Source organism: Citrobacter freundii complex sp. 2025EL-00176 (genome assembly GCF_053309355.1).
In genome coordinates this window covers 1-91,214 of record NZ_JBRYHT010000015.1, presented here as the reverse complement: position 1 = coordinate 91,214, position 91,214 = coordinate 1, and the positions used below count along the sequence as shown (strand labels likewise).

Sequence of the window (91,214 nt, the reverse complement as noted above, 5' to 3'; positions counted from 1 at the left end):
GGGCTATAGCTCAGCTGGGAGAGCGCTTGCATGGCATGCAAGAGGTCAGCGGTTCGATCCCGCTTAGCTCCACCAAATTTAATCCCAATAAATTTGGTATGTACGTAAAAGCATCGTGGGGCTATAGCTCAGCTGGGAGAGCGCTTGCATGGCATGCAAGAGGTCAGCGGTTCGATCCCGCTTAGCTCCACCAAAATTTGAACCCTCGCTGAAAAGCGAGGGTTTTTTGTTTCTGCATCCCGCCAGTTCTCACTCTATATCTCTTTGGTTTGCTGAATAGCAGACATAAAAAAACCGGGGAGAAAAATCTCCCCGGCCTTAGCACGACAATGTTGTCTTAGGCTTACAGCACCAGTGCTGCGATGGATGCAGACAGTACGCTCACCAGCGTAGAGCCGTACACCAGCTTCAGGCCAAAGCGGGAAACCACGTTACCTTGTTCTTCGTTCAGGCCTTTAATCGCGCCGGCGATAATCCCGATGGAAGAGAAGTTAGCGAAGGAGACCAGGAACACAGAGATGATGCCTTCAGCGCGTGGAGAGAGCGTAGAGGCGATTTTCTGCAGATCCATCATCGCGACGAATTCGTTGGAAACCAGTTTGGTTGCCATGATACTACCCACCTGCAGCGCTTCGCTGGACGGCACACCCATCACCCATGCAACAGGGTAGAAGATGTAGCCCAGGATGCCCTGGAAGGAGATGCTGTAGCCAAACCAACCGGTCACGGTAGCGAACAGGGCGTTCAGGGCGGCGATCAGGGCGATGAAACCAATCAGCATGGCTGCAACGATAATTGCCACTTTGAAACCTGCCAGGATGTACTCACCCAGCATTTCGAAGAAGCTCTGACCTTCGTGCAGGTTAGACATCTGAATGTTTTCTTCGCTGGCATCAACGGTATATGGGTTGATCAGCGACAGCACGATAAAGGTGCTGAACATGTTCAGAACCAGCGCAGCAACCACGTACTTCGGCTCCAGCATGGTCATATACGCGCCGACGATAGACATGGAAACGGTCGACATCGCCGTTGCAGCCATGGTGTACATACGGTTGCGAGACATTTTACCGAGAATATCTTTATAGGCGATAAAGTTCTCGGACTGACCCAGGATCAGGGAGCTGACGGCGTTAAAGGATTCCAGCTTACCCATACCGTTGACTTTAGATAACAGGAAACCAATCGCGCGAATAACAATTGGCAGAACGCGGATGTGCTGCAAAATACCGATCAGCGCGGAAATGAAGACGATCGGGCAAAGCACTTTCAGGAAGAAGAATGCCAGGCCTTTGTCGTTCATGCTGCCGAAGACAAAGTTTGTCCCTTCATTAGCGAATCCGAGCAGTTTTTCAAACATCTCGGAGAAGCCTCTCACGAAGCCCAGACCGACATCAGAGTTCAGGAAGAACCATGCCAGTAACACTTCAATAACAAGCAGTTGAATAACATAACGAATGCGGATTTTTTTACGGTCACTGCTTACCAGCAGTGCGAGTACCGCAACCACGGCAAGGGCCAGGACAAAATGAAGAACGCGGTCCATATTTGCTCCAAATATGAGGCAGGTTTAGTTTTCGTGCACATTCTATGTAACAACCATAAAGAAAACGAGATCAAACACACACTATAATAAGGACCTGTGACGAGATTCAAAATTAGTGATCGGTGATACACTTCCGTTATGTTGAGTAGGGAAGTGAAAAGTTATGTCATTGTGCTAATCTCATAACAATAATCAAACATCTCACCGGTATTTCCAGAATCTTTATCGATCCATAGACAAACGCTATCAGAGAAATCAACTTCACCCATTAAAATGAATTTGATAATCATTCTCAATAAGCGTAGCTTGAAACATAGCAAAGGCTATGTTTCTGAGGCACTAAAATGACTAACGATCGCGTTGAGAGTAGCAGTGGACGGGCAGCGCGCAAGTTGAAGCTCGCATTAATGGGACCTGCGTTCATCGCGGCGATCGGCTATATCGATCCGGGTAACTTTGCCACCAATATCCAGGCAGGGGCCAGCTTTGGCTATAAACTGTTGTGGGTTGTGGTCTGGGCAAACCTGATGGCTATGCTGATTCAGGTGCTGTCGGCAAAACTGGGTATTGCCACGGGTAAAAACCTGGCGGAGCAAATTCGCGATCATTATCCTCGTCCGGTGGTGTGGTTTTACTGGGTGCAGGCGGAAATTATCGCCATGGCGACGGACCTTGCTGAGTTTATTGGCGCTGCGATTGGTTTCAAACTTATCCTTGGCGTTTCGTTATTGCAGGGGGCCGTACTTACCGGTATCGCGACGTTTTTAATTCTGATGCTGCAGCGCCGCGGGCAAAAACCGTTGGAAAAAGTCATTGGTGGCTTGTTGCTGTTTGTGGCAGCGGCTTACATTGTGGAACTGATCTTTTCCCAACCCAATCTGGCGCAGCTTAGCAAGGGGATGATGATTCCCAACCTGCCCAATTCGGAGGCTGTGTTCCTGGCCGCTGGCGTGCTTGGCGCGACCATCATGCCGCATGTGATCTATTTACATTCTTCATTAACCCAACATCTGCACGGCGGAACGCGGCAACAACGCTATGCGGCCACCAAATGGGATGTGGCTATCGCCATGACGATTGCCGGATTTGTCAATCTGGCGATGATGGCGACAGCTGCCGCCGCATTTCATTTTAGCGGGCATACTGGTATCGCCGATCTCGATCAAGCGTACCTGACCCTTGAACCCCTGTTGAGCCATGCTGCGGCGACGGTCTTTGGATTAAGTCTGGTGGCGGCAGGGCTTTCATCTACCGTGGTCGGCACGCTGGCGGGGCAGGTGGTGATGCAGGGGTTTATTCGCTTCCACATTCCGCTGTGGGTACGCCGTACTGTCACCATGATGCCGTCATTTATTGTGATTCTGATGGGGCTGGATCCCACCCGTATTCTGGTGATGAGCCAGGTGTTGCTCAGTTTCGGGATTGCATTAGCCCTGGTACCGCTACTGGTCTTCACCAGCAACGGCACATTGATGGGGGATTTGGTTAACACCGCCTGGGTCAAATACATTGGCTGGATGATTGTGGTGTTAGTGGTGGCGCTCAATATCTGGCTGCTGGTGGGAACCGCGCTGGGTTTGTAAAAACAAAAGAGCCCGCAGGCTCTTTTGTTACATTAATGATGATGTTTGTGGCCGCGCCCGCGACCGCGATGGTCGTCACGGTCATTCCAGCCTTCGCGATAGCCGCGCTCATAAGCTTTACGTTTATCCCAGCCACGATGATAGCCGTTGTCATGACGCCACCAGCGGTTTTTGCGCCACTCATAATTGTTGTGCCAGTAATCCCGGTCGCGCCAGCGGCCGCCATCCCAGTAGTTACCGTAATTATCGCGATCGCCAATTTGCAATTTTATTGATGGCAGCAGGGTGATTTCGCCAGCGTTCGCGGCCAGCGGTGTAAAAGCCAATAAGACTGCCGCCAGAATCAGTGACCTGAACATGTTTACTCTCCTTCACGATCGAGCCGTAGCCGGCCTGTTAACGTAATATTACGGGGCAGTAAAGCCCCGTTTCATCGCCTTAACTCTTAAATCGCGAGTGAGAGCACTTTTTGTTAATAAATGTGTCTTTATTTCAATCAGCTCAGAATGGCATCAATCTCGGCGCACTCTTCGGCAGTGAAATGACGGTTTGCCAGCATGCCAACGGCGTCTTCAATTTGCGCAGGTTTACTGGCGCCAATCAGCACTGAGGTGACTTTGTCTTCCCGTAATACCCACGCGAGCGCCATCTGAGAAAGTTTTTGTCCCCGACGTTCTGCCAGCGCGTTCAGCGCACGGACCTTTTCCAGTTTTTGTGGCGTTAACTGGTCCGGGTTAAGAAAACGGCTGGTACTTGCCGCGCGAGAATCCGCAGGAATGCCGTTCAGGTAGCGGTCGGTTAATTGCCCACCCGCCAGCGGTGAGAAGGCGATACTGCCAACCCCCTTTTCCTGTAATAGCGACAGCAGGCCACTTTCGACCCAACGTTCAAACAGGGAATATTTAGGCTGGTGGATAAGGCAGGGGGTGCCTAAATCGTCGAGTATTTCAATCGCCTGCCTGGCAAGCTCAGCCGGATAGTTAGACAGCCCGACGTACAGCGCTTTACCCTGACGGACAATATGATCCAGCGCGCGCATGGTTTCTCTGAGCGGCGTTTCTGGATCGGGCCGGTGATGATAGAAGATATCAACATACTCCAGCCCCAGACGCTTCAGGCTTTGATCGAGGCTGGCAATCAGGTATTTGCGCGAACCCCAGTCACCGTAGGGACCTTCCCACATGGTGTAGCCCGCTTTGGTGGAGATGACCAGCTCATCCCGCCACGGTAAAAAATCTTCCTGCAGAATGCGGCCAAAATTTCGCTCCGCTGAGCCTGGCGGTGGACCATAGTTATTCGCCAGGTCAAAATGGTTAATTCCCAGATCGAATGCGCGCTGTAACAGCGCCCGGCTGTTCTCTACCTGCGTGGCATCACCAAAATTATGCCACAAACCTAAAGAGACAATCGGTAGCTTGAGGCCGCTCTGGCCGCAGCGGCGATACTCCATTGTTTGATAGCGATTTTCATCAGCCTGATAAACCATGTAGCCTCCTGTCGGATAACGTGTGTCATTGAGTGTATACGTTTACACAAAGCAGACTGCAATGAATTTTTAATCGTCAAAACTGTACATCTTGCTTTCCACCCCCTTCACCATAACTCCCCTGGACAGTCATCACAGTTCTTCGATACTCAACATTGAGGTTACCGTCAGAAGGATAGCTGTCATGCAAACCCAATATTCCGTTGCTGATTATCTGCTGGACAGGCTGGCAGGCTGTGGCGTCGGCCACCTCTTTGGTGTGCCTGGTGATTATAATTTGCAGTTTCTTGACCACGTGATTGAGCATCCCAGCGTACGTTGGGTCGGGTGTGCGAACGAATTAAATGCGGCTTATGCTGCGGATGGTTATGCCCGGGTGGCAGGGGCGGGAGCGTTGCTCACCACGTTTGGCGTGGGAGAGTTAAGTGCAATCAACGGTATCGCGGGAAGCTATGCGGAATATGTTCCTGTTTTGCATGTTGTCGGCGCGCCCTGTCGCGGTGCGCAGCGTCGTGGGGAACTGATGCATCACACCCTTGGCGACGGTGACTTTCAGCATTTTTACCGTATGCAGCAGGCGGTAACGACGGCCAGTGCAGTGCTGGATGAACAAAATGCCTGCTATGAAATTGACCGCGTGCTGCGGGCGATGTTAACAGAACGCAGACCGGGCTACCTGATGTTGCCTGCTGATGTGGCCAAACAGCCCGCCACGCCGCCGAATGACACCCTGATTGTTCCTCTGGGCGAACCGGAAAGCAGCGTGGCAGAAGCGTTTCGCTATTATGCCCGTGAACGGCTGTTGGACAGTCCGCGCGTAGCGCTGCTGGCCGACTTTCTCGCGCAGCGCTTTGGTTTACAGCCTGTTTTGCACCGTTGGATGGCGGAAACGCCGATGGCCCACGCCACGCTGTTGATGGGTAAAGGGTTATTTGATGAGCGTCACCCGGCGTTTGTCGGTACGTACAGCGCTGGAGCCAGCAGCGACTATGTGCGCCGGGCGATTGAAGATGCCGATACGATCATTTGCGTCGGTACACAATTTGTCGACACCCTGACCGCTGGGTTTACGCAACGGTTACCCGCGGAGCGCACGATTGAAGTTCAGCCCCATGCGTCACGTGTTGGTACGCAATGGTTTAACGTTCCGATGGAACAGGCCGTCACCACGTTACGCGAGTTGTGTCTGGAGATGTCGTTTTCACTGCCGCCGGAACGTCCGCCAGTTGGGCGTATCCAGGTTGAGAAGGGGTTACTGACGCAGGAAAATTTCTGGCCAACGGTGCAGCACTATCTGGCGCCCGATGACATCATCCTCGTCGATCAGGGAACGGCGGCATTTGGTGCGGCTGCGCTCACGCTACCCAGCGGTGCGGAAGTCCTGGTCCAACCGCTGTGGGGTTCTATCGGCTACGCGCTCCCGGCGGCATTTGGCGCGCAAACGGCCAGCCCGGACCGCCGGGTGATCCTGATTATTGGCGATGGCGCAGCGCAGCTCACTATCCAGGAACTGGGCTCCATGCTCAGAGACGGGCAATCACCGGTGATTTTACTGCTTAACAATGACGGCTATACCGTAGAGCGGGCGATTCACGGCGCAAATCAGCGCTATAACGACATCGCCGGATGGAACTGGACGCAGGTGCCGCAGGCGTTAAGTCATGAATGTCAAGCGGAATGCTGGCGAGTGACGCAGGCGGTGCAACTGGAGGAAGTGCTGGCCCGGCTGTCCCGCCCGCAACGTTTGTCATTAATTGAAGTGGTGCTACCGAAAGCCGATCTTCCTGAGTTATTGCGCACGGTGACCCGTGCGCTGGAATCTCGCAACGGAGGATAGCTACTCCTCGGGACGGCTGGCGATCATCATTGGTTTTCCGGCCAATAACAGCCAGGCAGGGAGCATCACTACGCAAAGCAGCGGCAGTAAAGTGGTGTCTGGCACCACGACTGCCGCCATAAACAGGCTCAGCCACGCGTCGCGGGTAACGACCAGCACCAGCCCGAGAATCGCACAGGAGACCGTGATGGCAGCCGGAACGGCTTCTACATGAGCGTGCAGCATCAGACCCAGCGCGACGCCCACGAAGACCGCCGGAAAAATTCGCCCGCCGCGGAAACCGCTTGCTGCAGCGACGACTAATGCCGCCAGTTTGATCACCGCAAGCAGCAAATAATCCGCTGTCCCCAGCGTCTGGCTAAACGCCATTTGCTGCATTTCATCCAGTCCCTTAAATAAGGTCAGCGGTCCGCCAATTACGCCCAAAATACCGAGAATAAAACCACCAACCCCAAGGATCAGTACCGGGTGTTTAAGCCGATGCATTAAATGATGCAAACGCGGTAGGCACCAGACGGCCACCATGCCCGCGGCAATGGCGATAGCAGCAACGACCGCACCGCTAAGGATATCGATCAGATGCATTTGCGTATAGTGCGCGATGGGCAGTGAAAAATGAGGATGAAAAAACAGGCTGGTGGTCAGTGAACCTGCGGCGGCGGCCATTAAGGGCGCAAACAGGCGATCCCACAAAGGAACATCGTTCGAGCTATTCAGCGTTTGCGAAAACACCAATGCGGCGGCAACGGGAGTACCAAATAACGCCCCGATAGTGCCGGCAGAGGCGAGAATGGTCCAGTCCAGCTTAGCAATACGCGGAAACATGCGGCTGCCGATCGCCACCGCGAGGGCGATATTCACGGTCATGATGGGATGTTCCGGCCCTAAACTGACGCCGCCCGCCAGACCGAGTATTAGCGCTGCCAGCAGACCCGGTATGGCTGACGTTGGGACCGGCATACCAATTAACGGTTCACAAGCCGGATCCGGGCCTGCATGACCCCGGCTATAACGGATGACAAGTCCGACCATCAATCCGGTTAGCGTGAGCATACCGATGATCCACAGCGGAGAGTCCTGGGCAATCCCGATGCTAATCGGCAGACGCTCCCACAAAAATTGCTGTAACACGGAAGCGACTTTCATCACACCGATCAACACCAGGCTGGACGCTATGCCAATGATTAGCGCGGGAGTTGATAGCAAGAGCATCGTTCTGGCTCGCGGATGGAGCATGTTCTATTCCTTCATACAGAGTCATAGGCGTAGTTTGCACAGCCTGCGCGACCGCATCGCTGCAAATGGTGCTGAAACGATAAAGTAATTGTGTGATCTGGATCGATTTTCTACGGGCATCAGCCTTCAGGCCGTTGTTGTTATGCCCCCATGAATTTACAGTGTGGCAAAGATTTATTCTGACTTTAGCGGAGCAGTGGAAGAATGACAAAATATGCTTTAGTAGGTGATGTTGGCGGCACCAACGCACGTCTTGCTCTGTGCGATATTGCAAGCGGCGAGATTTCGCAGGCAAAAACGTATTCCGGGCTGGATTACCCCAGTCTGGAGGCCGTGGTGCGCGTGTACCTGGATGAGCATAGCGTTAGCGTCGAAGATGGCTGCATTGCCATCGCCTGTCCGATCACCGGCGACTGGGTGGCAATGACCAACCATACCTGGGCATTCTCTATTGCTGAGATGAAAAAAAATCTGGGCTTTAGCCATCTGGAAATCATCAACGATTTCACGGCTGTGTCGATGGCAATCCCCATGCTGAAAAAAGATCATTTGATCCAGTTCGGCGGCGCTGAGCCTGTCGAAGGCAAACCGATTGCAGTGTATGGCGCAGGAACCGGGCTCGGCGTGGCGCACCTGGTGCACGTTGATAAACGCTGGGTAAGCCTGCCCGGTGAAGGCGGCCATGTGGATTTTGCGCCAAACAGCGAAGAAGAGGGGATCATCCTTGAGGTCCTGCGTGCGGAAATCGGTCACGTTTCTGCTGAGCGTGTGCTCTCAGGACCCGGACTGGTGAACCTGTATCGCGCCATCGTCAAATCAGACGGGCGCCTGCCGGAAAATCTGCAGCCGAAGGATATCACCGCCCGTGCGCTGGAAGATTCCTGTATCGACTGTCGCCGCGCGCTGTCGCTGTTCTGCGTGATTATGGGACGCTTTGGCGGCGATCTGGCGTTAACGCTGGGGACGTTTGGCGGCGTGTACATCGCTGGCGGGATCGTGCCGCGCTTCCTTGAATTCTTTAAAGCTTCCGGCTTCCGCGGTGGGTTTGAAGATAAAGGACGTTTTAAAGCCTACGTTCAGGATATTCCGGTGTATCTGATCGTGCATGATAACCCTGGTCTGCTTGGCTCCGGCGCGCATCTGCGCCAGACGCTGGGGCACATCCTTTAATTCCTCAATCACACACCCGCAAAACCGCGTAAATCACGCGGTTTTTTTATGCCTGCCGCCCAGCTTTCCGACCTTCGTCACACTTCCTGATTGCTGGATTATCTATCCAGTAAAAGCATTATTTGTCTGGTAACGATCGTTACTTGCCTCGGACCATAATTTCTCTCGTTAACTATTACGAGGAAATGAATATGAGCAAAAAATTAATTGCTGTCTGTGCGTGCCCGATGGGGCTGGCTCACACCTTTATGGCGGCGCAGGCGCTGGAAGAAGCGGCGGTTGAAGCGGGTTATGAAGTGAAAATCGAAACTCAGGGCGCTGACGGAATTCAAAATCGTCTGACGGCGCAGGATATCGCTGAGGCGACGTTAATCATCCATTCAGTGGCCGTAACCCCGGAGGATAACGAGCGTTTTGAGTCGCGTGACGTCTACGAAATTACGCTACAGGACGCGATAAAAAATGCGGCCGGCATCATTAAAGAGATCGAAGAGATGGTTGCCGCTGAACAACAATAATTATCGACAGGGAACTACGTATGGCCATTAAAAAACGCAGTGCAACCGTTGTGCCTGGCGCATCTGGTGCGGCAGCGGCAATAAAAAATCCACCGGCCTCCCGCAATAGCTTCTGGGGCGAACTTCCGCAACATGTGATGTCAGGTATTTCACGCATGGTGCCGACGTTAATTATGGGTGGGGTAATTCTCGCCTTCTCGCAACTGATCGCCTATAGCTGGCTCGATATTCCCGCTGACACTGGCATCATGGATGCGCTAAACAGCGGAAAATTTACCGGTTTTAATCTCTCATTACTGAAGTTTGCCTGGCTGTCGCAATCTTTTGGCGGCGTGCTGTTTGGTTTTGCTATTCCGATGTTTGCCGCGTTCGTTGCCAACTCCATCGGCGGCAAGCTGGCATTTCCGGCGGGGTTCATCGGCGGTCTGATGTCGACTCAGCCGACGCAGCTGCTGAATTTTGACCCATCGACGCTGCAATGGGTAACCAGTGCTCCCGTGCCCTCCACCTTTATTGGCGCGCTAATTATCTCGATTGTTGCCGGGTATCTGGTGAAGTGGATGAACCAAAAAATCCAGCTCCCCGATTTCCTGCTGGCGTTCAAAACCACCTTTTTGCTACCCATTCTCTCCGCCATTTTCGTCATGCTGGCGATGTATTACGTAATCACGCCGTTTGGCGGCTGGATCAACGGCGGAATTCGTACTTTGCTGACCGCTGCGGGAGAGAAAGGCACGCTGATGTATGCGATGGGGATTTCCGCGGCTACGGCCATTGACCTCGGCGGTCCGATTAATAAAGCCGCTGGATTTGTCGCCTTCAGCTTTACCACCGACCACGTTCTGCCGGTCACCGCGCGCTCTATTGCGATTGTTATTCCGCCGATTGGCCTCGGGCTGGCAACGCTGCTTGACCGCCGCTTAACGGGTAAGCGTCTGTTCAGCGCCCAGCTCTACCCGCAGGGAAAAACGGCAATGTTCCTCGCATTTATGGGCATTAGCGAAGGGGCGATCCCGTTTGCGCTGGAAAGCCCCATTACGGCAATTCCCTCCTATATGGTTGGCGCCATTGTCGGCTCGACGGCCGCCGTCTGGCTGGGTGCGGTGCAGTGGTTCCCTGAGTCGGCGATCTGGGCATGGCCGCTGGTGACCAATCTCGGTGTCTATATGGCAGGGATCCTGTTAGGTGCGGTGATTACCGCGCTGATGGTGGTGTTCCTGCGCAATATGATGTACCGCAAAGGCAAATTACTGATTGAAAGCCTCTGATTAAAAGGATTGTAACCATGAGCTTACTTGCCTCGCTGCGTGACTGGCTAACGGCGCAACATCTCGATGCGATGCTGCTGTCATCGCGGCAGAATAAACAGCCGCATATGGGGATCTCCAGCAGTTCAGGGTATGTATTTATCAGCCATGAAAGCGCGCATATCCTGGTCGATGCCCGTTATTACACCGATGTCGCTACGCGTACCCAGGACTACCAGATCCATCTCCTCGATGGCACGCAAACGCTGTATTCACGGGTGAATCACATCATTGCTGACGAAAAGCTGCAAACGGTGGGGTTCGAAGGCGAGCAGGTAAGCTGGGAAACGGCACAGGCCTGGGCAGACAAACTGCATGGAAGGCTGGTGAGCGCCGTGCCGGACGTACTTCGGCAGGTGAAAACGGCACAGGAAATAGCCTGTATCCGAGAAGCCTGTCGGATTGCCGACCTCAGCGCTGAACACATACGGCGTTTTATTAAACCAGGTTTGAGTGAGCGCGAGATTGCCGCCGAGCTGGAGTGGTATATGCGTACGCTCGGCGCAGATAAAGCCTCTTTTGACACCATTGTCGCCAGCGGCTGGCGCGGGGCGCTGCCGCACGGCAAAGCCAGCGACAAGCGTGTCGAGGCGGGTGAGTTCATTACGCTGGATTTTGGCGCACAGTATCAGGGGTATTGTTCAGATATGACGCGAACGTTTCGCCTACCCGACGCCAACCAACCTGCAGAAGAAAGCGCGCTATTTTCGATTTATCAGGTTGTACTGGAAGCGCAACTGGCGGCGGTGGCGGCAATTCGACCCGGCGCGCGTTGCAATGAGGTGGACGCCGCAGCCAGGCAAGTTATTACGCAGGCGGGCTATGGTAATGAGTTTGGTCACAATACCGGACACGCTATCGGCATTGAGGTCCATGAAAATCCACGTTTTTCACCCACCGATGCGACGCCTCTGGCGGAGGGAATGCTGCTCACCGTTGAGCCAGGTATTTATCTGCCGGGGCAGGGCGGAGTACGTATCGAGGACGTAGTGCTGGTTACGCCAGACGGCGGCGAGGTGCTCTACACCATGGCGAAAACATTGTTACACACGGGAGAAGCGTGATGGACTTATCGCTACTGAAGGCGCTGAGCGAGGCTGATGCGATCGCCTCCTCAGAACAGGAGGTGCGGCAGATCTTGCTCGAAGAAGCAGATCGTCTGCACAAAGAAGTGCGCTTCGATGGTTTGGGATCGGTGTTGATCCGCCTGAATGAATCAACCGGTCCGAAGGTAATGATCTGTGCGCATATGGATGAAGTGGGATTTATTGTGCGCAGTATCTCCAGCGAAGGGGCGATCGATGTCTTGCCGGTGGGAAATGTGCGTATGGCGGCCAGACAGTTGCAGCCGGTGCGGATTACCACCCGCGAAGAGAGCAAAATCCCCGGTCTGCTCGACGGAGATCGTAGTGGCAATGAAGTGAACGCGCTGCGGGTAGATATTGGGGCGCGGTCTTATGACGAAGTACTGCAGGCCGGCGTGCGTCCAGGCGATCGCGTTACCTTTGACACGACTTTTCAGGTTTTGCCGCACCAACGCGTCATGGGCAAAGCCTTTGATGACCGGCTTGGATGTTATTTGCTGGTAGCGCTGCTCCGCGAATGGCATGGCGCCGATCTTCCTTGCGAGGTGTGGCTGGTGGCCAGTTCCAGTGAAGAAGTTGGATTGCGCGGAGGGCAAACGGCCGCGCGTGCGGTTGCGCCCGACGTGGCGATCGTGCTGGACACCGCCTGCTGGGCGAAAAATTTTGATTATGGTGCGGCCAACCACCGACAGCTCGGCAAAGGCCCGATGCTGGTGCTGAGCGATAAATCGCTGATTGCGCCGCCAAAGCTGACGGCATGGATGGAAAGTGTAGCCACTGACGCGGGTATACCGTTACAGCTCGATATGTTCAGCAATGGCGGTACCGATGGCGGGGCCGTACACGTGAGCGGAACGGGGATTCCGACGGTTGTCATGGGGCCAGCCACGCGGTATGGGCACTGTGCGGCATCGATTGCCGACTGTCGTGACATCATCCAGACGCAGCAGTTGCTGTCGGCGATTATTTCACATCTTACGTGCGAAACCGTAGCTCATCTGACGGACTTCAGGTGCTGATTTCGCGCTAATCAGGAGTTGTTATGCTAACGATTCAATTTCTTTGCCCGTTACCCAATGGCCTGCATGCGCGTCCAGCATGGGAGCTGAAAGAGCAGTGCAGCCAGTGGCAAAGTGAGGTGATGTTTTTCAACCATCGTCAAAACGCCAAAGCGGATGCGAAAAGCTCGCTGGCGCTGATTGGCACCGGGACGCTGTTTAACGACAGCTGTAGCTTAACCATCACCGGTCATGATGAGGAGCAGGCCAGACGGGCGCTGGAGGAGTACATTCAACAGCGGTTTATCGACAGCGACAGCGTTCAGCCTGGAGCGACGGAACTGGCGGCGCATCCGTTGCCGCGTTCGCTGATTCGGCTCAACCCGGATTTGCTGTATGGCACCGTGCTGGCAGGCGGCGTGGGGGCAGGTCAGCTCGCGCTGTGGCAGAGCGATAATCTGGAGAGTTATCGCGCGATTGCGGCGAGCGCTGAAGACAACGCCAGGCTGGAGCACAGTCTGGCGACTCTGGCGGAGCTGCTTAATCAGCAACTGCGCGAGCGCGATGGTGAGAGTAAAACTATCCTCAGTGCGCATCTGTCTCTGATTCAGGACGATGAGTTTGCCGGGAATATTCGCCGCTTAATGCTGGAGCAGCATCTGGGGCTAGGGGCGGCGATTATCGCTAATATGGAGCAGGTATGCGATAAGCTGTCGGCTTCCGGCAGTGATTACCTGCGTGAACGCGTCAGCGACATCCGTGATATCAGCGAGCAATTGCTGCACATTACCTGGCCTGAAAAGCGGCCACGCAATGCGCTGGTGCTGGAAAAGCCGACGATTCTGGTGGCTGAAGATCTGACGCCCAGTCAGTTTTTGAGCCTCGATTTGCAGCATCTGTCCGCCATGATCCTTGAGAAAACAGGGCGCACCTCGCATACGCTGATCCTCGCTCGGGCGTCGGCGATTCCGGTGCTTAGCGGCTTGCCATTGGACGCGATTAGCCGCTATGCCGGGCAACCCGCGGTACTGGATGCCCGATGTGGAGTCCTGGCCATTAATCCAAACGATGCTGTTCGCGGCTACTACGCGATTGCGCAGAAGCTGGCCGACGAATGCCAACGGCGGCAAGCCCTTGACGCCGCCCAGCCCGCGTTAACCAAAGATAATCAACGAATTGACGTCGCAGCGAATATTGGCACCGCGCTGGAAGCGCCGGGAGCGTTTGCCAATGGCGCGGAAGGGATTGGGTTGTTTCGCACAGAAATGCTGTTTATGGATCGCGACAGCGCTCCTGACGAGCAGGAACAGTTTGAGGCCTACCAGCAGGTGTTGTTGGCCGCGGGCGACAAGCCGGTTATCTTTCGCACGATGGATATTGGTGGCGATAAGAACATCCGCTATCTCAATATTCCGCAAGAAGAGAACCCATTCCTGGGCTATCGTGCGGTGCGGATTTATCCCGAGTTTGCCGGACTGTTTCGCACGCAGTTACGCGCTATTTTACGCGCGGCGACCTTCGGTAATGCGCAATTGATGATCCCGATGGTGCACAGCCTCGACCAGATTTTATGGGTAAAAAGCGAATTGCAAAAAGCGCTGGTGGAGCTGAAAGCGGATGGTTTACGTCATGCTCCGACAATTTCATTGGGCATTATGGTTGAAGTACCGTCGGTGTGTTACATCATCGACCACTTCTGCGACGAGGTGGATTTCTTCAGTATTGGTTCAAATGACATGACCCAGTATCTGTACGCCGTCGATCGTAATAATCCTCGCGTGTCGCCGCTATACAACCCAATAACGCCCTCGTTCTTGCGGATGTTGCAGCAGATTGTCCGCGTGGCGCACGAACGCGGTAAATGGGTGGGCATTTGCGGTGAACTGGGCGGGGAAAGTCGTTACTTACCGCTGTTGTTGGGCTTAGGGCTCGACGAGTTAAGTATGAGCAGCCCACGGATCCCGGCGGTGAAAAGTCAGCTTCGTCAACTGGACGGCCAGGCGTGTCGCGAACTCGCTATGCAGGCCTGCGAGTGTCGCAGCGCTCAGGAGATAGAAGATCTGCTGAACCAGTTCGCACCGCAGAAAGACGTGCGCCCGCTGCTGGCGCTGGAGAATATTTTTGTCGGTGAACCCCTTGCCAACAAAGAGCAGGCAATCCAGTTCTTATGTGGCAATCTTGGGGTCAATGGACGCACCGAACATCCGTTTGAGCTGGAGGAAGATGTCTGGCAGCGTGAGGAGATAGTAACTACCGCCGTAGGTTTCGGGGTTGCTATCCCACATACTAAATCCCAGTGGATCAGCCATTCCAGTATCAGCATTGCCCGGCTTGCTCAGCCCATAGACTGGCAGTCCGAGATGGGCGACGTTGAGTTGGTGATCATGCTAACGCTGGGGGCTGATGAAGGCATTAACCACGTGAAGGTCTTCTCGCAGCTGGCGCGTAAGCTGGTGAACAAGCAGTTCCGCCAGTCGTTGTTTGCCGCTACAGATGCCGAAAGCCTTCTGGCGTTGCTGCAGGCGGAGCTGACGTTTTAAGTTCCACTGAGAGGAACGCTTTCCAGCCTGCGAAAAGGTGTTTGCAGGCTGGGTAAACGCTTTCGCAAGAGGCATTATTAATCTACGGTGGGTTGAATCGGCAGTTTCCCGGCTCTTAACAACGTCATCTCTTGTTTGCAGAGGAGTACTACCGCCTGGCGACCTTTTACGCGTCGGGCGGTGAGCGCTCTTTTCACGGTCCGACGATCCGCACCTGATTCCAGCATCTGAAGACACATCAGGGAAAGTGCACGTCTGTTTTTCATCGAATATTCACTTTGTTGAGTAAGCCTGCACGTTATGCGCGAAGGGGCATTATTTTACAACGAGGCAAGTGGATATGACTAACTCATTGGTGTTGTCTCAATCAACGTGCTGACTGAAAACGCGCGCCGTACTCTCCCGGCGTCAGGCCAAACTGACGGCGGAACAGGCGGCAAAAATAATCACTGTCCTGATACCCGCAACGCTGTGCGACTTCGCTAATCGACAGATGATATTTCTGTAAGATGATGCGTGCCTTCGCCATTCTCACCCACCGCAAATACTCGACAAATCCCATGGTACCGTGCTGGGTAAAAACTTTTGATAAGTGATTCGGCGTGATATTAAAAAAATGCGCTACGTTTTCCCGGTTCAGCGGTTGGGCATAGTTGTCCTGGACCCAATTACATATGCTGTGATAGAGAAATTCAGAGCGCGGGCGCGCTATATCAGGCCGGGTGTTAACCACGCTGCGGCACAGGTGCAGCAGACTCAGCACCAGCGGCTGAATAATATCCTGAGCCTGAGGAGAGCGGCTTAAATGGGTCAATGCGGTAAGCATCGCCTCGCCTTCACCGCGCTGCGGATGCGATAACTCAATGCGACGCACTGGACGTAGCAGCGATGCGGTTCGGTTGTCGTAAAAAGAGAGACCCAGCCAGGCCGGTGAAAATACCAGACTCAACAGCATCACGGGTTTATCGCTGCCTGGTAAATTCGCCGCTTTCGCCGGGATGAACAGCATGTCGCCTTCCGCCAGGCTGTGCTGCTGTTTTTCCAGCTGGTTGCTGTACTCTCCGCGCAGCACGATATCCAGACGGGGCAGGTCAATACATAAACTGCCGGTCGGTAATGTGGCGAGTTGCCTGGCGAACCATACGCGCCCCAGACGCTGCGGATTTAACACCAGGCCGCTGAACAGATCGGCGAAAAACTGTTGGTCGGCGGGCAGGCCTGGCTCTTTCATTGCTCTTTCTCTGCGCTATAAGTGCATTAACTGTCTGAACTCTTTCACTTTACTCCGACTCACCGGGATTTCAAATTCCAGGTCCTTTAAGCGCAGAATGTAGGTGTTGTTAAACCAGGGTTCGATCTCGCGAATTTTATTCAAATTCACACAGAATGAGCGGTGGCAGCGGAAGAAATGCGAAGCTGGCAATTTGCTGCAAAATTCGGTGATGTTCATTGGCATCACATACGACTCGCGCCGGGTATAGACGAAGGTCATCTTTTCATGGGCTTCAGCGTAGTAGATGTCGTTGATCGGGGTCACGATGATCCGCTCATCTTTGATCAGGTTGATCGTATCGTTTTCACGAGCCACCGGGCTGGCTGGCGAGGTTCCCGCTTGCTGCTGTTGCCAGGCAGCCTCCAGCTTTTGCAGCATGCCGACAATGCGCGATTCCTGATACGGTTTCAAAATATAGTCAAAGGCTTCCAGTTCAAAAGCTTCAACAGCGTGCTCTTTCCACGCGGTAATAAACACAATAAAGGGCTTATGCGCGAACTGGCTGATGTTTTGCGCCAACAGTACACCGTCCAGCGAGGGAATATTGATATCCAGAAAAATAGCGTCAACGCGGTTGTGCTGGAGATATTTCAGCACGTCAAGACCGTCGTCAAATGTGCCGACAATCTCCATCTGGCTGTGCTCTTTTATTAGCCAGCTTAGTTCCTGTTGGGCCAGGAATTCATCTTCGACAATGATGACTTTCACGACTTCACTCCTGGTTAAAGCAATAATGTGGCCGGTGCGGCAGCGGGCGAGTGCTGATTAGGCACATAAAAGGCAATCTCTGTGCCCGGCTCCAGACGGCGGATCAGTAATCCTTCACCGTAGAGCAGCTTAACGCGATGATGCACATTCAACAGGCCAATTTTATTACCCGGCATTTCATTGGATTCGACCCGCTCAATCACTTTCGGATCGATACCATGACCGGTATCCCGCACGGCAATTCGTACCCGGTTCCCGCACTCTGCAACGCTGATGGTGACCACGCCTTTCCCTTTGCAGGGTTGAATACCATGAACGATGGCGTTCTCAACAAGCGGCTGAATCAGCAGGCTGGGAATATAACAGCTTACCTCTTCATCAATATCATAAATAACCGTCAGCTTGTCGCCAAAACGGGCCTGTTCGATGGCGATGTAATCCTTGATTTGATACAGCTCTTTCTTGATGTCGATCTGCTCATCATCTTTTAATTCAATATTATAGCGAAGATAGCGCGATAAATTAAAAATGAGCTGACGCGCGGTGTCCGGGTTAAGCCGCACCGACGAGGAAATAGCGTTCAGGGCGTTAAACAGGAAATGGGGATTTATTTTACTCTGCAGTGCCCGCAGCTCTGCCTTATTTGCCATTTCGCGTAGCTGTTCCGCCCGAGAAACCTCAAGCTGAGTCGAGATAATTTGCGACAGGCCGATGGCCATTTCCTGCAATGAGGAGGTGATCTGGTGAGCATGACAGTAGTAGATCTTCAGCGTGCCGGTAACAACGCCTTTCTCCCATAGCGGGATCACCAGCATGGAGTGTATTTCCGGTGTTCTATGCGCTTCATCATTGTTTTTTATGATGATTTTTCCGTAATTGATCGCCTGTCGCGTGGTCGGGCTGACGAAATCATCGTTATCGCGGTAATTCAATTCCCCCACGCCAACGTAGGCCAGAACGTGCTGGGTATTGGTTATAGCGACGGCGTCAGCATGAATATCATGGCGAATAATCTCGCACACCTGGCGGAGCGACTCGCTGTTCACGTGACGGAAAAGCGGCAGGGTTTTGTTGGCGATATCCAGCGCCAGCTTGGCCTGCTTCGCGGCGCTGGCTTCTTTCTCACCCTCCACGCTTTGAACCAGCATGACGATAAAGCCGATACAGACGCTGCCAAGGATCATTGGGATACCGATTTTCGAGACGATATCCAGCCCCAGTTCGGTGGTGGGCGCCCAGGCGACGACGAGGATCATGGTCAGAGATTCGCACAGCATCCCGCCCAAAATACCTGCGCGCCAGTGCTGCGCTTTGGGGATCTTACGGTTGATCCATCCGGCAATGCAGCCTGCAAGAATACTGGTAATAAAGCAGGGTAGAGCGGTTACGCCGCCAATATCAATCAGGTAGCGGTGGGTGCCGGCGATTAGCCCGGTAATGATGCCGACCCACGGACCGAACAGAATTCCCCCTGACATGACCGCGATAATACGTACGTTAACCAGTGAGCCTTCAACCGGTACGCCGGACCAGGTACTGAACAGGGCAAACATCGAGAAAATTGCGGTGACGGCGAGCAGCTCTTTCGGGGAGTGGGCTGACTTGTGCAACAGCTCGCGAAACAGGCGGATACGAATAAGGAAAAACAGACAGAACAGCATCAGCGCTGCCCGGTCAAATACCGCCAGCAGCATATTGAATATTTCGTGCACGGGTGACTCTTGCGCAAGGATTAAACCTCTATGATAGGTAACCTGAGCCAGGATGACCAGCGCCCGCGCAGTCGGCGGCTAATGAGGAAAAACCTTAATATTAAAAGGGGATTGTTGCATTGTTGTTGTATTTACAATACCCGTCCGGCTGGCGCAAAGTTCAAGGTAATGTTTTTCACAACAAAATGTTAAATGATGGTAATTTTTAGCGGCATGTGAAAATGAATATTTCCCCATTTTTTTTGCTTGTTCCTCATTTGTGGCGAAAAAAATATTTTGTTGTACCTCTCGACAGAAGGAAATTATTCAGGCTATTTTCTAAACGTGCCACCATCGTGGCAGCGTCGCTCGGACGGTCCGGGCGCTAACGTTAATCTGAGGATATTATGGCTGACTCCCGCCCTGAACGTCGTTTTACGCGTATTGATCGCCTTCCCCCTTACGTTTTTAACATTACTGCTGAACTGAAGATGGCTGCGCGTCGGCGCGGCGAAGATATTATCGATTTCAGTATGGGGAACCCGGATGGGGCCACGCCTCCTCACATTGTTGAAAAACTGTGTACCGTGGCGCAGCGCCCGGATACTCACGGCTATTCCACCTCTCGCGGCATTCCGCGTCTGCGTCGGGCGATCTCGCGTTGGTATCAGGAACGCTATGACGTTGAAATTGATCCCGAATCCGAAGCGATTGTGACCATTGGTTCCAAAGAGGGACTGGCACACCTGATGCTGGCCACGTTGGATCATGGCGATACGGTCCTCGTGCCCAACCCGAGCTATCCTATTCATATTTATGGTGCGGTGATTGCCGGGGCGCAGGTACGGTCAGTGCCGCTGGTTGAAGGTGTCGATTTCTTTAATGAGCTGGAGCGCGCGATCCGCGAAAGCTACCCGAAACCGAAGATGATGATCTTAGGTTTTCCGTCCAACCCGACAGCACAGTGCGTCGAGCTGGAATTTTTCGAAAAAGTCGTGGCGCTGGCTAAACGCTATGACGTGCTGGTGGTTCACGATCTCGCCTATGCCGATATTGTTTACGATGGCTGGAAAGCGCCATCGATTATGCAGGTACCCGGCGCTCGTGATGTTGCGGTTGAATTTTTCACCCTGTCGAAAAGCTACAACATGGCGGGTTGGCGTATCGGTTTTATGGTCGGCAATAAAACGCTGGTCAATGCGCTGGCACGCATCAAGAGCTATCACGATTACGGGACGTTTACCCCGTTGCAAGTTGCGGCAATTGCGGCGCTGGAAGGCGATCAGCAATGCGTACGGGATATTGCCGAGCAGTATAAACGCCGTCGCGATGTGCTGGTTAAAGGGCTGCATGAGGCCGGTTGGATGGTCGAGATGCCAAAGGCTTCAATGTACGTTTGGGCGAAAATTCCTGAGCAATATGCCGCGATGGGGTCACTTGAGTTTGCCAAGAAACTGCTGAACGAAGCGAAGGTATGCGTTTCGCCGGGGATTGGCTTTGGTGATTATGGCGATACGCACGTGCGTTTTGCGTTAATTGAAAACCGTGACCGTACCCGCCAGGCGATCCGCGGCATCAAAGCGATGTTCCGCGCAGATGGCTTACTGCCTGCCAGCGCAAAATCGGCTATTGAAAGTACCGACTAACCGATCGTGAGATCCCCAAAAGCAAACAGGAGCCTGATGGCTCCTGTTTTTTTTGCTGCGTCTTTTATTTAGATCATCAGGGCGAACGTACCGGCCCAAACGATGACCATAAAAGAAATGCCCATAAAGAAATATTTCACTTTTCATCTCTCCGCGTACCTGGGTACGTCTGAATGAACATATGCTTACCTGACAGAGAGCTGATGCACGTGCAAACGACATGGAGAATATCCCTCGTTTGCCTGGCTGCATCACCTCAGAATTCTGAGCTTTGGTGCTCCAGACGGCGCTAATGTACGCCTAAAAATGAGGTGAGACAAGAGGCATTTTTCTATTTAATTTTAATAACTTACAAGTGTCGTGATTCGGCGACAGTTTAATTTCTGCCGGTAATAAATTGCTATTGAGCGACGTAATGATTAGTCGGAGAATTCTCATATCACCATAATGTGAATGCGGTTAATTTTTCGCGAAATTCAATAATGAAAAGGTTAAAAATGACCAGATTAATGATGTTAGCACTCGTTCTTACACCTGTGACGTCGATGGCGGCTTCTCCGTTGGCGTTTAATTTCAGCTGCGCAAGTATTGGTGGTGTGAATAGTGATGGTAAAGGCAACGTTTGGATTGATGGCTCGAAGGCAACCGTAAAGAGCGTCAATGACAACTACTGGGAAGCCAAAAGCGGCAAAAATACGCTTTCCATTTCCCGTAAAGATGATGGGAACCCGGAAATTTCATGGACAGGACCTAATCGTAAGCACGGAATTTGTCAGCCTGAAGATAATATTGATTATGCTCCGCGGGAAAAATCGACCCACAGCGGTCCGTCTTTCTCTTGCTCAGCGGTGGCAAAGGGAAGTATTGAAGAGGTCATTTGCCAGAGCCCATCACTCTCCGCGCTTGATGTTAAGTTGAACGGGGTCTACAAACAGGCGTTGGTTAAATCGAAAAATAACCCGACGCTGAAAGCGGAGCAGCGCGGCTGGGTTAAGGGACGTAACGAGTGCTGGAAAGAGCAGGATAAACCAGCCTGCATTGCTCGCAACTACAATGAGCGCATGACTGAACTACAGAACGAGTGGGGCGTTAAGTAATTCAGCCACGAAAAAAAGAAAGGCCGTAAGGCCTTTCTTTTTAGATATATAACGAGGCTTCACCCATGGGGCGGGTTTTGAAGCGACGGTGGATCCAGAGATACTGCTCGGGCGCGCGCATGATCTCTTTTTCGATAATTTTATTCATATAAGCCGCTGCCTGGCTTTCATCTGCCGGGTAACCTTCCATTTGTGGTGTGATAAACAGGCGGTAACCTGAGTTATCGGCTTTTCTCACCATGGTCACGGTCAACATCGATGCACCTGATAATCGTGACAGCACGTAAGTACCATTGGTGGTTGCCACGTTTTTGACAGCAAAGAAGGGCGCGAACGAGCTTCCTTTACGACCGTAGTCCTGATCGGGAGCAAACCATACCGCTTCCCCTTTTTTCAGGGCACCGACAATGCCACGCAGATTATTTCTGCCGATCATGGCTTTATTGGAGCGCATACGACCGCGGGTTTGGATCCACTCCATCAACTTATTGTTGTGTGGGCGATAGGTTGCCATCATTGGCTGGCAAAGCCCCATTACGCGGCCACCTAATTCGAGCGACATAAAATGTACGCCTACGACCATCACGCCACGGCCTTCCATCTGGGCGCGTTTCAGGTTGTCCAACCCTTCTACATCAAACCATTTGCGAACCCGGTGATCCGACCAAAACCAGGCCATACCTGTTTCAAGCAGTCCCATGCCGAGTGAACGGAAGTTCTCATCGACCAGTTTGTCTCTCTCTTCTTGCGACAGATTAGGGAAACAGAGTTCGAGGTTTTTACGTGCAATAGATTCACGGCGCTTTAAAAATGGGCGAGCCAGTGTTCCTGTACGGGTACCAAGAAAACATAATACGGGATAGGGAAGCTGTACCAGTAACCAGAGCACACCGACGCCAAACCACGTGAGCCAATAGCGCGGATGCAAAAACGCGCGTGAAAATTTACATTGGGGAAACATAAGCACCTGTTGTTGATACGAAATAGATGTATCGCGAAGACGCTGGGTCTGGCGCGTTACACTCTGTACAGATCGTTAGGCCGCCAAAAACGACATTGGTTCCTGCAAAGAGTGTAAAACTGAGTCAGGACAAAACCACGAGGGGGCATGAATGATCGGATGCTCAATGTACACCCGAAGATTAATGTCATCCAGAAATAATTACTCAAGTTTCGTAAATATTTTTGGGGCGATTAAGAACAAAAAAAAGCCTATATATAATTCATTGTTTTTATGATGAATAAATAAACTCCATGTGAATATCTAAATAGTAAGCAGATGAGTGATTTTTGTAACGTAAATGTTGCTTAAATTGCGAACTGATGGGAATTGTCTTAGAATATAAAATCAAGGGAGTGTAAGGACTTACGTAAAGTTTTACGGCAAACAGGAGGTATCGCAATGCTCTATTTTTGGATCTTTCTCGCATTGAGCATTCTGAGCGTCAGTTGCTACATCTGGCAGGTAATGGGCGCTGCGGCTTCAATTAGCGCTTTTATCGGCATGGTCATACTCACAGCCTTAATTTACGTTTTTACTATGCGGTTGACCAATGGTAACGAAATGGTAACCGGATTATTCCTTTTTCTTGCCCCGACATGCGGTTTGATCATTCGCTTTATGGTGGGGGACGGCAGGCAATAATCTGGCGCGTTACGATTGGAAATGAATTATCACGTTTAAAGATTTTATTTAGCTGAGCGTAGGGAAGTGCCAGCAGCGCTGGCACTTTTTGCGAGACTGAAATCGATTAACGGGCGTCAGCCAACTGGAGTGATGCTTCTTCTTGCTGAGCAATTTTCCGCTGTTGCTCAAGTTCCAGCGCCCCGCGATGAGAGAGGTAGCAGAACAGGATGCAACAGACAATTCCCCCCATCAGCAGATAGAAACCACCATGCCATCCCATTTTGTCGACCATTACGCCAAACAGGCTGGTACCCAATGACGCGCCAAAAATGTAGCTCATAAATCCGCGTAATCCTACTGCGGAACCCACTGCGAAGCTGGGTACGATTTCCATGGTCTGAACGGAGGCCAGGAACTGAGGAACATAAATCAGGCAGCCAACGATGGCGGCAAAAATAGTCACCATCAACAGCGATTCGCTTTTCCAGTAGCCGATCAGACAGACGAAAATCAGTGCCATACAAATCATGGCCAATGGCATGCGGCGGCCTTTAAACAGTTTATCGGTAAGCCAACCCGCCAGTAATGTGGAAGGGATTGCCGCCCATTCGAAAAACAAAAAAGCGACGCTCATTTCCTCTTTCGAGAAATGTTTTTCGGTTAACAGATAAATTGGCAACCAGCTAATCATGCCAAAACGCACCATATAGACAAAGACATCGACCAGTGAAACATACCAGGCATTTTTATTACGCAGGACATAGGTGCAGAAGATCTGGAAGGCGCTCATATTTTCTGGCGCCTGGACTGCATGTTGGGTATTTAATACAACTTTCTCTTCCGGCATCATTTGTTCCAGAGCCGGTAAGCCTTCCTGACGTGGTGAGCCTTTCCCCAGCATCAGCACGATAAATGCAAACAGTACGGCAACGCCGGCCGGAACAATATAGCTGGCGCTTTGCCAATGTTCACTTCCCAAAATGGCAAAGGCTGCACCCACGATCGGGGCAACAATACCACCACCGACATTGTGTGAGATATTCCAGAACGCGCCAACGCGTCCACGTTCTTTACGCGGGAACCAGTTGGCAATAGTAATAAATGAAGGGCCGACGCCCATCCCCTGGAACAAGCCGTTGAAGACAACCAGCGCGGCAAAAATCCAGAATCCGGTACTGAATCCTAAACCCACGTTGACAATAGCGCACAGAATTAAACCGCATGCCATAAAGACTTTGGGGCTGGCTTTGTCTGCCAGGCTGCTCATAATGCCTTTACTGATCCCATAGGCGATAAGCATACAACTACTGAGTAAACCGATCTGCGTGGCGCTGAGATCCAGATGTTCCTTCAGATAAGGCGTTGAGAGCGTGAAGTTATTGCGCACAATATAGTACGCAAGATAGCCCAGGAATACGCTGAGCAATGCCTGAATGCGGTAGCGACCATAAGTTTCCTGGACTTTCTCCGCCGGGACTTTATTTGCCGCTGGCCCTGCCTTAAATATTGATAACATATCATCACCTAAATTTATATTGATGTGAATATCAGGAGTTTTCGTGGTGCAGAGTGAAATAGGCAGGAGATAAACTCAAGTCGATGAAATGTGTCACTATTGACTCATTTTATCGATGGCGCGGCGGATTTTGACTCTTTTTAAATAATGGCATTTTATTTCTGTTCTTTTGCGCGAATTTTTATTGCTGGCATGTGCGGATATTAACAAATTCAGACTGTGTTTTCGGGTATTCTTTGTTGATGTAGTCACTTTCCGTATGGTTATTTTGCGAATAACCTTATTCTTCTCTCCTGTCGTGATAAACGGGTAAGTTTTGTCTCAATATTATTTTTTGCACATGTTGGTATTTATGAACGGGATCACAAACAGACTTTTCTGTTGGCGGCGTTTTTGGGCAATCTCGCTCTGTTTCATGTCGCTGTCGGCGAGTAGCCAGGCTTTGGGTAAAGAGCTGGTGATGGCCACAACCTTTTCCCCCGGAGCCACGGCCTGGATTATCCAGCGCTGGCAGACACAGCCGGGGTCGGTGATGATTCGCACATTAAACCGGACCAGCAGCTCGCTGGAACAACTGCTTGATACCGCGAATGCGGAAAATGTTGATCTCATTTTGACCTCATCGCCCATGCTGTTACAGCATCTTCAGGAGCATCAGAAGCTGGCGCCCTTTGATAATGCGCTGCCGGAAAGCCAGAGGCTGGTGCCTGAGTCTATTCGCTCGACCTCCGTGGCCGTGGCGATATCCGGTTTTGGCCTGCTAATTAACCGTTCTGCGCTGGCGGCGCGACACCTTTCACCTCCTGCTGACTGGGCGGATTTAACGCAGCCTAAATACCAGAATGCGTTGTTGATGAGTAGTCCGTCTCGTTCCGATACCAACCATCTGATGGTTGAGTCGCTGTTGCAGCAAAAAGGATGGGAAGAGGGCTGGGCGACGCTGTTAGCGAGCGCCGGTAATCTGGTGACGATTTCATCACGCAGTTTTGGCGTCGCCGACAAAATTAAGAGCGGCCTGGGCGTTGCCGGGCCGGTCATTGATAACTATGCCAACCTGTTGCTCAACGATCCGCATCTGGCCTTTAGCTATTTTCCACGCTCGGCAGTGTCGCCAACCTATGTTGCCGTGCTCAAGAACAGCCAGCACGCCAGTGAAGCGCGTCGTTTTATCCGCTACTTATTAAGTCCGGAAGGACAGCGGATCCTTGCGGATGCGAATACGGGAAAATATCCGGTTACCCAGCTCGCGCCAGATAACCCACGGGCCGCTCAACAGGCGATGTTGATGAACCAGCCTGCGCTTAATTATCGGCTGATCCTTAAGCGGCAGCGGCTGGTGCAGCGGATGTTTGATACCGCCATCAGTTTTCGTCTGGCACAGCTGAAAGATGCCTGGCGGGCGCTATACAGTGCGGAAGCGCGCCTGAAACGCCCGTTACCCGAAATCAGAGCTTTACTGACTAGCGTCCCGATAGATGCCAGGCGTAGTGAAGATGAGGCCTGGCTTGCTCAGTTCGATAACAAAAGCTTTGCCGAACAGCAGATGATGGAGTGGCAGCTTTGGTTTCTTAAAAATCAACGTCAGGCGATAGCAAAACTGGAAGAATTAAAATGAAAGGTGGATCGATACTGCAACGCCTGCGGCAGCTCAACATCAGCAGCAGCCTGCGGGGAGCCTTTCTGACGGGCGCATTACTGACGTTGAGCGTAAGCTGCGTCAGTTTGTACTCATGGCACGAGCAGAGCTCGCAGATACGCTATTCGCTTGATGATTACTTCCCGCGCGTGCATTCCGCTTTTTTGATTGAAGGCAATCTTAACCTGGTTGTGGATCAGCTTAATGAATTCCTGCTGGCCCCCAATACGACGGTGAGGCTGCAACTGCGCAATCAGATAATCTCGCATCTGGATAAAATCGAGGCACTGAGCCGGGGGCTACAACCCGCAGAACAACAGCAGCTGGCGGTGATTTTGCAGGACAGCCGGGCGTTGATGGCGGAACTGGATCGGGTGCTCTACAACATGTTCCTCGTGCGTGAAAAAGTGAGTGAACTCTCCGCACGCATCGACTGGCTACATGATGATTTTAACACCGAGCTGAATTCACTGGTGCAGGATTTTACCTGGCAGCAGGGGACGTTATTGGATCAAATCGAGGCAAAAAGTGGCGATGCGGCGCTGTATCTCAAACGTGCCAGAGAGGTGCAAAACGAGCAGCAGCAGGTTTATACCCTGGCAAGAATTGAAAATCAGATCGTCGATGATTTACGCGACAGGCTTAATGAACTGAAGTCGGGCAGCGACGACGGGATGCTGGTGGAGAACCATATCCGCTACCTAGAGAATCTGAAGAAAACCGCCGACGAAAACATCCGTACTCTCGATGACTGGCCCAGTACCATCACCCTGCGGCAAACCATTGATGAGCTGCTGGAAATCGGGATGATGAAAAATAAAATGCCCGACACGATGCGCGATTATGTCGCTGCGCAAAAGGCGCTCATTGATGCCAACCATGCCAGAGAGGCAACGCTCGGGCGTTTTCGAACGCTGCTTGAAGCGCAACTGGGAAGTAGTCATCAGCAAATGCAGATGTTTAACCAGCGGCTGGAACAAATTGTTCGCGTTAGTGGCGGACTTATTCTGTTGGCGACGCTGCTGGCGCTCCTTCTCGCCTGGGGGCTTAACCACTACTTCATTCGTTCCCGACTGGTAAAGCGTTTTACCGCACTCAACCAGGCCGTGGTGCAAATTGGACTTGGCCGAACGGATGCCACGATCCCGGTTTATGGGCGCGATGAATTGGGGCGTATCGCGGGCTTGCTGCGCCATACCCTGGGTCAGTTAAATGCGCAAAAAAATCAGCTGGAGCAAGAGGTGGCAGAGCGTAAGGAGATTGAGTCCGATCTCAGGGCTATGCAGGACGAGCTGATCCAGACGGCTAAGCTGGCGGTGGTTGGCCAGACCATGACCACTCTGGCGCACGAAATTAATCAACCGCTGAATGCGCTGTCGATGTACCTGTTTACGGCGGGAAAGGCAATTGAGCAGGGGCAATCCGCTCAGGCCAGAAGCACGTTAACCAAAGCAGAGGGGCTGATTACCCGCATCGATGCCATTATCCGTTCACTGCGTCAGTTTGCGCGCCGAGCGGAGCCGGGCGCGCCTTTACATCTGGTCGATCTACGACAAACGTTTACTGCTGCCTGGGAACTGCTGGCTATGCGCCATAAGCAGCAGGGCACGCTGACGCTTCCTGCACAAAGCGTGTGGGTGGCAGGTGATGAAGTGCGTATTCAGCAGGTACTGGTAAACATACTGGCAAATGCGCTGGATGCCTGTCCGGCTGCCTCGAAAATAGAGGTTCACTGGCAGGCTGAGGGCCGCCGATTGTGCGTCTTAATCTGTGATAACGGCCCCGGCTGGCCAGGCGCGTTGTTGTCATCACTATTAAAGCCGTTTACCACCAGTAAGGATGTGGGTCTCGGTATTGGTTTATCGATTTGTGTATCGTTAATGACGCAAATGGACGGCGAGCTGCGCCTGGCCTCGACGCCGGGGCGGAATGCCTGCGTCGTGCTGGAATTTAATCTGACGGATGTAAACGATGTTGTGTGATGAATATGCTGTTTTGCTGATTGATGACGATGCTGATGTTCTCGACGCTTACACGCTGTTGCTTGAACAGGAGGGTTATCGTGTATACGCATGCAGTAACCCTTTTGACGCCCGAAATTGGCTCCAGGCTGACTGGCCGGGGATTGTCCTGAGCGACGTGTGTATGCCTGGCTGCAATGGAATCGATCTAATGACGTTGTTTCATCAGGATGATAATCAGCTGCCGATCCTATTGATCACCGGCCATGGCGACGTCCCGATGGCCGTGGAAGCGGTGAAGAAAGGGGCATGGGATTTTCTGCAAAAACCGGTCGACCCCGGTAAACTGTTGTTGTTGGTAGAAAACGCGCTGCGTCAGCGAAAATCCGTGATTGCGCGTCGACACTATTGTCAGCAAAAGCTCCAGGTTGAGCTGATCGGTTACAGTGACTGGGTCAATCAGTACCGTCAGCGCCTGCAGCAGCTGGCGGAAACGGATATCGCCGTCTGGTTTTATGGCGAGGCGGGAACGGGGCGTATGACGGGAGCCCGTTATTTGCATCAGCTTGGGCGCTGCACCGAGGGACCGTTTATCCGCGGTGAATTGACGCTCGGCAATGCGGGACAACTTAATGACCTTATTGCACAGGCGCAAGGCGGTACGCTGGTCCTGAGCCATATTGAATGCCTGACGCGCGAACAGCAGCACCAACTGGTGCACCTGCAAAGCCAGGAGCGGCGTCCCTTTCGCTTAATCGGCATTGGCGCTACATCGCTGGTGGAACTGGCGGCAACTAACCAGATTGTGGCCGAACTTTATTACTGTTTCGCGATGACGCAAATCGCTTGTCAGCCGTTGTCGCATCGTCCCGATGATATTGAGCCACTGTTTCGCCATTATCTGCAGAAAGCCTGTCTGCGCCTGAATCATCCTGTACCCGACGTTGAAGGGGAACTCCTGAAAGGCATGCGGCGCCGCGTGTGGTTAAGTAATGTTCGGGAGCTGGCAAACGCCGCTGAGCTTTTTGCCGTTGGACTACTTCCGCTGGCTGAAACCGCAAATCCGCAGTTGCATATGCCTGAACCGACACCGCTCGATCGCCGGGTGGAGGAGTACGAGCGGCAGATCATTACCGAGGCGTTAAATATTCACCAGGGGCGCATTAATGAAGTGGCAGAGTATTTACAAATCCCACGTAAGAAACTGTATTTACGCATGAGAAAATACGGGCTAAGCAAAGAACACTATAAGTTTTAGCCGATGGGGGCGAAGTGAGGGGGCGTCAACAGTATTTCGGTGGCGGCGTTGGCGTTCACCGAAATACGCGACGGAAGTCTGAATTATCTGCTTGTTTTTCTTACCACATCAGATCATCAGGGATGACAAAATCAGCATACGGATCGTCTTCGTCCTTCGCTTCCTGGCTCAGCTCGCAATTTAATACAATATAGCTTGCATCGCGCTGGGCAATTTTATCGGCGACGACAGCCGGAATGATGGCATATTCGCTATCGCTGCTGCTTTCAGCCGTCAGACGCGCAATAGCCAGGCGGCCCTTGATCAACTGCGCCTGGGTCACTTTATCAACATAGACTTTTTTGATTAAGTTATTATCAGTGAAGTTGTAACCAATATCGCCACGAGAAATGGTGATTTTATTCATTTCAATCAGTTGCTTGATCTGCGCTTTATACTCTTTAGACAGCGCAGCCTGCTTTTGCTGCTCGCTGAGCTGTTTATCACGCTCGACCTGCGCTTTTTTATTCTCTTCCACTGCTTCTCTGGCTTCACGAGCCTGAACGCGCGATTTTTTTGCCGTTCTCTGCACTTTTGCCATTTTTTTGCTGCTGACCAGACCTGCCTTAAGCATCTGTTCTTGTAGGGTAAGTTTTGTCATCGTCGCTTCTAATCCAATAAAATCGTTGTAGGGATTATAACCTTAACGTTCGGTGGGAAGCCAGATAAGGGGCGCGCTCTGCAGGTCGCTCTTTGGGCGACACCCGCGACGGGAGCGATCCTGTGTCTTTCTTCCGTTTTTCATCAGATTAATAATTACCCTGACTGAAATAAGAAATAACATGCTATATATTATTCAAATAATAAAATATAGATTCGCTAATATAATATAAATGGATATTTATGCTGTTTATTCTAATTATATAGAGGTATATTGATCAATATTAAACCAAATACATAGCCATGTGTCTCCTGAAAAGATGTAAAGTGCAGCAACACCACGCCGATAACCATGTCGAAAATATGGATAAGGGAGGTACGTGGCATGTGGTGGATTTATCGAATGCCGATGAAAATGAAGTTAATAATCGCGCTGCAACCACTATTATTGGCGTTATGTTGGTTTGCTGGTTCAGGAATATTGACGCGCATCGAAACAGAACGACAGATGGAGAATATTGCTCAGCTGACAGCCCTCGCACGCAGTGCCGGAAATGTGGTGCATGAACTGCAAAAAGAGCGTGGAATGAGCGTCGGGTTTCTTGGGGCCGAAGGGAAGACGTTCAAAGATGAACTAAACGCGCAACGGGCCTTAACCGAGCGCGAGATTGAGGTATTTGTGCGTTCGCTGTCCGATACGGACTTACAGGCAGGGGATGTGACCACCTCTGTCGCCGCGTTTAAGAAAAATATTCTGTCGCTGGCGACAATTCGGGAAAAGGTGACGCAATTGGGTCTGCCAGCCTCTGAGGCGGTTAAGTTCTATACCAATGTTATTGCTGATGTACTGAATTTTGTTGGCCGGTTGGGAACGTTGACAGATTCCGGCGAGATGGCGAATTCATTTGCAGCCTACTACAACCTGCTGAATTTGAAGGAACAAGCGGGTATTGAGCGAGCGCTGCTGTCAAATGTCTTTTCCTCTGGTCATTTCGCCGACGGGCAATTGCATCAGCTTAGCGATGTGGTCAGTAAACAGAATGTCTGGCTGGCACAATCGTTGCGCCTGAGTCCACCTGAACAGGCCGCCATGCTGAAAAGTCGCTTACAATCCACCGAAGCGACACAAGCGCTTTCATTACGCGAAGCCGCGTTTAGCCATGCGGCGAACGGTGGATTTGACGTCGATCCTACTGTCTGGTTTAAGGTACAAACCCAGCGTATTGAAGTGATGCGACAGATTGAAAATGTGGCGGCGAATCTTCTGTGGGAGAGTGCGATAAAACTCGCGCAGGATGCCCGTAAGAACTGGCAGATATATATGGCCGTGAGCCTGTTAGCGCTACTGGCGTCATTGGCGTTCGCCGGAGCCATCGCACTCAATATGCACCGTCAGTTCAGCGATACGCTAAGTAAGATTGCGGGTATGAACGGCGATCTGACTCAACGTCTGGCGACGCCAGGGAAAGACGAGCTTTCTTCACTCAATCGCGCCTATAACACGATGCTGGAAAATATTCAGCACATCGTACAGGAGATAAAACAAGGCTCTCTGGTGCTGTACGATGCCAGCAGCAGTATTACGGCAGGAAATCAGGATCTGGCCCAGCGCACCGATGAACAGGCCGCATCGATTGTCGAAGCCGTGGCCAGTATGGAACAGCTCTCGACGACGATTACGCAAACGGCGGACAATGCCCGCGAAGCGGAACTCCTGACAATAAGATTGGAAAAAGAGGTCCGCCAGGCCAGTAATGTCGCCAGCGCGGCAAATCAGAGCATGGGGGATATTCGCTCCTCCAGTGAGGAAATCTCAAATATTGTGACTTCAATTGATGATATTTCCTTTCAGACGAATTTGCTGGCGCTGAATGCGGCTGTTGAAGCGGCACGTGCCGGAGAGATGGGCAGGGGGTTTGCGGTAGTCGCCAGTGAAGTGCGCAACCTTTCACAGCGCTGTGCTAAAGAAGCGAACCAGATTCGCGAGCTGGTGGCGCAAAATATGGTAAAAATCAGCGAGGGCGTTGAGTTGGTTACAGCGTCAGCGACCGCGCTAAAAGCTGCGGCGGATAATACCACCACGATGAAGCAATATATCGGCGATATCGCCCGGGTGGCGACAGAGCAATCGCAGGGTGTTTCCCAGATAAACCAGGCGCTGAGACCCATGGAGCAGGTCACGCAGCAAAACGCGGCATTGGTTTCTCAGGCCGCGAATGACAGCCAGCGGCTGGATAACCTCTCCGTAACCATGAGGGATCTGGTTAATCGTTTTGTAGTCTGACATAACACCGCTATCCCGATCCGGCAAAGGTGTCGGATCGGGAGGGCTCATTACCTCAGGATGAGCTTTATTCTATTCACGTTGGGCCAGAACCACTCTTCGCTGGGCATACAACGTTACCGCAGCCAACTGAAAATCAACATTTGCTGTCCGTAACGTTCGGGATTTAAGTTCTTTCATGGTGATACCGCGAATATGACCTTCATCTATTAGTTTCTTAATCTCCGCCGTGCTGAGTAAAAGCTGCTGCTTCAATATCGATAGTGCACTGATCTGAAAAGAACAGGTAAGCCTGATGCTGACGGCGAAGTGCAGGCTAATATTGATGCTGGCCTGCCATTGCTCCTGAACACGAAAATCAGGCTTACCCGCAAGCTCAGCGTTGTTTCGGCGCAGAGTGCCTTTATCATGAGAATAGTAGTGAACTGTACTGGCATCGTTAGTGATAAACCGATGGTACAGCTCTCGATTAATTTTGCTGACGTGAAGCCGTGAGAATAGCGAGATATTCCACGTATATTCACAATGCGTGCATTTATAAATGCTCCAGATATCGAGCACTTTTTTTTGTGAATTGACCCTGAAGGCCCCGGAAGGTGCAAACTCGCGTTTTGCATTACATGCGGGACAGCGTTTGGCAATACGCTGGTACCCGATAGGAGTGACAGTCCATGTGACTTTCATACCGTACCTTTTTTAACCCAAATAAATTCGGATCCGTATTGAACGAACCATCGTTTTTATGTGAGAAAAATATTTGTTAGATATTTTTCAGTGGGTTAAAAAAAGATTTCTAACACGGTGACCCTGTCTGTCAGCAAATGAATTCCGTGAGATTAGCAGTGTGATAACAATTAAGTATATGAGTTGAGTCAATATTCGTTATGTTGCCAGGCTTTCGGTAGTCGCCTGTCGCTGGTAAAGTGAGCAGCAAATACCGAAATGTGGCCAGAAGGGAATGCCGTGTGAGCGGACGTATTGATTATCAGGCTGAAAAGTACAGCTTTACAGAGGCTGCTGAAAATTCTCGACTTACCGGCCAATGGGCTGACGTCATTGCGGAATGTCGGGAAATGAAGGCAGGCCCGGAAGAGCGTCTGCGTATTGCTTTACTGAACGTGGACTATGTGACCAGCTTTGAGCTGCCTTTTCGGTTGTTATTACTTCGCACCCCACAATTGATCGCCAGCGTGCGTGACGCGCTACAGCTTAGCCAGAAAAACGTCATCTTCAATGGTAAACGCTTTGGGTGTGTGTATACCCTGAAAGCAAGCCTTGACGGTATACCGGATGAATTTCAGTACCGGCTGTCGCATCGTATCCGGCGCATAGATCCAGAAGGTTTGACCGAAGCCCCTTACCAGCAGATCGCCAAAGCGGTGAAAGCTCCGCGGGAACGCCTGAAGCTGGCGCTCGAATCAGGACTTGATGTCACGGCGTTGGACGGGCTTTTCTGGTTTGGCAGCCAGCGTATAGCAGCTGACGTACTGAGGTTGAGAAAATCAGGGATGCGGGTAGCGACGGGTCAGACAATGGTATCTGATAATCTCACTGCAACGGTGAGGCCTGTACCGTTTTATCGCCTGGCTCAGGGCTGAGCAGACGTGGCCTTTTCCTGCCGTTTTAGGTCACAAAATAAAGAGTTTTTAGCAGGGACATAAGCGCTCAGATTGTCCCCTGCAGGAATCGAACCTGCAACTAGCCCTTAGGAGGGGCTCGTTATATCCATTTAACTAAGGGGACGAAGCGGCACGAGTATAGCGTTTTTTACCCTCAACGGTAAATCTCAAGCCGCCTGACTGCTCAAACAGTCACCATTCAAGCCTGTTTTTTCTGGTTTTTCTGCTTTTGCTCGTCGCGTTTGGCTTGCAGCATGGCTTCTTCCTTGCGTTTGTTGCTCATATCATTGCGGATCTGCGCGTGGCTCATCAGCGCAAAGATAAACGTACCGCCGCAGATATTCCCGGCGAGTGTCGGTAACGCAAAGGGCCAGAGGAAATCACTCCAGTGCAGCGTACCATTAAAGACCAGATAGAGAATTTCCACCGAGCCGACGACGATATGCGTGGTATCGCCTAGAGCAATCAGCCAGGTCATCAGAATAATGACTACAATCTTCGCCGCACCAGCCGCAGGGAACATCCAGACCATTGTGGCAATCAGCCAGCCAGAAATAATCGCGTTAGAAAACATCTCTGTTGGGCTGTTTTTCATCACGTCCATACCGATTTTGACCAAGGCGTCGCGGGTCTCTTCATCAAAAATCGGCATATATTCAAAGGCCCATGCCGCAATGCCGGTGCCGATAATGTTGCCCAGTAAAACCACCCCCCACAGGCGCATTAGCAGGCCAAAATTGCCGAGGGTGGGGTTTTGCATAACTGGAAGTACGGCAGTGACGGTATTTTCGGTAAAAAGTTGTTGGCGGGCCATGATGACGATGATAAACCCGAAGGTATAACCCAGGTTCTCGAGTAAAAATCCGCCTGGCACGCCTTCTAACTGCACGTGAAAAATCCCTTTTGCCAGTAACGAGGCGCCCATCGACAGCCCGGCAGCGATGGCCGACCACAGCAGCGCCATCGCATCACGTTCCATCTCTTTCTCCCCATCCTGGCGGATATGTTCATGGATCGCCATCGCCCGGGAGGGGAGTCTGTCCTCATCGACCTCTATCTTTTTACCTTCTAGCTTTTCATCACTTTCGACCTGGATTTCGTCGCTGTGTCGATCAATTTTTTCGTTCTCAATATCATTCATAGCCGAATCCTGAATAAGCACGTATTGCTAAAGCGTAGCGGTTTTTATCCGAAAATCAGCGGGAGAAAGTCTGAGATAGCAAAAATGGTAACGTTTGTTTTTATCGGGTTAGCTAAAATAGAACCGCCGCGTAGTGCGCATAACCAGGCTATGATCAAATCAGTAAGACCGGGTATATAGACATCGTTTGACGTGCTGTTACAATCGCTCACATCTTAACAGGCGGATACGTCATCGTTCCGTCATGGATGGCAATCAGCGATAGCCATATTACACAGGGAGACACTTATGAAGCTTCGCCTGTCGGCGCTTGCGCTGGGAACCACACTTTTGGTGGGGTGTGCGAGCTCCGGTACTGAACAGCAGGGGCGTTCGGATCCATTTGAAGGGTTCAACCGCACCATGTACAACTTTAACTTTAATGTTTTAGATCCCTATGTTGTTCGACCGGTAGCCGTAGCCTGGCGTGATTATGTCCCGCAGCCGGCGCGTAATGGTTTGAGTAACTTTACGGGCAACCTTGAAGAGCCGGCCGTCATGGTCAACTATTTCCTGCAAGGCGATCCTTATCAGGGGATGGTGCATTTTACCCGTTTCTTCCTGAACACCTTGTTGGGGATGGGCGGCTTTATCGATGTGGCGGGTATGGCGAATCCGAAGCTACAGCGCGTTGAACCACACCGCTTTGGCAGTACGTTAGGCCACTATGACGTGGGTTACGGACCGTATATGCAGCTTCCGTTCTACGGTAGCTTCACGCTGCGCGATGATGGTGGCGATATGGTGGATACGCTGTATCCGGTACTGTCCTGGCTGACCTGGCCGTTGTCGATAGGTAAATGGACCGTTGAAGGGATTGAAACCCGCGCACAGCTACTTGATTCCGACGGTCTGCTGCGTCAGTCTTCCGACCCTTACATCATGGTACGTGAAGCCTACTTCCAGCGTCATGACTTCATCGCGAACGGCGGGAAACTTAAACCAGAAGAAAACCCGAACGCGAAAGCCATTCAGGATGATTTAAAAGATATCGATTCTGAGTAAGGAATTGAGGCAAATAAAAAGGTGAGCTAAAAAAGCTCACCTTTTTTACGTCGGAAGAAAATCAGAATGCGTAGTTGAAGTTGGTACCGAACAGCCAGGCTTTACCTTCAGAGTCGAAAGTATACGGGCCTTCTTTGACGGTCACTTTCTGTCCGTGCATATAAGAAACACCAACATCAATAGATGCGTCATCATTGAATGCGTAAGTCGTACCCGCACTCAGCCACAGGCGGTCCTGGTCTGGAATGGAGATGGAACGCTTGCTCGCAGGAACCGGGCTGTCGTCATAGGCGATACCGGTACGGAAGGTCCAGCTTTTATCCATATAGTAGGTTGTACCCAACGCCAGACGGTAAGAATCCCGGAAACCTTCTTCTTTATAGAACAGGGTTTGTCCGTTAGTACCGGTCGCTTTTAACTCCTGGAACTGGCTCCAACTGGTGTAAGCGATACTGTAGTGGATTGCCCACTGCGGAGCTACGCGGTTGTAACCCGACAGTTCCCACATTTCCGGCAGGTTAAGCGTCAAAGAACCCGGGACGGTTGCATTGGTTGTTCCCCATGGGAATGCGGTGCCTGCGCCAGGTAACGCATTGGCCTGGGAACGAATACCGCTTTTGTAATCGCCATCGAAGTCGATTTTAACTTCAGAGCGGTACGTTAAGCCGTAACGGTTATTTTTATCCAGCTCGTACAAAATACCGGCGTTCCAACCGTAGCCCCATTCGTCACCCTTCAGGCTGGCAATTTTGTTGCTGACTTTCGGTAATCCCGCAGTCATTTCACCGGAATAACGCTCAATTTTTGCATCGGCGTAGACGGCATTAAAACCAACACCAAAGCTCCAACTGTCATTCAGACGGTAGGCACCGCTCAGGTTAAGGTTGACCGTTTTAAGGTCAGTCTTCCCACCGTATTCACCGACGATATAACTGTCATTAAATTCGGTCGCCAGACCATAGTTTGAGGTGACAGATGCCCCCCAACCAAACTGTTCGTTGATAGGCATCACGAAATGAGCGTTGGGAACCCACGCCGTAGGGGCGATGTTATCTGCGTCGGTGCTACGTCCGGTGAATGGCGATTTACCGGAAATATTCACGTCTGGATCGATATACACCGCGCCCGCTGAAAAAGTGGGGCGATCGAACATCATAATCAGTGCCGGGTTACGACTGGCGTTACCTGCATCATCTGCAATAGCGCCTTCACCCGAATATGCCCGGCCAAGGCCAGAGGAAGAAAATTCGTTTAACTGAAAGCCTGCAGACCAGGCCTGTGTGGAGATAATTGCCACTGCGACTGCGAGAGCAGACTTTGTAAACAGGGTTTTCTGGCTCATGACCATAACCTCATAGATTTATTTTTATACAAACAATGTTACATACCGTAACAGGAGCGCGAAGTGTAGGGTCTGAGGTACGACATAGAAATCAGACCAGTGCCGAGAGTATAGGTCTGACCAGCTGAAATGTTGCAAGTATGTTTATAAATATTTTCAATTCTGATCTCGGAAACGCGATCCAGCTGGCAAAATTGCGGGTATGCGCACTCACCTGTTTGGGTGATTTTTGTTTTAGATCATTTTTAAGTGTGATTTCGGTCACTTATCGCATTTCATACAATTAACGACTGGAGAGGCGAATGAGGGGAGCGTAAAATATCCCCATCGTTTATCTGGCACCTCAGGTGCGAATACAGAGGAAATCTACAATGAGTAAATGCAGTGCTGATGAAACCCCGGTTTGCTGCTGTATGGATGTTGGCACCATCATGGACAACTCCGATTGCACCGCGTCATACAGCCGTGTGTTCGCGAATCGCGCAGAGGCAGAAGAAACGCTGGCCGCTCTGACTGAAAAGGCGCGTGGTGTGGAATCTGAGCCTTGCCAAATCACCTCTACCTTCACCGAAGAGTCAGAAGGTGTGCGTCTGGATATTGACTTTGTTTTTGCTTGTGAAGCTGAAACGCTGATTTTCCAGCTGGGCCTGCGTTAATCCCTTCTATTTATGCCCTTGCTACCTGTTAGCAAGGGCATTTTCGTAACAGTCAGTGATTATTCACTGTGTCTTAGCTCCCACTTTCTTTTCTCTCCGCTTGGCTAAATGTAAAAAATTGGTTAAGACTGTGATCAGGTCAGACCACTTATTTTTATTTTTACAGGGGAGTGTTATGAGTCAGGCTTTACCGCTGGTTACCCGCCAGGGCGATCGCATCGCCATCGTAAGCGGATTGCGTACGCCATTTGCCCGTCAGGCAACCGCATTTCATGGCATTCCCGCTGTAGATTTAGGGAAAATGGTTGTTGGTGAACTGCTGGCGCGTAGCGAAATACCCGCTGATGTGATCGAGCAACTGGTCTTTGGCCAGGTGGTACAAATGCCAGAAGCCCCCAATATTGCTCGTGAAATCGTGCTGGGAACTGGTATGAATGTGCACACGGATGCCTACAGCGTAAGCCGAGCTTGCGCTACCAGCTTCCAGGCTGTGGCGAATGTCGCGGAAAGCCTGATGGCGGGGACGATTCGTGCCGGAATTGCCGGCGGGGCGGACTCGTCGTCAGTTCTGCCGATAGGCGTCAGCAAAAAACTGGCGCGCGTGCTGGTGGATGTCAATAAAGCCCGCACGACAGGGCAACGCCTGAAACTGTTTTCCCGGCTGCGTTTACGTGACCTGATGCCTGTGCCGCCAGCCGTCGCTGAATATTCCACCGGCTTACGCATGGGGGATACGGCCGAGCAAATGGCGAAAACTTATGGCATTACTCGCGAGCAGCAGGACGCCCTGGCGCATCGTTCTCATCAACGTGCCGCTCAGGCATGGGCTGAAGGAAAGCTTGCCGATGAGGTGATGACCACCTACGCGCCACCGTTTAAAGATCCTCTTTCCGAAGATAACAACATTCGCGGCAACTCTACGCTGGCTGATTACGCCAAACTGCGTCCGGCGTTTGACAGAAAGCACGGCACCGTCACTGCGGCAAACAGTACCCCGCTGACGGACGGCGCAGCCGCCGTGATATTGATGACGGAATCGCGTGCTAAAGAGCTGGGGCTGGTGCCGCTAGGGTACTTACGCAGTTATGCTTTCACCGCAATTGATGTCTGGCAGGACATGCTGCTCGGTCCGGCGTGGTCAACGCCTCTTGCGCTGGAAAGAGCGGGCCTGACGATGGCGGATTTAACCTTGATCGATATGCATGAAGCCTTTGCCGCGCAAACGCTGGCGAATCTTCAGTTGCTGGGCAGCGAACGTTTTGCCCGCGAAGTGTTGGGTAGGGCACATGCCACTGGCGAGGTTGATGAAAGTAAATTTAACGTGCTGGGCGGATCGATTGCCTATGGGCACCCCTTCGCCGCCACCGGTGCGCGAATGATCACGCAAACCCTCAATGAATTACGCCGTCGTGGCGGCGGTTTTGGCTTAGTGACCGCCTGTGCGGCAGGTGGCCTGGGTGCGGCAATGGTTCTGGAGGCGGAATAATGGAAATGACATCGGCTTTTACGCTAAACGTGCGTCTGGATAACGTCGCTGTTGTCACCATTGATGTGCCCGGAGAGAAAATGAATACCCTGAAAGCGGAGTTTGCTTCTCAGGTTCGGGCCATCCTGAAACAAATTCGCGATAACAAAGCGTTGCGCGGTGTGGTGTTTATTTCGGCGAAACCCGATAACTTTATCGCCGGAGCCGATATCAACATGATTGGTAGCTGCCGCAGTGCGCAGGAAGCCGAAACGCTGGCCCGCCAGGGGCAGCAGATTATGGCGGAAATTCATGCGTTGCCGATCCCGGTTATCGCTGCGATTCATGGCGCTTGTCTGGGCGGTGGCCTGGAGATGGCGCTGGCCTGCCATAACCGTATTTGTACGGATGATGCTAAAACTGTACTGGGTTTGCCGGAAGTCCAGCTTGGCCTACTGCCCGGCTCCGGGGGTACCCAACGATTGCCACGCCTTATTGGCGTAAGTACTGCGCTGGATATGATCCTGACAGGGAAACAATTGCGGGCAAAACAGGCGATTAAAGTGGGGCTGGTGGATGAGGTCGTGCCGCAGTCCATTTTGTTGGAAGCGGCCGTTGAACTGGCCAAAAAAGACAGTTCAGCGCACCGGGTACTGCCCGTACGTGAGCGTGTGTTAGCGGGACCGCTGGGACGAGCGCTGCTATTCCGTATGGCCAGTAAAAAGACGACGCAAAAAACGCAGGGAAACTATCCCGCGACGGAACGTATCCTTGAGGTCATTGAAACCGGCCTTGCACAAGGATGCAGTAGCGGTTATGACGCTGAAGCCCGCGCATTTGGGGAACTGGCGATGACCCCCCAGTCTCAGGCGCTGCGGCACATCTTTTTTGCCAATACCGACGTGAAAAAGGATCCTGGCAGTAATGCAAAGCCCGGTCCGCTAAGCAGTGTAGGTATTCTTGGGGGCGGTTTGATGGGCGGTGGTATCGCCTATGTGACGGCCTGTAAAGGTGGCTTGCCAGTCCGTATCAAAGATATTAATGCTAAGGGAATCAACCACGCGCTGAAGTACAGTTGGGATCAGCTTGAAACGAAGGTTCGTCGCCGTCATATCAAAGCCAGCGAGCGCGATAAACAGCTGGCGCTAATTTCGGGATCTACCGATTATCGTGGTTTTGCGCATCGCGATCTGGTGATTGAAGCCGTGTTCGAAGATCTGTCTTTGAAACAACAGATGGTGGCAGAAGTTGAGCAAAATTGCGCACCTCATACTATTTTTGCTTCCAATACCTCATCTTTACCGATTAGTGATATTGCGGCTAATGCTACCAGACCTGAACAAGTGATTGGTTTACACTTTTTCAGCCCGGTGGAAAAAATGCCGCTGGTTGAGGTCATTCCGCATGCAACGACCTCTGAGCAGACTATTGCAACAACCGTCAAATTGGCGAAAAAACAAGGTAAAACACCGATAGTCGTCAGAGATAAGGCCGGGTTTTACGTTAACCGCATTTTAGCGCCTTACATCAATGAAGCTATACGCCTGTTAACCGAAGGCGAGCGGGTTGAAGTCATTGACGCCGCGCTGGTTAAGTTTGGTTTTCCGGTTGGGCCAATCCAACTTTTGGATGAGGTCGGAATTGATACGGGCACTAAAATTATACCTGTGCTTGAGGCCACGTACGGAGAACGTTTTAGCGCGCCTGCAAATGTTGTTGCTTCAATTTTGAATGACGATCGCAAAGGTAGAAAAAATGGTCGTGGTTTCTATCTTTATGGGGCGAAAGGGCGTAAAAGCAAAAAACAGGTCGACCCTGCAATTTATACGCTTATTGGCGCTCAGGGCCAGGCCCGACTCACCGCCACGCAAATTGCTGAGCGGTGTGTCATGTTAATGCTCAATGAAGCAGCACGCTGCTTCGACGAGAAGGTCGTCCGCAGCGCGCGTGATGGCGACATCGGCGCTGTATTTGGTATTGGTTTTCCGCCATTCCTCGGCGGCCCGTTCCGGTATATGGATTCTCTCGGCGCGGGTGAAGTAGTTGCGGCTCTGCAACGGCTATCAACACAATATGGCTCGCGGTTTACGCCGTGTGAGCAGTTATTGCTGATGGTGGAACGTGGTGAAAGATTCTGGAATAGTAGGGAAACTGACCTGAATTCATGAGGTCAAAGGTAGGATGAATCCGCACTGAATGTATGGCTCATGCTCAAAATGTAAACAGAGATTGACTATACTTACGCCGTTGAGGTAAAAAACAGCGTTTCATTCGGTGAATGGATAAGGCACAATGCCGGCCACCATATCGTTACCACGGTCAATAGGGGCTGTGACTAACTGGTATTGGTGATTCTGGTTAACAAAAGCGGTGCAATATGCAAGTTTTTATCATGCGTCACGGCGACGCGGCCCTCGATGCCGCCAGTGATTCGGTTCGTCCTTTAACCTCTTGTGGTTGTGACGAATCTCGCCTGATGGCGAACTGGCTGAAAGGTCAAAAAGTGGATATCGAACGCGTTCTGGTGAGCCCGTTCCTGCGAGCCGAACAAACGCTGGATGTGGTGGGGGAATGCATGAACCTGCCAACCGGCGTGGATGTTTTGCCGGAGTTGACTCCTTGCGGCGATGTCGGTCTGGTCAGCGCCTATTTACAGGCACTGGCCAATGAAGGTATCGCCACGGCGCTGGTGATCTCTCACTTGCCTTTAGTGGGGTATCTGGTGTCTGAGCTTTGCCCAGGCGAAACTCCGCCGATGTTTACCACGTCAGCGATTGCCAGCGTAACGCTTGATGAAAGCGGAAAAGGGGTTTTCAACTGGCAGATGAGCCCGTGTAACCTCAAAATGGCGAAAGCGATATAAGTAGGCCGGATAAGGCACAACCACCATCCGGAAAATAAAAGAGCCGCAAACGCGGCTCTTTCTGTTTTTCTGCATCAGGGAAGTTCTGGCGGCAGCCACTCTTCCACTTCAATCAGCACCAGCAGCGCGGCGTCGCCACCATACTCTTTCGGCGCCTGATGAAAGGCCATCACGTGCGGATGCTGTGCCAGCCAGAGAGGCGTTTGCTGTTTAAGAATATGCTTTCCGTGGCCATGCATAACGCAGGCACAAAACACGTGCTCACGACGACAGGCGGCGATCAGCGCGCCTAATTCCTGTTTGGCCTGCTGCTGGGTCAGCCCGTGCAAATCAAGAAATAGCTCCGGGGAGTAGTCGCCACGACGCATTTTCTTCAGTTCGAAATGGCTGACGTCGGCACGCAGATATCTCACCGGACCGTCCGTGTTCAGCAGCGGCTGAAATTCGTCAGAAAAATAGTGGCTGGCATCAGCCTGTTCCTGCAACAGCCTCTTAACCGGGACCTCGGTGATTTTTTTACGTAGCGGTCGGTGAACAATAGTGTCTTGCTTAATTTTACGCGTGCCGGTCATCAGCTGGCGAAACAGCGTCTGATCCTCCTCGCTGAGCGATGTTTTCTTTTTCATTCGAGAGTCTCATCTTTTATTTTCGTTAGTTTAACCCGACTCGACGGGCATCCGATCGCTTAAAACGCAATTTTCACGTTCAGGCTCGGTGTGAATGCTGATTTATCGCCGTCTTCGTGGCAAACTAGCCGCCGAAATTAATACGAGCATGCCCTGGAGGAATACGTGGATAAAATTTTCGTCGATGAAGCAGTGAGTGAACTGCATACCATTCAGGACATGTTGCGTTGGGCGGTCAGCCGTTTTAGCGCGGCGAACATCTGGTATGGCCATGGCACCGATAACCCATGGGACGAGGCCGTACAGCTGGTGCTGCCGTCGCTCTATTTACCGCTGGATATACCTGAAGATATGCGCACTGCGCGCCTGACCTCCAGCGAGCGCCATCGTATTGTTGAACGCGTGATTCGCCGCGTCAACGAGCGTATCCCGGTTGCTTATCTGACCAATAAAGCTTGGTTCTGCGGGCATGAGTTTTATGTTGATGAACGCGTGCTGGTTCCACGCTCACCGATTGGCGAACTGATCAATAATCGTTTTGCGGGCCTCATCAATGAGCAGCCGCAGCATATCCTCGATATGTGTACCGGCAGCGGCTGCATTGCCATTGCCTGCGCGTATGCTTTCCCGGAAGCCGAAGTGGATGCGGTGGATATTTCTACTGACGCGCTGGCGGTGACCGAACACAATATTGAAGAACATGGTCTGATCCATCACGTGACGCCGATCCGCTCCGATCTGTTCCGCGATCTGCTGAAAGTGCAGTATGACCTGATTGTGACCAACCCGCCGTATGTCGATGCGGAAGATATGTCCGATCTGCCAAACGAATATCGTCATGAACCTGAGCTAGGTCTGGCGTCCGGTAGCGATGGGCTGAAACTCACTCGCCGCATTCTGGGCAACGCCCCGGACTACCTGTCAGATAACGGTATTCTGATTTGTGAAGTCGGAAACAGCATGGTACATCTGATAGAGCAATACCCGGATGTGCCGTTTACCTGGCTGGAGTTTGACAACGGCGGTGACGGTGTATTCATGCTGACCAAAGAACAGCTAGTTGCTGCTCGCGAGCACTTCAGCATTTATAAAGACTAAATACACGCGCACAAACACAACACTCATAACGGAGCCGTGATGGCAGGAAACACAATTGGGCAACTCTTTCGCGTAACTACATTCGGCGAATCACACGGGCTGGCGCTCGGTTGTATTGTCGATGGTGTTCCGCCGGGCATTTCTCTGACAGAAGCTGACCTGCAGCACGATCTCGACAGACGTCGCCCGGGGACGTCGCGTTACACTACGCAGCGCCGTGAACCGGATCAGGTGAAAATCCTCTCTGGTGTGTTCGAAGGCGTGACCACCGGTACCAGCATTGGTCTGCTGATCGAAAATACCGATCAGCGTTCACAGGATTACAGCGCGATTAAGGATGTTTTTCGTCCTGGTCACGCCGACTATACCTATGAGCAAAAATACGGTCTGCGCGACTATCGTGGCGGTGGACGCTCATCCGCACGTGAAACAGCGATGCGCGTGGCGGCCGGGGCGATTGCTAAAAAATATCTGGCGGAAAAATTCGGCGTTGAAATTCGCGGCTGTCTGACGCAGATGGGCGATATCCCGCTGGAGATTAAAGACTGGTCTCAGGTGGAGCTTAACCCGTTCTTTTGCCCGGACCCGGATAAAATCGAGGCGCTGGATGAACTGATGCGTGGCCTGAAAAAAGAGGGCGACTCCATCGGAGCAAAGGTCACCGTGGTGGCAAGCGGCGTACCTGCGGGTCTCGGTGAACCTGTTTTTGACCGCCTGGATGCCGACATTGCCCATGCGCTGATGAGCATTAACGCCGTTAAGGGCGTAGAGATTGGTGATGGGTTTGACGTTGTCGCGCTGCGCGGCAGCCAAAACCGTGATGAAATCACCAAAGACGGTTTCCAGAGTAACCATGCGGGCGGCATTCTGGGCGGGATCAGCAGCGGGCAGCAAATCGTTGCACATATGGCGCTGAAACCGACGTCCAGTATTACCGTCCCTGGGCGCACGATTAACCGCTTTGGCGAAGAAGTCGACATGATCACAAAGGGACGCCACGATCCGTGCGTGGGGATCCGCGCCGTGCCGATCGCAGAGGCAATGCTGGCGATCGTATTAATGGATCACCTGCTGCGTCAGCGGGCGCAAAACGCGGACGTGAAGACCGATATTCCACGCTGGTAAGAGATGAACAAAATGGCACTTGCGGCGCTGGCTCTTTTTGCCAGCACCGCCTGCCTGGCGGCGACGCCCTGGCAGAAAATTACCCATCCGGTGGTAGGCAGCGCGCAATCTATCGGCGCGTTCTCCAATGGTTGTATTGTTGGCGCTGATACGCTGCCTGTACAGTCTGAACACTATCAGGTGATGCGCACCGATCAGCGACGTTATTTTGGTCATCCGGATCTGGTGATGTTTATCCAGCGTCTGAGTAATCAGGCGAATAATCTGGGGCTGGGCACGGTGTTAATCGGCGATATGGGAATGCCGGCTGGTGGGCGTTTCAATGGCGGTCATGCCAGCCACCAGACGGGCCTGGATGTGGATATTTTCCTGCAGTTGCCGAAAACGCGCTGGACCCAGTCACAACTGCTGCGTCCTCAGGCGTTAGATCTGGTCTCACGGGATGGCAAACATGTCGTGCCGTCGCTGTGGAAGCCGGAGATTTTCAGCCTGATTAGGCTCGCTGCAAAAGATAATGAAGTCACGCGTATTTTTGTGAATCCGGCGATTAAGCAGCAGCTGTGTCTGGATGCAGGGACCGACAGGGACTGGTTGCGTAAAGTGCGACCGTGGTTCCAGCATCGTGCGCATATGCACGTACGATTGCGTTGTCCTGCTGACAGCCTTGAGTGCGAAGATCAACCGTTGCCTCCACCGGGTGACGGCTGTGGAGCAGAGTTGCAAAGCTGGTTCGAACCTCCTAAACCTGGAGCCACCAAGCCTGAGAAGAAGACACCGCCGCCGTTGCCGCCTTCCTGCCAGGCGCTACTGGACGAGCATGTACTCTAATGGATCATTTTGTCTCTCTGTTTATGGTGTCGCCACTGCTGTTGGGTGTGCTTTTTTTTGTGGCTATGCTGGCAGGTTTTATTGACTCTCTGGCCGGGGGCGGCGGTTTACTCACCATCCCGGCATTGATGGCGGCCGGAATGCCGCCCGCGCAAGCGCTGGCCACCAATAAGCTGCAGGCCTGCGGGGGATCCATCTCTTCCTCGATCTATTTTATTCGCCGGGGCGTGGTTAATCTGGCGGATCAGAAGCTCAACATCTTCATGACCTTTATCGGCTCAATGAGCGGCGCGTTGTTGGTCCAGCATGTGCAGTCCGACATATTACGCCAGATCCTACCGGTGCTGGTTATCTGTATTGGCCTCTACTTTCTGTTGATGCCCAGAGTGGGCGAAGAAGACCGGCAGCGTCGACTGCACGGTTTCCCTTTCGCGCTGATAGCCGGGGGCTGCGTCGGTTTTTACGATGGCTTTTTTGGTCCGGCGGCGGGATCGTTTTATGCGCTCTGCTTCGTCATGCTGTGCGGCTACAATCTTGCGAAATCGACGGCCCACGCCAAAGTATTAAATGCCACCTCGAATATCGGTGGGCTGTTGCTGTTTGCTCTCGGCGGCAAAGTGATTTGGGCGACCGGGTTTGTGATGCTCATTGGCCAGTTTATTGGCGCACGGATGGGATCGCGACTGGTACTCAGCAAAGGACAAAAACTCATTCGGCCAATGATCGTCATTGTTTCCGCCGTGATGAGCGCCAAGCTACTTTATGATAATCATGGACAGGAGATTCTCCACTGGCTGGGGATGAACTAATGAATAACACCCATCACTACGAACAGTTAATTGAGATTTTTAACGGCTGCTTTGCCGATGAATTTAATACCCGTCTGATTAAAGGCGATGACGAACCGATCTATCTTCCTGCTGATGCGGAAGTACCGTATCACCGTATCGTTTTTGCACATGGTTATTACGCCAGCGCGTTACACGAAATTTCACACTGGTGTATTGCGGGTAAAGCGCGTCGTGAGCTGGTCGATTTCGGTTACTGGTACTGCCCGGACGGACGCGACGCGAACACGCAATGCCAGTTTGAAGATGTGGAAGTGAAGCCGCAGGCGTTTGACTGGCTGTTCTGCATGGCGGCGGGCTATCCGTTTAACGTCAGTTGCGACAATCTGAACGGAGACTTTGAACCGGATCGCGTGGTATTCCAGCGTCGTGTTCATGCCCAGGTGATGGAATATCTGGAAAAGGGGATCCCGGAGCGTCCAGCGCGCTTTATTAACGCGTTACAGAATTATTATCACACGCCTGAACTTAAGGCGGAACAATTCCCGTGGCCCGAAGCGCTCAACTGAAGCCGCCGCCACGTTTACAATGAGGAAAGAAGATGATCGCGGAGTTTGAATCACGCATTCTGGCATTAATCGACGATATGGTAGAGCACGCCAGCGATGATGAGTTATTTGCCAGTGGCTACTTGCGTGGGCACCTGACGCTGGCTGTAGCAGAGCTGGATGCTGGCGAGGACCATTCCGCTGAGGCATTGTACGCCAATGTGACCAGCAGCCTGGAAAAAGCGATTAGCGCAGGCGAACTTTCGCCACGGGATCAGGCGTTAGTGAAAGAGATGTGGGACATGTTGTTCCAGAAGGCGACAAAACAATAATTGCAGTGGATTGTGCCGGATGGTGACGCTAAGGCGTCTTATCCGGCCTACGTGGACGGGAGTTGTAGGCCTGATAAGCGCAGCGCATCAGGCAATGATGAGAGGGTATCTTATTTCACCGCTTTTCCCTTCAATAACTTCCTGACCCACAACCGATTCGGATTCAACGCCGCCAGCGTACTGGCATCCATAGGAATAGGTTCTTCGCTCATTTGCGAGGCCAGAATTTCTGCACACAGCGGGGCTGAACACAACCCGCGTGACCCCAATGCACCCAGCATAAATAAATCAGCATAAACCGGGGCGCTTACCGCGTGCGCTTTGTCTTCGGCAAGCGTGGCGTACTGGCTGAGCGTGGCGTCATAGTCCGCGACATTGCCCACCATCGGTATGTGATCGCGCGTAGCGCAGCGGACTCCACAGCGGGCGGCATGCGCACTGACGTCTACCTCTTTTGCCCATGCGGCGTGCGGGAAGCAGTCGATTAAACGCTGACGATTTTGCTGCTGATCGTCCTCGCAATATTCAGTCTCCTCACTCCCACGATGATAGCTGGCGCCTATGCAGTGTTGCTGGTTTTGCGGGTTATGCGGCGTGAGGTAACCGTCGTAGCACAACACCTGGCGCAGCGCTGACAGCGCGGGCGTAGTGGGGATATGACTCACCTGACCGCCAACGGAATAGACCGGTAACGTCTGCGTCTGCTCAAAGCGGTTAATGCGATGGCCGTTAGCCAGAACCACCGCTGCGTGAGTGGTGGTTTCTCCACAGGCAAACTGCAATTGCCAGCCTGCTGTCTGGCGAGTCAGTGAGGCCAACGTATGTTGGTAGCGGGTGCGTAATCCCAGGGTTGTGGCATAGTCCAGTATGGCGGCGGTTAACTGCGCCGGGCACAGCCATCCACCGGCAGGATACTGAATCCCGCCACACCCGGTTTCCACGCCGGTGGTCTGTAAAACCTGCTCTGCGTCAACGCCGACGGCAAGCGCATCGGGCAGTTCAAGAGACAGCATTTGCGTGATTTTCTGCTGGCTTTTTTCATCCCAGGCGAGCTGCGTCACACCACACCAGTCATGCGCGAACTCAACCGGAAGGGCGTCATACAGTCGGCGGGCGAAGGTAAACGCGGTGGGGAAAAAGAGATTAATGGCCGCGTCATGCTTGCTGAGTAACGGATAGAGCGCGCCCTGACGGTTACCTGATGCGCCTTCGGCTGGTTTCGCGTCTGCGCAATAGAGCGTGACCTGCCAGCCGCGGCGCAGTAGCGCCAGCGACAGCAATGCGCTGGCGATGCCCCCGCCAATAATAGCGGCTTCGCGCTTATCTGTGCCCGTGCGCGTGAACCATGGAGCCGATGAAGGGAGTGCCAGAGTCTGTTCCATGACGCCACAAAGCATTTCGCGTTTGCGACCAAAGCCTTTGCATTTTTGCATCGTAAATCCGGCTTCCTGCAACCCCCGTCGCACAAAGCCTGCCGATGTGAAGGTAGCCAGCGTACCGCCGGGGCGAGCCAGGCGGGCCATTGCGTTAAACAGCGTTGGCGTCCACATGTCCGGATTTTTCGCCGGGGCGAAACCGTCCAGGAACCAGGCGTCCACTTTTTGATTCAGGGAATCATCGAGTTTGCTGGTCAGTTCGTTAATATCGCCAAACCACAGATCCAGCGTGACGCGCCCATCATCAAGAAGCAGACGATGGCATCCCGCCAGCGGCAGCGGCCACTGCGCCTGTAACGCCGTGGCCCACGGGGCAAGCTCCGGCCAGTGCTGATGGGCTAAAGTTAAATCTTCACGCGTCAGCGGATATTTTTCAAAACTGATGAAATGTAATCTTTTCAGAGTAGCGTCAGGGTGCGTATCGCGAAAATCAGCGAATGCCTGCCAGAGCGTCAGGAAGTTAAGCCCGGTGCCAAATCCGCTTTCCGCCACCACGAAAAGGGGACGTGAATGCACAGGGAATCGCTGTGCGAGATGATTCCCGCCGAGGAAGACGTAGCGTGTTTCTTCCAGCCCGTTATCATTGGAAAAATAGACATCATCAAAATCTCGGGAAACAGGTGTACCCTCAGCGTTGAATTCAAGGTTGGCAGGTTGTATAGCGTATTGTTTCACGTAAGTTACTCGTCTGGCAGGCTGTGCCCCGATCTTAGCGATGAGTGCCTGGCTGCGCAAATTTCCACATTAAATGGCTGATCGGACTTGTTCGGCGTACAAGTGTACGCTATTGTGCCACTCGAAACTTTAAAATAGTGCGACTTACAGAGGTATTGAATGAAACGTGCAGTGATTACTGGCTTGGGCATCGTTTCCAGCATCGGTAATAACCAGCAGGAAGTCCTGGCATCTCTGCGTGAAGGACGTTCAGGGATCACTTTCTCTCAGGAGCTGAAGGACTCCGGCATGCGTAGCCACGTATGGGGCAACGTAAAACTGGATACCACTGGCCTCATTGACCGCAAAGTAGTGCGCTTCATGAGCGACGCATCCATCTATGCATTCCTTTCAATGGAGCAGGCTGTAGCGGATGCCGGTCTTGCTGCAGAAGATTACCAGAATAACCCGCGCGTTGGCCTGATTGCAGGTTCCGGCGGCGGTTCCCCGCGTTTTCAGGTGTTCGGCGCTGACGCAATGCGTAGCCCGCGTGGTCTGAAAGCGGTTGGCCCATATGTGGTCACCAAAGCGATGGCGTCCGGCGTTTCTGCCTGTCTCGCAACGCCGTTCAAAATTCACGGCGTAAACTACTCCATCAGCTCTGCCTGTGCGACATCTGCGCACTGCATCGGCAACGCAGTAGAACAAATTCAGTTGGGCAAACAAGACATCGTGTTTGCTGGCGGCGGCGAAGAGCTGTGCTGGGAAATGGCGTGTGAATTCGACGCCATGGGCGCGCTGTCTACCAAATATAACGACGACCCGTCGAAAGCTTCCCGTACCTATGATGCAAACCGTGACGGTTTCGTTATCGCGGGCGGCGGCGGTATGGTCGTGGTCGAAGAGCTGGAACACGCTCTGGCGCGTGGCGCGCACATCTACGCGGAAATCGTTGGCTACGGCGCAACCTCTGATGGCGCAGACATGGTTGCTCCGTCAGGCGAAGGCGCAGTACGTTGCATGCAGATGGCGATGCACGGCGTAGACACCCCGATCGACTACCTGAACTCTCACGGTACTTCTACTCCGGTAGGCGACGTGAAAGAGCTGGGCGCAATCCGTGAAGTGTTTGGCGACAACAGCCCGGCCATTTCTGCAACCAAAGCGATGACCGGTCACTCACTGGGTGCGGCTGGCGTGCAGGAAGCTATCTACTCTCTGCTGATGCTGGAACACGGCTTTATCGCGCCGAGCATCAACATTGAAGAGCTGGACGAGCAGGCGGCGGGTCTGAACATCGTGACCAAACCGACCGAGCAGGCGCTGACCACCGTGATGTCCAACAGCTTCGGCTTTGGCGGCACCAACGCTACGCTGGTTATGCGTAAGCTGAAAGCGTAAGTCTGCAACATAAGATGCAAAGGGGAGCCTGATGGCTCCCTTTTTTATTTATTCATTTTTTCGTACTCCGGCGCGATTTCCGCCGACCAGGCTTTGGCTCGTGTGATATCACCAGTGCTGTAGATTGGCTGTTCAAATTGATTATCCAGATTCCGCACGCGATAAATTTTCCAGCGACCCTCTTCCCAACGCGTATACACTTCCAGTTGCATGGGCGCTTCGCCTGCCGGTCCACCTAATTGCACTTCCACCTTTTCGCCACCGAGAAAGGGCTGAGCTGCTCCAACCCGTAGCCGCGGGATCCATTCAGGGTCGTAATCCTGAACGTACATAAAGTAGTCAGAGTTTATTATTTCCTGCTCGTAAAGGCTGTCAATCAGCGCCAGACGATCGATAACGTCTTTCGCCACATAACGTTGCATGAGCGCGGACGTATCTCGATCTTGTGTGTAGGCGGACATCCACGCGAGATAGAATTGTTTTACATCCTGATTGCTGTCACTGCGTGATGAAGAGCAGCAACAAAGTAACAAAACCAGAGCAATCAACGAGAACGCTTTCATTACTGCTTCCTGTAAATAGTGTATGGCGGTTTTGCCGCCCGATAACCTGGTCCCGCCCACATATCACGTTGTCTAAAATCGGAGTACCACTCCTGACCGTCAAATATCGCCATATGACCGCTTGGGTTTCCTCCCTCATAAGGTTGAATGACGACGACATCTCCTACTCGGGGCTGTTCAAATTGGCCAATGGCGCTGAAACCGGCACTTTTTAGCATGGAGCCATAATCTTTAGCATGATAAGTATGCCCAAGAGTGATACCTCCTGCCTGAATAGCTTTGCGGGTAAATTCTGCACAACGCTTCTGAGAATGGCCGCCTGCATGAGATTTTGCATAATTTGCTGCTGCTGTTTTATCCCAGCTCATGATGACTCCTGTTAAAAGAATATATAATAAGTTCGTGTATTGCTTTAACAGGATTTAATCTGACGGGAATGACCGATAATGCTATTAATATCGAAAATACATTAGATTGAAATATTAATTAATCCGTTTGGTAAATTATGGGTAAAATATTTATAATTGATGCTTATTCTTTATGACCGCTTTTTTTGTTGATTTAGAGAGATAGCGTGATGGCCAAATGACGTCCGGCGTAGTTTCCAGCGCCTGGGCGATGATCTGTTCTGCGCGCGGCCAGCTTCGGGTAAATACATTACGCAGCGAATCAGGAGATAAACCCGCCGAACGTGACAATTCTCTGAGCGTAATGCCTCTTTTTTCCAGTGCACTTTTAATATCTGCACGATGCCAGTCTTGGCTTTTGTGTTCCATTCTGTAATCCTAAGAAGATGTGTTATCGGCGCCGATATTTTCAGGGTATAAATTAGAAAGGCAAAAAGAATGTAACTTTCTTTTTGTCGTTGGAATATTGCCAGAATTAATCTGAAATTTCGCGCAAAAGAAAAAATATTTTTATTTCATCAGCGGAAAGGAAAATAACTGATGGTAAAAGAGTGGTTTACGGTGAAGGAGTGTCTTGAATTGCCTGGGTTTCCGAGAAGCGCACCAGCCGTTCGCTTGCGATTAAATACCTACAGTGAAGGGAAGGAGGGCGTTAAGCGCAAGCGTGCGAAGTCTAAGGCTGAGGAATTTCATATTTCTGTGTTTCCGCTGTACGTCCGCTCGTATCTGAATAAAAATGAGCAAACAGAAGTGCCTGATCGCCATATCGTGCAGGAAGCCGAGCCCAAAGAGATTTGGGATATGATGTTCCGGCTCCTGACGCCGCAGCAGCGTGAACAGGTAACCGGGTTGTTCAGAACGAAGGGAATTGACACTGTATTTCCCTTTTTGTTCGTAGACAAGTCATCGTTTTGATGCGTGTAGCTATGCTTTCACAGTTGACAGCCAGGGCCCCTCACAGGCAGACTCCAGCTTCAACATTATCCTCTTGATAATGCGTAAGCGTTTAACGTTATCCAACGCACCTTAATCCTGAAAGTCAGGTAGAGGGGGGCGTGGACATTCCTCGCCTTACTCTGCATTTTGGAGTAACGCATGACAGCAGTAACCCAACAAGAAAAAACACCGTCGGCGAACTTTTCACTGTTTCGTATCGCTTTTGCGGTTTTCCTGACCTACATGACGGTCGGTCTGCCTTTGCCCGTCATTCCTCTGTTTGTGCACCACGAGCTGGGCTATGGCAACACCATGGTCGGTATCGCCGTTGGCATTCAGTTTCTGGCAACGGTCTTAACTCGCGGCTACGCAGGGCGCTTAGCCGATCAATATGGCGCTAAGCGTTCGGCGCTACAGGGGATGTTTGCCTGCGGGCTGGCGGGCGCGGCGTGGCTTTTAGCCGCGCTATTGCCTGTCTCTGTCCCCGTAAAATTTGCGTTGTTAATCGTCGGGCGTTTGATCCTCGGCTTTGGCGAAAGCCAACTGCTCACCGGAACGCTGACCTGGGGACTGGGGCTGGTTGGCCCAACGCGTTCCGGTAAGGTGATGTCGTGGAACGGGATGGCGATTTACGGTGCGCTGGCTGCCGGTGCGCCGTTGGGCTTGCTGATCCATAGCCACTTTGGCTTCGCGGCGCTGGCGGGAACCACGATGGTATTACCGCTGCTGGCCTGGGCATTCAACGGCACCGTTCGTAAAGTGCCTGCGCATGCCGGGGAGCGACCTTCACTGTGGAGCGTAGTCGGGCTTATCTGGAAACCGGGCCTGGGTCTGGCATTGCAAGGCGTGGGTTTTGCCGTCATCGGTACGTTTATTTCACTTTATTTTGTCAGCAATGGCTGGACGATGGCGGGGTTCACTCTGACCGCGTTTGGCGGGGCATTTGTGCTGATGCGCATTCTGTTTGGCTGGATGCCGGACCGGTTCGGCGGCGTGAAGGTCGCCGTTGTCTCCTTGCTGGTTGAAACTGCGGGCCTGATCCTGCTGTGGCAGGCACCCTCTGCCTGGGTTGCTCTGCTCGGGGCAGCATTAACCGGGGCCGGGTGTTCGCTTATTTTCCCGGCCTTGGGCGTTGAGGTTGTGAAGCGAGTGCCAGCGCAGGTTCGCGGTACGGCGCTGGGTGGCTACGCCGCATTTCAGGATATCTCCTACGGCGTAAGCGGACCTGTCGCCGGGGTTCTGGCCACCGCGTACGGCTATCCCTCGGTATTCCTTGCCGGGGCGATATCCGCCGTGGTGGGAATTGTTGTGACGTTGCTGACTCTGCGAAGAGGCTAAGCGACCAACCAGAAAATGGCTAACGCAATCATCAGGGCAATAAATATCAGTCCCGGTCGTGTCGACAGTGATTTAACCGTTTCAATCATCGGCGCGAACGGGCTATAGATGGGTTGAGGATGGTGCGGATCGTTTAATTCCTGTTCCCGGTCACGTTCCACGCGGCGCAGGAAGATTTGATTCAGCAAGTCCAGCACCTGAACCGTGGTCAGAATCGATTGTGGTTGGATCTGGTACGTCTGCTGCGCGTACTCTTTGATTGCCGTCAGCTCATTCGGTTCTAACGGCAGCTTCAGCGCCGCCTGCAGCGTTTGTAACGTCGGGGCACTTTGCAGACTGAGCGTCTGGCGCGCCTGCAGCCAGGTGACCAGATGCGTAAATTGTTTGGCGGGGATCAGCTCTCCGCTTTTTACCCCAGACAGCTCCAGCATTGACTGCCAGATCATCTTACCGGATTCTCCCGTGGCCGCCGCCAGTTTGGTAACCAACTGGTTCAGCGTATTGTGCTCCGCGGGTAATAACGGACGATCGGTAGCCGGGCGCTGCTGCGGCTGCGGTATAGAAAGCTGACCTTGTTGCAACAGGGTCAGCACGTTCTTCAATTGTTCCGGCGTGAGTTGGCTCAGCGCCGTCTGCCCATACTGCTGGCGAATAAAATCACTCACCGCCTGGCGGTTATTCCCCTGACTTAATAGTTCAGTGAGCTGCGACAGCACCTGACGATTAGCATGATTTTGCTGCGCGACGTCCAGCCGCTGATTCAAATTTTGTTCTGCGGCGGGAAAGTGACGTGACTGCAACGGCGTATCACTTTTGACGCCCAGATCGTGTTTCATTCCGGCCCATACCTCAGCGCTTTGCTGTTGGGTGAGCGAAATCAAACGGGTAATCAGCCGTTCCAGCACGGTACGTTGTAACGTGGATAACGGTTGCTCACCTGCAACGGAGGGGGCATTTTGGCCTTCGCCGGGAGGGCGAGCGGGCGTACCTGAAATGGGCTGCATCGTCTCTGTTCCTTAAATCTGTGCTGACCAGGTCTCGCAGTATGCCTGGCGGCGAGATTATGGCACACTTGCCCGGTTAACTCTCGTTCTCAAACAGGTGCGAAAGACGTGAAAATCCTCGTTGATGAAAATATGCCCTATGCCCGCGAACTGTTCAGTCGTTTGGGGGAGGTCAAAGCGGTTCCTGGTCGTCCGATTCCCGTTGCCGAACTGGATGATGCGGATGCCTTAATGGTGCGCTCGGTGACGAAAGTCAATGAATCACTGCTCAGCGGAAAACCCGTGAAATTTGTCGGTACGGCAACGGCAGGCACAGACCATGTGGATGAAGCCTGGCTTGCGCAGTCGGGAATCGGTTTTTCCGCAGCGCCCGGATGTAATTCGATTGCAGTCGTAGAATATGTTTTTTCAGCGTTGCTGATGCTGGCTGAGCGCGACGGTTTTGCATTACGCGATCGTACCGTGGGCATCGTGGGTGTTGGCAACGTAGGTGGACGTTTGCAGGCGCGACTTGAAGCGCTGGGGATCCGTACTTTGCTGTGCGATCCGCCAAGAGCCGATCGCGGTGACGAGGGCGATTTCCGCTCGCTGGATGAACTGGTACAGCAGGCCGATGTGCTGACTTTCCATACGCCGCTATTTAAAGACGGCCCGTACAAAACGCTGCACCTGGCGGATGACGCGCTGATTAGCCGACTGAAACCGGGCACCATTTTGATCAACGCCTGCCGAGGGCCGGTTATCGACAATACGGCATTACTGAACCGGCTTAACGCCGGGCAGGCACTGAGCGTGGTTCTGGATGTCTGGGAAGGCGAGCCGGATCTCAATGTAGCGTTGCTGGAGAAAGCCGATCTCGGCACCGCGCACATTGCCGGGTATACTCTGGAAGGAAAAGCCCGTGGGACCACGCAGGTCTTTGAGGCCTATAGCAAGTTTATTGGTCGCGAACAGCACGTGGCGCTGAACACCCTGTTACCGGCGCCGGAATTCGGTCGTATCACGTTGCATGGCCCGTTAGATCAGCCAACGCTGAAAAGGCTGGCGCATTTAGTGTATGATGTGCGCCGCGATGATGCGCCGCTGCGTAAAGTCGCTGGAATTCCGGGTGAATTTGATAAACTGCGTAAAAATTATCTTGAGCGCCGTGAATGGTCGTCTTTGTACGTGATGTGTGACGACGAAACGGCAGCGGCCTTGCTGTGTAAGCTGGGTTTTAACGCTGTTCATCACCCGGCACATTAATGTCTTCTTAATGCTCCCTGTCGAATAATGCGACAGGGACGCTTATGTATTTCTGGAGTAAATCACCATGTCTGAAGGCTGGAATATTGCCATTCTGGGCGCAACGGGCGCCGTAGGCGAAGCCCTGCTCGATACGCTGGCTGAACGCCAGTTCCCGGTCGGTGAAATTTTTGCGCTGGCGCGTAACGAAAGCGCCGGTGAGCACCTGCGTTTTAACGGTAAATCGGTCATTGTTCAGGATGCTGCAGACTTTGACTGGACGCAGGCGCAACTGGCATTTTTTGTCGCGGGTGCTGAGGCCACCGCTGCATGGGTGGAAGAAGCAACCAATGCCGGGTGTCTGGTTATCGACAGCAGTGGTCTGTTCGCACTTGAGCCTGACGTTCCGCTGGTGGTTCCGGACGTTAACCCGTTCGTGCTGGCAGATTACCGCAACCGCAATGTGATTGCGGTCCCTAATAGCCTGACCAGTCAACTGCTGTCTGCGCTGAAACCGCTGATTGATGATGGTGGTCTTTCACGTATTACGGTGACCAATATTCTGTCGGCCTCCGCGTACGGTAAAAAAGCGGTGGATGCGTTGGCAGGGCAAAGTGCGAAACTGCTCAATGGTATCCCGATTGACGAAGACGATTTCTTTGGTCGCCAACTGGCATTTAATATGCTGCCGCTGCTGCCAGATCGCGAAGGTAGCGTGCGCGAAGAGCGTCGTATCGTTGATGAAGTGCGCAAAATTATGCAGGATGACGGTCTGCTAATCTCCGCTAGCGTCGTACAGTCACCGGTATTCTACGGTCACGCGCAGATGGTGAGTTTTGAGGCTCTGCGTCCATTAGCGGCGGAAGAAGCGCGTGATGCGTTTTCTCGTGCTGAAGACGTGGCGTTGTCGGAAGAGACCGATTTCCCGACTCAGGTTGGCGATGCGTCTGGCACGCCACATCTTTCTATCGGCTGTGTACATAACGATTACGGTATGCCGGAGCAGGTTCAGTTCTGGTCCGTGGCAGACAACGTGCGCTTTGGCGGCGCGTTGATGGCGGTGAAAATTGCGGAAAAACTGGTGCAGGAGTATCTGTACTAATGTCGGACCTGCAACAGCCGCAAACCCATAAAATTGCGCTGGGCATTGAGTATGACGGCAGCAAATATTATGGCTGGCAGCGCCAGAACGAAGTGCGTAGCGTTCAGGAAAAGCTGGAAAAAGCGCTTTCTCAGGTCGCGAATGAGCGTATCAATGTCTTTTGTGCGGGGCGCACGGATGCGGGCGTTCATGGCACAGGGCAAGTCGTGCATTTTGAAACGCATGCTGTGCGTAAAGACGCCGCCTGGACATTGGGCGTAAATGCGAATTTACCTGGTGACATCGCCGTGCGCTGGGTGAAAGCTGTACCTGATGATTTTCATGCCCGCTTTAGCGCCACGGCTCGCCGTTATCGCTACATCATCTACAATCATCGGTTGCGCCCTGCGGTTTTGGGCAAAGGGGTAACCCATTACTATGAGCCGCTGGATGCTGAACGTATGCATCGTGCTGCCCAGTGTCTGATCGGCGAAAATGATTTTACCTCGTTTCGTGCGGTGCAGTGCCAGTCGCGCACACCGTGGCGTAACGTGATGCACATTAACGTTGAACGTTTTGGTGCATATGTGGTGGTGGATATTAAAGCGAATGCCTTTGTACATCATATGGTCAGGAATATTGTCGGCAGCCTGATGGAAGTAGGCGCCAACAACCAGCCGGAGAGCTGGATAGCAGAACTGTTAGCGGCGAAGGACAGAACGCTGGCAGCGGCAACGGCGAAAGCGGAAGGACTGTATTTGGTCGCGGTAGATTACCCTGACCGGTTCGACCTGCCAAAACCGCCAATGGGCCCGCTATTTCTGGCGGACTAATTTGAGTCGTATAAAGGCAAAACTATGGACCTGATTTACTTTCTTATCGATTTTATTCTGCACATTGATGTGCACCTGGCGGAGCTGGTCGCGGAATACGGTATCTGGGTATACGCGATTCTGTTTCTGATCCTGTTCTGTGAAACCGGGCTGGTAGTGACGCCGTTCCTGCCGGGGGACTCGCTGCTGTTTGTTGCCGGCGCGCTTTCTGCGCTGCCAACTAACGATCTCAATGTTCATCTGATGGTGGCGTTGATGATTGTGGCTGCGATTGTAGGCGATGCGGTGAACTACACGATTGGCCGGTTGTTCGGTGAGAAACTCTTTAGTAATCCGAACTCCAAAATTTTCCGTCGCAGCTACCTGGATAAAACCCATGCGTTCTACGAGCGTCATGGCGGAAAAACGATTATCCTGGCGCGTTTCGTGCCTATCGTGCGGACATTTGCGCCATTTGTTGCCGGTATGGGACACATGTCCTACCGTCACTTTGCGATGTATAACGTTGTAGGCGCGCTGCTGTGGGTATTACTGTTCACCTATGCAGGCTATCTGTTTGGCGATCTGCCCATCGTTCAGGAAAACCTGAAATTATTGATTGTGGCGATTATCGTCCTTTCCGTATTGCCGGGCGTGATTGAAGTGATTCGTCATAAACGGGCTGCGTCACGGGCTGCAAAATAGAAAGTAACTCAGCGGTTCGACCACTTTTTTATCCAAAGTTTCGGGCTGTTATGTTTTAATGTGCAACATTCATGGTCTGTTAGGGGCAAAAATGGCATTATGCGCCCCTTATAACAAAGCTGACTAGGGTTCAGGCAGAAAGGTCACCAATGAGCTGGATTGAACGAATTAAAAGCAACATTACTCCCACCCGCAAGGCAAGCATTCCTGAAGGGGTGTGGACCAAGTGTGATAGCTGCGGTCAGGTTTTATACCGTGCTGAGCTGGAACGTAATCTTGAGGTCTGTCCGAAGTGTGACCATCATATGCGCATGTCGGCGCGCAATCGCCTGCATAGCCTGTTAGATGAAGGTACTCTTGTGGAACTGGGTAGCGAACTTGAGCCGAAAGACGTGCTGAAGTTTCGTGACTCCAAAAAGTACAAAGACAGACTGGCCTCAGCACAGAAAGAAACCGGCGAGAAAGATGCGCTGGTGGTGATGAAAGGCACGCTTCACGGTATGCCGGTCGTTGCGGCTGCATTCGAGTTCGCGTTTATGGGCGGCTCCATGGGTTCTGTCGTCGGCGCGCGTTTCGTCCGTGCCGTTGAGCAGGCGCTGGAAGACAACTGTCCGCTAATCTGCTTCTCTGCCTCTGGCGGTGCGCGTATGCAGGAAGCGCTGATGTCTCTGATGCAGATGGCGAAAACGTCTGCTGCGCTGGCGAAAATGCAGGAACGCGGTTTACCGTACATTTCTGTACTGACCGACCCAACGATGGGCGGTGTTTCCGCAAGCTTCGCGATGCTGGGCGATCTCAACATTGCCGAACCGAAAGCGCTGATCGGCTTTGCGGGTCCGCGTGTTATCGAGCAAACCGTCCGTGAGAAACTGCCGCCGGGATTCCAGCGCAGCGAGTTCCTGATTGAAAAAGGCGCTATCGATATGATCGTCCGCCGTCCGGAAATGCGCCTGAAACTGGCAAGCATTCTGGCGAAGCTGATGAATCTTCCGGCGCCGAATCCGGATGAGCCGCGTGAAGGCGAGGTGGTACCTCCGGTACCCGATCAGGAATCAGAGGCCTGATAATTTACTCTATGGATTTCGAGTTGCAGGTAGGCGGCAAGAGAGTTCATCCCGATGAGCTTGCACAGGCAAGTGATTCGGGTGAACGAGAGCAGCCAACAAGCCTGCAGCTTGAAAGACGACGAGTACAAAAGGGCAGGGCCAGTTGGCGCTGCCTTTTGCTTTTCTCAACGTAAAGAATCTACAGGCATCATGGACAATAAACGTATTCCTCAAGCCGCGTCGCCCCTGGCGTCGTGGCTTTCTTATCTGGAAAATCTGCACAGTAAAACCATCGATCTGGGCCTCGAACGCGTAAGCCTGGTGGCGCGCAAACTGGGCGTGTTGAAACCCGCGCCATTTGTCTTTACGGTGGCAGGAACCAACGGAAAAGGCACGACCTGCCGTACGCTGGAATCGGTGCTGACCGCAGCTGGTTATAAAGTCGGGGTGTACAGTTCGCCGCATCTGGTGCGCTACACGGAACGTGTGCGCGTGCAGGGGGGGGAACTGCCGGAATCCGCGCATACCGCTTCGTTTGCTGAGATTGAAGACGCACGTGGCGATATTTCGCTGACCTACTTTGAATACGGTACGCTATCGGCGCTCTGGTTGTTTAAACAGGCTCAGTTGGACGTAGTGATTCTGGAAGTGGGATTAGGCGGTCGCCTTGACGCGACGAATATCGTCGATGCTGATGTTGCGGTCGTCACCAGTATTGCGCTTGATCATACTGACTGGCTGGGCCCGGATCGCGAGAGCATTGGTCGTGAGAAAGCGGGGATTTTCCGCGCAGAGAAACCGGCCATCGTTGGCGAACCGGAAATGCCATACACTATTGCGGATGTGGCGCAAGAGTGCGGGGCTATTTTGCAACGCTGTGGTGTGGACTGGCGCTATGCGGTAACGGAGAACGACTGGTCCTTTACGGACGCTCACGGCACGTTGGCACACCTGCCATTGCCGCAGGTTCCACAACCGAACGCCGCGACCGCACTGGCTGCGCTGCGTGCCAGTGGTCTTGACGTCAGCGAGCAGGCAATTCGTGACGGAATTAAACAGGCGATTTTACCGGGGCGCTTCCAGATTGTGAGCGAGTCGCCGCGGGTGATTTTTGATGTTGCCCATAACCCGCATGCGGCGGAATATCTGACCGGACGTCTGAAAAAGTTAGTGAAAAGCGGGCGTGTACTTGCAGTTATCGGTATGCTACATGATAAAGATATTGCCGGTACGTTGGCCTGGTTAAAAAGCGTGGTTGACGCCTGGTACTGTGCGCCTCTGGAAGGGCCGCGTGGCGCAACGGCTGAACAGCTGTTGGAGCATCTGGGCAAAGGTGAAGCCTATGACAGCGTGGCGCAGGCATGGTCTGCGGCACTGGCCGAGGCGAAGCCAGAAGATACCGTGTTGGTGTGTGGATCGTTTCACACTGTCGCACATGTCATGGAAGTGATAGACGTGGGGAGAAGCGGTGGCGAGTAAGTTTCAGAATCGATTAGTTGGCACAATTGTGCTGGTCGCGCTTGGGGTGATTGTGCTCCCCGGGCTGCTTGACGGGCAAAAAAAACATTATCAGGATGAGTTTGCAGCGATCCCTCTGGTGCCCAAACCCGGCGATCGCGATGAACCGGACATGATGCCTGCGGCAACGCAGGCGCTGCCAACGCAACCGCCTGAAGGGGCGGCAGAAGAGGTGCGCGCTGGCGATGCCGCCGCACCATCGTTGGACCCATCGCGCATGGCAACGGCAAACAGCGCGGCGTTAGATCCTGTTCCCGCACCTGTTGAATCGCCGAAACCTAAACCGAAGCCGCAACCCGTTGCCGCCACACCGGCACCAACCCCTGCGCCTGCTCCAGCACCGAAATCGGTCGCGGAAGAAGCGCCAGCCCCGACCGGCAAAGCCTATGTTGTGCAGCTCGGCGCGCTGAAAAATGCGGATAAGGTCAATGAGATCGTGGGTAAACTTCGTGGCGCGGGCTTCCGGGTATATACTTCCCCGTCAACGCCGGTACAGGGTAAAATAACCCGCATTCTCGTAGGGCCTGACGCCTCCAGAGATAAGCTGAAGAACTCGCTGGGCGAGCTCCAGAAGATCTCCGGTTTGAGTGGGGTTGTGATGGGGTATACCCCTAATTAAGGGGCAGTCTCATGTCGGCCGGATACGGTGTTTTCACCGCTATCCGGCAGTGTCCGAAGAGGCATAAAACCGTATGGCGTTGAAGATTTTTTCAGCGCCATTTTTATTTACGCGTGGAAAGGAAATCCCTACGCAAACGTTTTCTTTTTCTGTTAGAATGCGCCCCGAACAGGACGACAGGGCGTAAAATCGTGGGACACTTATGGTCTGGATTGATTACGCCATTATCGCGGTGATTGGTTTTTCCTGTCTGGTTAGCCTGATCCGTGGCTTTGTTCGTGAAGCATTATCGTTGGTGACTTGGGGTTGTGCTTTCTTTGTCGCCAGCCATTACTACACTTACCTGTCTGTCTGGTTTACGGGCTTTGAAGACGAACTGGTTCGAAATGGGATTGCTATCGCGATACTGTTCATCGCGACACTTATCGTCGGCGCTATCGTTAACTTTGTGATAGGCCAACTGGTAGAGAAAACAGGCCTGTCGGGTACCGACAGGGTGTTGGGGGTTTGCTTTGGTGCTCTGCGAGGAGCGCTGATTGTCGCCGCCATACTGTTCTTTCTCGATACGTTTACCGGTCTGTCGAAAAGTGAAGACTGGGGTAAGTCGCAGCTGATCCCGCAGTTCAGTTTCATCATCAGATGGTTCTTTGACTATCTGCAAAGCTCGTCAAGTTTCTTGCCCAAAGTATAAACTTTGGGTCGTTGCTGAACGAGGAAAAGACGTATGTGCGGTATTGTCGGTATCGCCGGTGTTATGCCGGTAAACCAGTCGATTTATGACGCGTTAACGGTGCTCCAGCATCGTGGTCAGGATGCTGCGGGCATCATCACTATTGATGCCAACAACTGCTTCCGCTTGCGTAAAGCAAACGGAATGGTGAGCGATATTTTTGAAGCGCGCCATATGCAGCGTTTGCAGGGCAATATGGGCATCGGTCATGTGCGTTACCCAACGGCTGGCAGCTCCAGCGCCTCCGAAGCTCAACCTTTTTACGTCAACTCACCGTATGGCATCACGCTTGCCCATAATGGCAACCTGACCAACGCACATGAGTTACGTAAAAAGCTGTTTGAAGAAAAGCGCCGCCACATCAATACCACTTCAGATTCAGAAATCCTGCTGAATATTTTCGCCAGCGAACTGGATAACTTCCGCCATTACCCGCTGGAAGCAGACAATATTTTTGCGGCCATTGCGGCAACCAACCGCCAGATCCGTGGCGCCTATGCCTGCGTGGCGATGATTATCGGCCACGGTATGGTTGCCTTCCGCGATCCTAACGGTATTCGCCCGCTGGTACTGGGCAAACGCGATATTGGCGACGGTCGCACCGAGTATATGGTGGCTTCCGAGAGTGTGGCGCTGGATACGCTGGGCTTTGAATTCCTGCGCGACGTTGCGCCTGGCGAAGCGGTGTACATCACCGAAAAAGGCCAGCTGTTTACCCGCCAGTGCGCCGATAACCCGGTCAGCAATCCGTGCCTGTTCGAATACGTTTACTTTGCGCGTCCTGATTCCTTTATCGACAAGATTTCCGTCTACAGCGCCCGTGTGAATATGGGAACTAAGCTCGGCGAAAAAATTGCTCGCGAGTGGGAAGATCTGGATATCGACGTGGTGATCCCGATTCCGGAAACCTCCTGTGATATCGCACTGGAAATCGCCCGTATTCTCGGCAAACCGTACCGTCAGGGGTTTGTGAAAAACCGCTACGTGGGGCGTACCTTTATCATGCCGGGCCAACAGCTGCGTCGTAAATCCGTGCGTCGTAAACTGAACGCCAACCGTGCGGAGTTCCGTGATAAGAACGTGCTGTTGGTTGATGACTCTATCGTACGTGGCACCACCTCAGAACAGATTATCGAGATGGCGCGTGAAGCCGGAGCGAAGAAGGTGTATCTGGCCTCTGCAGCACCGGAAATTCGCTTCCCGAACGTTTATGGTATCGATATGCCGACGGCGACGGAGCTGATTGCCCATGGTCGCGAAGTGGACGAGATTCGTCAGATAATCGGTGCAGATGGCCTTATCTTCCAGGATCTGAACGATCTGATTGAAGCCGTTCGCGCTGAGAATCCAGATATTCAGCAGTTTGAATGTTCAGTGTTTAACGGCGTCTATGTCACCAAAGACGTTGACCAGCAGTATCTCGATTTCCTCGATTCCCTGCGTAATGACGATGCCAAAGCGATATTGCGTCAGAATGAAGCGGAAAACCTTGAGATGCACAACGAAGGTTAATGATATCGCCAGCGGCATAATGTCGCTGGCTCTTATCGGTCATTAACCACGCCGAAGCGAATAGCGTATTTCTGTACTTTATATTGCAACGTCGTTCGGGAAACATTGAGACTGCGTGCCGCAGCGGCAATATTTCCCTGACAAGTATTTAGTGCCGTTTCAATCAGGCTTTTTTCGAATCTGGCCACCTGTATGTCAAGGGAGCCATCTCCCTCCGACTCAGTACGTATGGGGCGGCTGACAACGGTTGGGATATCGGCAACGCCCAGGTTTAACTCCTCCTCTTCAAAGACAATCTTTTTCAGCATCCCGTCGTTCTCTTGCATGATCATGCTGCGCACGATGGCATTTTCCAGCATCCTGACATTGCCAGGCCAGGTATGATGAAGTAAGGCAATACGTGCCGCTTCGCTCAGACCATGAATATCTTGCGGCACATCATTACGGTATTTATCGATGAAATAATTAGCCAGCAGCGCAATATCTTCCGGACGTTTGCGTAAAGGGGGAAGGGTGAGCATGCCTACATTCAGTCGGTAAAACAGGTCTGCGCGTAGCCTATCGGTTTGAATCAATCGCGCGGGCGTTTCATTCATTGCAGCAACGATACGTACATCTGAATGAATCTCCTGTTGACCGCCCAGCCGCCAGAATGTTTTATCCTGGAGAAAGCGCAGCAGCTTACTTTGCATCTCAATAGGCATCGCGTTCAGTTCATCCAGAAAGAGCGTTCCTCCGTTGGCCAGTTCCAGATACCCCTGACTATTTTCCGCCCCCGTGTACGCACCGCGGACAGTACCAAAAAGTGTACTTTCGATGAGTGTCGGCGGGAGTGCGCCACAGTTAAGGGCAATGAAAGGTTTATCCGCGCGTTTACTGCATTGATGGATGAGACGAGAAAAAAGCTCTTTACCGGTTCCTGTTTCTCCAACGATAGTCACGGGAATATTGCTGGCCGCCAGACGTTTTGCCTTCGCAATGTTGTGCAGCATTTCCGGATTTTCAGTAATGATGGCGTGGTGTTTTTCATGGCGATCGGCATAGAGAAGATGGTTTAGTTCAACAACCTGTTCCTGTAACCGTCTGACACCAGACATATTCCTGCCAATCTCAATTACACCTATCATGCTGCCATCATTTGAATACAGCGGGGCGGTGGTATGTTGATAATCCACCGCCTGACCGCGTGCGTTGTAGTAAATCTGGTAATGACCAATGTACTCTACGCCCTTCTTCAAGGATGAAAGCATGGTGCTTTGCGTCTCTTTCATACTCGGATAGACGTCCAGCATATGCTTTCCTAGCGCCTGCTCAATGCTGTAGCCATCCAGATCCGCGCTTTCCTGATTGTAGTAAACGTACTCGCCACGCTCGTTGATCACCGCCAGGGGTTGGTGGATGAGGTCGAAGAAGCGGGAGAACATTTTAAGTGCCGCAGCCAGTTCTTCGTTGGTGGACGCCATAGCGGGATTCCTTCTTTTCCTGTTTTTCACGACCTCATTATAGATATGACGAATTTTCGTCGTTGTGATGAATAACACGCTAAATGACAAAAAATACAATTTACTATCAATCATAACATATTGATTTTTAATAAATAAAACATGGCACGTCTGTTGCTATATAACCATTGAAAGAGTGTGGTGTCTTACGATGAACATAAGCAGAGGATGTTATGACTGATTCGATTATTCAAAACTACAACAAGTTACGTGAGCAGGTGATAAAGAACGATCGCCGTTTCCAACAAAAAGAGGGTCACTTGTGTTTTGATGGCGTAGATCTGGACGCGTTAGCACGCAAGTATCCAACGCCGTTCTATGTGTTCTCTGAGTCAGAGATCGTTCGTAATATCAACGAAATCCAGCAGGCGTTCGCAGCCCACAAAAAAACCAAAACCTTTTTTGCCTCTAAAACCTGTTCAGTAATGGGTGTTCTTCAGGCCATTCGTGATGCAGGAATTTGTGCGGAGGCAAATTCGCAGTACGAAGTTCGTAAATGCCTGGAAATAGGTTTCCGAGGCGATCAGATTGTCTTCAATGGCGTAGTGAAAAAACCAGCCGACCTGGAATATGCCATTGCTAACGATCTGTACCTGATCAACGTCGATAGTCTGTATGAATTGGATCATATCGACGCGATCTCCCGTAAATTGAAGAAAGTCGCCAATGTTTGCGTTCGCGTGGAGCCAAACGTTCCTTCAGCAACGCATGCTGAGCTGGTTACGGCCTTTCATGCAAAATCGGGGTTGGATCTAGAGCAAGCGGAAGAAACCTGTCGGCGGATCCTGGAAATGCCTTATGTTCATCTGCGCGGGTTACATATGCATGTGGGCGATCAGGTGCCGGAATCTGAACCTTTTGCCAAAGCGACCAAAGTGCTGGTGGATGAATCCCGCCGTCTGGAAGAGGTTCTGGGCATTAAATTTGATCTCATCAACGTAGGCGGTGGCATTCCCGTGCCCTACAAATATGACGAAGAGAATGGCGATCCGCTTAAAGACAACATGTATGCCGGGATTACGGCGCAGGACTTTGCTGATGCGGTTATTCGTGAAGTTCATAAGTGGCGTACGGATGTGGAGATCTGCATTGAGCCTGGGCGTAAAGTCACCGGCTCTGCTGCGGTCCTGTTAACCGAAGTTGCCTGTGAAAAACGTAAAACGAACTACGACCTGAACGGCAATGTGGAATGCCATGTTGAATGGAAATTTGTTGATGCCGGATACAGCGTGCTTTCAGACAGCCAGCATTTTGACTGGTTCTTCTACGTCTACAACGTCTCCAAAATGACAGATTCTCACGATGCGTGGATCAAACTCGCCGGACCACTATGTGATGGTGGCGATTACTTCCATATGGGCGTGAAGGGAGAAGAGTTCCTGATGCCGCAGAACACGCAAGTCGGCGATATCGTCGCGTTTCTGGATGCAGGCGCTTACACCATCGAAAGCCAAACCGTCTATAACAACCGCCCACGCTCTGCTGTTGTGATGATAGATAAAGAGGGTAAAGACCGCTTAATCCGTCGGGAAGACAGTTACGAAGATATGGTCAAGTACGACATTTATTAAATCTCATTTTTGGACTCCGGCATCTGCTGGAGTCTGTGAGTCAGGTGATTCGAAGAGGGCAGTGATGCCCCTGAGTGCATAGCAGGAGATAGCCATGAGTAATAATAGTTCTGGCTTACTTGGCATCAAAGACATTGTCTTTATGAATGTCATTGCCATTCTGAGTTTGCGGCAAATACCCAATGTCGCGCCCTACGGCGCTTCAGCAATGTTGTTGTGGGTAATAGCTGCATTCTGTCTGTTCTTTCCGCTGGCGATGGTGTGCGGCGAGCTGTCGACCGGATGGCCGAAAGATGGTGGGATATTTGTCTGGATTAAAGAAGCCTTTGGGAAACGTATCGCGTGGATAGTGGTAGTGTGCTTCCTCTTTTCCTGCGTGTTGTTTTTTCCCCTGATGCTTCAGTTCGGTTTTACGGCGTTGGGTTACATGATTGGCGGGGGCCTTGCGGAGAATAAGGCGTTTATTGGTATTGGTTCGGCGGTTATTTTTTGGTTGCTGACGCTAATGAATATTCGCGGCATGGAGTGGACCAAAATTATCAACAGCGTCAGCGCCTGGTGCGGTGTATTCATTCCCTCAGCAATTTTGATTATCCTGGCTATCGTGTGGTTGGCGACCGGGCATGAGATGCAAACCGATTATGCGACGGCGGCGAACTGGGTTCCCGATCTGAGCCATTGGGATACTATCGTCTTTCTGTCGAGCATGATGTTTGCTTTCGCCGGGCTGGAAGTCGCACCGATGATTGCCGGACGTACGCGTAACCCGCAGCGTGATTTCCCGCGCGCGATGGCGGTTTCCGCAGCCGTTATTGTTGGGATTTATATGGTTGGTACCTGGGCGCTGAACACCCTGTTGCCTGCGGGAAAAACCGATATTGTGGCGGGCGTGATGCAGGCAATGCATGCCGCAGCGGATACGTTACATATGCCTTGGCTTATCCCGGTAATGGCAATCTGTATGTTTTTTGGCGCTTTAGGTCAGATCAACTCCTGGCTGGTAGGGCCTATCTACATGCTTCAGGAAGCATCACGTGAGGATAATCTGCTAGGGGATAAAATTGCCCGGTTGCATCCGGTCTGGAAAACGCCAGCCTTTGCGCTGATCGTACAGGCAATAATCGTCACGGTTCTGTGCTTCTCAACCTTTATCTCTCCAAGCGTCGCCGCGGCGTACTGGATGTTGACTGCACTGACGACCATTACTTATTTCATTCCCTATCTGGTGATGTTCCCGGCATTCTGGCGTTTGCGCCAGACGCAACCGGATACGCCCAGAAGCTTTAAAATCCCAGGAAAAGTCTTACCTGCCGTACTGCCTGCGCTTGGATTTATCTCCATCGCTTTTGCTGTCGCGTTGCTGTTTATCCCGCCTTCACAAATTGATATGGGGGGATACTTCCAGTACGCCGGCAAGATCGTGGGTGGCGCATTGCTGGCCGTTATCGTTGCTGAATGTATCTATCATCGGGCCCAGAAACGTAATGCTCGTCTGAGCGTGGCAGGAGGAAAATAAAATGTATATGCCAATCCTGGAAATCAACTTACGTAAGCTGGAAGAAAATGCCCGAACGGAAAAAGCGCTGTTAGCCAGCAGTGGGATTGAGGTCATGGCCGTCAATAAAGTTTTTGATGGCTGTGTTGAAACCGCGCAGGCGGTATTTGATGGCGGCATTAAGGTGATTGCAGAGTCGCGAACCTATAATCTGAAAAAAATCCGTGAAATCGGCTGTACAACCTGTCTGCTCCGCAGTCCTTGCCTGAGTGAGATTGAAGATGTTATCCGCTATGCCGATATCAGTCTGAATAGCGAACCCATCATCCTGCGGGCATTATCGCAGGAAGCCCAACGCCAGGGGAAAACGCATCAGGTCTTGCTGATGGTTGATATGGGGGATTTACGTGAAGGTATCTGGTTCACCGAGTATTCAAATATTCTCAGCACTATCCGGCTCATTCAGGAATTGCCTTGCCTGGAGCTGTATGGCTTGGGAACCAACTTCAACTGCTATGGCACCGTCCTGCCGACGGTGAAAAATGGTGAAGATTTTCTGGCGCTGGCCGCGCGAGTCGAGCGGGACAGCGGTACGCGAATTCGCCGACTCTCTGCAGGGAATTGCACCAGCTACCATTTACTGGATAAAGGCATTTGGCCTCAGGGGTTAAACCATCTGCGGATTGGGGGGCTGCATGAGTTCGGCATTGAATATGTCGAGATGAAGTATCTGAACGAATTCCATCACTCAACAAAGCCGGTGGAAAAAGCCTGTTCCGATATGTATGTCCTTGAGGCAGAGATTATTGAGCTGAACAGCAAGCCGACAATACCCGTCGGAGAACTTGGCGTAGATGCTTTCCTGCAAACAAAAACCTTTGTTGATCATGGCACGCGCAAGCGGGCGTTGTTGGCGTTTGGTCGTCAGGACGTACCTTCAGATAACTGTGTGCCCTGCGATGACAATATCACCATCTTGGGACAGACCAGTGACCATACGCTGGTAGATATTGAAGCATGTGAGCAGTCGCTGAAAGTCGGGGATGTCATCCGCTTTGAACTCGACTATACGGGGCTTCTGATGGCCTGTCAGACGAAGGGCGTTGCCACGCGGTTTATTCGTTAAGCCACTGCCGCCACAGTGATGCATCTGTGGCGGCGTCTCTGACCTTATCTGAGACAGGGAGTGACCATGAGTACCCTGCAAGCACTACCCCCCGCCGAACCTGAAAATGGTCTACGACGAAACCTCAAAAAGCGTCATTTACTAATGATGTCGCTTGGCGGAACAATCGGCACGGGTTTGTTTATCGGCATTGCCGAACCGCTGAGTAGCGTTGGACCAGCGGGAACATTACTGGCTTATCTGTTCGCTGGTGCGATTATGTTGGCAACAATGATGTGCCTTGGCGAACTGTCCTGCGCATTTCCGCATTCTGGCTCATTTCAGCATTATGCGTTGATGTTCCTGCCCAATCCCATCTGGAGTTATACCATTGGCTGGCTATATTGGCTGAGTTGGGTGTTTTCTCTGGCGGCAGACCTGACTGCCGCAGGTTTCATTGCTCATCAATTTTTCCCGGGTATTCCCGTCCACTTCTTCTGTCTTATCATTCTTGTCGTGCTAACGCTGATTAATCTCTGTTCGGCGAAAAGTTTCGGTGAATGCGAATACTGGTTATCTGCGATTAAGGTTTTTGCGATAGTGCTTTTTATCGCGGCTGGCGGGGTCATGATCTTCTCGTTGTCAGGAGAGGCTAGCTGGCATCCGACGTTAAAAAGTGCAGGTTTATGGTTTCCCCACGGATGGGAGCAAATTCTGGTCTGCATGACAATAGTCATCTATTCGTTCCAGGGCGTTGAACTGGTTGGAAATGCAGCAGGTGAAACAGAGTCGCCACACACAGTCTTACCTAAGGTGATTCTGGGAATCGGTTTGCGTATTATTCTGTTTTACGGTCTGGCGATTGCCGTTCTGGCGCTGGTTTATCCGCATGGAAAGATACCCGATGGAACCAGCCCCTTCGTGTGGGTGTTCTCACGTGTCGGTATGCCTAGCGCAGATGTACTGATGACGCTTGTCATATTCTCTGCTGCCGTATCAGCGGCGAATTCCGCAATCTATGCCAGTTCACGTATGCTATGGGCAATGTCGGGCGACCGTTTCGCTCCTCGTGTTTTCACCCGGACCAACGCCAGCGGTGTGCCTGTTTACGCTATTCTGATAACAGTTATCCTGGCGCTGGTATCGATGCTGACGCGATATATTCCTGCACAGAAATTCTATATCTTGTTGATTGCCAGTACCGGGCAGGTGGGCTGTCTGGCGTGGATAACCATTGGCTGGTGTCAGTATCAGTTTCGCAAGGCTGTGAATGACGGGAAGTATTCCCCTGATTTACTGCGCTATCGCTCACCGTTTTTTCCCTGGATAGCCAGGTTTGTTATTGTCACTAACGTTGCCATTATGGTGGGAACCTGGTTTAGTGAAAAAGGGGGCGTGATCATGGTTGTAGAACTGGCCTTTATGGTTTGTATTCTGATTTCATGGTATGCGCTAAAACCTGCTTTGCGGACTGAAGAGGAGAACGATTCCAGGTTGTCTGCGGTAAAGAAATACGGCACAGTTAGCCCATCAAGTGATGGAAAGATAAAATGAAACGACTCATTGTAGGGATTAGTGGTGCCAGTGGCGCGATTTACGGCGTGCGCCTGCTGCAGGTTTTGCGTGACGTTGCCGATGTGGAAACGCATCTGGTGATGAGCGCCGCTGCCCGGCAGACGCTGGCGCTGGAAACGGACCTCTCTGTGCGCGACGTGCAGGCGCTGGCGAATGTGACTCACGATACGCGCGATATCGCCGCCAGTATTTCCTCTGGCTCTTTTCAGACCGCCGGGATGGTTATCCTGCCCTGTTCAATTAAAACCCTTTCTGGCATCGTTCATAGCTATACCGATGGGCTGCTCACCCGTGCGGCTGACGTGGTCCTGAAAGAGCGTCGTCCGCTGGTGCTGTGCGTGCGCGAAACGCCATTGCATCTGGGGCATCTGCGGCTAATGACGCAGGCGGCAGAAATTGGGGCGGTGATTATGCCGCCGGTGCCGGCGTTTTATCATCGACCGCAAACCCTCGATGACGTGATTAATCAAACGGTTAATCGTGTTCTTGACCAGTTTGATATCTCCCTTCCACAGGATCTCTTCACCCGCTGGCAAGGGGCGTAAGCCGTTCCATCAGCGTGCAAAGAAACATCCGTTGCCCTGTTTCAGGGCAATTTTGTAACCGCGATCATATCCTCAACATTTAATTCGTTAAAACTCAACGAAACGCTGCGGTTCAACCGTCAGACCTGCTATCTTCAAAATCAGGACATTATTGCAACGTTTTATTAACATATTTAACGTCGAATATCCTCAACGACGCGAAAATGGCATAAGACCTGCATGAAAAAGTCTGCAAACACACAACACAACGTAAAACATAATAAAATTACGCCACTTGAGGGTTATGTATGAAGAAGACGGTTCTTGCTTTGTCTTTGCTGGTAGGGCTTTCCGCAACCGCGGCCAGCTACGCAGCACTTCCGCAGACAGTTCGTATTGGTACAGATACCACGTACGCACCTTTTTCCTCTAAAGATGCCAAAGGCGATTTCGTCGGTTTTGATATCGATCTGGGAAATGAGATGTGTAAGCGTATGCAGATCAAATGTACCTGGGTTGCCAGCGACTTTGATGCGCTGATCCCGTCGCTGAAAGCGAAAAAAATAGATGCCATCATTTCCTCGCTTTCCATCACCGAGAAGCGTCAGCAAGAGATTGCCTTCTCAGACAAACTTTACGCCGCAGATTCTCGTTTGATCGCCGCAAAAGGTTCCCCGATTCAACCGACCCTGGACTCCCTCAAAGGTAAACACGTAGGCGTACTACAAGGCTCTACTCAGGAAGCCTATGCTAATGATAACTGGCGCAGCAAAGGCGTGGATGTGGTGGCCTACGCGAACCAGGACCTGATCTATTCGGACCTGACGGCGGGTCGTCTGGATGCGGCATTGCAGGATGAAGTCGCGGCCAGCGAAGGTTTCCTGAAACAGCCGGCAGGCAAAGACTACGCTTTTGCCGGTCCTTCCGTTAAAGATAAAAAATACTTTGGCGACGGAACCGGGATTGGCTTGCGCAAAGATGATGCGGAGCTGAAAGCGGCTTTCGATAAAGCGCTGGGCGAACTGCGCAAAGACGGCACCTACGACAAAATGGCGAGTAAGTATTTTAACTTTAATGTCTACGGCGATTAATTCATCGACGTGGGGGAGTTGGCTGCACCATTGCGGGTAACCATTACGGTGCATCACGAATTCAGTGCACTATTTTGGTGCCTTTATCGCTGACTTAATAAGCATGAGTGCATACTTAAGCGCTTTTCATGCAAAAAAATACCGCCGACAAGGTAGAATGCTTTGCCTTGTCGGCCTGATTAATGGCACGATAACTGCACCTGGTCCTGTAAAGATCCCCTATAAAAGACAGTCTGTTGAGGATAGTTATGAAAAAACTGGTGTTGTCTCTTTCTCTGGTCCTGGCTTTCTCCAGTGCTACCGCAGCATTTGCAGCCATTCCGCAAAAAATTCGTATCGGCACCGATCCTACTTATGCGCCGTTCGAATCGAAAAATGCGCAGGGTGAATTAGTCGGTTTTGATATCGATCTGGCTAAAGAGCTATGCAAACGTATTAATACACAATGTACTTTCGTGGAAAACCCGCTGGACGCGCTGATCCCTTCGCTAAAAGCGAAGAAAATCGATGCGATTATGTCTTCGCTTTCCATTACGGAAAAACGTCAGCAAGAGATCGCGTTTACCGACAAGCTTTATGCAGCCGACTCGCGTCTGGTTGTCGCTAAGGATTCTGCTATTCAGCCGACCATTGAGTCGCTGAAAGGCAAACGTGTCGGCGTACTGCAGGGCACCACTCAGGAAACGTTCGGCAACGAACACTGGGCGCCAAAAGGCATTGAAATTGTCTCCTATCAGGGGCAAGACAACATCTATTCTGACCTGACTGCCGGGCGTATTGACGCCGCATTCCAGGATGAAGTCGCCGCCAGCGAAGGCTTCCTGAAACAGCCAGTTGGTAAAGATTACAAATTCGGCGGCCCGTCTGTGAAAGACGAGAAATTGTTTGGCGTGGGTACCGGTATGGGACTGCGTAAAGACGATAACGAGCTGCGCGAAGCACTGAATAAAGCCTTTGCTGAGATGCGCGCTGACGGCACTTACGAGAAGCTGGCTAAAAAGTACTTCGATTTTGATGTTTACGGCGGTTAATCACCGCAGGTGCTGATAAAGCCCGTAGATTTCTGACGCGTTGAATTTATGCCTGATGGCGCTGCGCTTATCAGGCCTACATTGATTTTGTAGGCCGGATAAGGCAAAGCCGCCATCCGGCATTGAACGGTTAGTCTGAAATCAAAAGAGGCTTATTACTCCACCACACACGACAGGACAGGCAGCATGTTGTATGGCTTTTCAGGTGTTATTTTACAGGGCGCAATTGTTACGCTTGAGCTGGCCCTCAGCTCAGTGGTGCTGGCGGTTCTGATAGGCCTTGTCGGCGCGGCAGCAAAACTGTCGCAAAGCCGGGCGCTGGGGCTTATTTTCGAAGCGTACACCACGCTTATCCGCGGCGTGCCCGATCTGGTCTTAATGTTGCTCATCTTCTATGGATTACAAATCGCGCTGAATACCATTACCGATGCAATGGGAGTTAGCCAGATTGATATCGATCCGATGGTTGCGGGGATAATCACGCTCGGATTTATCTACGGGGCCTACTTTACCGAAACGTTCCGCGGTGCGTTTATGGCTGTGCCCAAAGGCCATATTGAAGCCGCGACGGCATTCGGCTTTACCAGTTCACAAATATTTCGCCGCATTATGTTCCCGGCAATGATGCGCTATGCCTTACCGGGAATTGGTAATAACTGGCAGGTTATTCTCAAAGCCACGGCGTTGGTATCGCTGCTCGGTCTGGAAGATGTGGTGAAAGCCACTCAGCTTGCCGGGAAGAGTACCTGGGAGCCGTTCTATTTTGCCGTCGTGTGCGGGGTCATCTATCTGGTGTTTACCACGGCTTCTAATGGTGTGCTGCTATACCTTGAGCGCCGCTACTCCGTGGGTGTGAAGAGGGCTGACCTGTGATTGAGATTATTCAGGAATACTGGAAGTCCCTGCTATGGACCGACGGATATCGCTACACCGGCGTTGCTATTACTCTGTGGCTGCTAATTTCGTCGGTGGTGATGGGCGGGATACTGGCGCTGTTTTTGGCGATTGGTCGCGTTTCCAGTAATAAATTTATTCAGTTTCCCATCTGGTTATTCACCTATATTTTTCGTGGGACACCGCTGTATGTACAGCTGCTGGTGTTTTATTCCGGGATGTATACGCTGGAGATCGTCAAAGGAACGGACTTCCTCAACGCGTTTTTCCGCAGCGGATTGAATTGCACCGTCCTGGCGTTGACGCTGAATACCTGCGCCTATACAACGGAGATTTTCGCCGGGGCGATTCGTTCTGTGCCGCACGGTGAGATTGAAGCCGCGCGCGCTTACGGTTTCTCGTCATTCAAACTGTATCGCTGCATAATTTTGCCTTCCGCGCTGCGTATTGCGCTGCCGGCATACAGCAATGAAGTGATTTTAATGCTGCACTCCACGGCGCTGGCGTTTACCGCCACGGTGCCTGACTTGTTGAAAATCGCCCGCGATATCAACTCGGCAACGTATCAGCCGTTTACCGCTTTCGGTATTGCCGCGGTGCTGTATTTGATTATTTCGTATGTCCTGATCAGCCTGTTCCGTAAAGCGGAAAAACGCTGGTTGCAGCATGTATCCTCTAAATAATTCGAGTAACACGATGTCTGAGAATAAATTAAACGTTATCGATTTACATAAGCACTACGGCGAACATGAAGTGCTGAAAGGGGTATCGCTGCAGGCTAATGCGGGTGATGTTATCAGTATTATCGGCTCGTCAGGCTCCGGTAAAAGCACCTTTCTGCGCTGCATTAACTTTCTTGAAAAACCGAGCGCCGGTTCCATTGTCGTCAGTGGGCAGAACATTGGTCTGGTGCGTGACAAAGACGGCCAGCTCAAGGTTGCGGACAAAAATCAGCTGCGTTTGCTGCGCACAAGACTGACCATGGTCTTTCAGCACTTTAATCTGTGGAGTCACATGACGGTGCTGGAAAACGTCATGGAAGCGCCGATTCAGGTACTGGGACTGAGCAAGCAGGAAGCCCGCGCACGCGCGGTGAAGTATCTGGCTAAAGTGGGTATTGATGAGCGAGCTCAGGGCAAATATCCGGTGCATTTGTCTGGTGGTCAGCAGCAGCGCGTTTCTATTGCGCGTGCGCTGGCGATGGAACCGGAGGTGTTGCTGTTTGATGAACCCACCTCGGCGCTTGACCCAGAGCTGGTCGGTGAAGTGCTGCGCATCATGCAACAGCTGGCCGAAGAGGGGAAAACCATGGTGGTCGTAACCCACGAAATGGGTTTTGCCCGTCATGTTTCCACGCACGTCATTTTTCTGCATCAGGGGAAAATTGAAGAAGAGGGCGACCCGGAGCAGGTATTCGGCAACCCGCAAAGCCCGCGCTTGCAGCAGTTCCTCAAAGGATCGCTGAAGTAATTCCGTTGCCCGGAGGCGCTACGCTTTCCGGGCCTACCGCTTTAACACATCGCACTCCAGGCGATACACCCAGTCATCGTGCGCGATCCCATTAATTTCATACGCTTTTCCCAGCACCTGCGTTCGTACAAAGCCCGTCTTTTCCAGAACACGTATTGACCCCTTATTCTCTGCCAGCACGTAAGCATTTATCGCTGTGACGCCAGCATGTTCAAAGGCATACTGGCACACCGCGCGCACGGCTTCGCTGGCAATACCTTTCCCTTGCGCATGTGGCATGAGGGCGTAACCGAGGTCGGCCTCCTGCGGATAAAGATGACTGATTTGCAGACCGATATCGCCGAGCGGCATCGGGTTGTTATGCTCGCGAATTACAAATGTGTGCTGTGCGGCAAGGCGTCTGGCGAATAACAGACGCGTATCCTTCGCTGGGGCGATGTCGCCCATATAGCGCATGACTTCAGGACTTTCACGTAGTCTCTGGAAAAATGACCAGTCAGAAAATTGAAACAAAGAGAGGGTAAGCCGGGGAGTCGATATTTTTGCCATAACGTCGCCATTGCGGAAGTCTGGTCTATAACCTTACCATCGCAACGGCGAATGTGAATAGCGCTGAGCAACTATCGGATAACATCCGCTAGCGCCTCTTCTAAATCGTACCAGCGAAACGCGAAACCGGCCGCTTCCAGGCGTTTGGGTAAGGCCCGCTGTCCGCCGAGAACCAGCACGGAAGACTCGCCCATCAGTAGACGTATTATGCTAGCGGGAACGCGCAGAATGGCTGGGCGATTTAAGGCATGGCCCAGCGCGTGGGCAAACTGCTCATTGTGTACCGGATACGGTGAAACCATATTGAAGGGGCCGCGCAGATCGTTATCCAGCAGCCAGATAATGCCGTTGACCATATCATCAATATGGATCCAGGCCAGATACTGGCGTCCGTTACCTATTGGCCCGCCTAAACCAAGACGGAATGGCGGGACCATTTTCCCCAGAATCCCGCCAGCAGAGGCCAATACCACGCCGGTACGCAACATGCACACGCGGGTTTTGTCACTTTGCGCAGTGCTGGCAATTTGCTCCCAGCGGGCACACAGCTTATGGGTAAATTCGTTATGCGGCGGCTCTTCTTCCGTGACGACAACTTCGCCCAGATCGCCGTAGTAACCGGTAGCGGAACCGGATATTAACACCGCGGGCGGCGTCTCGCTGGCGTGGATTAAATCGACCAGTTTCTGCGTGATGCCCCAGCGACTCTGACACAGACGCTCCTTTTGCTCAGCGCTCCAGCGCTTATCGGCAATAGGCTCTCCGGCAAGATTAATCACGGCATCAATGCCATCGAGATTTTGCTGTTCTGCCAGCCCCTTCCACAACGTGACCCGAGAGTCGAGAATCTGACGCGCCTTATCAGGGGTACGTGTCACTACGGTAATCTGATGCCCCAGTTCGAGCAGGCGGGGGATCAGATGACGTCCAATCAGGCCAGTACCGCCGGTAATCAGAATCTGCATGTCGCCTCCTGGGTTACGTTTAGCGCTGCCAGCTCAGGGTCATGGATACTGAGTCGGCGTAACGCAATGCGTGAAGTTTATCGATCTCTACTTCAGCATAAGTGACCCAGTGATGTTCGCGTGCGATATCGAGCACATCTTGAGTTAATTTTTCTAATAGTGAGAAGCGGTTACTCTCCACGTGCGCAATGATGCTTTTGGTGATAGTGCGATAATTCAGCGCGTCGTTGATATCTTCGCTGATACGGGCTTTGTCTGCCGGATAATGAATGGCAATGTTGATGACGATATCCTGGCGGTTAAGGATCTCCTCTTCTTTGATGCCGATAAAGGTGCGCAGACGAAGGTTTTTTATACGAATAATCGCGTCAGGTTGTGACATTGCAGGTTTCCTCCATGTATGAACCTATTCATGATACACGAGAATCGAACCGGGTTACCGCTTCTCACTCTGCGCTTGCTGCATGGCGCGTTCCGTGGCGGGCCGCGTACGGATGCGCTCATGCCAGTTATTAACCGCCGGGTAATTGTCTAGGTCGATACGCTGACGTTGGTGGGCATGAATCCATGGCCAGCAGGCTATGTCGGCAATGCTATAGTGATCGCCCCCCAGCCAGGGGGAGTTTTCCAAACGTTTATTCATCACGTTGTACAGGCGCTGGGTTTCAACCTGGTATCTTTCAATGGCGTAGGGGATCGTCTGTGGGGCGTAATGGCTGAAATGGTGATTCTGACCGAGCATGGGACCCAGGCCGCTGACCTGCCAGAACAGCCATTGCAGCGTGGTGTGGCGCTCACGCAACTCACCGCTCAGCAGCTTACCGCTCTTTTCCGCCAGATAGAGTAAAATTTCTCCGGACTCAAACAGGCTGATCGGGCTTCCGCCGTCCTGCGGCGCATTGTCGATAATGGCCGGGATTTTGTTGTTCGGCGAGATCTGCAGAAAATCAGGACGAAACTGACTACCTTTGCTGATATCGACATGAATCAGACGGTATTGCAGCTGCGCTTCTTCAAGAAACAGCGTGATTTTGTGACCGTTTGGCGATGGCGTGTAATAGAGATCGATCATTTTCAGCGTCCGTTTTGTCATGAACCAGGTCATTACAAGTATAGAGCCTGTTGGCGTGCGTGAGTTTTCATCAAGTGACAGCGAGAGAAAGACTCTATATTTTGAAGGCAAGCCAATACACTTCAGAGGACGTTATGAGCAAACCTGCAATTACGCTGTGGTCAGATGCCAATTTTTTCTCCCCTTACGTGCTGTCTGTTTATGTCGCTCTGCAAGAGAAAGGGCTACCTTTTACGCTGAAAACTGTTGATCTCAACAGCGGTGAACACTTGCAACCTTCATGGCAAGGTTATGCGTTGACGCGCCGTGTGCCGGTCCTGGAGATTGACGATTTCGAACTGAGCGAATCATCGGCAATTACTGAGTTTCTGGAAGAGAGCTTTGCCCCGCCGCAGTGGGAGCGCATCTACCCACATGATGTGCAAAAACGCGCGCGGGCTCGCCAGGTGCAGGCGTGGATCCGCAGCGATCTGATGCCTATTCGTGAAGAGCGTTCAACGGATGTGGTTTTTGCTGGCGTGAAAAAAGCGCCGTTGAGCGAAGCCGGAAAAGCCAGTGCGGAAAAATTGTTCGCCACTGCGAGCAGTTTACTGAGCCACGGGAAACAGAATTTATTTGGCGAATGGTGTATCGCTGATTGCGATTTAGCGCTAATGCTTAATCGTCTGGTCCTTAACGGCGATGAGGTGCCAGAAGCGCTTGCGGAATATGCCACCTTCCAGTGGCAGCGCGCTTCAGTTCAGCGTTTTATCGCGCTTTCAGCGAAGCGTTCCTGCTGACCATCGAAGCGTAATCCAGTATCATAACAAGGTACTTTTCAACGAGGAGTGAGTGATGAAACTGATGTTCGCATCGGACATTCATGGTTCGTTGCCAGCCACGGAACGCGTACTCGAACTGTTTAGCGCAAGCGGTGCGCAATGGCTGGTGATATTGGGTGATGTTTTAAATCACGGACCGCGTAATGCGTTGCCGGAAGGCTATGCGCCCGCGCAGGTTGCAGAACGGTTGAATGAACTGGCTGCGCGGATTATCGCGGTGCGTGGCAATTGCGACAGCGAAGTGGATCAGATGCTCCTGCATTTTCCGATAACCGCGCCGTGGCAGCAAATTCTGACAGAAAATCAGCGACTCTTTTTGACGCACGGGCATCTTTTTGGCCCGCAAAATATGCCAGCGCTCAGCGCGGGAGATGTCCTGGTTTATGGCCATACGCATCTGCCGGTTGCCGAGTTGCAAGGGGATGTCTATCACTTTAACCCCGGCTCGGTAAGCATCCCGAAAGGAGGCTTTGCGGCAAGCTACGGGATTCTGGATGATAATGTTCTCAGCGTCATGGCACTCAATGATCAAAGTGTTATTGCACAGATCGAGATTAATCCGTAATTTACCCCACAAACATAAACGCGCCGTAAGAGCGCCAGAAAAAAGAAGGTTTCCTGATGGTGGAACAGCGTCATTTGGCAAGTACGGAATGGGTGGATATTGTGAATGAAGACAACGAAGTCATCGCACAGTCCAGCCGGGAACAAATGCGGGCGCAACGCTTACGCCATCGTGCGACGTATATCGTGGTGCACGATGGTATGGGCAAAATTCTGGTTCAGCGTAGGACAGAGACAAAAGATTTTTTGCCCGGCATGCTGGATGCCACCGCTGGCGGTGTTGTTCAGGCTGACGAGCAGCTACTGGACTCAGCGCGCCGTGAAGCGGAAGAGGAGTTGGGGATTGCGGGTGTGCCGTTTGCCGAGCACGGTCAGTTTTATTTTGAAGACCAGAATTGTCGCGTCTGGGGGGGGCTGTTTAGCTGTGTGTCCCACGGACCGTTCGCATTACAGGAAGAAGAGGTCAGTGAAGTTTGCTGGCTGACGCCGGAAGAGATCACCGCGCGCTGTGATGAATTTACGCCGGATTCGCTGAAAGCGCTGGCGTTGTGGATGACCCGCAACGCCAAGAATGAAGGGGCGAAAGCCGAAAAGCAGGAAGAAGCTGAGTAAAATCTGCTCATCCGGCCTACAGCGTCGAGAAATCATGTAGGCCGGGCAATCATTTTTTAATGGTAACCCATTATCTGCGCACCAATCACCACCACGCTGGACATAATAAACAGCAGGCCCAACAGCGTGGCCCCCACTTTCAGCCAGTTACGAAAATCCACCCGACAAACGCCTAACGTTGCCATCAATGATGCCGACGTCGGATAGATAATGTGGCTGAATCCGTCGCCAAACTGGAAGGCCAGTACGGTGACCTGACGGTTTACGCCAACCAGATCGCCCAGCGGCGCTAATAACGGCATGGTCAATGCAGCCTGGCCAGAGCCGGACGTGACGAAGAAATTAAATACCGCCTGGAATAGTAGCATAAACCATGCAGCGATAGCGTTATCCAGCCCGCTGATACCGTTGGCAATGCTGTGCAGCAGGGTATTTAATACGCTGGCTTCGCCCGCCTCACCGTTACCGACCAGCAGTAATATGCCTTTGGCGAAACCCACCAGCAGGGCCGGAGCAATCATCATTCGCGCACCTTCAGTGAATGAAGATGCCATGACGTTGACCGTCATGCCGTTGAGACGGAACACCACACCGATGATGCCAATCACCAGTCCCATCGTGAAGAACTGGCTGGCGATCTCAGGAATAAACCACGCGTTGACGATAACGCCCCAGACGACCCAAATCATCACCGCGGTCAGTACCAGCAACACCAGCCAGTCGCCCAGCGTGAAGCGTCGTTCTACAACCTCGTCCTGCTGTTCGCGAAAGAAGCGGTCGGACTCATGTACCCGGGAGAGAAGCGGATTTTTTTTGATGCGCGCTGCGTAGGCCAGGGTGAAGGTCAACCCTATCAGGGTCGCAACGACCCATACTACGATCCGCAGACCGGAACCAGAGAGTACCGGGACGCCTGCAATACCCTGCGCGACCACCACGCAGAACGGGTTCATCCATGAACTGGCAAAACCAATTTGGGTGGCAATATAGGTGACCAGCACGGTGGTGATACTGTCGTAACCTAAGCGTACCATCAACGGCGCAATGATAATGGCAAAAGCAACCGCTTCTTCGCCCATGCCAAACACCGCGCCGCCTAACGAGAAGAGAATAAACAGCACCGGGATAAACAGAACTTCGTTACCCCGCGTATGACGAATGAGCGCCAGAATGCCATTATCAATGGTGCCTGTACGCATAACGATGCCAAATGCGCCGCCAATCACCAGCATAAACATGATGATACCAACCGCCGTGCCGAATTTAGACCCGGAGGTTAAGCCTTCAAACGGAAAATTCATCAGGCCGGGGCGTTCATCTCCGGTGGTGAAAAACTGCACCCGGTGATACTGCTCTTCACCCGCGTCGTTGGTCAGAATACGAAAAGAGTGGGGATCGACAACGTTACGGGTTTTGGTTTGTCCATCAACCTGATACTGCACTTCCTGGCTGTCGAACATCCCGACTGGAACAACCCATGTCGCCAGGCTGGTTAAAATGGCGACGAAAAAAATAATCACCAGCGTATCGGGCATCGCCCATTTTTTGGCTGGCTGTGATTCTGTGACTGCTGACATGAAAGACTATCCCTGTTGCAATGCAAAAGAGAGTAAGTATGCAAACAGAAGAATAGTTATTCATTGATGCAGCGCATCCTGGCAAATATTTCAGAATGTACCAAAGAAAAAAACAGATATAAAAAAACCGGAAATATCAGCTATTTCCGGTTTGATAAGCAGAGGTGTTACCGGATAAGAGATCCGGCACACCGCAGCAAATTACTTCTGCTGCTGGGAAGACTGAATCGCGGTCAGAGCGATGGTATAGACGATATCGTCAACCAGCGCGCCACGGGACAGGTCGTTCACCGGCTTGCGCATACCCTGCAGCATCGGCCCGATGGAGATCAGGTCGGCAGAACGCTGTACCGCTTTGTAGGTGGTGTTACCGGTGTTCAGATCCGGGAAGATGAACACGGTAGCGCGACCGGCAACCGGCGAGTTCGGCGCTTTGGATTTCGCTACGTCAGCCATAACTGCGGCGTCGTACTGCAGCGGACCGTCGATCATCAGGTCAGGACGTTTTTCCTGCGCCAGACGAGTCGCTTCGCGAACTTTCTCTACGTCGCTACCTGCACCAGAGGTGCCGGTGGAGTAGGAGAGCATCGCAACGCGCGGTTCGATACCGAAGGCAATCGCGGACTCAGCGGACTGAATGGCGATTTCTGCCAGTTGTTCAGCAGTCGGATCCGGGTTGATCGCGCAGTCACCGTAAACGTAAACCTGTTCCGGCAGCAGCATGAAGAACACGGAAGACACCAGCGAGCTACCCGGCGCAGTTTTGATCAGCTGCAGCGGCGGACGAATGGTGTTCGCGGTGGTGTGAACGGCACCAGAAACCAGACCGTCAACGTCGTCCTGCTCCAGCATCAGGGTACCGAGAACCACGTTGTCTTCCAGCTGTTCGCGGGCAACGGTTTCGGTCATGCCTTTGTTCTTACGCAGCTCAACCAGGCGAGCAACGTAGCTTTCGCGAACCACATCTGGATCAACGATTTCTACGCCAGCGCCCAGCTCAACGCCCTGAGAGGCCGCAACGCGGGTGATCTCGTCCGGGTTACCCAACAGAACGCAGGTAGCGATACCGCGTTCAGCACAGATAGCGGCCGCTTTAACAGTACGCGGTTCGTCGCCTTCCGGCAGAACAACGCGTTTGCCCGCTTTACGCGCCAGCTCGGTCAGCTGATAACGGAATGCTGGCGGAGACAGGCGACGGCTGCGCTCAGAGGTCGCGGTCAGAGATTCAATCCAGTCAGCGTTGATGTAGTTAGCAACGTATTCCTGAACTTTTTCGATGCGCTCGTGATCGTCAACCGGAACTTCCAGATTGAAGCTCTGCAGGCTCAGAGAGGTCTGCCAGGTGTTGGTGTTCACCATGAATACCGGCAGGCCGGTAGCGAATGCACGTTCGCACAGTTTGTTAATACGCGCGTCCATTTCGTAGCCGCCGGTCAGCAGCAGTGCACCGATTTCGACGCCGTTCATCGCTGCCAGACATGCTGCGACCAGCACGTCAGGACGGTCGGCAGAGGTCACCAGCAGAGAACCTGCGCGGAAGTGCTCCAGCATGTGCGGAATGCTGCGTGCGCAGAAAGTCACAGACTTAACGCGACGGGTGTTGATATCGCCTTCGTTAACGATGGTGGCGTTCAGGTGACGCGCCATATCGATTGCACGGGTAGCGATCAGATCGAAGCTCCATGGCACCGCGCCCAGAACCGGCAGCGGGCTGGATTCTTGCAGTTTAGCCGGATCAACTTTGATCACCTGCGCTTTGGAAGAGTCGTCGAAAATCTCGGACAGATCCGGGCGAGTGCGGCCCTGCTCATCAACCGGCGCGTTCAGTTTGTTAACGATAACGCCAGTGATGTTGGTGTTTTTCGCGCCGCCGAAGCTGCTGCGAGTCAGTTCAATACGCTCGTTCAGCTGTTCCGGGGTATCGGTGCCCTGAGACATCACGAAGACGATTTCCGCATTCAGCGTTTTCGCGATTTCGTAGTTCAGAGACTGCGCGAACTGATGTTTACGGGTTGGGACCAGGCCTTCAACCAGTACGACTTCAGCATCTTTGGTGTTCGCGTGGTAATTCGCGATGATCTCTTCCATCAGCACATCTTTCTGATTGCTGGAGAGCAGAGATTCAACGTGGCTCATCTTCAGCGGCTCAGCAGCTGGCAGGTTAGAGTTCGCGCGAACGATAGTGGTAGTCTGGTCTGGCGCATCGCCACCGGCACGAGGCTGAGCGATGGGTTTAAAGACGCTCAGACGAACGCCTTTGCGTTCCATAGCGCGGATCACGCCGAGGCTGACGCTGGTCAGGCCGACGCTGGTTCCGGTAGGGATCAGCATAATAATACGGGACACGGTTTATCCTCTTTCGTTACCGCCCATTTCAGGCGGGTTACAAAACAGCACCGCCAGCTAGGCTGGCGGTGTGAAATCAGGCAGTCAGACGGCTCGCGTCTTGCGCGATAACCAGTTCTTCGTTGGTTGGGATAACCACCGCAGGACGGGTACCTTCTTTGTTGATGAAACCAGATTTGCCGAAACGTGCGGCCAGGTTACGTTCGTGGTCAACTTCAAAGCCCAGAACGCCCAGTTTGCCCAGAGACAGTTCACGAACCATCGCTGCGTTTTCACCGATACCACCGGTGAAGACAACCGCATCCAGACGACCATCCATCAGCGCAGTGTAAGAACCGATGTACTTCGCCAGACGGTGGCAGTAAACGTCCATTGCACGTTTAGCGTCTTCTTTGGTTGCGTAGTTATCTTCAACATAACGGCAGTCGCTGGTGACTTCGGTCAGACCCAGCAGGCCGGACTCTTTGGTCAGCATTTTGTTGATCTGGTCAACGCTCATGCCCAGGGTGTCGTGCAGGTGGAAGATGATCGCCGGGTCGATGTCACCGGAACGCGTACCCATCACCAGACCTTCCAGTGGGGTCAGACCCATGGAGGTATCAACACATTTACCGTTACGGATAGCAGATACAGAACCGCCGTTGCCCAGGTGGCAAGTGATGATGTTCAGTTCATCAACCGGTTTGTTCAGCATTTTTGCCGCTTCCTGGGTGACGAAGAAGTGGCTGGTGCCGTGCGCGCCGTAACGACGAACGCCGTGTTCTTTGTACAGGCTGTACGGCAGAGCATACAGGTAAGACTCTTCCGGCATCGTCTGATGGAACGCGGTGTCGAACACAGCCACGTTTTTGTCTTTCAGGTTCGGGAAGGATTTCAGCGCTTCTGCGATACCGATCAGGTGAGCAGGGTTATGCAGCGGTGCGAAAGAGGCAGAATCTTTGATGCCCTGGATAACGGAATCATCGATCACCACAGAGCTGGTATACTTCTCGCCGCCGTGTACGATACGGTGACCGATAGCGGTCAATTGCGCAGACAATTCTGGTTTTTGTGCCAGAATAGTGTTAACGATAAAGTTCAGCGCTTCACTGTGAGCGGCGCCTGCACCTAAAGCCGCTTCTTGTTTACCGCCGTCCATTTTCCACTTAATGCGTGCTTCTGGGAGATGGAAACATTCGGCTAAACCAGAGAGGTATTCTTCACCGTTTACTGCATCGATGATGGCAAATTTCAGTGAGGAGCTACCGCAGTTCAGAACCAGTACTAACTTACTCGACATGGAAGTACCTATTTATGATACGTGGCTAAAAAAACGTCAGGGAGTCATAGAGCGTAGCGCATGATGACACCGACGTTTATGATTAACATCATGCGCCATAGTCTTTTTGGGCACGATGGAATAAATACCTTTGAGTCTATGTCATTTTGCGTATTTTTCAGCCAGTGGCATACTGTATGCCAATTTGACGACTCAATGATTTTGGACTAAAGGCCTTACAGGCCGGCACAGGATACCTGAATGTGGGTATCAAAGACAAAATGTTTTGAACGATGTCCCTTGTAGTTGTTGTTTTGCACAAATTTTTTAATTTTTATATGTGAAGTTGAGGTAACCGCCATGTCGACACCGGATAATCGCTCCGTCAATTTTTTTAGTTTGTTTCGCCGGGGACAGCACTATGCGAAGACGTGGCCAATGGAAAAGCGTCTCGCGCCCGTGTTTGTTGAGAACCGCGTGATCCGCATGACGCGTTACGCAATCCGTTTTATGCCGCCCATCGCTGTCTTCACCTTATGCTGGCAAATTGCTTTAGGCGGGCAGTTGGGACCGGCCGTGGCGACGGCGCTGTTTGCGCTCAGCCTGCCGATGCAGGGCATGTGGTGGCTGGGTAAACGTTCTGTCACGCCGCTGCCGCCTTCAATACTCAACTGGTTCTACGAAGTTCGGGGCAAATTGCAAGAGGCCGGGCAGGCGCTCGCGCCGGTAGAAGGAAAGCCTGATTATCAGGCGCTGGCTGACACGCTTAAGCGCGCCTTCAAACAACTGGATAAAACTTTCCTCGATGATTTGTAATTGACCCCTGATTACGCATATAAAAGAAGGCACAAATGCCTTCTTTTTTTTCATCGCAGTAGTAGTGATACAGGAGTCCCAAATGGAAATGACCAACGCTCAACGTCTGATTTTGTCGAATCAGTACAAAATGATGACTATGCTCGATCCCACTAACGCCGAGCGTTATCGTCGTTTGCAGACGATTATTGAACGCGGTTACGGCTTGCAGATGCGCGAGCTGGATCGTGAGTTTGGTGAGCTGACGGAAGAAACCTGTCGTACGATTATCGATATTATGGAGATGTATCACGCATTACATGTGTCCTGGACTAATCTAAAAGACGCGCAGTCTATTGATGAGCGCCGCGTGACCTTCCTCGGTTTTGACGCCGCAACGGAAGCCCGTTTCCTCGGGTATGTACGGTTTATGGTCAATGTGGAAGGGCGTTATACCCACTTTGATGCGGGTACGCATGGCTTCAACGCCCAGACCCCAATGTGGGAAAAATATCAGCGTATGCTGAATGTCTGGCACTCTTGCCCGCGCCAGTATCATCTGAGCGCGAATGAAATTAACCAAATCATTAATGCCTGAGGGGGCGAGCGTGCAGTGCAAAGGTTTTCTGTTTGATCTGGATGGAACGCTGGTCGATTCCTTACCCGCAGTAGAACGCGCGTGGTGCAACTGGGCCGATCGTTTTGGCCTCGATCACGCCGAGGTGCTCGGCTTTATTCATGGTAAGCAGGCCATTACCTCCCTGCGACACTTTATGGTGGGCAAGTCCGAGGCGGAGATCGCTGCGGAGTTCACCCGTCTGGAGCAGATCGAAGCGACGGAAACCGCGGGGATCACCGCGCTGCCAGGGGCGGTTGATTTGCTCAACCATCTCAATAAAGCGGGCATTCCATGGGCGATTGTGACCTCTGGATCAATGCCGGTCGCGCGGGCGCGCCATCGTGTCGCAGGACTTCCTGCTCCTGAAGTGTTTGTCACTGCCGAACGGGTAAAAAGAGGTAAACCAGAGCCAGACGCCTATCTGTTAGGCGCTCAGCTACTGGGCCTGGCGCCACAGGAATGCGCGGTAGTTGAGGATGCGCCTGCAGGGGTGCTCTCGGGACTGGCGGCAGGGTGCCATGTCATAGCGGTAAATGCGCCAGCGGACACGCCGCGTCTGGATGAGGTCGATTTTTCACTGACCAGTCTGGAACATATTTCTGTGACCAAACAGCCCAACGGAAATGTGGTCGTTGTAAGAAATACCTGATCATGATTTAGCCCCAGATTGTTGGGGCTTTTTTATGGCAGAATCGGTCCATCCCTCTCATTTAACAAGGATATGTTGTGAACGGTGAATTGATATGGGTTCTCTCATTGCTGGCGATTGCCGTCGTCTTGTTTGCAACTGGCAGAGTGCGTATGGACGCGATCGCTTTGCTGGTCATTATTGCCTTTGTTCTGAGTGGAACATTGAGCATCACAGAAGCTTTTTCCGGGTTCAGCGATCCTAACGTTATTTTGATAGCGGCTTTATTTATTATCGGCGACGGTCTGGTGCGTACCGGGGTGGCGACGGTGATGGGGGCCTGGCTGGTGAAGGTCGCCGGCAGCAGTGAAGTCAAAATGCTGGTATTGCTGATGATAACCGTAGCCGGGCTCGGCGCGTTTATGAGTTCAACCGGCGTGGTTGCTATCTTTATACCGGTTGTCTTAAGCGTTTCCATGCGCATGCAAATTTCTCCCTCACGCCTGATGATGCCGCTGAGCTTCGCCGGATTGATCAGTGGCATGATGACGCTGGTGGCGACACCACCAAACCTGGTCGTCAACAGTGAGTTGTTACGCGAAGGACTTAACGGTTTCAGCTTTTTTAGCGTCACTCCGCTGGGGCTGGTGGTTCTGGTGCTTGGCATTATTTATATGCTGCTGATGCGCTTTATGCTGAAGGGCGAAGACTCCGGCCAGCCGGGTGACGGTTGGAAACGCCGGACCTTTCGCGATTTAATCAAAGAGTATCGCCTCACGGGGCGTGCACGCCGTCTGGCGATTCGCCCTGGTTCACCGATGATTGGCCAACGTCTGGACGACCTGAAACTGCGTGAGCGTTACGGGGCGAACGTGATCGGCGTGGAGCGCTGGCGACGCTTTCGTCGCGTGATTGTTGACGTTAACGGGGTTTCTGAGTTTCGCGCCCGTGACGTACTGCTGATTGATATGTCTGCAGCGGATGTCGATCTGCGCGAATTTTGCAGTGAGCAACTGCTGGAGCCGATGGTGCTGCGCGGGGAATACTTCTCTGAGCAGGCGCTCGATGTGGGCATGGCCGAGATTTCACTGATCCCTGAATCGGAGCTGATTGGCAAAACGGTACGGGAAATCGCTTTTCGTACGCGTTACGGGCTGAATGTTGTTGGCCTGAAACGCGATGGGACGGCGCTGGCAGGCGCGGTGGTGGATGAACCGTTGCTGATGGGGGATATTATTCTGGTGGTGGGGAACTGGAAGCTCATCACTCTGCTGGGACAAAAAGGGCGCGACTTCGTGGTGTTGAACATGCCGGTTGAGGTCAGTGAGGCCTCCCCGGCGCACAGTCAGGCACCCCATGCCATTTTCTGCCTGGTGCTGATGGTCGCCCTGATGCTCACCGATGAAATTCCTAATACGGTTGCCGCAATTATCGCCTGCCTGCTGATGGGGAAATTCCGCTGTATCGATGCCGAAAGCGCCTACAAAGCGATTCACTGGCCAAGCATTATTTTGATCGTCGGGATGATGCCCTTCGCGCTGGCCCTACAAAAAACCGGCGGTGTCGATCTGGTGGTAAAAGGACTGATGGACGTTGGCGGCGGGTATGGCCCGTACATGATGTTGGGCTGCCTGTTCGTGCTGTGCGCGAGCATCGGGTTATTTATCTCTAATACTGCGACGGCGGTGCTCATGGCGCCAATTGCCCTGGCGGCGGCAAAGTCGATGGGGGTATCGCCGTATCCTTTTGCGATGGTGATTGCAATGGCGGCATCCGCAGCCTTTATGACACCGGTCTCTTCGCCGGTAAACACGCTGGTGCTGGGGCCGGGTAACTATAGCTTCAGCGATTTCGTGAAAATTGGCGTGCCGTTTACGGTGATCGTGATGGTGGTGTGCGTGGTGATGATCCCGATGCTGTTTCCGTTTTGACCGCCGCAGTAAACGCCTGATGGCGCAGCGCTTATCAGACCTTGTATTATCCTTTCTGTGCAGAGAGAACCGGCCAGTTCTTTCTGCCATGCAGCCCGCATGCCGTATCAGGCCTT

At 52.3% G+C, this 91,214-nt stretch carries 86 protein-coding genes and 2 tRNA genes; 58 read left to right on the top strand and 30 right to left on the bottom strand.

Annotation, left to right across the window (positions count from 1 at the left end):
* Positions 1 to 117 precede the first annotated feature (117 nt).
* Positions 118 to 193 (top strand) — tRNA-Ala (locus ACVXHP_RS21180).
* A gap of 150 nt (positions 194 to 343) precedes the next feature.
* On the opposite strand, the gene nupC is transcribed toward ACVXHP_RS21180, so the two are convergent.
* Positions 344 to 1,546, bottom strand: a complete 1,203-nt coding sequence (gene nupC, locus ACVXHP_RS21175) for a nucleoside permease NupC (RefSeq protein WP_038642445.1) — start codon at positions 1,544 to 1,546, stop codon at positions 344 to 346.
* Positions 1,547 to 1,819: 273 nt separating this feature from the next.
* Between nupC and ACVXHP_RS21170 the strand changes: the two genes are divergently transcribed.
* Both ACVXHP_RS21170 and ACVXHP_RS21165 read left to right on the top strand, forming a co-directional pair.
* Positions 1,820 to 1,894, top strand: a complete 75-nt coding sequence (locus ACVXHP_RS21170; protein WP_420808581.1) for a hypothetical protein — start codon at positions 1,820 to 1,822, stop codon at positions 1,892 to 1,894.
* Positions 1,891 to 3,129 carry an Nramp family divalent metal transporter gene (locus ACVXHP_RS21165; protein WP_304701007.1) on the top strand — a complete coding sequence of 413 codons (1,239 nt, stop codon included), beginning with the start codon at positions 1,891 to 1,893 and terminating at the stop codon, positions 3,127 to 3,129. Before ACVXHP_RS21170 ends, ACVXHP_RS21165 begins: the two co-directional genes overlap by 4 nt.
* A gap of 32 nt (positions 3,130 to 3,161) precedes the next feature.
* On the opposite strand, the gene ypeC is transcribed toward ACVXHP_RS21165, so the two are convergent.
* Both ypeC and mgrA read right to left on the bottom strand, forming a co-directional pair.
* Positions 3,162 to 3,488 (bottom strand): DUF2502 domain-containing protein YpeC, encoded by a 327-nt coding sequence (gene ypeC / locus ACVXHP_RS21160; protein ID WP_032944124.1) that lies wholly within the window; start codon positions 3,486 to 3,488, stop codon positions 3,162 to 3,164.
* Positions 3,489 to 3,625: 137 nt separating this feature from the next.
* Complete coding sequence (gene mgrA / locus ACVXHP_RS21155; protein ID WP_200005532.1) at positions 3,626 to 4,615, bottom strand: L-glyceraldehyde 3-phosphate reductase; 990 nt, start codon at positions 4,613 to 4,615, stop codon at positions 3,626 to 3,628.
* Positions 4,616 to 4,799: 184 nt separating this feature from the next.
* Here mgrA and ACVXHP_RS21150 point away from each other — a divergent pair, with 184 nt between their 5' ends.
* Entirely contained in the window at positions 4,800 to 6,452 is a 1,653-nt protein-coding gene (locus tag ACVXHP_RS21150; RefSeq protein ID WP_447572140.1) for an alpha-keto acid decarboxylase family protein, read from the top strand.
* Here ACVXHP_RS21150 and ACVXHP_RS21145 read toward each other — a convergent pair whose 3' ends face one another.
* On the bottom strand, positions 6,453 to 7,688 hold the full coding sequence (locus ACVXHP_RS21145; protein ID WP_200005534.1) for an ion channel protein: 1,236 nt from the start codon (positions 7,686 to 7,688) through the stop codon (positions 6,453 to 6,455).
* Between the two features lie 204 nt (positions 7,689 to 7,892).
* On the opposite strand from ACVXHP_RS21145, the gene glk reads away from it, so the two are divergent.
* The 6 genes from glk to ptsP all read left to right on the top strand — a co-directional run bounded on the left by glk (position 7,893) and on the right by ptsP (position 15,306).
* Complete coding sequence (glk, locus tag ACVXHP_RS21140) at positions 7,893 to 8,858, top strand: glucokinase (protein WP_042306971.1); 966 nt, start codon at positions 7,893 to 7,895, stop codon at positions 8,856 to 8,858.
* 191 nt (positions 8,859 to 9,049) lie between these two features.
* On the top strand, positions 9,050 to 9,376 hold the full coding sequence (locus ACVXHP_RS21135) for a PTS fructose transporter subunit IIB (protein ID WP_003028254.1): 327 nt from the start codon (positions 9,050 to 9,052) through the stop codon (positions 9,374 to 9,376).
* Positions 9,377 to 9,396: 20 nt separating this feature from the next.
* Positions 9,397 to 10,644 carry a PTS fructose transporter subunit IIC gene (locus ACVXHP_RS21130; protein WP_200005535.1) on the top strand — a complete coding sequence of 416 codons (1,248 nt, stop codon included), beginning with the start codon at positions 9,397 to 9,399 and terminating at the stop codon, positions 10,642 to 10,644.
* Positions 10,645 to 10,661: 17 nt separating this feature from the next.
* Positions 10,662 to 11,747, top strand: coding sequence for an aminopeptidase (gene ypdF, locus ACVXHP_RS21125; protein ID WP_447572139.1), 1,086 nt, complete (start codon positions 10,662 to 10,664; stop codon positions 11,745 to 11,747).
* Positions 11,747 to 12,787 carry an aminopeptidase gene (gene ypdE / locus ACVXHP_RS21120; RefSeq protein ID WP_447572138.1) on the top strand — a complete coding sequence of 347 codons (1,041 nt, stop codon included), beginning with the start codon at positions 11,747 to 11,749 and terminating at the stop codon, positions 12,785 to 12,787. Before ypdF ends, ypdE begins: the two co-directional genes overlap by 1 nt.
* 23 nt (positions 12,788 to 12,810) lie before the next feature.
* Positions 12,811 to 15,306, top strand: coding sequence for a phosphoenolpyruvate--protein phosphotransferase (gene ptsP / locus ACVXHP_RS21115; RefSeq protein WP_447572137.1), 2,496 nt, complete (start codon positions 12,811 to 12,813; stop codon positions 15,304 to 15,306).
* Between the two features lie 77 nt (positions 15,307 to 15,383).
* Here the strand turns inward: ptsP and ACVXHP_RS21110 are convergent, their stop codons facing one another.
* The 4 genes from ACVXHP_RS21110 to ACVXHP_RS21095 all read right to left on the bottom strand — a co-directional run bounded on the left by ACVXHP_RS21110 (position 15,384) and on the right by ACVXHP_RS21095 (position 18,999).
* Positions 15,384 to 15,572, bottom strand: coding sequence for a hypothetical protein (locus ACVXHP_RS21110; protein WP_304700988.1), 189 nt, complete (start codon positions 15,570 to 15,572; stop codon positions 15,384 to 15,386).
* Positions 15,573 to 15,673: 101 nt separating this feature from the next.
* The gene (locus ACVXHP_RS21105; RefSeq protein ID WP_447572136.1) at positions 15,674 to 16,537 is read right to left on the bottom strand and encodes a helix-turn-helix domain-containing protein; all 864 of its coding nucleotides are present in this window, start codon (positions 16,535 to 16,537) and stop codon (positions 15,674 to 15,676) included.
* 15 nt (positions 16,538 to 16,552) lie between these two features.
* On the bottom strand, positions 16,553 to 17,287 hold the full coding sequence (gene ypdB, locus ACVXHP_RS21100; protein WP_200005540.1) for a two-component system response regulator YpdB: 735 nt from the start codon (positions 17,285 to 17,287) through the stop codon (positions 16,553 to 16,555).
* 14 nt (positions 17,288 to 17,301) lie between these two features.
* Entirely contained in the window at positions 17,302 to 18,999 is a 1,698-nt protein-coding gene (locus tag ACVXHP_RS21095) for a sensor histidine kinase (protein ID WP_137366402.1), read from the bottom strand.
* Between the two features lie 386 nt (positions 19,000 to 19,385).
* Here ACVXHP_RS21095 and alaC point away from each other — a divergent pair, with 386 nt between their 5' ends.
* Entirely contained in the window at positions 19,386 to 20,624 is a 1,239-nt protein-coding gene (alaC, locus tag ACVXHP_RS21090; RefSeq protein ID WP_042306985.1) for an alanine transaminase, read from the top strand.
* Positions 20,625 to 20,692: 68 nt separating this feature from the next.
* Here the strand turns inward: alaC and ypdK are convergent, their stop codons facing one another.
* A complete protein-coding gene (gene ypdK / locus ACVXHP_RS21085; RefSeq protein WP_010723117.1) occupies positions 20,693 to 20,764 on the bottom strand; it encodes a membrane protein YpdK in 72 nt (23 codons plus the stop codon).
* Positions 20,765 to 21,106: 342 nt separating this feature from the next.
* Between ypdK and ACVXHP_RS21080 the strand changes: the two genes are divergently transcribed.
* The gene (locus ACVXHP_RS21080; protein WP_447572135.1) at positions 21,107 to 21,721 is read left to right on the top strand and encodes a lysozyme inhibitor LprI family protein; all 615 of its coding nucleotides are present in this window, start codon (positions 21,107 to 21,109) and stop codon (positions 21,719 to 21,721) included.
* Between the two features lie 40 nt (positions 21,722 to 21,761).
* On the opposite strand, the gene lpxP is transcribed toward ACVXHP_RS21080, so the two are convergent.
* Positions 21,762 to 22,682, bottom strand: coding sequence for a kdo(2)-lipid IV(A) palmitoleoyltransferase (lpxP, locus tag ACVXHP_RS21075; protein WP_447572134.1), 921 nt, complete (start codon positions 22,680 to 22,682; stop codon positions 21,762 to 21,764).
* A gap of 441 nt (positions 22,683 to 23,123) precedes the next feature.
* Here lpxP and ACVXHP_RS21070 point away from each other — a divergent pair, with 441 nt between their 5' ends.
* Complete coding sequence (locus tag ACVXHP_RS21070; RefSeq protein WP_200005544.1) at positions 23,124 to 23,366, top strand: DUF2545 family protein; 243 nt, start codon at positions 23,124 to 23,126, stop codon at positions 23,364 to 23,366.
* A gap of 106 nt (positions 23,367 to 23,472) precedes the next feature.
* Here the strand turns inward: ACVXHP_RS21070 and pgtP are convergent, their stop codons facing one another.
* The gene (gene pgtP, locus ACVXHP_RS21065; RefSeq protein ID WP_200005545.1) at positions 23,473 to 24,864 is read right to left on the bottom strand and encodes a phosphoglycerate transporter PgtP; all 1,392 of its coding nucleotides are present in this window, start codon (positions 24,862 to 24,864) and stop codon (positions 23,473 to 23,475) included.
* 421 nt (positions 24,865 to 25,285) lie between these two features.
* On the opposite strand from pgtP, the gene pgtC reads away from it, so the two are divergent.
* The 3 genes from pgtC to pgtA are packed head-to-tail and all read left to right on the top strand — an operon-like array spanning position 25,286 to position 29,719.
* Positions 25,286 to 26,479 (top strand): phosphoglycerate transport regulator PgtC, encoded by a 1,194-nt coding sequence (gene pgtC, locus ACVXHP_RS21060; protein ID WP_410053822.1) that lies wholly within the window; start codon positions 25,286 to 25,288, stop codon positions 26,477 to 26,479.
* Between the two features lie 11 nt (positions 26,480 to 26,490).
* Entirely contained in the window at positions 26,491 to 28,482 is a 1,992-nt protein-coding gene (gene pgtB, locus ACVXHP_RS21055; RefSeq protein ID WP_447572141.1) for a two-component system sensor histidine kinase PgtB, read from the top strand.
* The gene (gene pgtA / locus ACVXHP_RS21050) at positions 28,472 to 29,719 is read left to right on the top strand and encodes a two-component system response regulator PgtA (RefSeq protein WP_447572133.1); all 1,248 of its coding nucleotides are present in this window, start codon (positions 28,472 to 28,474) and stop codon (positions 29,717 to 29,719) included. Before pgtB ends, pgtA begins: the two co-directional genes overlap by 11 nt.
* Positions 29,720 to 29,819: 100 nt before the next feature.
* Here the strand turns inward: pgtA and ACVXHP_RS21045 are convergent, their stop codons facing one another.
* Positions 29,820 to 30,359, bottom strand: coding sequence for a DUF2058 domain-containing protein (locus ACVXHP_RS21045; RefSeq protein ID WP_200005549.1), 540 nt, complete (start codon positions 30,357 to 30,359; stop codon positions 29,820 to 29,822).
* Between the two features lie 384 nt (positions 30,360 to 30,743).
* On the opposite strand from ACVXHP_RS21045, the gene ACVXHP_RS21040 reads away from it, so the two are divergent.
* Positions 30,744 to 32,642 carry a methyl-accepting chemotaxis protein gene (locus ACVXHP_RS21040; protein ID WP_447572132.1) on the top strand — a complete coding sequence of 633 codons (1,899 nt, stop codon included), beginning with the start codon at positions 30,744 to 30,746 and terminating at the stop codon, positions 32,640 to 32,642.
* 72 nt (positions 32,643 to 32,714) lie between these two features.
* Here the strand turns inward: ACVXHP_RS21040 and ACVXHP_RS21035 are convergent, their stop codons facing one another.
* Positions 32,715 to 33,326, bottom strand: a complete 612-nt coding sequence (locus ACVXHP_RS21035) for a DUF1062 domain-containing protein (RefSeq protein ID WP_447572131.1) — start codon at positions 33,324 to 33,326, stop codon at positions 32,715 to 32,717.
* Between the two features lie 281 nt (positions 33,327 to 33,607).
* Between ACVXHP_RS21035 and ACVXHP_RS21030 the strand changes: the two genes are divergently transcribed.
* Complete coding sequence (locus ACVXHP_RS21030) at positions 33,608 to 34,240, top strand: DNA-binding protein (RefSeq protein ID WP_316129385.1); 633 nt, start codon at positions 33,608 to 33,610, stop codon at positions 34,238 to 34,240.
* Between the two features lie 73 nt (positions 34,241 to 34,313).
* Here ACVXHP_RS21030 and ACVXHP_RS21025 read toward each other — a convergent pair.
* Together ACVXHP_RS21025 and ACVXHP_RS21020 are read right to left on the bottom strand one after the other, a co-directional pair.
* Positions 34,314 to 34,385 (bottom strand) — tRNA-Arg (locus ACVXHP_RS21025).
* Positions 34,386 to 34,460: 75 nt separating this feature from the next.
* Positions 34,461 to 35,402: a formate/nitrite transporter family protein gene (locus ACVXHP_RS21020; protein WP_447572130.1), complete on the bottom strand. Its 942-nt coding sequence runs from the start codon at positions 35,400 to 35,402 to the stop codon at positions 34,461 to 34,463.
* 288 nt (positions 35,403 to 35,690) lie between these two features.
* Here ACVXHP_RS21020 and mlaA point away from each other — a divergent pair, with 288 nt between their 5' ends.
* On the top strand, positions 35,691 to 36,446 hold the full coding sequence (mlaA, locus tag ACVXHP_RS21015; protein ID WP_038642393.1) for a phospholipid-binding lipoprotein MlaA: 756 nt from the start codon (positions 35,691 to 35,693) through the stop codon (positions 36,444 to 36,446).
* A gap of 61 nt (positions 36,447 to 36,507) precedes the next feature.
* On the opposite strand, the gene fadL is transcribed toward mlaA, so the two are convergent.
* Positions 36,508 to 37,788, bottom strand: coding sequence for a long-chain fatty acid transporter FadL (fadL, locus tag ACVXHP_RS21010; protein WP_447572129.1), 1,281 nt, complete (start codon positions 37,786 to 37,788; stop codon positions 36,508 to 36,510).
* A 371-nt stretch (positions 37,789 to 38,159) separates the two neighbouring features.
* On the opposite strand from fadL, the gene ACVXHP_RS21005 reads away from it, so the two are divergent.
* From ACVXHP_RS21005 to sixA, 4 genes are all read left to right on the top strand, one after another.
* Entirely contained in the window at positions 38,160 to 38,444 is a 285-nt protein-coding gene (locus ACVXHP_RS21005) for a YfcZ/YiiS family protein (protein ID WP_003834838.1), read from the top strand.
* 175 nt (positions 38,445 to 38,619) lie between these two features.
* The gene (gene fadI / locus ACVXHP_RS21000; RefSeq protein WP_447572128.1) at positions 38,620 to 39,930 is read left to right on the top strand and encodes an acetyl-CoA C-acyltransferase FadI; all 1,311 of its coding nucleotides are present in this window, start codon (positions 38,620 to 38,622) and stop codon (positions 39,928 to 39,930) included.
* Positions 39,930 to 42,077 (top strand): fatty acid oxidation complex subunit alpha FadJ, encoded by a 2,148-nt coding sequence (gene fadJ, locus ACVXHP_RS20995; protein WP_447572127.1) that lies wholly within the window; start codon positions 39,930 to 39,932, stop codon positions 42,075 to 42,077. The genes fadI and fadJ overlap by 1 nt, the downstream gene beginning before the upstream one ends.
* Positions 42,078 to 42,286: 209 nt before the next feature.
* On the top strand, positions 42,287 to 42,772 hold the full coding sequence (gene sixA / locus ACVXHP_RS20990; protein WP_006683612.1) for a phosphohistidine phosphatase SixA: 486 nt from the start codon (positions 42,287 to 42,289) through the stop codon (positions 42,770 to 42,772).
* Positions 42,773 to 42,846: 74 nt separating this feature from the next.
* Here sixA and smrB read toward each other — a convergent pair whose 3' ends face one another.
* Entirely contained in the window at positions 42,847 to 43,398 is a 552-nt protein-coding gene (gene smrB, locus ACVXHP_RS20985) for an endonuclease SmrB (RefSeq protein WP_006683613.1), read from the bottom strand.
* Between the two features lie 165 nt (positions 43,399 to 43,563).
* On the opposite strand from smrB, the gene prmB reads away from it, so the two are divergent.
* From prmB to ACVXHP_RS20955, 6 genes are read left to right on the top strand one after another with little or no spacing between them, the layout of a single operon-like run.
* Positions 43,564 to 44,496, top strand: a complete 933-nt coding sequence (gene prmB / locus ACVXHP_RS20980) for a 50S ribosomal protein L3 N(5)-glutamine methyltransferase (RefSeq protein ID WP_003028173.1) — start codon at positions 43,564 to 43,566, stop codon at positions 44,494 to 44,496.
* 39 nt (positions 44,497 to 44,535) lie between these two features.
* A complete protein-coding gene (gene aroC, locus ACVXHP_RS20975) occupies positions 44,536 to 45,621 on the top strand; it encodes a chorismate synthase (protein ID WP_042307046.1) in 1,086 nt (361 codons plus the stop codon).
* 3 nt (positions 45,622 to 45,624) lie between these two features.
* Positions 45,625 to 46,449: a penicillin-insensitive murein endopeptidase gene (gene mepA / locus ACVXHP_RS20970; RefSeq protein ID WP_447572126.1), complete on the top strand. Its 825-nt coding sequence runs from the start codon at positions 45,625 to 45,627 to the stop codon at positions 46,447 to 46,449.
* On the top strand, positions 46,449 to 47,258 hold the full coding sequence (locus tag ACVXHP_RS20965; RefSeq protein ID WP_447572125.1) for a sulfite exporter TauE/SafE family protein: 810 nt from the start codon (positions 46,449 to 46,451) through the stop codon (positions 47,256 to 47,258). The genes mepA and ACVXHP_RS20965 overlap by 1 nt, the downstream gene beginning before the upstream one ends.
* The gene (locus ACVXHP_RS20960) at positions 47,258 to 47,806 is read left to right on the top strand and encodes an elongation factor P hydroxylase (RefSeq protein ID WP_038642365.1); all 549 of its coding nucleotides are present in this window, start codon (positions 47,258 to 47,260) and stop codon (positions 47,804 to 47,806) included. The genes ACVXHP_RS20965 and ACVXHP_RS20960 overlap by 1 nt, the downstream gene beginning before the upstream one ends.
* A 32-nt stretch (positions 47,807 to 47,838) precedes the next feature.
* Positions 47,839 to 48,117 (top strand): YfcL family protein, encoded by a 279-nt coding sequence (locus ACVXHP_RS20955; protein ID WP_042307051.1) that lies wholly within the window; start codon positions 47,839 to 47,841, stop codon positions 48,115 to 48,117.
* 110 nt (positions 48,118 to 48,227) lie between these two features.
* Here the strand turns inward: ACVXHP_RS20955 and mnmC are convergent, their stop codons facing one another.
* A complete protein-coding gene (gene mnmC, locus ACVXHP_RS20950) occupies positions 48,228 to 50,228 on the bottom strand; it encodes a bifunctional tRNA (5-methylaminomethyl-2-thiouridine)(34)-methyltransferase MnmD/FAD-dependent 5-carboxymethylaminomethyl-2-thiouridine(34) oxidoreductase MnmC (protein ID WP_447572124.1) in 2,001 nt (666 codons plus the stop codon).
* 159 nt (positions 50,229 to 50,387) lie between these two features.
* On the opposite strand from mnmC, the gene fabB reads away from it, so the two are divergent.
* Entirely contained in the window at positions 50,388 to 51,608 is a 1,221-nt protein-coding gene (fabB, locus tag ACVXHP_RS20945; RefSeq protein ID WP_038642358.1) for a beta-ketoacyl-ACP synthase I, read from the top strand.
* A gap of 44 nt (positions 51,609 to 51,652) precedes the next feature.
* Here fabB and ACVXHP_RS20940 read toward each other — a convergent pair whose 3' ends face one another.
* From ACVXHP_RS20940 to ACVXHP_RS20930, 3 genes are all read right to left on the bottom strand, one after another.
* Positions 51,653 to 52,171 carry a YbjP/YqhG family protein gene (locus tag ACVXHP_RS20940; protein ID WP_316129974.1) on the bottom strand — a complete coding sequence of 173 codons (519 nt, stop codon included), beginning with the start codon at positions 52,169 to 52,171 and terminating at the stop codon, positions 51,653 to 51,655.
* Positions 52,171 to 52,539, bottom strand: coding sequence for a hypothetical protein (locus ACVXHP_RS20935; protein ID WP_447572123.1), 369 nt, complete (start codon positions 52,537 to 52,539; stop codon positions 52,171 to 52,173). The genes ACVXHP_RS20940 and ACVXHP_RS20935 overlap by 1 nt, the downstream gene beginning before the upstream one ends.
* Positions 52,540 to 52,689: 150 nt before the next feature.
* Positions 52,690 to 52,947 carry a helix-turn-helix domain-containing protein gene (locus tag ACVXHP_RS20930; RefSeq protein WP_316129976.1) on the bottom strand — a complete coding sequence of 86 codons (258 nt, stop codon included), beginning with the start codon at positions 52,945 to 52,947 and terminating at the stop codon, positions 52,690 to 52,692.
* 171 nt (positions 52,948 to 53,118) lie between these two features.
* Here ACVXHP_RS20930 and ACVXHP_RS20925 point away from each other — a divergent pair, with 171 nt between their 5' ends.
* Positions 53,119 to 53,493 carry a hypothetical protein gene (locus ACVXHP_RS20925; protein ID WP_447572122.1) on the top strand — a complete coding sequence of 125 codons (375 nt, stop codon included), beginning with the start codon at positions 53,119 to 53,121 and terminating at the stop codon, positions 53,491 to 53,493.
* A 180-nt stretch (positions 53,494 to 53,673) separates the two neighbouring features.
* A complete protein-coding gene (locus tag ACVXHP_RS20920) occupies positions 53,674 to 54,852 on the top strand; it encodes an MFS transporter (protein ID WP_200005610.1) in 1,179 nt (392 codons plus the stop codon).
* Here ACVXHP_RS20920 and flk read toward each other — a convergent pair.
* On the bottom strand, positions 54,849 to 55,856 hold the full coding sequence (gene flk / locus ACVXHP_RS20915) for a flagella biosynthesis regulator Flk (protein WP_316129979.1): 1,008 nt from the start codon (positions 55,854 to 55,856) through the stop codon (positions 54,849 to 54,851). The two genes, ACVXHP_RS20920 and flk, sit on opposite strands and share 4 nt — an antisense overlap.
* A gap of 108 nt (positions 55,857 to 55,964) precedes the next feature.
* Here flk and pdxB point away from each other — a divergent pair, with 108 nt between their 5' ends.
* From pdxB to purF, 9 genes are all read left to right on the top strand, one after another.
* Positions 55,965 to 57,101, top strand: coding sequence for a 4-phosphoerythronate dehydrogenase PdxB (gene pdxB, locus ACVXHP_RS20910; protein WP_447572121.1), 1,137 nt, complete (start codon positions 55,965 to 55,967; stop codon positions 57,099 to 57,101).
* A gap of 67 nt (positions 57,102 to 57,168) precedes the next feature.
* Positions 57,169 to 58,182 (top strand): aspartate-semialdehyde dehydrogenase, encoded by a 1,014-nt coding sequence (locus tag ACVXHP_RS20905; RefSeq protein WP_447572120.1) that lies wholly within the window; start codon positions 57,169 to 57,171, stop codon positions 58,180 to 58,182.
* Positions 58,182 to 58,994, top strand: coding sequence for a tRNA pseudouridine(38-40) synthase TruA (gene truA / locus ACVXHP_RS20900; protein WP_304700937.1), 813 nt, complete (start codon positions 58,182 to 58,184; stop codon positions 58,992 to 58,994). The genes ACVXHP_RS20905 and truA overlap by 1 nt, the downstream gene beginning before the upstream one ends.
* 24 nt (positions 58,995 to 59,018) lie before the next feature.
* On the top strand, positions 59,019 to 59,678 hold the full coding sequence (locus ACVXHP_RS20895) for a DedA family protein (protein ID WP_003028140.1): 660 nt from the start codon (positions 59,019 to 59,021) through the stop codon (positions 59,676 to 59,678).
* A 149-nt stretch (positions 59,679 to 59,827) separates the two neighbouring features.
* The gene (gene accD / locus ACVXHP_RS20890; RefSeq protein ID WP_006683629.1) at positions 59,828 to 60,742 is read left to right on the top strand and encodes an acetyl-CoA carboxylase, carboxyltransferase subunit beta; all 915 of its coding nucleotides are present in this window, start codon (positions 59,828 to 59,830) and stop codon (positions 60,740 to 60,742) included.
* A 192-nt stretch (positions 60,743 to 60,934) separates the two neighbouring features.
* Entirely contained in the window at positions 60,935 to 62,203 is a 1,269-nt protein-coding gene (folC, locus tag ACVXHP_RS20885; protein ID WP_447572119.1) for a bifunctional tetrahydrofolate synthase/dihydrofolate synthase, read from the top strand.
* Complete coding sequence (gene dedD, locus ACVXHP_RS20880; protein WP_447572118.1) at positions 62,193 to 62,861, top strand: cell division protein DedD; 669 nt, start codon at positions 62,193 to 62,195, stop codon at positions 62,859 to 62,861. The genes folC and dedD overlap by 11 nt, the downstream gene beginning before the upstream one ends.
* Positions 62,862 to 63,063: 202 nt before the next feature.
* Positions 63,064 to 63,552 (top strand): colicin V production protein, encoded by a 489-nt coding sequence (gene cvpA / locus ACVXHP_RS20875; protein WP_267448110.1) that lies wholly within the window; start codon positions 63,064 to 63,066, stop codon positions 63,550 to 63,552.
* 33 nt (positions 63,553 to 63,585) lie between these two features.
* Entirely contained in the window at positions 63,586 to 65,103 is a 1,518-nt protein-coding gene (gene purF, locus ACVXHP_RS20870; protein WP_005129677.1) for an amidophosphoribosyltransferase, read from the top strand.
* 32 nt (positions 65,104 to 65,135) lie between these two features.
* Here purF and ACVXHP_RS20865 read toward each other — a convergent pair whose 3' ends face one another.
* Positions 65,136 to 66,566 (bottom strand): sigma-54 interaction domain-containing protein, encoded by a 1,431-nt coding sequence (locus tag ACVXHP_RS20865; protein WP_447572117.1) that lies wholly within the window; start codon positions 66,564 to 66,566, stop codon positions 65,136 to 65,138.
* A 212-nt stretch (positions 66,567 to 66,778) separates the two neighbouring features.
* Between ACVXHP_RS20865 and ACVXHP_RS20860 the strand changes: the two genes are divergently transcribed.
* The 10 genes from ACVXHP_RS20860 to hisP all read left to right on the top strand — a co-directional run bounded on the left by ACVXHP_RS20860 (position 66,779) and on the right by hisP (position 77,361).
* On the top strand, positions 66,779 to 68,176 hold the full coding sequence (locus ACVXHP_RS20860; protein WP_200005625.1) for a diaminopimelate decarboxylase family protein: 1,398 nt from the start codon (positions 66,779 to 66,781) through the stop codon (positions 68,174 to 68,176).
* A gap of 94 nt (positions 68,177 to 68,270) precedes the next feature.
* Positions 68,271 to 69,692, top strand: coding sequence for an APC family permease (locus ACVXHP_RS20855; RefSeq protein ID WP_200005627.1), 1,422 nt, complete (start codon positions 68,271 to 68,273; stop codon positions 69,690 to 69,692).
* A 1-nt stretch (position 69,693) separates the two neighbouring features.
* Positions 69,694 to 70,797, top strand: a complete 1,104-nt coding sequence (locus tag ACVXHP_RS20850; protein WP_316129985.1) for an alanine/ornithine racemase family PLP-dependent enzyme — start codon at positions 69,694 to 69,696, stop codon at positions 70,795 to 70,797.
* Between the two features lie 66 nt (positions 70,798 to 70,863).
* Positions 70,864 to 72,330: an amino acid permease gene (locus ACVXHP_RS20845; RefSeq protein WP_447572116.1), complete on the top strand. Its 1,467-nt coding sequence runs from the start codon at positions 70,864 to 70,866 to the stop codon at positions 72,328 to 72,330.
* Positions 72,327 to 72,896, top strand: a complete 570-nt coding sequence (locus ACVXHP_RS20840; protein ID WP_316129987.1) for a UbiX family flavin prenyltransferase — start codon at positions 72,327 to 72,329, stop codon at positions 72,894 to 72,896. Before ACVXHP_RS20845 ends, ACVXHP_RS20840 begins: the two co-directional genes overlap by 4 nt.
* Positions 72,897 to 73,183: 287 nt before the next feature.
* Positions 73,184 to 73,966 (top strand): lysine/arginine/ornithine ABC transporter substrate-binding protein ArgT, encoded by a 783-nt coding sequence (gene argT, locus ACVXHP_RS20835; RefSeq protein WP_006683634.1) that lies wholly within the window; start codon positions 73,184 to 73,186, stop codon positions 73,964 to 73,966.
* A gap of 248 nt (positions 73,967 to 74,214) precedes the next feature.
* Complete coding sequence (hisJ, locus tag ACVXHP_RS20830) at positions 74,215 to 74,997, top strand: histidine ABC transporter substrate-binding protein HisJ (RefSeq protein WP_003028120.1); 783 nt, start codon at positions 74,215 to 74,217, stop codon at positions 74,995 to 74,997.
* A 186-nt stretch (positions 74,998 to 75,183) separates the two neighbouring features.
* Complete coding sequence (locus ACVXHP_RS20825; protein WP_200005635.1) at positions 75,184 to 75,870, top strand: histidine ABC transporter permease HisQ; 687 nt, start codon at positions 75,184 to 75,186, stop codon at positions 75,868 to 75,870.
* Positions 75,867 to 76,574 carry a histidine ABC transporter permease HisM gene (hisM, locus tag ACVXHP_RS20820; protein ID WP_003028116.1) on the top strand — a complete coding sequence of 236 codons (708 nt, stop codon included), beginning with the start codon at positions 75,867 to 75,869 and terminating at the stop codon, positions 76,572 to 76,574. The genes ACVXHP_RS20825 and hisM overlap by 4 nt, the downstream gene beginning before the upstream one ends.
* A gap of 13 nt (positions 76,575 to 76,587) precedes the next feature.
* Positions 76,588 to 77,361: a histidine ABC transporter ATP-binding protein HisP gene (gene hisP / locus ACVXHP_RS20815; RefSeq protein ID WP_200005637.1), complete on the top strand. Its 774-nt coding sequence runs from the start codon at positions 76,588 to 76,590 to the stop codon at positions 77,359 to 77,361.
* A 33-nt stretch (positions 77,362 to 77,394) separates the two neighbouring features.
* Here the strand turns inward: hisP and ACVXHP_RS20810 are convergent, their stop codons facing one another.
* From ACVXHP_RS20810 to yfcG, 4 genes are all read right to left on the bottom strand, one after another.
* A complete protein-coding gene (locus tag ACVXHP_RS20810) occupies positions 77,395 to 77,910 on the bottom strand; it encodes a GNAT family N-acetyltransferase (protein ID WP_447572115.1) in 516 nt (171 codons plus the stop codon).
* A 71-nt stretch (positions 77,911 to 77,981) separates the two neighbouring features.
* Positions 77,982 to 78,875, bottom strand: coding sequence for a TIGR01777 family oxidoreductase (locus tag ACVXHP_RS20805; RefSeq protein ID WP_447572114.1), 894 nt, complete (start codon positions 78,873 to 78,875; stop codon positions 77,982 to 77,984).
* Positions 78,876 to 78,894: 19 nt separating this feature from the next.
* Positions 78,895 to 79,257: a dihydroneopterin triphosphate 2'-epimerase gene (gene folX, locus ACVXHP_RS20800; protein ID WP_038642324.1), complete on the bottom strand. Its 363-nt coding sequence runs from the start codon at positions 79,255 to 79,257 to the stop codon at positions 78,895 to 78,897.
* Between the two features lie 54 nt (positions 79,258 to 79,311).
* Positions 79,312 to 79,947 (bottom strand): GSH-dependent disulfide bond oxidoreductase, encoded by a 636-nt coding sequence (gene yfcG, locus ACVXHP_RS20795; RefSeq protein ID WP_304701294.1) that lies wholly within the window; start codon positions 79,945 to 79,947, stop codon positions 79,312 to 79,314.
* A gap of 134 nt (positions 79,948 to 80,081) precedes the next feature.
* Between yfcG and yfcF the strand changes: the two genes are divergently transcribed.
* The 3 genes from yfcF to yfcD are packed head-to-tail and all read left to right on the top strand — an operon-like array spanning position 80,082 to position 81,944.
* On the top strand, positions 80,082 to 80,726 hold the full coding sequence (yfcF, locus tag ACVXHP_RS20790; RefSeq protein WP_042307079.1) for a glutathione transferase: 645 nt from the start codon (positions 80,082 to 80,084) through the stop codon (positions 80,724 to 80,726).
* A 55-nt stretch (positions 80,727 to 80,781) separates the two neighbouring features.
* The gene (yfcE, locus tag ACVXHP_RS20785) at positions 80,782 to 81,333 is read left to right on the top strand and encodes a phosphodiesterase (RefSeq protein WP_069323380.1); all 552 of its coding nucleotides are present in this window, start codon (positions 80,782 to 80,784) and stop codon (positions 81,331 to 81,333) included.
* A 56-nt stretch (positions 81,334 to 81,389) separates the two neighbouring features.
* Positions 81,390 to 81,944, top strand: coding sequence for an NUDIX hydrolase YfcD (yfcD, locus tag ACVXHP_RS20780; protein WP_042307083.1), 555 nt, complete (start codon positions 81,390 to 81,392; stop codon positions 81,942 to 81,944).
* Positions 81,945 to 82,000: 56 nt separating this feature from the next.
* On the opposite strand, the gene yfcC is transcribed toward yfcD, so the two are convergent.
* The 3 genes from yfcC to ackA all read right to left on the bottom strand — a co-directional run bounded on the left by yfcC (position 82,001) and on the right by ackA (position 87,146).
* On the bottom strand, positions 82,001 to 83,521 hold the full coding sequence (gene yfcC / locus ACVXHP_RS20775; RefSeq protein ID WP_137360957.1) for a putative basic amino acid antiporter YfcC: 1,521 nt from the start codon (positions 83,519 to 83,521) through the stop codon (positions 82,001 to 82,003).
* 201 nt (positions 83,522 to 83,722) lie between these two features.
* Complete coding sequence (gene pta, locus ACVXHP_RS20770; RefSeq protein WP_200005649.1) at positions 83,723 to 85,867, bottom strand: phosphate acetyltransferase; 2,145 nt, start codon at positions 85,865 to 85,867, stop codon at positions 83,723 to 83,725.
* Positions 85,868 to 85,943: 76 nt separating this feature from the next.
* A complete protein-coding gene (ackA, locus tag ACVXHP_RS20765; RefSeq protein WP_200005651.1) occupies positions 85,944 to 87,146 on the bottom strand; it encodes an acetate kinase in 1,203 nt (400 codons plus the stop codon).
* A gap of 339 nt (positions 87,147 to 87,485) precedes the next feature.
* Between ackA and yfbV the strand changes: the two genes are divergently transcribed.
* The 4 genes from yfbV to ACVXHP_RS20745 all read left to right on the top strand — a co-directional run bounded on the left by yfbV (position 87,486) and on the right by ACVXHP_RS20745 (position 91,098).
* On the top strand, positions 87,486 to 87,941 hold the full coding sequence (gene yfbV, locus ACVXHP_RS20760; RefSeq protein WP_038642312.1) for a terminus macrodomain insulation protein YfbV: 456 nt from the start codon (positions 87,486 to 87,488) through the stop codon (positions 87,939 to 87,941).
* 82 nt (positions 87,942 to 88,023) lie between these two features.
* Positions 88,024 to 88,518, top strand: coding sequence for a YfbU family protein (locus tag ACVXHP_RS20755; protein WP_006683652.1), 495 nt, complete (start codon positions 88,024 to 88,026; stop codon positions 88,516 to 88,518).
* Positions 88,511 to 89,188 carry a sugar phosphatase gene (locus tag ACVXHP_RS20750; RefSeq protein ID WP_087051296.1) on the top strand — a complete coding sequence of 226 codons (678 nt, stop codon included), beginning with the start codon at positions 88,511 to 88,513 and terminating at the stop codon, positions 89,186 to 89,188. Before ACVXHP_RS20755 ends, ACVXHP_RS20750 begins: the two co-directional genes overlap by 8 nt.
* A 77-nt stretch (positions 89,189 to 89,265) precedes the next feature.
* Positions 89,266 to 91,098 (top strand): SLC13 family permease, encoded by a 1,833-nt coding sequence (locus ACVXHP_RS20745; protein WP_165407217.1) that lies wholly within the window; start codon positions 89,266 to 89,268, stop codon positions 91,096 to 91,098.
* Positions 91,099 to 91,214: the final 116 nt, after the last annotated feature.

Bases quoted from the DNA above. Each gene is read 5' to 3' on its own strand.
- ACVXHP_RS21150 (WP_447572140.1), top strand. From the start codon at position 4,800: ATGCAAACCCAATATTCCGTTGCTGATTATCTGCTGGACAGGCTGGCA.
- smrB (WP_006683613.1), bottom strand. From the start codon at position 43,398: ATGAAAAAGAAAACATCGCTCAGCGAGGAGGATCAGACGCTGTTTCGC.
- ACVXHP_RS20845 (WP_447572116.1), top strand. From the start codon at position 70,864: ATGAGTACCCTGCAAGCACTACCCCCCGCCGAACCTGAAAATGGTCTA.
- ACVXHP_RS20750 (WP_087051296.1), top strand. From the start codon at position 88,511: ATGCCTGAGGGGGCGAGCGTGCAGTGCAAAGGTTTTCTGTTTGATCTG.
- yfbV (WP_038642312.1), top strand. From the start codon at position 87,486: ATGTCGACACCGGATAATCGCTCCGTCAATTTTTTTAGTTTGTTTCGC.
- ACVXHP_RS20825 (WP_200005635.1), top strand. From the start codon at position 75,184: ATGTTGTATGGCTTTTCAGGTGTTATTTTACAGGGCGCAATTGTTACG.
- ACVXHP_RS20935 (WP_447572123.1), bottom strand. From the start codon at position 52,539: ATGAGCTGGGATAAAACAGCAGCAGCAAATTATGCAAAATCTCATGCA.
- ACVXHP_RS20955 (WP_042307051.1), top strand. From the start codon at position 47,839: ATGATCGCGGAGTTTGAATCACGCATTCTGGCATTAATCGACGATATG.
- fadI (WP_447572128.1), top strand. From the start codon at position 38,620: ATGAGTCAGGCTTTACCGCTGGTTACCCGCCAGGGCGATCGCATCGCC.
- ACVXHP_RS21005 (WP_003834838.1), top strand. From the start codon at position 38,160: ATGAGTAAATGCAGTGCTGATGAAACCCCGGTTTGCTGCTGTATGGAT.
- ACVXHP_RS21145 (WP_200005534.1), bottom strand. From the start codon at position 7,688: ATGCTCCATCCGCGAGCCAGAACGATGCTCTTGCTATCAACTCCCGCG.
- ACVXHP_RS20940 (WP_316129974.1), bottom strand. From the start codon at position 52,171: ATGAAAGCGTTCTCGTTGATTGCTCTGGTTTTGTTACTTTGTTGCTGC.
- aroC (WP_042307046.1), top strand. From the start codon at position 44,536: ATGGCAGGAAACACAATTGGGCAACTCTTTCGCGTAACTACATTCGGC.
- ACVXHP_RS21040 (WP_447572132.1), top strand. From the start codon at position 30,744: ATGTGGTGGATTTATCGAATGCCGATGAAAATGAAGTTAATAATCGCG.
- ACVXHP_RS21020 (WP_447572130.1), bottom strand. From the start codon at position 35,402: ATGAATGATATTGAGAACGAAAAAATTGATCGACACAGCGACGAAATC.
- ptsP (WP_447572137.1), top strand. From the start codon at position 12,811: ATGCTAACGATTCAATTTCTTTGCCCGTTACCCAATGGCCTGCATGCG.
- yfcG (WP_304701294.1), bottom strand. From the start codon at position 79,947: ATGATCGATCTCTATTACACGCCATCGCCAAACGGTCACAAAATCACG.
- yfcC (WP_137360957.1), bottom strand. From the start codon at position 83,521: ATGTCAGCAGTCACAGAATCACAGCCAGCCAAAAAATGGGCGATGCCC.
- ACVXHP_RS21045 (WP_200005549.1), bottom strand. From the start codon at position 30,359: ATGACAAAACTTACCCTACAAGAACAGATGCTTAAGGCAGGTCTGGTC.
- accD (WP_006683629.1), top strand. From the start codon at position 59,828: ATGAGCTGGATTGAACGAATTAAAAGCAACATTACTCCCACCCGCAAG.
- ACVXHP_RS20925 (WP_447572122.1), top strand. From the start codon at position 53,119: ATGGTAAAAGAGTGGTTTACGGTGAAGGAGTGTCTTGAATTGCCTGGG.
- sixA (WP_006683612.1), top strand. From the start codon at position 42,287: ATGCAAGTTTTTATCATGCGTCACGGCGACGCGGCCCTCGATGCCGCC.
- pgtA (WP_447572133.1), top strand. From the start codon at position 28,472: ATGTTGTGTGATGAATATGCTGTTTTGCTGATTGATGACGATGCTGAT.
- ACVXHP_RS20840 (WP_316129987.1), top strand. From the start codon at position 72,327: ATGAAACGACTCATTGTAGGGATTAGTGGTGCCAGTGGCGCGATTTAC.
- lpxP (WP_447572134.1), bottom strand. From the start codon at position 22,682: ATGTTTCCCCAATGTAAATTTTCACGCGCGTTTTTGCATCCGCGCTAT.
- ACVXHP_RS21165 (WP_304701007.1), top strand. From the start codon at position 1,891: ATGACTAACGATCGCGTTGAGAGTAGCAGTGGACGGGCAGCGCGCAAG.
- ACVXHP_RS20965 (WP_447572125.1), top strand. From the start codon at position 46,449: ATGGATCATTTTGTCTCTCTGTTTATGGTGTCGCCACTGCTGTTGGGT.
- ACVXHP_RS20960 (WP_038642365.1), top strand. From the start codon at position 47,258: ATGAATAACACCCATCACTACGAACAGTTAATTGAGATTTTTAACGGC.
- folX (WP_038642324.1), bottom strand. From the start codon at position 79,257: ATGTCACAACCTGACGCGATTATTCGTATAAAAAACCTTCGTCTGCGC.
- argT (WP_006683634.1), top strand. From the start codon at position 73,184: ATGAAGAAGACGGTTCTTGCTTTGTCTTTGCTGGTAGGGCTTTCCGCA.
- ACVXHP_RS21070 (WP_200005544.1), top strand. From the start codon at position 23,124: ATGCTCTATTTTTGGATCTTTCTCGCATTGAGCATTCTGAGCGTCAGT.
- ACVXHP_RS21135 (WP_003028254.1), top strand. From the start codon at position 9,050: ATGAGCAAAAAATTAATTGCTGTCTGTGCGTGCCCGATGGGGCTGGCT.
- truA (WP_304700937.1), top strand. From the start codon at position 58,182: ATGTCGGACCTGCAACAGCCGCAAACCCATAAAATTGCGCTGGGCATT.
- ACVXHP_RS20850 (WP_316129985.1), top strand. From the start codon at position 69,694: ATGTATATGCCAATCCTGGAAATCAACTTACGTAAGCTGGAAGAAAAT.
- ypdE (WP_447572138.1), top strand. From the start codon at position 11,747: ATGGACTTATCGCTACTGAAGGCGCTGAGCGAGGCTGATGCGATCGCC.
- alaC (WP_042306985.1), top strand. From the start codon at position 19,386: ATGGCTGACTCCCGCCCTGAACGTCGTTTTACGCGTATTGATCGCCTT.
- folC (WP_447572119.1), top strand. From the start codon at position 60,935: ATGGACAATAAACGTATTCCTCAAGCCGCGTCGCCCCTGGCGTCGTGG.
- ACVXHP_RS20810 (WP_447572115.1), bottom strand. From the start codon at position 77,910: ATGGCAAAAATATCGACTCCCCGGCTTACCCTCTCTTTGTTTCAATTT.
- ACVXHP_RS20905 (WP_447572120.1), top strand. From the start codon at position 57,169: ATGTCTGAAGGCTGGAATATTGCCATTCTGGGCGCAACGGGCGCCGTA.
- purF (WP_005129677.1), top strand. From the start codon at position 63,586: ATGTGCGGTATTGTCGGTATCGCCGGTGTTATGCCGGTAAACCAGTCG.
- yfcE (WP_069323380.1), top strand. From the start codon at position 80,782: ATGAAACTGATGTTCGCATCGGACATTCATGGTTCGTTGCCAGCCACG.
- nupC (WP_038642445.1), bottom strand. From the start codon at position 1,546: ATGGACCGCGTTCTTCATTTTGTCCTGGCCCTTGCCGTGGTTGCGGTA.
- ACVXHP_RS20865 (WP_447572117.1), bottom strand. From the start codon at position 66,566: ATGGCGTCCACCAACGAAGAACTGGCTGCGGCACTTAAAATGTTCTCC.
- ACVXHP_RS21130 (WP_200005535.1), top strand. From the start codon at position 9,397: ATGGCCATTAAAAAACGCAGTGCAACCGTTGTGCCTGGCGCATCTGGT.
- ACVXHP_RS20855 (WP_200005627.1), top strand. From the start codon at position 68,271: ATGAGTAATAATAGTTCTGGCTTACTTGGCATCAAAGACATTGTCTTT.
- glk (WP_042306971.1), top strand. From the start codon at position 7,893: ATGACAAAATATGCTTTAGTAGGTGATGTTGGCGGCACCAACGCACGT.
- ACVXHP_RS20755 (WP_006683652.1), top strand. From the start codon at position 88,024: ATGGAAATGACCAACGCTCAACGTCTGATTTTGTCGAATCAGTACAAA.
- fabB (WP_038642358.1), top strand. From the start codon at position 50,388: ATGAAACGTGCAGTGATTACTGGCTTGGGCATCGTTTCCAGCATCGGT.
- hisP (WP_200005637.1), top strand. From the start codon at position 76,588: ATGTCTGAGAATAAATTAAACGTTATCGATTTACATAAGCACTACGGC.
- ACVXHP_RS21035 (WP_447572131.1), bottom strand. From the start codon at position 33,326: ATGAAAGTCACATGGACTGTCACTCCTATCGGGTACCAGCGTATTGCC.
- cvpA (WP_267448110.1), top strand. From the start codon at position 63,064: ATGGTCTGGATTGATTACGCCATTATCGCGGTGATTGGTTTTTCCTGT.
- pgtP (WP_200005545.1), bottom strand. From the start codon at position 24,864: ATGTTATCAATATTTAAGGCAGGGCCAGCGGCAAATAAAGTCCCGGCG.
- ACVXHP_RS20860 (WP_200005625.1), top strand. From the start codon at position 66,779: ATGACTGATTCGATTATTCAAAACTACAACAAGTTACGTGAGCAGGTG.
- ackA (WP_200005651.1), bottom strand. From the start codon at position 87,146: ATGTCGAGTAAGTTAGTACTGGTTCTGAACTGCGGTAGCTCCTCACTG.
- yfcD (WP_042307083.1), top strand. From the start codon at position 81,390: ATGGTGGAACAGCGTCATTTGGCAAGTACGGAATGGGTGGATATTGTG.
- ACVXHP_RS21080 (WP_447572135.1), top strand. From the start codon at position 21,107: ATGAAAAGGTTAAAAATGACCAGATTAATGATGTTAGCACTCGTTCTT.
- ACVXHP_RS21110 (WP_304700988.1), bottom strand. From the start codon at position 15,572: ATGAAAAACAGACGTGCACTTTCCCTGATGTGTCTTCAGATGCTGGAA.
- mlaA (WP_038642393.1), top strand. From the start codon at position 35,691: ATGAAGCTTCGCCTGTCGGCGCTTGCGCTGGGAACCACACTTTTGGTG.
- mgrA (WP_200005532.1), bottom strand. From the start codon at position 4,615: ATGGTTTATCAGGCTGATGAAAATCGCTATCAAACAATGGAGTATCGC.
- ypeC (WP_032944124.1), bottom strand. From the start codon at position 3,488: ATGTTCAGGTCACTGATTCTGGCGGCAGTCTTATTGGCTTTTACACCG.
- fadJ (WP_447572127.1), top strand. From the start codon at position 39,930: ATGGAAATGACATCGGCTTTTACGCTAAACGTGCGTCTGGATAACGTC.
- mepA (WP_447572126.1), top strand. From the start codon at position 45,625: ATGAACAAAATGGCACTTGCGGCGCTGGCTCTTTTTGCCAGCACCGCC.
- fadL (WP_447572129.1), bottom strand. From the start codon at position 37,788: ATGAGCCAGAAAACCCTGTTTACAAAGTCTGCTCTCGCAGTCGCAGTG.
- ypdF (WP_447572139.1), top strand. From the start codon at position 10,662: ATGAGCTTACTTGCCTCGCTGCGTGACTGGCTAACGGCGCAACATCTC.
- ACVXHP_RS20920 (WP_200005610.1), top strand. From the start codon at position 53,674: ATGACAGCAGTAACCCAACAAGAAAAAACACCGTCGGCGAACTTTTCA.
- ACVXHP_RS20805 (WP_447572114.1), bottom strand. From the start codon at position 78,875: ATGCAGATTCTGATTACCGGCGGTACTGGCCTGATTGGACGTCATCTG.
- flk (WP_316129979.1), bottom strand. From the start codon at position 55,856: ATGCAGCCCATTTCAGGTACGCCCGCTCGCCCTCCCGGCGAAGGCCAA.
- ACVXHP_RS20930 (WP_316129976.1), bottom strand. From the start codon at position 52,947: ATGGAACACAAAAGCCAAGACTGGCATCGTGCAGATATTAAAAGTGCA.
- yfcF (WP_042307079.1), top strand. From the start codon at position 80,082: ATGAGCAAACCTGCAATTACGCTGTGGTCAGATGCCAATTTTTTCTCC.
- ACVXHP_RS21105 (WP_447572136.1), bottom strand. From the start codon at position 16,537: ATGAAAGAGCCAGGCCTGCCCGCCGACCAACAGTTTTTCGCCGATCTG.
- hisJ (WP_003028120.1), top strand. From the start codon at position 74,215: ATGAAAAAACTGGTGTTGTCTCTTTCTCTGGTCCTGGCTTTCTCCAGT.
- ACVXHP_RS20895 (WP_003028140.1), top strand. From the start codon at position 59,019: ATGGACCTGATTTACTTTCTTATCGATTTTATTCTGCACATTGATGTG.